Annotated in this window: 111 protein-coding genes and 2 tRNA genes (2 of these 113 only partly in view); 52 read left to right on the top strand and 61 right to left on the bottom strand. The window is 52.8% G+C overall.

From position 1 onward, the window contains the following. Both msrQ and msrP read right to left on the bottom strand, forming a co-directional pair. Positions 1 to 30, bottom strand: the 5' end (the start) of a protein-coding gene (gene msrQ, locus AB9F26_RS13740) for a protein-methionine-sulfoxide reductase heme-binding subunit MsrQ (RefSeq protein ID WP_369768282.1). 585 nt of this gene lie to the left of the window's left edge; the window shows 30 of its 615 coding nt (coding positions 1-30); it begins with the start codon at positions 28 to 30; its stop codon lies beyond the left edge, outside the window. A gap of 81 nt (positions 31 to 111) precedes the next feature. Then, positions 112 to 1035, bottom strand: coding sequence for a protein-methionine-sulfoxide reductase catalytic subunit MsrP (gene msrP / locus AB9F26_RS13735; protein ID WP_369768281.1), 924 nt, complete (start codon positions 1033 to 1035; stop codon positions 112 to 114). Between the two features lie 258 nt (positions 1036 to 1293). On the opposite strand from msrP, the gene AB9F26_RS13730 reads away from it, so the two are divergent. Continuing rightward, positions 1294 to 1869: a hypothetical protein gene (locus AB9F26_RS13730; protein ID WP_335584049.1), complete on the top strand. Its 576-nt coding sequence runs from the start codon at positions 1294 to 1296 to the stop codon at positions 1867 to 1869. A 6-nt stretch (positions 1870 to 1875) separates the two neighbouring features. Here AB9F26_RS13730 and AB9F26_RS13725 read toward each other — a convergent pair whose 3' ends face one another. Both AB9F26_RS13725 and clpB read right to left on the bottom strand, forming a co-directional pair. Next, positions 1876 to 3375, bottom strand: a complete 1500-nt coding sequence (locus AB9F26_RS13725) for an FMN-binding glutamate synthase family protein (RefSeq protein ID WP_369755438.1) — start codon at positions 3373 to 3375, stop codon at positions 1876 to 1878. Positions 3376 to 3525: 150 nt separating this feature from the next. Further along, positions 3526 to 6141, bottom strand: coding sequence for an ATP-dependent chaperone ClpB (gene clpB / locus AB9F26_RS13720; protein ID WP_369768280.1), 2616 nt, complete (start codon positions 6139 to 6141; stop codon positions 3526 to 3528). A gap of 192 nt (positions 6142 to 6333) precedes the next feature. Between clpB and pyrF the strand changes: the two genes are divergently transcribed. After that, on the top strand, positions 6334 to 7041 hold the full coding sequence (gene pyrF / locus AB9F26_RS13715) for an orotidine-5'-phosphate decarboxylase (RefSeq protein ID WP_335584047.1): 708 nt from the start codon (positions 6334 to 6336) through the stop codon (positions 7039 to 7041). Here the strand turns inward: pyrF and AB9F26_RS13710 are convergent. Further along, positions 7038 to 7307 (bottom strand): NfeD family protein, encoded by a 270-nt coding sequence (locus AB9F26_RS13710; protein WP_039001178.1) that lies wholly within the window; start codon positions 7305 to 7307, stop codon positions 7038 to 7040. The genes pyrF and AB9F26_RS13710 overlap by 4 nt on opposite strands. Beyond that, a complete protein-coding gene (locus tag AB9F26_RS13705; RefSeq protein WP_335584046.1) occupies positions 7307 to 8200 on the bottom strand; it encodes an SPFH domain-containing protein in 894 nt (297 codons plus the stop codon). The genes AB9F26_RS13710 and AB9F26_RS13705 overlap by 1 nt, the downstream gene beginning before the upstream one ends. Before the next feature lie 111 nt (positions 8201 to 8311). Between AB9F26_RS13705 and AB9F26_RS13700 the strand changes: the two genes are divergently transcribed. After that, complete coding sequence (locus tag AB9F26_RS13700) at positions 8312 to 9577, top strand: DNA polymerase IV (protein WP_369768279.1); 1266 nt, start codon at positions 8312 to 8314, stop codon at positions 9575 to 9577. On the opposite strand, the gene AB9F26_RS13695 is transcribed toward AB9F26_RS13700, so the two are convergent. After that, a complete protein-coding gene (locus AB9F26_RS13695; protein ID WP_369768278.1) occupies positions 9578 to 10438 on the bottom strand; it encodes an N-formylglutamate amidohydrolase in 861 nt (286 codons plus the stop codon). Between the two features lie 149 nt (positions 10439 to 10587). On the opposite strand from AB9F26_RS13695, the gene AB9F26_RS13690 reads away from it, so the two are divergent. From AB9F26_RS13690 to AB9F26_RS13680, 3 genes are all read left to right on the top strand, one after another. Further along, positions 10588 to 10662 (top strand) — tRNA-Val (locus AB9F26_RS13690). A gap of 94 nt (positions 10663 to 10756) precedes the next feature. After that, a complete protein-coding gene (gene ykgO / locus AB9F26_RS13685; RefSeq protein ID WP_008282420.1) occupies positions 10757 to 10882 on the top strand; it encodes a type B 50S ribosomal protein L36 in 126 nt (41 codons plus the stop codon). A 171-nt stretch (positions 10883 to 11053) separates the two neighbouring features. Further along, the gene (locus tag AB9F26_RS13680; RefSeq protein WP_335584043.1) at positions 11054 to 12115 is read left to right on the top strand and encodes a fatty acid desaturase; all 1062 of its coding nucleotides are present in this window, start codon (positions 11054 to 11056) and stop codon (positions 12113 to 12115) included. Positions 12116 to 12185: 70 nt separating this feature from the next. On the opposite strand, the gene AB9F26_RS13675 is transcribed toward AB9F26_RS13680, so the two are convergent. The 7 genes from AB9F26_RS13675 to AB9F26_RS13645 all read right to left on the bottom strand — a co-directional run bounded on the left by AB9F26_RS13675 (position 12186) and on the right by AB9F26_RS13645 (position 20633). After that, positions 12186 to 13403 carry a phenylacetate--CoA ligase family protein gene (locus tag AB9F26_RS13675; RefSeq protein WP_335584042.1) on the bottom strand — a complete coding sequence of 406 codons (1218 nt, stop codon included), beginning with the start codon at positions 13401 to 13403 and terminating at the stop codon, positions 12186 to 12188. Positions 13404 to 13417: 14 nt separating this feature from the next. Beyond that, positions 13418 to 14248, bottom strand: a complete 831-nt coding sequence (locus AB9F26_RS13670; RefSeq protein WP_039001189.1) for an ABC transporter ATP-binding protein — start codon at positions 14246 to 14248, stop codon at positions 13418 to 13420. A 73-nt stretch (positions 14249 to 14321) separates the two neighbouring features. Further along, positions 14322 to 15608 carry an ABC transporter substrate-binding protein gene (locus AB9F26_RS13665; protein WP_369768276.1) on the bottom strand — a complete coding sequence of 429 codons (1287 nt, stop codon included), beginning with the start codon at positions 15606 to 15608 and terminating at the stop codon, positions 14322 to 14324. Positions 15609 to 15685: 77 nt separating this feature from the next. Then, positions 15686 to 16762, bottom strand: coding sequence for a branched-chain amino acid ABC transporter permease (locus AB9F26_RS13660; RefSeq protein WP_335584040.1), 1077 nt, complete (start codon positions 16760 to 16762; stop codon positions 15686 to 15688). 45 nt (positions 16763 to 16807) lie between these two features. Beyond that, positions 16808 to 17794 (bottom strand): branched-chain amino acid ABC transporter permease, encoded by a 987-nt coding sequence (locus tag AB9F26_RS13655; RefSeq protein WP_335584039.1) that lies wholly within the window; start codon positions 17792 to 17794, stop codon positions 16808 to 16810. A 41-nt stretch (positions 17795 to 17835) separates the two neighbouring features. Next, complete coding sequence (locus AB9F26_RS13650) at positions 17836 to 18654, bottom strand: ABC transporter ATP-binding protein (RefSeq protein WP_369755301.1); 819 nt, start codon at positions 18652 to 18654, stop codon at positions 17836 to 17838. Then, complete coding sequence (locus AB9F26_RS13645; RefSeq protein WP_369768275.1) at positions 18651 to 20633, bottom strand: AMP-binding protein; 1983 nt, start codon at positions 20631 to 20633, stop codon at positions 18651 to 18653. The genes AB9F26_RS13650 and AB9F26_RS13645 overlap by 4 nt, the downstream gene beginning before the upstream one ends. Before the next feature lie 186 nt (positions 20634 to 20819). Here AB9F26_RS13645 and AB9F26_RS13640 point away from each other — a divergent pair, with 186 nt between their 5' ends. Continuing rightward, on the top strand, positions 20820 to 22742 hold the full coding sequence (locus AB9F26_RS13640; RefSeq protein WP_369768274.1) for a PAS-domain containing protein: 1923 nt from the start codon (positions 20820 to 20822) through the stop codon (positions 22740 to 22742). Further along, positions 22739 to 23440 carry a response regulator transcription factor gene (locus AB9F26_RS13635; protein ID WP_369768273.1) on the top strand — a complete coding sequence of 234 codons (702 nt, stop codon included), beginning with the start codon at positions 22739 to 22741 and terminating at the stop codon, positions 23438 to 23440. Before AB9F26_RS13640 ends, AB9F26_RS13635 begins: the two co-directional genes overlap by 4 nt. Here AB9F26_RS13635 and AB9F26_RS13630 read toward each other — a convergent pair. After that, the gene (locus AB9F26_RS13630) at positions 23437 to 24303 is read right to left on the bottom strand and encodes a LysR family transcriptional regulator (RefSeq protein WP_369768272.1); all 867 of its coding nucleotides are present in this window, start codon (positions 24301 to 24303) and stop codon (positions 23437 to 23439) included. The genes AB9F26_RS13635 and AB9F26_RS13630 overlap by 4 nt on opposite strands. 185 nt (positions 24304 to 24488) lie before the next feature. Then, the gene (gene fdhF, locus AB9F26_RS13625; protein ID WP_369768271.1) at positions 24489 to 27266 is read right to left on the bottom strand and encodes a formate dehydrogenase subunit alpha; all 2778 of its coding nucleotides are present in this window, start codon (positions 27264 to 27266) and stop codon (positions 24489 to 24491) included. 198 nt (positions 27267 to 27464) lie between these two features. On the opposite strand from fdhF, the gene AB9F26_RS13620 reads away from it, so the two are divergent. Both AB9F26_RS13620 and AB9F26_RS13615 read left to right on the top strand, forming a co-directional pair. Beyond that, a complete protein-coding gene (locus AB9F26_RS13620; protein ID WP_369757680.1) occupies positions 27465 to 28505 on the top strand; it encodes a saccharopine dehydrogenase in 1041 nt (346 codons plus the stop codon). Between the two features lie 11 nt (positions 28506 to 28516). After that, a complete protein-coding gene (locus tag AB9F26_RS13615; RefSeq protein ID WP_369755309.1) occupies positions 28517 to 29656 on the top strand; it encodes a saccharopine dehydrogenase family protein in 1140 nt (379 codons plus the stop codon). 18 nt (positions 29657 to 29674) lie between these two features. On the opposite strand, the gene AB9F26_RS13610 is transcribed toward AB9F26_RS13615, so the two are convergent. From AB9F26_RS13610 to AB9F26_RS13570, 9 genes are all read right to left on the bottom strand, one after another. Further along, positions 29675 to 30904, bottom strand: a complete 1230-nt coding sequence (locus AB9F26_RS13610) for a DNA recombination protein RmuC (RefSeq protein WP_335584034.1) — start codon at positions 30902 to 30904, stop codon at positions 29675 to 29677. After that, positions 30901 to 32784, bottom strand: coding sequence for a DNA mismatch repair endonuclease MutL (mutL, locus tag AB9F26_RS13605; RefSeq protein ID WP_369768270.1), 1884 nt, complete (start codon positions 32782 to 32784; stop codon positions 30901 to 30903). Before mutL ends, AB9F26_RS13610 begins: the two co-directional genes overlap by 4 nt. 56 nt (positions 32785 to 32840) lie before the next feature. Then, positions 32841 to 34154, bottom strand: a complete 1314-nt coding sequence (locus tag AB9F26_RS13600) for a M16 family metallopeptidase (protein WP_369768284.1) — start codon at positions 34152 to 34154, stop codon at positions 32841 to 32843. Further along, positions 34154 to 35494: a M16 family metallopeptidase gene (locus AB9F26_RS13595; RefSeq protein ID WP_369768269.1), complete on the bottom strand. Its 1341-nt coding sequence runs from the start codon at positions 35492 to 35494 to the stop codon at positions 34154 to 34156. The genes AB9F26_RS13600 and AB9F26_RS13595 overlap by 1 nt, the downstream gene beginning before the upstream one ends. A gap of 86 nt (positions 35495 to 35580) precedes the next feature. Beyond that, positions 35581 to 36102 carry a DUF3035 domain-containing protein gene (locus tag AB9F26_RS13590; protein ID WP_335584031.1) on the bottom strand — a complete coding sequence of 174 codons (522 nt, stop codon included), beginning with the start codon at positions 36100 to 36102 and terminating at the stop codon, positions 35581 to 35583. A gap of 50 nt (positions 36103 to 36152) precedes the next feature. Then, positions 36153 to 36620 (bottom strand): signal peptidase II, encoded by a 468-nt coding sequence (gene lspA / locus AB9F26_RS13585; protein ID WP_369755313.1) that lies wholly within the window; start codon positions 36618 to 36620, stop codon positions 36153 to 36155. 16 nt (positions 36621 to 36636) lie between these two features. Further along, on the bottom strand, positions 36637 to 38226 hold the full coding sequence (purH, locus tag AB9F26_RS13580; protein ID WP_369768268.1) for a bifunctional phosphoribosylaminoimidazolecarboxamide formyltransferase/IMP cyclohydrolase: 1590 nt from the start codon (positions 38224 to 38226) through the stop codon (positions 36637 to 36639). A 24-nt stretch (positions 38227 to 38250) separates the two neighbouring features. Continuing rightward, positions 38251 to 39996, bottom strand: a complete 1746-nt coding sequence (locus tag AB9F26_RS13575; RefSeq protein ID WP_335584028.1) for a heparinase II/III family protein — start codon at positions 39994 to 39996, stop codon at positions 38251 to 38253. Positions 39997 to 40077: 81 nt separating this feature from the next. Further along, on the bottom strand, positions 40078 to 41379 hold the full coding sequence (locus AB9F26_RS13570; RefSeq protein WP_369768267.1) for an RsmB/NOP family class I SAM-dependent RNA methyltransferase: 1302 nt from the start codon (positions 41377 to 41379) through the stop codon (positions 40078 to 40080). A gap of 47 nt (positions 41380 to 41426) precedes the next feature. Here AB9F26_RS13570 and AB9F26_RS13565 point away from each other — a divergent pair, with 47 nt between their 5' ends. Further along, positions 41427 to 41597, top strand: coding sequence for a DUF1674 domain-containing protein (locus AB9F26_RS13565; RefSeq protein WP_335584026.1), 171 nt, complete (start codon positions 41427 to 41429; stop codon positions 41595 to 41597). A 3-nt stretch (positions 41598 to 41600) separates the two neighbouring features. On the opposite strand, the gene dapB is transcribed toward AB9F26_RS13565, so the two are convergent. Beyond that, positions 41601 to 42410, bottom strand: a complete 810-nt coding sequence (gene dapB, locus AB9F26_RS13560; protein ID WP_369768266.1) for a 4-hydroxy-tetrahydrodipicolinate reductase — start codon at positions 42408 to 42410, stop codon at positions 41601 to 41603. Between the two features lie 100 nt (positions 42411 to 42510). On the opposite strand from dapB, the gene rbfA reads away from it, so the two are divergent. From rbfA to pnp, 8 genes are all read left to right on the top strand, one after another. Then, on the top strand, positions 42511 to 42933 hold the full coding sequence (gene rbfA / locus AB9F26_RS13555; protein ID WP_335584024.1) for a 30S ribosome-binding factor RbfA: 423 nt from the start codon (positions 42511 to 42513) through the stop codon (positions 42931 to 42933). Then, complete coding sequence (locus tag AB9F26_RS13550) at positions 42920 to 43651, top strand: phosphodiester glycosidase family protein (RefSeq protein WP_369768265.1); 732 nt, start codon at positions 42920 to 42922, stop codon at positions 43649 to 43651. The genes rbfA and AB9F26_RS13550 overlap by 14 nt, the downstream gene beginning before the upstream one ends. Before the next feature lie 72 nt (positions 43652 to 43723). Beyond that, positions 43724 to 44635, top strand: coding sequence for a tRNA pseudouridine(55) synthase TruB (truB, locus tag AB9F26_RS13545; RefSeq protein WP_335584022.1), 912 nt, complete (start codon positions 43724 to 43726; stop codon positions 44633 to 44635). After that, positions 44632 to 45144: a DUF1643 domain-containing protein gene (locus AB9F26_RS13540; protein ID WP_335584021.1), complete on the top strand. Its 513-nt coding sequence runs from the start codon at positions 44632 to 44634 to the stop codon at positions 45142 to 45144. The genes truB and AB9F26_RS13540 overlap by 4 nt, the downstream gene beginning before the upstream one ends. Positions 45145 to 45288: 144 nt before the next feature. Then, entirely contained in the window at positions 45289 to 46182 is an 894-nt protein-coding gene (locus AB9F26_RS13535) for a calcium-binding protein (RefSeq protein ID WP_369768264.1), read from the top strand. 188 nt (positions 46183 to 46370) lie between these two features. Then, on the top strand, positions 46371 to 46640 hold the full coding sequence (rpsO, locus tag AB9F26_RS13530; RefSeq protein ID WP_369768263.1) for a 30S ribosomal protein S15: 270 nt from the start codon (positions 46371 to 46373) through the stop codon (positions 46638 to 46640). Between the two features lie 237 nt (positions 46641 to 46877). Continuing rightward, positions 46878 to 47411, top strand: coding sequence for a dihydrofolate reductase family protein (locus tag AB9F26_RS13525; RefSeq protein ID WP_369768262.1), 534 nt, complete (start codon positions 46878 to 46880; stop codon positions 47409 to 47411). A gap of 277 nt (positions 47412 to 47688) precedes the next feature. Next, positions 47689 to 49821, top strand: a complete 2133-nt coding sequence (pnp, locus tag AB9F26_RS13520; protein WP_335584017.1) for a polyribonucleotide nucleotidyltransferase — start codon at positions 47689 to 47691, stop codon at positions 49819 to 49821. 73 nt (positions 49822 to 49894) lie between these two features. Here the strand turns inward: pnp and AB9F26_RS13515 are convergent, their stop codons facing one another. From AB9F26_RS13515 to AB9F26_RS13495, 5 genes are all read right to left on the bottom strand, one after another. Next, positions 49895 to 50548 (bottom strand): peroxiredoxin, encoded by a 654-nt coding sequence (locus tag AB9F26_RS13515; RefSeq protein WP_335584016.1) that lies wholly within the window; start codon positions 50546 to 50548, stop codon positions 49895 to 49897. Between the two features lie 80 nt (positions 50549 to 50628). Then, positions 50629 to 51276: an RluA family pseudouridine synthase gene (locus AB9F26_RS13510; RefSeq protein ID WP_335584015.1), complete on the bottom strand. Its 648-nt coding sequence runs from the start codon at positions 51274 to 51276 to the stop codon at positions 50629 to 50631. Between the two features lie 21 nt (positions 51277 to 51297). Further along, positions 51298 to 51678, bottom strand: a complete 381-nt coding sequence (locus AB9F26_RS13505; RefSeq protein WP_335584014.1) for a GFA family protein — start codon at positions 51676 to 51678, stop codon at positions 51298 to 51300. Positions 51679 to 51689: 11 nt separating this feature from the next. Continuing rightward, positions 51690 to 52145: a GAF domain-containing protein gene (locus AB9F26_RS13500; protein ID WP_335584013.1), complete on the bottom strand. Its 456-nt coding sequence runs from the start codon at positions 52143 to 52145 to the stop codon at positions 51690 to 51692. Beyond that, positions 52142 to 53320: an acetyl-CoA C-acyltransferase gene (locus AB9F26_RS13495; protein ID WP_369768261.1), complete on the bottom strand. Its 1179-nt coding sequence runs from the start codon at positions 53318 to 53320 to the stop codon at positions 52142 to 52144. The genes AB9F26_RS13500 and AB9F26_RS13495 overlap by 4 nt, the downstream gene beginning before the upstream one ends. Before the next feature lie 95 nt (positions 53321 to 53415). On the opposite strand from AB9F26_RS13495, the gene AB9F26_RS13490 reads away from it, so the two are divergent. From AB9F26_RS13490 to AB9F26_RS13480, 3 genes are all read left to right on the top strand, one after another. After that, positions 53416 to 53751: an STAS domain-containing protein gene (locus AB9F26_RS13490; RefSeq protein WP_335584011.1), complete on the top strand. Its 336-nt coding sequence runs from the start codon at positions 53416 to 53418 to the stop codon at positions 53749 to 53751. A 50-nt stretch (positions 53752 to 53801) separates the two neighbouring features. Then, on the top strand, positions 53802 to 54245 hold the full coding sequence (locus tag AB9F26_RS13485; RefSeq protein ID WP_369755326.1) for an ATP-binding protein: 444 nt from the start codon (positions 53802 to 53804) through the stop codon (positions 54243 to 54245). Positions 54246 to 54980: 735 nt separating this feature from the next. After that, positions 54981 to 55304: a hypothetical protein gene (locus tag AB9F26_RS13480; RefSeq protein ID WP_369768260.1), complete on the top strand. Its 324-nt coding sequence runs from the start codon at positions 54981 to 54983 to the stop codon at positions 55302 to 55304. A gap of 104 nt (positions 55305 to 55408) precedes the next feature. On the opposite strand, the gene AB9F26_RS13475 is transcribed toward AB9F26_RS13480, so the two are convergent. The 6 genes from AB9F26_RS13475 to AB9F26_RS13450 all read right to left on the bottom strand — a co-directional run bounded on the left by AB9F26_RS13475 (position 55409) and on the right by AB9F26_RS13450 (position 59357). Further along, complete coding sequence (locus AB9F26_RS13475; RefSeq protein WP_369768259.1) at positions 55409 to 55759, bottom strand: hypothetical protein; 351 nt, start codon at positions 55757 to 55759, stop codon at positions 55409 to 55411. A gap of 332 nt (positions 55760 to 56091) precedes the next feature. Beyond that, positions 56092 to 56709 carry a helix-turn-helix domain-containing protein gene (locus AB9F26_RS13470; RefSeq protein ID WP_369768258.1) on the bottom strand — a complete coding sequence of 206 codons (618 nt, stop codon included), beginning with the start codon at positions 56707 to 56709 and terminating at the stop codon, positions 56092 to 56094. Beyond that, positions 56706 to 57074 (bottom strand): hypothetical protein, encoded by a 369-nt coding sequence (locus AB9F26_RS13465; RefSeq protein WP_369768257.1) that lies wholly within the window; start codon positions 57072 to 57074, stop codon positions 56706 to 56708. The genes AB9F26_RS13470 and AB9F26_RS13465 overlap by 4 nt, the downstream gene beginning before the upstream one ends. Before the next feature lie 150 nt (positions 57075 to 57224). Beyond that, positions 57225 to 57464, bottom strand: a complete 240-nt coding sequence (locus AB9F26_RS13460; RefSeq protein ID WP_369768256.1) for a helix-turn-helix transcriptional regulator — start codon at positions 57462 to 57464, stop codon at positions 57225 to 57227. A 157-nt stretch (positions 57465 to 57621) separates the two neighbouring features. Then, on the bottom strand, positions 57622 to 58149 hold the full coding sequence (locus AB9F26_RS13455; RefSeq protein WP_369768255.1) for a hypothetical protein: 528 nt from the start codon (positions 58147 to 58149) through the stop codon (positions 57622 to 57624). Continuing rightward, positions 58146 to 59357 (bottom strand): tyrosine-type recombinase/integrase, encoded by a 1212-nt coding sequence (locus AB9F26_RS13450; RefSeq protein ID WP_369768254.1) that lies wholly within the window; start codon positions 59355 to 59357, stop codon positions 58146 to 58148. Before AB9F26_RS13450 ends, AB9F26_RS13455 begins: the two co-directional genes overlap by 4 nt. 318 nt (positions 59358 to 59675) lie before the next feature. Here AB9F26_RS13450 and AB9F26_RS13445 point away from each other — a divergent pair, with 318 nt between their 5' ends. Beyond that, positions 59676 to 61256 (top strand): gamma-glutamyltransferase family protein, encoded by a 1581-nt coding sequence (locus tag AB9F26_RS13445; RefSeq protein ID WP_369768253.1) that lies wholly within the window; start codon positions 59676 to 59678, stop codon positions 61254 to 61256. Between the two features lie 3 nt (positions 61257 to 61259). Here AB9F26_RS13445 and hspQ read toward each other — a convergent pair whose 3' ends face one another. Beyond that, positions 61260 to 61586: a heat shock protein HspQ gene (hspQ, locus tag AB9F26_RS13440; protein ID WP_039003375.1), complete on the bottom strand. Its 327-nt coding sequence runs from the start codon at positions 61584 to 61586 to the stop codon at positions 61260 to 61262. A gap of 83 nt (positions 61587 to 61669) precedes the next feature. Between hspQ and AB9F26_RS13435 the strand changes: the two genes are divergently transcribed. After that, a complete protein-coding gene (locus AB9F26_RS13435) occupies positions 61670 to 62551 on the top strand; it encodes an AEC family transporter (RefSeq protein ID WP_369768252.1) in 882 nt (293 codons plus the stop codon). Positions 62552 to 62619: 68 nt separating this feature from the next. Continuing rightward, positions 62620 to 63204, top strand: coding sequence for a lytic transglycosylase (locus AB9F26_RS13430; protein WP_039003373.1), 585 nt, complete (start codon positions 62620 to 62622; stop codon positions 63202 to 63204). Positions 63205 to 63214: 10 nt separating this feature from the next. Here AB9F26_RS13430 and AB9F26_RS13425 read toward each other — a convergent pair whose 3' ends face one another. The 4 genes from AB9F26_RS13425 to AB9F26_RS13410 form a co-directional block, all read right to left on the bottom strand. Beyond that, entirely contained in the window at positions 63215 to 63814 is a 600-nt protein-coding gene (locus AB9F26_RS13425; RefSeq protein WP_039003372.1) for an outer membrane lipoprotein carrier protein LolA, read from the bottom strand. Between the two features lie 71 nt (positions 63815 to 63885). Then, positions 63886 to 66846, bottom strand: coding sequence for a DNA translocase FtsK 4TM domain-containing protein (locus tag AB9F26_RS13420; RefSeq protein ID WP_369768251.1), 2961 nt, complete (start codon positions 66844 to 66846; stop codon positions 63886 to 63888). Between the two features lie 6 nt (positions 66847 to 66852). Continuing rightward, complete coding sequence (locus tag AB9F26_RS13415; protein ID WP_335584005.1) at positions 66853 to 68034, bottom strand: aminotransferase class I/II-fold pyridoxal phosphate-dependent enzyme; 1182 nt, start codon at positions 68032 to 68034, stop codon at positions 66853 to 66855. A 127-nt stretch (positions 68035 to 68161) separates the two neighbouring features. Then, a complete protein-coding gene (locus AB9F26_RS13410) occupies positions 68162 to 69490 on the bottom strand; it encodes an amidase (protein ID WP_369768250.1) in 1329 nt (442 codons plus the stop codon). Positions 69491 to 69580: 90 nt separating this feature from the next. On the opposite strand from AB9F26_RS13410, the gene AB9F26_RS13405 reads away from it, so the two are divergent. After that, positions 69581 to 70807, top strand: a complete 1227-nt coding sequence (locus AB9F26_RS13405) for a UbiH/UbiF/VisC/COQ6 family ubiquinone biosynthesis hydroxylase (RefSeq protein WP_369768249.1) — start codon at positions 69581 to 69583, stop codon at positions 70805 to 70807. On the opposite strand, the gene AB9F26_RS13400 is transcribed toward AB9F26_RS13405, so the two are convergent. The 4 genes from AB9F26_RS13400 to xth are packed head-to-tail and all read right to left on the bottom strand — an operon-like array spanning position 70804 to position 73409. Continuing rightward, positions 70804 to 70986, bottom strand: coding sequence for a Trm112 family protein (locus tag AB9F26_RS13400; protein ID WP_335584002.1), 183 nt, complete (start codon positions 70984 to 70986; stop codon positions 70804 to 70806). The two genes, AB9F26_RS13405 and AB9F26_RS13400, sit on opposite strands and share 4 nt — an antisense overlap. After that, positions 70983 to 71621, bottom strand: coding sequence for an LON peptidase substrate-binding domain-containing protein (locus AB9F26_RS13395; protein ID WP_335584001.1), 639 nt, complete (start codon positions 71619 to 71621; stop codon positions 70983 to 70985). Before AB9F26_RS13395 ends, AB9F26_RS13400 begins: the two co-directional genes overlap by 4 nt. Before the next feature lie 26 nt (positions 71622 to 71647). Beyond that, positions 71648 to 72571, bottom strand: a complete 924-nt coding sequence (gene trxA, locus AB9F26_RS13390; protein WP_335584000.1) for a thioredoxin — start codon at positions 72569 to 72571, stop codon at positions 71648 to 71650. Between the two features lie 49 nt (positions 72572 to 72620). After that, on the bottom strand, positions 72621 to 73409 hold the full coding sequence (xth, locus tag AB9F26_RS13385) for an exodeoxyribonuclease III (RefSeq protein WP_369768248.1): 789 nt from the start codon (positions 73407 to 73409) through the stop codon (positions 72621 to 72623). Between the two features lie 251 nt (positions 73410 to 73660). Here xth and AB9F26_RS13380 point away from each other — a divergent pair, with 251 nt between their 5' ends. Then, complete coding sequence (locus AB9F26_RS13380; protein ID WP_369768247.1) at positions 73661 to 74713, top strand: Hint domain-containing protein; 1053 nt, start codon at positions 73661 to 73663, stop codon at positions 74711 to 74713. A gap of 68 nt (positions 74714 to 74781) precedes the next feature. Here the strand turns inward: AB9F26_RS13380 and AB9F26_RS13375 are convergent, their stop codons facing one another. Continuing rightward, positions 74782 to 75468 carry a response regulator transcription factor gene (locus tag AB9F26_RS13375; RefSeq protein WP_039003364.1) on the bottom strand — a complete coding sequence of 229 codons (687 nt, stop codon included), beginning with the start codon at positions 75466 to 75468 and terminating at the stop codon, positions 74782 to 74784. Positions 75469 to 75630: 162 nt separating this feature from the next. On the opposite strand from AB9F26_RS13375, the gene ribA reads away from it, so the two are divergent. Together ribA and AB9F26_RS13365 are read left to right on the top strand one after the other, a co-directional pair. Further along, the gene (ribA, locus tag AB9F26_RS13370; protein ID WP_335583997.1) at positions 75631 to 76722 is read left to right on the top strand and encodes a GTP cyclohydrolase II; all 1092 of its coding nucleotides are present in this window, start codon (positions 75631 to 75633) and stop codon (positions 76720 to 76722) included. Positions 76723 to 76763: 41 nt separating this feature from the next. Further along, positions 76764 to 77225 carry a L,D-transpeptidase family protein gene (locus tag AB9F26_RS13365; protein ID WP_335584056.1) on the top strand — a complete coding sequence of 154 codons (462 nt, stop codon included), beginning with the start codon at positions 76764 to 76766 and terminating at the stop codon, positions 77223 to 77225. On the opposite strand, the gene AB9F26_RS13360 is transcribed toward AB9F26_RS13365, so the two are convergent. Continuing rightward, complete coding sequence (locus tag AB9F26_RS13360; protein ID WP_369768245.1) at positions 77222 to 77875, bottom strand: YggS family pyridoxal phosphate-dependent enzyme; 654 nt, start codon at positions 77873 to 77875, stop codon at positions 77222 to 77224. The two genes, AB9F26_RS13365 and AB9F26_RS13360, sit on opposite strands and share 4 nt — an antisense overlap. Positions 77876 to 77975: 100 nt before the next feature. Next, positions 77976 to 78974: a porin gene (locus AB9F26_RS13355; RefSeq protein WP_369768244.1), complete on the bottom strand. Its 999-nt coding sequence runs from the start codon at positions 78972 to 78974 to the stop codon at positions 77976 to 77978. Positions 78975 to 79268: 294 nt separating this feature from the next. Between AB9F26_RS13355 and AB9F26_RS13350 the strand changes: the two genes are divergently transcribed. From AB9F26_RS13350 to holA, 4 genes are all read left to right on the top strand, one after another. After that, positions 79269 to 79739 (top strand): DUF3576 domain-containing protein, encoded by a 471-nt coding sequence (locus AB9F26_RS13350; protein ID WP_369768243.1) that lies wholly within the window; start codon positions 79269 to 79271, stop codon positions 79737 to 79739. 97 nt (positions 79740 to 79836) lie between these two features. Then, on the top strand, positions 79837 to 82389 hold the full coding sequence (gene leuS / locus AB9F26_RS13345; RefSeq protein ID WP_369768242.1) for a leucine--tRNA ligase: 2553 nt from the start codon (positions 79837 to 79839) through the stop codon (positions 82387 to 82389). Beyond that, the gene (locus AB9F26_RS13340) at positions 82376 to 82867 is read left to right on the top strand and encodes a hypothetical protein (protein ID WP_335583992.1); all 492 of its coding nucleotides are present in this window, start codon (positions 82376 to 82378) and stop codon (positions 82865 to 82867) included. The genes leuS and AB9F26_RS13340 overlap by 14 nt, the downstream gene beginning before the upstream one ends. Continuing rightward, positions 82864 to 83889, top strand: coding sequence for a DNA polymerase III subunit delta (holA, locus tag AB9F26_RS13335; protein ID WP_369768241.1), 1026 nt, complete (start codon positions 82864 to 82866; stop codon positions 83887 to 83889). Before AB9F26_RS13340 ends, holA begins: the two co-directional genes overlap by 4 nt. Here holA and AB9F26_RS13330 read toward each other — a convergent pair. From AB9F26_RS13330 to AB9F26_RS13320, 3 genes are read right to left on the bottom strand one after another with little or no spacing between them, the layout of a single operon-like run. Next, positions 83882 to 85066, bottom strand: a complete 1185-nt coding sequence (locus AB9F26_RS13330; protein WP_335583990.1) for a TIGR03862 family flavoprotein — start codon at positions 85064 to 85066, stop codon at positions 83882 to 83884. The genes holA and AB9F26_RS13330 overlap by 8 nt on opposite strands. Then, on the bottom strand, positions 85063 to 85695 hold the full coding sequence (locus AB9F26_RS13325) for an enoyl-CoA hydratase/isomerase family protein (RefSeq protein WP_369768240.1): 633 nt from the start codon (positions 85693 to 85695) through the stop codon (positions 85063 to 85065). Before AB9F26_RS13325 ends, AB9F26_RS13330 begins: the two co-directional genes overlap by 4 nt. 4 nt (positions 85696 to 85699) lie before the next feature. Beyond that, positions 85700 to 86449 carry an SDR family oxidoreductase gene (locus AB9F26_RS13320; RefSeq protein WP_369768239.1) on the bottom strand — a complete coding sequence of 250 codons (750 nt, stop codon included), beginning with the start codon at positions 86447 to 86449 and terminating at the stop codon, positions 85700 to 85702. Positions 86450 to 86578: 129 nt separating this feature from the next. Between AB9F26_RS13320 and AB9F26_RS13315 the strand changes: the two genes are divergently transcribed. From AB9F26_RS13315 to lpxK, 6 genes are all read left to right on the top strand, one after another. Next, a complete protein-coding gene (locus AB9F26_RS13315; RefSeq protein WP_335583987.1) occupies positions 86579 to 88078 on the top strand; it encodes a DUF2125 domain-containing protein in 1500 nt (499 codons plus the stop codon). A 127-nt stretch (positions 88079 to 88205) separates the two neighbouring features. Next, positions 88206 to 89573 (top strand): TldD/PmbA family protein, encoded by a 1368-nt coding sequence (locus AB9F26_RS13310; protein WP_369768238.1) that lies wholly within the window; start codon positions 88206 to 88208, stop codon positions 89571 to 89573. Next, positions 89566 to 90339: a 3'(2'),5'-bisphosphate nucleotidase CysQ gene (locus AB9F26_RS13305; RefSeq protein WP_369768237.1), complete on the top strand. Its 774-nt coding sequence runs from the start codon at positions 89566 to 89568 to the stop codon at positions 90337 to 90339. Before AB9F26_RS13310 ends, AB9F26_RS13305 begins: the two co-directional genes overlap by 8 nt. Before the next feature lie 67 nt (positions 90340 to 90406). After that, on the top strand, positions 90407 to 90649 hold the full coding sequence (locus AB9F26_RS13300; RefSeq protein WP_039003351.1) for a DUF4170 domain-containing protein: 243 nt from the start codon (positions 90407 to 90409) through the stop codon (positions 90647 to 90649). 12 nt (positions 90650 to 90661) lie between these two features. Beyond that, positions 90662 to 91942, top strand: a complete 1281-nt coding sequence (locus AB9F26_RS13295) for a 3-deoxy-D-manno-octulosonic acid transferase (protein ID WP_369768236.1) — start codon at positions 90662 to 90664, stop codon at positions 91940 to 91942. Further along, complete coding sequence (gene lpxK, locus AB9F26_RS13290) at positions 91942 to 92934, top strand: tetraacyldisaccharide 4'-kinase (RefSeq protein ID WP_369768235.1); 993 nt, start codon at positions 91942 to 91944, stop codon at positions 92932 to 92934. Before AB9F26_RS13295 ends, lpxK begins: the two co-directional genes overlap by 1 nt. Here the strand turns inward: lpxK and AB9F26_RS13285 are convergent. From AB9F26_RS13285 to AB9F26_RS13275, 3 genes are read right to left on the bottom strand one after another with little or no spacing between them, the layout of a single operon-like run. Next, positions 92931 to 94052, bottom strand: coding sequence for a CaiB/BaiF CoA transferase family protein (locus AB9F26_RS13285; protein WP_369755348.1), 1122 nt, complete (start codon positions 94050 to 94052; stop codon positions 92931 to 92933). The genes lpxK and AB9F26_RS13285 overlap by 4 nt on opposite strands. Positions 94053 to 94055: 3 nt before the next feature. Further along, on the bottom strand, positions 94056 to 94673 hold the full coding sequence (locus AB9F26_RS13280) for a DsbA family protein (RefSeq protein ID WP_335583982.1): 618 nt from the start codon (positions 94671 to 94673) through the stop codon (positions 94056 to 94058). An 8-nt stretch (positions 94674 to 94681) separates the two neighbouring features. Next, on the bottom strand, positions 94682 to 95203 hold the full coding sequence (locus AB9F26_RS13275; RefSeq protein WP_369768234.1) for a DUF721 domain-containing protein: 522 nt from the start codon (positions 95201 to 95203) through the stop codon (positions 94682 to 94684). An 81-nt stretch (positions 95204 to 95284) separates the two neighbouring features. On the opposite strand from AB9F26_RS13275, the gene AB9F26_RS13270 reads away from it, so the two are divergent. Together AB9F26_RS13270 and AB9F26_RS13265 are read left to right on the top strand one after the other, a co-directional pair. Continuing rightward, a complete protein-coding gene (locus AB9F26_RS13270) occupies positions 95285 to 96349 on the top strand; it encodes an A/G-specific adenine glycosylase (protein WP_369755350.1) in 1065 nt (354 codons plus the stop codon). Between the two features lie 32 nt (positions 96350 to 96381). Beyond that, on the top strand, positions 96382 to 97515 hold the full coding sequence (locus AB9F26_RS13265) for an alkane 1-monooxygenase (RefSeq protein ID WP_369755351.1): 1134 nt from the start codon (positions 96382 to 96384) through the stop codon (positions 97513 to 97515). A gap of 106 nt (positions 97516 to 97621) precedes the next feature. Here AB9F26_RS13265 and AB9F26_RS13260 read toward each other — a convergent pair whose 3' ends face one another. The 3 genes from AB9F26_RS13260 to AB9F26_RS13250 form a co-directional block, all read right to left on the bottom strand. Beyond that, on the bottom strand, positions 97622 to 98737 hold the full coding sequence (locus tag AB9F26_RS13260) for a site-specific DNA-methyltransferase (protein ID WP_039003344.1): 1116 nt from the start codon (positions 98735 to 98737) through the stop codon (positions 97622 to 97624). A gap of 102 nt (positions 98738 to 98839) precedes the next feature. Further along, complete coding sequence (locus tag AB9F26_RS13255; RefSeq protein WP_335583978.1) at positions 98840 to 99475, bottom strand: ribonuclease HII; 636 nt, start codon at positions 99473 to 99475, stop codon at positions 98840 to 98842. Positions 99476 to 99548: 73 nt separating this feature from the next. Beyond that, positions 99549 to 100049 carry a hypothetical protein gene (locus AB9F26_RS13250; RefSeq protein WP_335583977.1) on the bottom strand — a complete coding sequence of 167 codons (501 nt, stop codon included), beginning with the start codon at positions 100047 to 100049 and terminating at the stop codon, positions 99549 to 99551. A 152-nt stretch (positions 100050 to 100201) separates the two neighbouring features. Between AB9F26_RS13250 and AB9F26_RS13245 the strand changes: the two genes are divergently transcribed. From AB9F26_RS13245 to AB9F26_RS13215, 7 genes are all read left to right on the top strand, one after another. Continuing rightward, entirely contained in the window at positions 100202 to 100480 is a 279-nt protein-coding gene (locus AB9F26_RS13245) for a hypothetical protein (RefSeq protein ID WP_369755440.1), read from the top strand. Continuing rightward, entirely contained in the window at positions 100458 to 101156 is a 699-nt protein-coding gene (locus tag AB9F26_RS13240; RefSeq protein WP_039003342.1) for a response regulator transcription factor, read from the top strand. Before AB9F26_RS13245 ends, AB9F26_RS13240 begins: the two co-directional genes overlap by 23 nt. 62 nt (positions 101157 to 101218) lie before the next feature. Then, positions 101219 to 102517, top strand: coding sequence for a mechanosensitive ion channel family protein (locus AB9F26_RS13235; protein WP_369768233.1), 1299 nt, complete (start codon positions 101219 to 101221; stop codon positions 102515 to 102517). Positions 102518 to 102541: 24 nt separating this feature from the next. Then, on the top strand, positions 102542 to 102988 hold the full coding sequence (locus tag AB9F26_RS13230) for a hypothetical protein (protein ID WP_335583973.1): 447 nt from the start codon (positions 102542 to 102544) through the stop codon (positions 102986 to 102988). A gap of 54 nt (positions 102989 to 103042) precedes the next feature. Then, a tRNA-Arg gene (locus AB9F26_RS13225) sits at positions 103043 to 103119 on the top strand. A gap of 1000 nt (positions 103120 to 104119) precedes the next feature. Continuing rightward, a complete protein-coding gene (locus AB9F26_RS13220; RefSeq protein WP_369768232.1) occupies positions 104120 to 104923 on the top strand; it encodes an alpha/beta fold hydrolase in 804 nt (267 codons plus the stop codon). Between the two features lie 173 nt (positions 104924 to 105096). Beyond that, the gene (locus AB9F26_RS13215; RefSeq protein WP_369768231.1) at positions 105097 to 106434 is read left to right on the top strand and encodes an APC family permease; all 1338 of its coding nucleotides are present in this window, start codon (positions 105097 to 105099) and stop codon (positions 106432 to 106434) included. Between the two features lie 15 nt (positions 106435 to 106449). Here the strand turns inward: AB9F26_RS13215 and AB9F26_RS13210 are convergent, their stop codons facing one another. Together AB9F26_RS13210 and AB9F26_RS13205 are read right to left on the bottom strand one after the other, a co-directional pair. After that, on the bottom strand, positions 106450 to 108609 hold the full coding sequence (locus AB9F26_RS13210; RefSeq protein WP_369768230.1) for a glycoside hydrolase family 99-like domain-containing protein: 2160 nt from the start codon (positions 108607 to 108609) through the stop codon (positions 106450 to 106452). Between the two features lie 110 nt (positions 108610 to 108719). Next, on the bottom strand, positions 108720 to 109514 hold the full coding sequence (locus AB9F26_RS13205) for an ABC transporter permease (RefSeq protein WP_335583969.1): 795 nt from the start codon (positions 109512 to 109514) through the stop codon (positions 108720 to 108722). A gap of 88 nt (positions 109515 to 109602) precedes the next feature. Between AB9F26_RS13205 and AB9F26_RS13200 the strand changes: the two genes are divergently transcribed. After that, positions 109603 to 110907 carry a hypothetical protein gene (locus tag AB9F26_RS13200; RefSeq protein WP_335583968.1) on the top strand — a complete coding sequence of 435 codons (1305 nt, stop codon included), beginning with the start codon at positions 109603 to 109605 and terminating at the stop codon, positions 110905 to 110907. A 4-nt stretch (positions 110908 to 110911) separates the two neighbouring features. Beyond that, positions 110912 to 111595: an ABC transporter ATP-binding protein gene (locus AB9F26_RS13195; protein ID WP_335583967.1), complete on the top strand. Its 684-nt coding sequence runs from the start codon at positions 110912 to 110914 to the stop codon at positions 111593 to 111595. A 21-nt stretch (positions 111596 to 111616) separates the two neighbouring features. Here the strand turns inward: AB9F26_RS13195 and AB9F26_RS13190 are convergent, their stop codons facing one another. Then, positions 111617 to 112783, bottom strand: a complete 1167-nt coding sequence (locus tag AB9F26_RS13190; RefSeq protein WP_335583966.1) for a nucleotide sugar dehydrogenase — start codon at positions 112781 to 112783, stop codon at positions 111617 to 111619. A gap of 267 nt (positions 112784 to 113050) precedes the next feature. Between AB9F26_RS13190 and AB9F26_RS13185 the strand changes: the two genes are divergently transcribed. Continuing rightward, positions 113051 to 113992, top strand: a complete 942-nt coding sequence (locus AB9F26_RS13185) for a bifunctional enoyl-CoA hydratase/phosphate acetyltransferase (RefSeq protein WP_369768229.1) — start codon at positions 113051 to 113053, stop codon at positions 113990 to 113992. Further along, positions 113989 to 114442, top strand: partial view of an acetate/propionate family kinase gene (locus AB9F26_RS13180; RefSeq protein WP_335583964.1) — the 5' portion only. Its footprint extends 704 nt past the window's final position; the window shows 454 of its 1158 coding nt (coding positions 1-454); the start codon lies at positions 113989 to 113991; its stop codon lies off the right edge, out of view. The genes AB9F26_RS13185 and AB9F26_RS13180 overlap by 4 nt, the downstream gene beginning before the upstream one ends.

The following is a 114442-nucleotide window of genomic DNA, read 5'->3' as shown; positions in this document are numbered from 1 at the left end:
TTGATTGATCGTTTGAATTGGGTCGAACATGCGCGCAGCGTCTCTCTGTATATAGGGAGTGGTTCGCATCGGCAATTTTGGGTGAACCCGCTTGCCGATGCTCAATTTAGCTTAGTAGTTTTTCTTGAGGTCCATACCCTTATACAGTTTGGCCACTTCTTCTTCATAACCATTGAACATGAGGGTCTCTTGGCGCTTGGCGATAAGGCCGCCAATCTTGCGTTCACTCGCTTGGCTCCAACGCGGGTGGTCCACAGTCGGATTCACATTCGAATAGAAACCATACTCGCGTGCGTTGATCATGTTCCAGCTTGTCTCGGGCTGTTTGTTGGTGGCTGTGATGCGCACAATCGATTTGATCGACTTGAAACCATATTTCCACGGCACAACCAAACGCAATGGCGCCCCGTTTTGCTTGGGCAGATCGTCGCCATAAAGGCCCGTCGCCAAAATCGTAAGCGGATTCATCGCCTCGTCCATGCGCAAACCTTCACGGTAAGGCCAAGGAATGGTCCGGCTTTGCTGGCCGATCATTTCGTCGGGGCGTTCAAGGGTTTCAAACGCAATATACTTTGCACCAGACTGAACTCCGACGCGCTGAAGGAGCGAGGACAACTCAAACCCGACCCACGGGATCACCATCGCCCAAGCCTCGACGCAACGGAAACGGTAAATCCGCTCCTCCATCGTCATACCCTTGGTCAAATCAGCGAGGTCATAGGTCCCGGGTTTGTCGACCATACCGTCGATTTTTACACTCCACGGGTCCACAGTTAGACGCCCCGCATATTTCGCAGGGTCCCCTTTACCGGTGCCGAACTCGTAGAAATTGTTGTAGTTAGAGATGTCCTTGAGGCTGTTTGGCTTCTCACTTGATGAGTACTCGCTCGCAACAGTGGCGATTTTCGCGCTCACCGGACTTGCCGCGATCAACCCTGCCGCGCCCATTCCTGCCATGACTTGGCGCCGATTAAGGAAATCTGCCCGCGGGGTCACGTCAGACCATTTGAGATTAGTTTTAAAACGTTGTGCCATTTGCACCTCCAGCAATTTCTCCTAAAGTTAATCGAAAAGGCCTCAACAAAAAGATAAATAGACAGAACTCACGAATTTGTTTGGTGGGCGTGAGAATAATCGGTGTTTTCGTCATTGCGTTGAAATAATCCCCCCACCTTCACGAGTTGTCTGCCTTGATTGCTACAATTTTATACGGATGTGGAAACCGCTTTAGGTGTTGATTAAGAGTTTCATGAGCAAATTACGGTTCTGAATCCCTATTTTAAGGAACACCGTATGAAACGTCTCTTCGTAACATCAGCCCTTGCTTTCAGTTTGCTCGCACACAGCGCACAGGCAATCGACACTGAAGCCAATATCTCAGGCGTCCTCGAAAACACACTTGCCGCATGGGTCGAAAACCCCACAGTGATCGACGCTCTGCGCGCGCAAAATGCGGCACACGCGACTCTCGTCGAAGCAGATATTATTAACCTAGACAATCTTTGGCGTGCCGAAGTCGGTGCAACTGAAACCCCGATCCAATCTGAAGTTATGGCGCGGGAAATCTCAAAATACCTGATTGAAAAACAGTTGTCGTCTAATGGGGTGGTATCCGAAGTTTTCGTGTTTGATATGGTTGGCCTGAACGTAGGTCAAAGCGGGCTCACGTCCGACTACTGGCAGGGCGATGAAGCGAAGTACCAAGAGACGTATGGCAAGGGCAGCGGCTCAATTCACACCAGTGAGGTTGAACTAGACGAAAGCACTGGAGCCTATCTGGTTCAGGTTTCTTCCGCTATTTCCGACCCTGCGACAGGTGAATTGCTTGGCGGCGTGACCTTTGGCATCAATATTGGCTTGCTAGAATAAAGCCATCTAAAGAGCGGAGCGTTCTGCTTCGCTCTTATTCGGGTGAATTTGGCTCATGCGCCGACTTGAGCCATCCGCCATCACCAAACGCACATGGCTACGTTGGATTTGTCGCGGTTCAAGAACACCAACGGAATGCGCGATGGTCTCAACCTCATGGATGATACCTTCGGCATAACGGGCCACCTTTTTGTATTTTTCTTCCGGCACCAAACCCTGCTGCAAATGCGGATCATGCGTTGTAATTCCCGTCGGGCAGGTATTTCTGTTGCATTTTAAGGCCTGAATGCAACCAAGGCTGAACATAAAGCCCCGCGCCGATGTGACAAAGTCCGCTCCTGCGGCCAGCGCCCATGCCACATCCCCAGGATTAACCAGTTTGGCGCTCGCAATGATGCGAATGCGTTCTTTCAACCCATAGGAATCGCGCAAAGCGGAAACCTTTGGCAGCGCTTCGCGAACGCTCATCCCGACCAGATCAATCAACGGCATAGGTGCTGCGCCGGACCCACCCTCCCCTCCATCAATAGTAATAAAGTCCGGTGCGCACTCAGGGCCTCGTTCGACAATCAGCTTAAACAACTCTTCAATTGCATCTGGGCTCCCAACGACCGTTTTGAATCCGACGGGTTTGCCCGAAACCTCTCGAATATGACCGATATAATCGAGCAATTCGCCCCAATTTGCGACCGCGGCATGTCGGTTCGGCGAAATACTGGCCTCCCCTTCGGGAATCCCACGAATACTCGCTATTTCCGCCGTCACTTTAGACGCGGGTAAAATACCACCTTTTCCCGGCTTTGCCCCCTGCGCCAATTTCAACTCAAACATCTTGATTTGAGGGTGCGAGGCAACTTCGCGTAGCTTTTCGTCACTCAGGCTTCCATCCTCGCTTCGCACGCCATAATGCGCAGTACCGATTTGGAAAACAATGTCACAGCCGCCCTCATAGTGATAGGGGGCCGCACCACCCTCCCCCGTATTCAACCAAATTCCAGCCTTGGCCGCACCACGACTGAGCGCGCGAACCGCTGGCTTAGACAAAGCGCCAAAACTCATCCCCGAGATATTGAAAATCGACGGAGCAATATAAGGAGTGCGTGCAAAGGGGCCAATTTCCATTGGTTCAGTTTTGGTGATTTGATCATCAAGCGGGGGAAACGCGGCATTGACAAAAATCGGTGTGCCCACAACCGACAAATTGCGCGTACTCCCGAAAGCGACCGTGTTGCTTGCGCCTTTGGCTGCGCGATCGATCCATTCTCGTTGCGCGCGATTAAATGGAAGCTCCTCGCGATCCATCGCGAAAAAATACTGTCTAAAAAATTCGCCTAGAGTTGTGAATAAATGCCGAAAGCGCCCGATGACCGGATAATTCCTGCGAACCGCGTCCTCTTTTTGCACCTTGTCGATCACAAACATGACCAGCGCCATAAGTACAAAAAAGCCAATGATGAAGACGAACAATAGTGCCAAAATTTCGAGCGCCTGTCCCGCCCACCCCATGAATCGCATCATTAAATCTCTCCAAATATATTTGGCGAATGATGCGGGGGGAAAAGTTCCGATACAAGTCAAATACTTCTGCACTCTTAATTTGACCGAAGAAAAACCCAGCCAATCTGGCTGGGTTTGACCTGGCGCTATTGTGTGCAGTTAATGGACAACCGCACTCTCTGGTGGCCGTTTTTCGGATGGAGACAGATGATCGCCCACAATCAAGCCATCACTGCCCGCCGAAACCTTGACGGTATCCCCATCCAGAACGTCGCCAGCCAAGATCATCTCAGCAAGCTCATCTTGCAAGGCACGTTGAAACACGCGCTTAAGAGGACGCGCCCCAAAGACCGGATCATACCCCTCATCCGCTAGCCACTTTTTCGCAGCCAGATCAAGTTCGAGCGTAATGGATCGTGTGGCCAGACGTTTGTTCAAAAGACCAAGCTGGATCTCCACAATTCCACTCATATCCTCGCGTGCAAGACGGTCAAATATGACGATATCATCCAATCGGTTGAGGAATTCAGGCCTAAAATGCGCCCGCACCGCATCCATCACATCCCGCTTGGCATCACTTGCGTCCGCACCATCTGGCAGTTGGCTCAACGCTTGCGCCCCAAGATTCGACGTCAAAATTATCAACGTCTGCTTGAAATCAACGCGACGCCCCTGACCATCCGTTAAAATCCCGTCATCCAGAACCTGTAACAAGACGTTGAAGACATCAGGGTGCGCTTTCTCGACCTCATCAAAAAGGATGACTTGATACGGTTTGCGCCGCACGGCCTCGGTTAAAACACCGCCTTCTTCATAGCCAACATAGCCCGGAGGTGCCCCGATCAAACGCGCAACCGAGTGTTTCTCCATGAATTCCGACATATCAACCCGCGTCATCGCGTTGTCGTCATCAAACAGGAATTCTGCCACCGCCTTCGTAAGTTCGGTTTTCCCCACACCAGTGGGCCCAAGGAATAGAAACGACCCAAGGGGACGGTTTTCGTCATTCAAACCTGCCCGTGCACGGCGCACAGAATTCGAAACCGCTTTTACGGCCTTGCGTTGTCCGATGACACGCCGCCCAAGGCCCTCTTCCATACGCAGCAGCTTGTCGCGCTCGCCTTCAAGCATTTTCGAGGTCGGAATACCTGTCCAACGCTCAACCACACTCGCGATTTGTTCTGGACGAACGGCTTCAGCCACCATCGACTCGCTCTCGCTCGCCTCAGCGAGTTCCAAGCGTTTTTCTAGGTCCGGAATCACGCCATAAGACAGCTCCCCCGCTTTGGCGAGATTGCCTTCACGTTTAGCAATTTCCAGTTCGGCGCGCGCGCGATCCAAATGCTCCTTAATATCCCGTGCATTTGCCAATTTGCTGCGCTCTGCTTGCCAGTTCGCCGTCATCTCGGAGGATTTTTCAAGCAAACCAGATAGCTCAACGAGCAATTTTTCCAGCCTATCCTGACTCGCTTGATCGTCTTCGGACCGTAAGGCCTCCACTTCAATCTGCTTTTGCAAAATGTCGCGATCAAGGGTGTCGAGTTCCTCAGGTTTACTGTCCACCTCCATGCGCAAACGGCTCGCGGCTTCGTCCATCAAATCGATAGCTTTGTCGGGCAAAAACCGATCCGTAATATAACGGTGACTCAAGGTGCTCGCCGCAACAAGCGCGCTGTCGGTAATACGAACGCCGTGATGAAGCTCATATTTTTCCTTGATCCCACGCAGGATCGAGATTGTATCCTCGACGGTAGGCTCTTCCACCAAAACGGGTTGAAAACGGCGCGCGAGGGCGGCGTCTTTTTCAACGTGTTTGCGGTATTCCGCCAAGGTTGTCGCGCCGATACAATGCAACTCTCCCCGTGCGAGAGCAGGTTTCAAAAGGTTGCTTGCGTCCATCGCACCGTCCGATTTACCGGCCCCAACAAGGGTGTGCATTTCGTCGATAAACAGGATTATTTCACCCGCTGCAGCCGTAACTTCGTTCAGGACCGCTTTAAGGCGCTCCTCAAATTCGCCACGATACTTCGCACCCGCAATCAGCGAGCCCATATCAAGTGACATGAGCTTTTTGTTGCGAAGACTTTCGGGCACGTCGCCACTTACAATCCGCAAGGCGAGTCCTTCGGCAATCGCCGTTTTCCCGACGCCTGGCTCCCCAATCAAAACGGGGTTGTTTTTTGTGCGACGACTCAAGACCTGCATTGTACGGCGGATTTCTTCGTCGCGCCCAATAATCGGATCAATTTTACCTTCCTTGGCAGACTGTGTCAGGTCGGTCGCGTATTTTTTGAGCGCCTCATAACTATCTTCGGCACTCGCACTATCTGCGGTGCGTCCCTTGCGAACATCATTGATCGCTTCGTTGAGTTTTTGCGCAGTCACGCCCCCAGCATCCAACGCCTCTTTGGCTTTGGATTTGGTGATCGCGAGGGCCGTCAAAATGCGCTCAACCGGAACAAAGCTGTCACCAGCCTGCTTGGCAAGTTTTTCCGCCTCGGCCAAAACTTTGGCAGTCTGCGGGTCAATATAGACTTGCGCGGCATCGCCCGTGACCTTGGAGAATTTTCCAAAAGCAACCTGAAGCGACTCGTCTACAAGTTTTAGGTCTCCGCCAGCGGCGGCAATCAAATTAGCTGCAAGACCCTGATCGTCATCCAACAGCGCCTTGAGCAAATGCTCCGGTGCAAGACGTTGATGATTTTCGCGTACTGCAATTGTTTGTGCCGCCTGAATAAATCCGCGCGACCGTTCTGTGAACTTTTCAATATTCATTTTAGTCTCCTGATTAGCACTCATATTCGAACCGCCCGCCATTGCAGCACAGTTCCCTATTCGCCTGGTCTTAAAATGGTACTCAGACGGACTCTAATCAAGGTCTAACGGTGGATTTTTCGCCTGCCCGCTTGATGGACCCGCACGGGCCGCGTAAGAGAGACCCAACCCTTTGCCAACCGGAGCATTCCCATGTCTGATGATCGCCTTATCGTTGCCCTCGATGTCCCTAACGTGGTGACGGGCCTTGAACTTTGCGCGAAACTCAACCCTACCGTGGACTTCTATAAAATCGGTCTTGGTATGCTGACGGGTGGCGGATTGGCCTTGGCGAATGAGCTAAAACAAGAGCATGGCAAACGCATTTTTCTCGACATGAAGTTCTTTGACATTGGCGCAACGGTCGAGGCGGCGGTACGCGGGATCGCCCAGTATGATTTCGATTTCCTAACGGTGCACGGCGACCCGCATGTTGTGCGGGCGGCGGGCGAAGGCAAGGCGGGAAGTGATCTGAAAATTCTCGCGGTAACGATCCTGACGTCTCTTGATCGCGCCGACCTTGATGCGGGCCTCATAAAAGCAGGCGCTATTCAAGATTTGGTGGTGGAACGGGCAGCAAAAGCGCTTGAAGCAGGCGCCGACGGCGTGATCGCAAGCCCCCAAGAGGCTGCCTTGATCCGAGCGTTGCCCCAAGCCAAAGGTCGCCTCATTGTCACTCCCGGCGTTCGGCCAGCGGGTGCGGATTTGGGTGATCAAAAGCGCGTCGCAACTCCGCGTGATGCCTTATCTGACGGGGCCGATTATATCGTTGTGGGTCGCCCGATTTGGCAAGCAAGCAACCCTGCGGCCGCTGCTCAGTCCATTCTTGCGTCCATCAAGGACGTGAAGCGCAATGCCTAGTCGTTGATGTCTTTGTCGAAGGTCTTGATCTGCCCCTTACGCACGCCAAGGTACCTGCGCAGCACAAACCACGCGAGGGCCGAGATAACCGCGAAAACGAGGAAAGTCGTGTAGACTCCGCCAAGCGGGATGCCGAGCAAAAACAACAGCCCGACCATAAAAGCCCCGACAGCAAACCCAAGGAAAATCGCCCCCGGCAGGATGACCTCAAGGATCGCGAGCGCGACCCCTGCTGCCATCCAAACCCACCAGTCGGTCCAGTTCATTACACTTTCCCTTTCAGCAAGTTAAACGCATTGCCAAAGGCTTCAATCGCGCTTGAGGGCAGGATAATCGTTTGCTGTCCATCCCCTTTGCCAATGATCGCGAGGGCCTCAACTTGCTTGAGGGCCACTTGGTATTGCGCGGACTCAATGCCGTGGGTCTTGATCGCCATCGCAACAACTTCCGTGGCATAGGCCTCGGCATCCGCCGAAATCCGGCGCGCTTTGGCTTGCTGCTCAGCGGAGTACAGCTCCGCATCGGCATTAAGTTCAACGGCGCGTTTAGTGCCCTCGGCTTCGGTGACTTGGGCGCGACGTGCACGCTCTGCATTCAGCTGTTGCAACATGGCTTGGCGGGTTTGCTCGTCCAAGTTCACGTCCAGAATTTCTGCCCGAGTTACCTGAATACCCCAATCATCCACCGCGTCTTCGACTTGGGTTTTGATTTGGGAAATCAATTGCTGACGATTGGATTGAACTTCGTCCAGTTCCATCGTCCCGATTCCCGACCGCACAATCCCAGCAACTGTTGTAGCAATCGCTGCATCCACATCGCGAATCCGGTAAACGGTTTTTTCGGGTTCAATGATGCGGTAGAAAACACTGGTCTCGACCTGCACCAAAACGTTGTCCGCCGTAATGGCATCTTGAGATGCGCTTGGAAGTTGGCGCTCAAGGATCGAAATCTTGTGGCGCACAGTATCCAGAAACGGAACGATAAAGTTGATTCCAGGCCCTAAAACGGCTTTCAAACGCCCGAGTCGCTCAACCACATATTTTTCCGACTGGGGAACAATCTTAATTCCTTTGAAAATCAGTATGATTACAAGGCCCGCAAGCAAAAGCACGACGATGTTACCGCTCAATAAATCGAGCACAATCTGTTCTATATTCATAATAAATTCCTTTTGTTGTACTCGTTATGGGCTGAACTGCTTACGGATCAAAGCGCAAAACACCAAAATGCGTCCATTGTGTAATTCTAGTCATGCGCTTATTTTAACCGCATGCCAGCCCTTTGTCGAAACTGTTTATCCTATTTTGAGACACCGATATCCCTTAGGTTGCGGTGTACGGAGTGTGGCAGCCCACGCGTTCTAGTCCATCCCGAGCTTTTCGACCTTTCGACCGCCCATATGGACTGTGACGCGTTTTATGCCAGTGTTGAGAAGCGCGACAATCCCGAACTGCGGGACAAACCGGTTATTATTGGCGGCGGGAAACGGGGCGTTGTCTCCACCGCTTGCTATATCGCGCGGCTCAAGGGTGTGCGGTCCGCGATGCCGATGTTTCAAGCCCTCAAACTTTGCCCCGAAGCCGAAGTCGTGAAGCCGCGCATGGACGCCTATGTTGAGGCTAGCCGTGCGATCCGCGCGATGATGGACGAGTTGACCCCGAAAATAGAACCGCTTTCGCTGGATGAAGCCTTCCTTGATCTCTCTGGCACGCAGCGGCTTCATGGCCGCCCCCCCGCCGTCATGCTCGCGCGTCTGGTAAAACGCATGGACGAGGAATTGGGGCTGTCGGGATCTATCGGCCTGTCTCACAACAAGTTTCTCGCCAAAGTGGCCAGTGATCTGGACAAACCGCGCGGATATTCCGTGATCGGCAAAGCCGAGACACCCGCGTTTTTGGCAGGGAAACCGATCCGCATGATTTGGGGCGTCGGCCCTGCATTTCAGATTTCGCTGGAAAAGGCGGGACTGCGCACATTTGATGATCTCTTGCGATGGGAGCGCGCGGATTTGACCGCCCGTTTCGGCAGCATGGGTGATCGCTTGTGGCATCTTGCCCGCGGCCAAGATTATCGCCGCATTACCGCCAATGCCTCGGTGAAATCCATTTCCAAAGAGACCACTTTTTTCGACGATATTTCCGACGTCGAACTACTGGACGGTCACATGTGGCGATTGGCCGAGCAAGTCAGCGACCGCGCCAAAGCTAAAAACATGGCGGGCAAGGTCGTGACCCTAAAGCTGAAACGCGCCGATTTTACCGCGCTGTCCCGCCGCGTATCCCTGCGCGATGCCACGCAAATGGCCGACAAAATTTATCGCACTGCCAGAGACTTGTTCGACGCTGTTCCCGATCACAAACCATACCGCCTCATTGGTGTAGGGATCAGTGATCTTATTCCAGAAGGTGGTGCCGATTTAACGGGTGACCTGCTTGATCCCGAAGCCATCAAACGCGGCCGCGCCGAGCGGGCCGCCGATGAAATCCGAGCACGTTTTGGCAAAGATGCGATCATGAAGGGGCGCTCTTTGCGCTGACTATTCCGCCGCCATGCGCGCTTCAACGCGCCCGATATCGGCAATTTGCCCCGTCACATCCTGCATCATCTTGCGAAACGCGTTAAAATTCCCATTCGGGCGGATCATTTGCTCGTTCATATAAAGGGAGCGGTCAATCTCGATTTGAACCGCGTGTTGGTTCGCACTGATGCGCCCATATTCTTTCGTAATATACGCGCCCGCAAACGGCATATTTCGCAGAACGCGCAGGCCTTGCGCCCGAAATATTTCTTCAATTTGACAAACTATCGCTTCGCTGGCCGAAGCCCCGAAGCGATCCCCAATCACAACATCGGGACGCTGCGCACCCGAACGCGCAATGGCATCCAACGCTTCATGCGGCATCGAATGGCAATCCACCAATACCGCCTGACCAAATTCCGACAGATTGCGCGCCATGATGCGATGCAATATGTCGTGATATGGGTGCCAATAATCGGCAATCCGCTTTAACGCCTCATCATGGGTAATCTTGCCGCGATAAATTGCGCGCCCGCCCGAAACGACGCGCGGGATGACGCCCAGCCCCGATGCCACGCGCGGATTAGTCGTGTTCTTTTTCAAGCCTTCGATCAGCGCCGGATCAAGTTCGTCAACATTTCGATTCAAATCAACGAACGCACGCGGAAATTTTGCCGCCAGAAACACGGCTCCATACTTCGGTGCTGTATCAAAAAGCATGTCCACGAACGCATCTTCCGAGGTTCGAATCGATTTTTCGTCGAGAATCGACTTTCTTTTGAACTTTCGATCATACTCGCGGCCACTATGTGGCACGGCAAAAACCACCGAAGTTTCCTTATTTTCAGGCATTTTAAGCGAAAAAGTGGTTTTGATCATTTAAGCCCCCCGTTACAATCACTATAGACCGAAATAATTCCGCACCAAAGGCCTTGAACACCGCCACGACTCCTTTTATAGACAGCGCCAGTTGACGCGGTTTTTCCGCGTCCTATTTGTTTAGGGCGCAAAAGGCACCGCTAAAATTTGGGCGCGTAGCTCAGTGGTAGAGCACTTCGTTGACATCGAAGGGGTCACTGGTTCGAACCCAGTCGTGCCCACCATTACTTCTGATTCGTCAGAGTGATGTACCAAATTTCCCCGCAAGGGGCCGATTGTAACCCGAGGCGCCACGCGCCGCGATAAAAGGAGAAGGCCATGAAAGTCCGGAATTCGCTCCGCTCGCTCAAGAACCGTCATCGCGATTGCCGCGTAGTACGTCGCAAGGGCCGCGTTTATGTGATCAACAAAACGCAACCCCGCTTTAAAGCGCGCCAGGGCTAACCCCCTCTATAAATTAGAAAAAAAGCCGCCTTTTTCGGGCGGCTTTTTTTTGGGCCGCGATTGTCGGCGTGAAATAGCCCTTTTGTTAAGAAAACAAATACAAATAGATGGCAATATATGCTTCACACCCTTACATTGCCCCCAACGAGCAAGTTATAAAAAGAGAGCAGCATGAACCAACTCGCTTCCCAGCCCGTCCCGCAGTCGGACGTGTCGGCTGAACCTAAAAAGGTTGATACAGCCCGCGATTGGCTTCGCGTTCTCGCAAAATACCGCGAGCCTATTCTTTGGCGCAGCCTATTTGAGCTTGCGGTAACATTGGTACCCTTCTTTGCCCTTTGGGCATTGGCTTGGTTGGCTTTGTCCGTCAGCCCATGGCTGGCTGCCGCAATTGCGCTCGTAAATGGCTTGTTCCTTGTGCGCCTGTTTGCAATTCAACATGATTGCGGCCACGCCGCGTTCTTCGCCAACAGAGAAGTTTCCGATTGGGTTGGACGTGCGCTCGGCGTTTTGACTTTGACACCTTATGACGTCTGGAAGCGCACGCACGCTATTCACCACTCCGCCTCGGGAAACCTAGACCAACGCGGCATGGGCGACGTCATGACGCTGACTGTTGAAGAATATAAGGCACGCTCGGCATGGGGAAAATTCGCCTATCGCCTCTACCGCAGCCCGTTGGTTCTGTTTGTCATCGGTCCTGCGTATGTTTTCTACCTTCAATATCGCTTGCCCATCGGATTCATGAAATCCCGCAAATATTGGACAAGCGCGATGGGAACCAACGTCGCAATCGCATTGATCCTTGGCGTTATTGTCTATTTTGGCGGTTGGGCTCCAATCCTAATGATCTTTTTGCCAACAACTTTGCTTGCCGCGATGGGGGGCGTTTGGCTCTTTTACGTCCAGCATCAGTTTGAAGACACGCATTGGGATGTGGCCGAAGATTGGGAAATGCACGACGCCGCGCTGCACGGCAGTTCCCACTATGAATTGGGGGCGGTCCTTCAATGGCTGACCGCAAATATCGGCTTGCATCATGTGCACCACCTCTATTCTCGCATTCCCTTCTATCGCCTGACGGAAGTTATGCGTGACCATCCCGACCTCAGCGTCAACCAGCGCCTCACGATTCTAGAAAGTATCGCGTGCGTGAAACTCCGCCTTTGGGATGAGAAAGAGCGCAAACTTATGAGCTACAAGCAAGTCCGCGTACTCTACGGAAACTCTTAGGATCTGCTAAATTGTCGACAAAAAAGGGGGCCCGCAAGTCGCAGGGCCCCCTTTTTTTGTCTCTGAGAAATCAGTCGTAGCTACGCTGATCGTCAATCACTTTTCCGTCGTTAGGTAAGCTTCCAACGGGAACTATTTCAATGTTCCCGCGCAGTTTGAGCGTTTCAAAAACGCTGGCAGCAAGCACAGCGGCATCGCCAAAAGTTGCCTCGACTTTTACAGTGAGAATATCCTGCTCGTCTTTGCGCGTGGCAATCACGCGGGCTTTCTGAACTTCCGGATGCTTAGCCACGAAGTCCGCGACTTGCTCAGGTCGGACAAACATACCCTTGATCTTGGTCGTTTGGTCCGCACGCCCCATCCAGCCCTTAATCCGCATATTCGTTCGGCCACATGGGCTTTCGCCCAACAAAACCGCGCTCAAATCGCCTGTGGCGAATCTGATCAACGGGTAATCGGGATTGAGTGTCGTCACCAAAACCTCGCCAACCTCCCCCGCCGCAACGGGTATTCCCGTCCCCGGGATGACAATTTCAACGATCACGCCTTCGTCGACAATCATCCCATCCATCGCCTCGCTTTCATAGGCGATATTTCCGAGGTCCGCCGTTGCATAGCATTGCAAACACGTGATCCCACGGTCCGCATATTCGTGTCGAAGGCTCGGGAAAAGGGCTCCGCCACCGACGACAGCACGCTTAATTTTTAACGCTAGACCCTCCGTCTCAGCGCGGTCCAAGATCACTTTGAGGTAATCCGGCGTCCCGGCATAAGCGGTGACGCCGATATCATGCGCTGCCCTCACCTGAAGTTCCGTCTGACCAATTCCGGCGGGCAACACCGTAGCACCAACGGCGCGCGCACCGCTCTCAAAAATCATCCCAGCAGGTGTCAAATGATAGCTAAAGCAGTTCTGGATGATGTCTCCACGCCCCACTCCAGCGGCATGCAAAAAGCGCCCCATACGCCACCAATCACCACCAAGACGGCCCGGCTCATAGATCGGCCCTGGGCTCTGGAAAATATGCTCGAAGTCTGAGGCTCCCACTGTGGTAAATCCCCCGAAAGGCGCGCTCTTGGATTGCCCAGAAACCAGTTCGGACTTGCGCGTCACAGGAAGGTTTGCCAAGTCGGCAACCGATGCAATACTAGACACATCAATGCCCGCCAACAATGCCGCAATCGCAGGTGCCTTTTGGGCTGAAGCAAGTTGAGCTGGCAAAGCCCGTGCGATCCCCGCCGCACGTTGATCTGCACTGCGCGCCTCTAGTTCGTCGTAATATCGCATCCGGTCGCCCCGCATTAACTCAACCACCGCTTGCGCCGGCGATAACTCCGCACGTCACGGAAGGATTTGCGCCCGTCATCGGACATCCCCAGATAAAATTCCTTCACGTCCGGATTTTCCCGCAACTCGGAAGCAGGGCCATCCATAACAACGCGACCGCTTTCAAGGATGTATCCGTAATGCGCAAAACGCAGCGCCACATTGGTGTTTTGCTCCGCCAGAAGAAAACTCACGCCTTCGTTCTCGTTGACCGATTTCACGATCCCAAAAATCTGTTCCACGAGCTGTGGGGCGAGGCCCATTGACGGCTCGTCCAACAAAATGGTCTCGGGACGGCTCATGAGGGCGCGGCCAATGGCGCACATTTGCTGCTCGCCGCCAGAGGCATATCCAGCCTGGCTTTTGCGTCGCTCTTTGAGCCGCGGGAAATAATTGTAGACCATCTCGAGATCGGCGGCGACGGCGGCTTTGCCATCGCGGCGCGTATAGGCGCCCGTCATCAGGTTTTCTTCGATCGTCAAATGCTCAAAACAATGCCGGCCTTCCATGACTTGAATCACGCCCTTTTTCACCAAATCCGACGGCGTAAGGTCTTGAACCCTCTCGCCACGATAATGGATAGACCCCTTTGTAACCTCGCCACGTTCGCTGTGCAGCAGGTTGGAGATGGCCTTCAAGGTTGTGGTTTTTCCAGCTCCATTCCCACCCAATAGGGCGGTAATTCCCCCTTTGGGAACAGTCAGGCTCACCCCTTTGAGAACGAGGATAACGTGATTATAAATCACCTCAATGTTGTTCACCTCCAAAAGAGGTTCGGCTTGGGGTGTAGGAGTGGCGTCCAGCATTGTATTCACCATTTTCTCAATTAAATAAGTACCCTTTGGCCACAAAACACGCCGTGGCCAAAGGAATTTGTGTTTAGTTACAACGCTCTTCGATGTTGTTTTCCGCCGCATAGGCCATCGAATCTTCAAGGACCAGTGCGTCGATGATTTGGCCATCAGAAGGTGCAAACTCACTAATGAGCGACCAAGTTTTTGTCGACGCATCCCACTGTTGGATCGCGCCAAGACCTGGGCCGCCATGGTTTTCACAGGTGACAGCAAACGATGGACCGAAATTCGGCATCCCGAGTTCGGCCATACGCGCTTCGGTGATCTCAAGAGATTCCATGCCCTTAAGCATATCCGCCGCATTGATGTCGGCTTTGCCCGCTATCTTCTGTGCGTTCAAAGCCGCTTCTGCCGCGAGCATCGCCGCATAGAAACCACGGTTGTAGACCGCCGTGCCGATTTGATCGCCGTTACCAGCCGCTTTGCCGGTATCCACAACGTATTTCTGAACGTCATCGAAAACTGGGAAATCGTTGCCAACATTGTGGAAGGTCACCGCTTTATAGCCATTCGCCCCATCGCCAGCCGGTAGCACATCATGCTCGCCACCAGACCACCAAACGCCAACGAAGTTCTCCATTGGGAAGCGAATATTTGCCGCTTCTTGGATCGCAACTTGGTTCATAACGCCCCAACCCCACATCAAAACATAGTCGGGTTTTTCGCGCCGGATTTGCAGCCATTGCGATTTTTGCTCCTGACCAGGGTGGTCAACGGCCAAAAGGGTCAGCTCAAATCCGTACTTCTTGGCAAGTTCTTCAAGGGTGCGGATCGGCTCTTTGCCGTAGGCAGAGTTGTGGTAAACAAGCGCAACTTTTTTGCCCTCGAGGCTACCATCGTTCATGTCGAGCAAGTGGTTTACCGCGATCGAAGCGCCATCCCAATAATTTGCGGGATAGTTGAAGACGTTACTGAAAATCTTGCCGTTTTTAGCTGAGGTCCGGCCATAGCCCATTGTGTGAAGCGCGATTCCATCGGCGGTCACTTTGGGGATCAACTGATAGGTGATGCCTGTGGACAAGGGTTGATAGATCAACGCGCCCTCGCCCTTGGTGCTCTCGTAGCATTCAACGCCTTTTTCGGTGTTATAGCCAGTTTCGCATTCGACCACGTTCGCTTTCACGCCGCCGATACCGCCATCGCGCTCGTTAAGCAACGTGAAGTAGTCGGCATAACCATCCGCAAAAGGAATACCACCAGCGGCATAGGGGCCGGTGCGGTAAGAGAGCGATGGGAACATAAGGTCCGCCATCGCGGGGACAGCAGCAGACAATGCAGCGGCTGTTACCATAGTAGCAAGTTTCATTTTCATCGTTTTAAGTCCTCCCTAGGGTACAATGTTCGAGTTGTGCCGAGGGTTTTCCCCTCGATCTATTTGCGCCGCCCCATTTAATGCGGGAAGGGCCACAATCTTAGTTTTTCTTTTGTCACGCGCCAAAGTTGCGCGAGGCCATGTGGTTCAGCGATGAGAAACACGATGATCAGTGCCCCTACAATCACCAGTTCAAAATGCGCCGCAATATCGGTGGGCCAGCCCAAGCCGCCCACGAGTACATTTTTCAAAAGCACCGGCATCAAAACCATAAAGGCCGCACCCGCAAAGCTTCCAAAAACACTCCCCAAACCGCCGATAATAATCATGAACAACACAAGGAAACTCTTGTTAATACCGAAGACTTCACCAACCTCAACCGACCCCAGATAGACCGAGAAAAAGAGCGCGCCTGAAATCCCTACAAAGAATGAGCTAACAGCAAAGGCCGTCAATTTGGCCTTGAGGGGGTTCACCCCGATGATTTCCGCAGCGATATCCATGTCGCGCGTCGCCATCCATGTGCGCCCGATTGTTCCGCGTGTGAGGTTGCGGGCAAGCCACGCGCACCCCGTCACGAAGATCAAACAGACAAGGTATTTCGCCCAGGCGTCCGTATTTGCACCCGTCACTTCGATGCCGAAAACAGTTCTTTCGGGCGCGGAAATCTGGCCCGAAGCCGAATAGTTGTAGAACCATGGAACTTTGTTAAACAGCCACACGAGGAAGAATTGCGCCGCGAGCGTGGCAACAGCAAGGTAGAACCCTTTGATGCGTAGGCTCGGCAGGCCAAATAAAACACCAACCAACGCCGTGATTATACCCGAGATAACAACGTGAACGAGGATTGAAACATCGGGAAAGGACGTCATCAGTTTGTAACAAGAATATGCCCCAACGGCCATAAAACCGCCCGTTCCCAAGCTCACTTGACCGGCGTATCCGACAAGAATATTCAGTCCAATCGCGGCGATTGCATAGATCAGGAACGGAACAAAAACGGCGCTGGCCCAGTAATCATTGATGAAAAATGGGATAACCAAGAACGCCACAAACATAATGACGTAGTAGCCGATGCGATCAAATTTGATCGGAAAGGTCTGGTTGTCTTCACTGTAAGTGGTCTTAAAATCACCGGCTTCACGATAGAGCATCAGACCCCTCCCCGTTTTTCAAGATGGTAAAATCCAAGGTCATATTTACACCCTCTCGATGATTTTTTCGCCGAACAGCCCCTGTGGGCGGAACACGAGGAACACCAGCGCAAGCGCATAGGCAAACCAGTTTTCGGTGGCGCCACCGACCATCGGACCGATGGAAAACTCAAACAGTTTTTCGCCCACGCCGATAATTAGGCCCCCCACAATCGCGCCGGGTATGGATGTAAATCCGCCGAGCATTAAGACGGGCAAGGCTTTGAGAGCGATCAACGAAAGCGAGAATTGCACGCCTGATTTTGCGCCCCACATCATTCCCGCGACAAGCGCGACAAACCCAGCGATCGACCAAACGAGGATCCAGATAAAGCGCAGCGATATGCCTACCGACAAAGCGGCCTGATGATCGTCGGCAACTGCGCGCAAGGCGCGACCCTGTTTCGAATATTGCGAGAAAAGCGTAAGTCCAGCCACCAAGAGCGCAGCAATACCCGTCGCAACAATGTCCAAACGGTCGATGAAGAAGCCATAGCCAAACCAGTTGTAGGTCACCTCTTCGACGGTTTCGGAAATGCCCTGTGGAAGGCCGACGTTTAACGCCTTGATTTCGGAGCCCCACATCAGGTCGCCCATGCCTTCCATGAAGTAGGCGAGGCCAATCGTTGCCATAAACAGGATGATATCGGGTTGGTTGACCAGATGCCGCAGCACGAACCGCTCCACAAGAATTGCCAGCCCGACCATCACAACACCGGTTAGAATGATCGCGAGAACGGCTGGTACATGCCACCCAAATTCATGGATATCGGTTCCAAAAACCGCGTTGATGAGATGCGAGAACGGAACTTGACCGTCCATAATTCCCACAAGGGTCAGCGCGGCAAAAAGTGCCATGACACCCTGAGCATAGTTAAAGACGCCAGACGCCTTAAAAATAAGCACAAAGCCCAGCGCAACAAGGGCATAAAGCACCCCAGCCATCAGCCCGTTCACCATGACCTCAGCGGCCCAAAGGAATTGTTCAGGCATTGGCGTTCTCCACGAAATGTATTGTCGAAACGGCGGATGATTTAATCATGGGAGACTCCCAAATAGGCGTCGATCACTTCTTGATTGTTGCGCACTTCTTCGGGTGTCCCGTCGCCAATTTTCTTGCCGTAGTCCATCACAACAACGCGATCAGAAAGGTCCATCACCACGCCCATATCGTGCTCAATAAGGGCAATTGTTGTGCCAAATTCATCGTTCACATCGAGGATAAAGCGGCTCATGTCCTCTTTCTCCTCAACGTTCATGCCCGCCATCGGTTCATCAAGCAGCAAAAGTTTCGGCTCGGCGGCCAGCGCACGTGCCAACTCAACCCGTTTCTTAAGACCATACGGCAGACGCCCGACGGGGGTTTTGCGAATGCTTTGGATTTCGAGGAAATCGATAATTTCTTCGACTTTTTCGCGGTTGGCAACTTCTTCGGCCTGCGCCTTGCCCCACCAAATCGCCTGACTGAAAAGACTCGATTTCATATGGGTCAATCGGCCTGTCATGACGTTGTCCAAAACACTCATGCCCTCGAACAAGGCGATGTTTTGAAATGTGCGCGCGATCCCTTGCTGGGCAACTTTATACGGGCGCATTTGAGGACGTTTTTTGCCGTGAAACAGCACGTCACCTTCTTGGGGATTATAGAACCCAGAGATCACGTTAAGCATGCTCGACTTGCCCGCCCCATTTGGGCCAATGATCGCGCGGATTTCGCCTTCGCGAATGTCAAAACTGATGTCTTTGATCGCAACAACGCCGCCGAATTTCAGGGTGATGTTTTTCATTTCCATCATGACGCCGCCGATTTGACGGCCATCTGCGGTTACATATCCGATATCATTCGTGGTCATTCTGCGGCCACCTTTGCGTCTAGTGGCTGCACGGCCACATCTAATAGCGAGAGTGTTGCGCTTATTTCGCCTTTGCGACCGTCTTCGTAGGTCACTTCTGTGCGGGTGAAAATTTCATCCGAACCATCGTAAAGCGCATCAATGAGGTCAACGAACTTCTCTTCGATAACCCGACGACGCACTTTGCGCGTCCGTGTCATCTCGCCATCATCCGCGTCGAGCTCTTTGTGCAAAACGAGGAATCTGTGGACTTGGCATCCCGCAAGCATTTCATCTTGGGCGATGCTTTTGTTCGCTTCGGCAATGTGATCGCGGATGGTTTCCAAGACTTGGGGATGCCCCGCAAGTTCTTGATAGGAAGCATAGGCGATGTTGTTGCGCTCAGCCCAATTTCCCACCGCCGTTAGGTCGATGTTGATAAAGGCCGTACACATGTCCCGCCCTGCGCCAAAGACCACGGCTTCGAGGATATTGGGATAGAACTTCAGTTTATTCTCAACAAACTTCGGTGCGAACATCGCCCCTGTCGCCATTTTTCCCACGTCTTTTGCACGGTCGATAATACGCAAATGACCGGATTTTTTCTCGATGAAGCCCGCGTCGCCTGTGGCAACCCAGCCCTCAGCGTCTTTGGTTTCCGCCGTGCTTTCGGGGTTTTTAAGATACTCAACAAAAACACCTGGCGAGCGATAGAAAACCTCGCCCGTATCGGCAATACGGATTTCCACACCGGGGCTTGGGACGCCCACGGTATCGTTGCGCACTTCGCCATCGGGTTGCTGCGTTATGAACACGCTGGCCTCGGTCTGACCGTAAAGTTGTTTGAGGTTGATGCCGAGGGAGCGATAAAATTCAAAAATTTCCGGCCCAATCGCTTCGCCCGCCGTATAACCCACGCGAACGCGGCTAAAGCCAAGTGTGTTTTTCAACGGCCCATAAATCAGAACCTCGCCCAATTTGTATTTCAGGCGGTCAATACTGCTAACCTCTTTTCCGTCCAAAATCGCGGGGCCAACACGTTTCGCCAACCCCATACATTTGTGGAAAAGCCACTGTTTAAATTTCCCAGCATCCTCCATGCGGATCATGACGCTGGTTAATTGCGTTTCAAAAACCCGCGGCGGCGCGAAATAATACGTCGGACCAATCTCGCGAAGGTCCGTCATCATTGTGTCGGGGCTTTCTGGGCAATTTACACAGAAACCCGTCCAAAACGCCTGACCGATCGAGAAGATGAAATCCCCAACCCATGCCATTGGCAAATATGCGAGCACTTCATCGTCAACGTTCAAATTGTCAAACTGGGACGAGGCCTTGGAGGTTTCGATGATATTACGGTTTGATAGAACAACCCCCTTGGGCTTGCCTGTCGTTCCGGACGTATAGAGCATAACGCATATGCTGTCGTAATTAAGCAATGCAGTACGCTTGGCCAGTTCAGGTGCCAATTCGTCACGTGCAGCAAGTCCTTGCGACATCACGTGCGAAAATTCATGCAATTTCGAGTGGTCGTATTTCCGCATCCCACGTGGATCGAGATAAATCATGTGCTCAAATTGCTTCAGACCCTCTTGAACCTGAATAACTTTATCGACCTGCTCTTGGTCGCCTGCGATCACGAACCGCGCACCACAATGCCCCAAAACATAGGCCATTTCTTCGGCATTTGCGTCATTATAAAGGGGAACGGGGATCGCACCGGTCGCTTGAATCGCAACCATCGACCAATACAGGCTCGGGCGATTGCGACCGATAATCGCCACAAAATCGCCCGTGTTTACACCAATATTAATAAGCCCTAGCGCCAATGCCTCAACATCTGCTGCGACGTCCGCCCATGTTTGGGTTTGCCAAATGCCATACTCTTTCTCGCGAAAGGCGGGGCTTTTTGGAAATACCTTTAGGTTCCGCGCCAAAAGCGCAGGTATGGATTGCAAGTTCTCAGCTGCCTCTGGCAACGCTGAATTCGTTTGGGCCAATGCGTATTCCTCCCTACCGTCAGCTCCCCCCGACGGTCACAGTCGCTTTTGCGATTCTCTCTCGCTCTAGCGTGGCCCTTTTTATCTAGCGGTCAAATTGTTCCTGACTATTTCCGAACTATTTCGAATTGTAACAACGCAACGTTGGGGCTTCTCCAGAGGGAAATCCCCTGATAGCGATAGGGTATGATACAATCAAAAGCCTCCATCGCGCGCTATACCCAAGCAGGTTTGAACCTTATTCAACAGGCACTTTCGATTTATGATGCCGATTTGAAACTGGTCGTCTGTAACGCACGGTTTCAGGAAATGTTTAGCCTTCCCGAATGGCTCGTGACCCCCGGAGCTACATTTATCGACACCATTCGATATCTCACCGAGCGCTTGGAATACGGCGAAGTCGATGACGTTGAGAGCTTTGTGCAAGAACGCGTAGACGTGGCGCTCGCCTTTGAGCCCCATTACATCGAACGGGTTCGGTCCAACGGTCAAGTTGTCTCCATCGAGGGGGCGCCCCTGCCGCAGGGGGGCTGGGTCACGGTCTATACCGACATCACGCCGATCAAACGCCAAGAGGCCCTTTTGCGGGCGCGCTCGGAAACCCTATCGGACCAAGTTTTGAGCCACTCCGAGCAACTCGGAACAACCAACCGCGAATTGGCAGCGACGATCGGTGCGCTTGAGCAAGCAAAACGCGAACTCACCGAAATTGAGGCCCGAACGCGCCTCACGACCGAGATGATGCCAGCGCATATTGCGCATTTGGATCCGGACGGGCTGTACACCTATTCTAATCGGCGCCTGTCGTCGGTGATGCCGGGGCGTCCAAACAATATCCTCGGGTTGCATATGCGCGTGGCCCTCGGCGAGGCCGCCTATGCGAAAACGGGGCCGTATTTAGAGCGCGCGCTTGCAGGCGAAGCCTCTGTGTTTGAATTCACTGATGAAGTCTCTACCCGCCGCATTAGGGTCGCATTTACGCCGGACATACGGGAAAATGAGATCACGGGCGTGTACATTCTCTCGATGGATATCACGCAAGAAACCCAAGCCCGCGCAGCACTTTCTCAAACCCATAAGAAGGAACTCGCCGCTCAAATGACGTCTGGTTTGGCACATGATTTCGCCAACTTACTGACGATTATTTTGGGTATGCAGGCCCAATTGGCCCGCATGGGTTTACCCGACGACGCCAAAGAGCTGATTACCGCCACTCAAGGAGCAGCCCGACGTGGCGGTGTTTTGCTTGATAACATCGGTAAAATGTCAGGACCGCGCCCAATGCACCCTGCCCCCTGCGATGTTCCCAATCTCTTGCGCGAGATCGTAGTCTTGGCGACTCCGAGCCTTGGTCAAGACGTGCACCTAACCACGTCCCATGTGGGCCTGTTAGAGCCTCTTATGTTGGACGCAGGCTCCCTTCAGGACTCACTGCTCAATTTGGTGCTCAACGCTCGCGATGCAATCGGGGCCAACTCAGGACGCATTGAATTAACCGCGCGAGCCGAACAGGATACGTGGCTCGAGATTCAAGTCGCGGATTCGGGGAGTGGATTTTCAAAAGAGGCTCTAATCAACGGTCTAAGTCCCTTTTTCACCACTAAAGGCGGCGAAGGATCGGGGCTAGGCCTCTCTATGGTTTATGATCTCACCAAGCTAGCAGGTGGGCAAGTGGCCCTGGAAAACACCGATGGAGGCGCGCGCGTCACCATTAAACTCCCGCTCAGGGCCGCACCAAAAACCGTCAGTGCAACCATGGTTCTTCTGGTCGAAGACTCGCCCGAAATTCGCCTCTCTGTACGCGATATGTTGATTTCGGAAGGCCACGTTGTTATCGAAGCCGAAACGGTGCAGGAAGCGTTACAACTCGCTCAACTGTCTGGCGTCGGGATGGTAATTTCCGATATTTCTCTCCGCGGCGAGGGGACGGGCCTCGAACTAATGGATAAATTGGGCGCGTTGGGTCTAACCGTTCCAAGGTATCTCATGACCTCACGCCCCCCAAACGATCCGCTACACAACATTGCGATTACACGCTATCCTGTCCTTCAGAAGCCTTTCGATAGAAAGCAATTAACGGCTTTCCTTGCCGCAAAGGACCCCAAATGACCAAGCCTCTCGTGACAATTCTCGACGACGAGCCAGAAATCCGCCGCATGCTCGCCGACGCCCTCCAAGAGGCTGGATACCGCACAGCGAGTTTCGCTAGAGCAACAGAATTTGAAGCCTCTCTAAAAACCTCGTCGCCCGACGTATGCCTCGTTGATTTGGGACTTCCCGACAAGGACGGCCTTGCGTTGGTGCACCGTCTTGCTCTGGAAAGTGGTGCGTCAATCATCATTATTTCTGGTCGTGCGCAGGTTCAGGATCGCATCACGGGTCTCGAACTTGGCGCGGATGATTACATCATCAAACCCTTTGATCCTTCCGAGGTGGTCGCCCGTGTGCGTGCCCGTATGCGAAGCACAAAACCCGTCGGACGTGTTTCCGAGACGGCACATTTCTCGGGGTGGATAGCGCAATTTGACAGTTACGTTTTGCGCGATAAAGACGGTGTAGAAACGCCGTTTTCACATGCAGAAGGCGAAGTCCTGCGCATGTTTCTTAACAGCCCCAAACGCCTTATCTCCCGCGCACAGATGCAGGAAAACCTTGGCGGCGCAGCAGGCGAAAGCTTTGATCGCGCGATGGATGTCCGCATCTCGCGGCTACGCACGAAGTTGCGCGAAGACCCCAAAAACCCTCAGCTTATCAAAACGATTTATGGTGCCGGATACATTTTCCTTGGCGACGTCACTTGGGACTAACTCGCGACCTCAAATAAGGCTCTATTCTTGCGAAAAAACGCAACCAGAAGCTCTTTAAAAGCCACTACTTTTGCGTTGGCCCACAAATCTTTATGCGCCACGACCCAGATGTCGAGGAAGGGTTGCGGTGGAAGATATGGCACCAGAATGAGGTTTTGCTCGCGCCCCAAAAAGAGAGGCAACCGCGCGACACCCAAGCCCGCTTTCGTCGCCTCCAGCAGGGCAGCCATATCGTCAAAAACGAGCCTAATGCGGCCATTTGGATACGAATCTAAGGGTGAGGCCATAGCATGGGAGAAGGCGAGCCAATTAACCCGTTTTGCTGGATCCGCCTCAATCCGTTCATACACTTCACGCGTACAGAAAGATGCCGTCTTCTGCCCCGTCAATCGCCGCCCCATCAGGGTATCACCGGGGGAATCGCTTATCCTAATTGCAAGGTCCGCCTCGCGACGATTGAGGTTCAACACCTCATTGCTTGCGCGAATGGAAAGGTTCACATTTGGGTGCAGATTTAGGAACTGATCCAAGACCGTCGCGAGGTGACGACCGAATAGAAGTTGTGGTGCCGTAACTTTGAGACTTCCCGACAGTTGCGCCTCTCGTCCCGCGACCTTGAGACGAAATTCCGTTTCGGAGGTTTCCATCCGTTCGGCAAATTCTGCTGCTTCCCGCCCCGCATCGGTTGGAACATACCCTTGCGGGAGTCGATCAAAAAGTCGCGTGCCATATTGCTCTTCAGCATGGGCAATTCGTCTCGATACCGTCGTATAATTCACACCCAACGCCTGTGCTGCGGAGGACAAAGATCCGTGGCGCACCATAAATAAAATAGTGCGCAGATCATCCCAGTCGTTTCTCATTCTGGTTCCTCATTGGGCACTTTTTTGCGCGCGATTACTGCAAGCGCGCTGGCCTCACTCAAAATAGGATTTTACACCCCAGTTGAAATGTACATAGGTACCAATTCCAAATTTCCAAGACGTCTTTTGTCCCCCAAGCCAAATGACATGCGATTAATGCCTAGCGAAACGAAATTGAGCCGCTTTTAGAGCGCCTCCGACATCACGACTTTTTCCGCTCGCACCGCAGAAAACTTGAATTCCGGAATTTTTCCGTAAGGATCGATCGCTGAATTTGTCAGGATATTTGCGGCGGCCTCAACGAATGCAAACGGCAAAAATACCATATCCTCGGCAACCGCACGATCCGCCCGCGCCATCAGTGCAACGGTTCCACGACGGGTGGTCAATCGAATGAAATCACCCGCAGTAATACCCAACGCGCGCAGTGTTTTGGGGTGCAGGGAACAGTTCGCCTCTGGCTCCACCGCATCCAAAACTTTGCTTCGGCGGGTCATTGATCCAGTATGCCAATGCTCCAACTGTCGACCCGTTATCAAAATCATCGGATACTCAGCATCTGGTGCTTCGTCAGGGGCAATCACATCCGCAGGCGTAAATTTGGCGCGATTATTGTCGCGCGGGAAACCATCGCCAAACACAATGGCCTGACCGGGATCTTCAGGTGAAAGGCTTGGGTAAGTTACTGCATTTTGCGTCTCTAACCTTGCCCAAGTGATGTTTGAAAGGCTCTTCATATTGAGGGCCATTTCCGCGAAAACTTGGCTCGGATGCGTGTAGGTCCAATTCAGTCCCAAGCGTTTTGCCAGTTCAACTTCGATCCACCAATCTTCGCGCGCATCGCCAGGAGGGGCAACGGCGGGACGCCCCATTTGCACCTGTCGATTGGTGTTGGTCACGGTTCCGGTTTTTTCGGCAAAGGCGCTCGCGGGAAGAATGACATCCGCGTAATTGGCCGTTTCGGTGACGAAAATATCCTGAACGACCAAATGCTCAAGTTTCGCCAGCGCGTCTCTGGCGTGAGTCACATCTGGATCGGACATCGCGGGGTTCTCACCCAGAATATACATTCCTCGTGTGTTTCCCGCGTGGATATCATTGATAATTTCGGTCACGGTCAGGCCCTTTTCAGCGCTAAAATCGCCACTCTGCCAAACCGAGGTAAAAGCGGAGCGAACCCCGTCATCCGTCACACTTTGATAGTCGGGCAGGAACATTGGTACTAGCCCAGCATCCGAAGCGCCTTGCACGTTATTTTGGCCGCGTAAGGGATGCAGCCCCGCGCCAGATTTACCGACATTTCCTGTCATAAGCGCCAGCGAAATCAAGCAGCGCGAGTTGTCCGTGCCGTGAATATGCTGGCTAACCCCCATCCCCCAGAAGATCATACCCGCTTTCCCCGCGGCGAATGTGCGTGCCACGTCGCGAAGAGTTTGGGCATCTATCCCACAGATGTCGGCCATTTTCTCTGGAGAGAAGTCGGCAAGATGCGCCTTTTCCGCCTCCCAATTCTCGGTCATACTGCTGATATAGGCGGCGTCGTAAAGTCCTTCCTCAACGATCACATGCATAATCGCGTTGAGTAGGGAAACATCCGCACCGGGACGGAACTGCAGCATATGGGTAGCAAAACGGCTTAGGGATTGGCCGCGCGGGTCCATAACAATCAGTTTGCCACCGCGCTTGGTGAACTGCTTGAAATAGGTCGCCGCAACGGGATGGTTTTCGGCGGGATTGCAGCCAATCACAATCGCCACATCGGCATTTTCGATTTCGTTAAAGGTGGCCGTGACCGCGCCAGAACCGACATTTTCGATGAGAGCCGCCACCGAGGATGCGTGGCAAAGACGGGTGCAGTGATCGACGTTATTATGGCCAAATCCTTGGCGGATCATTTTTTGGAACAAGTAGGCTTCTTCGTTGGTACATTTCGCGCTGCCAAATCCGGCGACCGACGCACCGCCATGGGTATCGCGCAGATGCGCCAACCCGTTTGCCGCCACGTCCAATGCTTCGTTCCATGTTGCTTCGCGAAAATGCGTGAGGGGATTGGCAGGGTCGACGTTGAGGCCCTTTTCTGGGGCGTCATCGCGACGGATCAGTGGCTTTGTGACGCGGTGCGCATGATGGATATAGTCAAAACCAAACCGCCCTTTCACACAAAGCCGCCCCTCATTTGCTGGCCCGTCCAGCCCTTCGACAAATTTCACGCGCCCATCTTTGACCTTCAGTGAAATCTGACAGCCCACGCCGCAAAAGGGACAGACGCTGGCAACTTCACTGTCGTAATCCTCGGAATCACCTGTCTGTGCGCCATCCAAAACCGCCGCAGGCATAAGCGCCCCAGTTGGGCAAGCTTGCACACATTCACCGCAGGCCACACAGGTGCTATCGCCCATGGGGTCGGCCAAATCAAACGTCGGATAGGCGTCGTGACCGCGCCCTGACATGCCGATCACATCATTAACCTGAACATCACGACAGGCGCGCACGCACAGGCCGCATTGGATGCAGGCATCAAGGTTCACGCTCATCGCGACATGGGAATTGTCTAGCAGCGGAACGCGAATCTTATCCAATTTTGGAAAACGGCTTTCGGACACACCTTGCAACGCAGCTTGTTTCCAAAACTCGGAAGATTTGTCGTGGGCAACCTCCTGTTTAGGTTGGTCAGCGACCAGAAGCTCAATCACCATCTTTCGGGCGCTTTGGGCCCTAATAGACTCTGATTTTACATCCATACCTTCGGTCGGGCGTCGCACACAGCTTGCCGCCAAAACACGTTCGCCCGCGATTTCAACCATACAGGCCCGACAGTTTCCGTCGGGATCATAGCCTTTGGCGGGCTTGTGACACAAATGCGGAATGTCCACGCCTTCACGCTTTGCGACGGTCCAAATGCTTTCGCCTTCGTGTGCAACAACGTTGCGCCCATCGAGTGTAAAACTAACTGAATCCGACATGCCATTCTCCCTATTACGGCCAGCTTACTCCTAAACCCATGCCCCCTGCCCACACTTTCTGCGACACATCCCCGCCTTTTTCCGCCATTTCGTAGCCGATATGCGCCTCCGCGTACCCAACACGAAACTTTCACCCAATCACTACGATTGCCCATTGCACATTCTTGTCCTACTCCTGTGTCAAACAGGGAGGTGACGATGACACATTTATGGGTGCGCGCAGAGCAGCGCGAGAATGAGGATCGTGTTGGCTTGACGCCAGAAGGTGCGGCCGAACTTAAGAAAGCTGGCCTGCGTGTGACGGTGGAGAAAAGCTCCGTACGTGCTATTCCGCTTCAAGGTTACATTGATGCCGGATGCGAAATTGCCCCCGAGAATAGCTGGCCGACAGCGCCGTCCGATGCCATCATTTTCGGCCTCAAAGAGCTTCCTGATGACGGTACCCCCCTATCCCATAAACACATTATGTTCGGTCATGCCTACAAAGGCCAACCCTCTGGCCGTATCCTACTGGACCGCTTTATCGCCGGTGGCGGAACGCTCTATGATCTTGAATACCTCGTGGACATGGACGGACGTCGTGTTGCGGCCTTTGGTTATTGGGCGGGGTTCGCGGGCGCAGCTGTTAGTCTCAAATGCTGGACAGCCCAACAGCGCGGAGAGGCCTGCGCTGCGGTACACTCTTATGCCGGAAAAGACGCACTTTTGGCTGAGTTAGGCTCTGAACTGCGCGGATTCACACCACCTGTTGCCCTCGTGATTGGCGCTCTTGGGCGGGTTGGAACGGGGGCTGCGGACCTGTGCGAAGCGCTCGGAGTTTACGTCACAAAATGGGATATGGCCGAAACCGCGTCGGGTGGACCTTTCCCAGAAGTGCTTGACCATGAAATCTTCCTGAACTGCATCCTCGCACGCCCCGGCACATCTGTCTTCGTACCGGAAAGCGCCAAAACCGCGCCCCGCAAACTCTCGGTTATCGGCGATATAGCTTGTGATCCTGACAGCGACTTTTCACCAATCAAAGTCTATGATCGGACAACCACCTGGGAAGAACCGGCTCTGCGAGTCGCGACCAACCCTGTGCTCGATGTAACCGCGATCGACAACCTACCCTCAATGCTGCCCGTCGAAAGTTCGATGGACTATGCGTCTCAATTGCTGCCTTCCCTCTTGACCCTAACTGACCTGTCGACTGGTGTTTGGGCACGGGCGGAAACCACTTTCAACACACATAAATAGGAGACGCCAGTATGACAATTCATTGGTGTGGAACTGGCCTTTCGTCCGTCCCCGGACTTCGTCGCATACTTGAAGCAGGCCATGACGTGACCGTTTGGAACCGCACATTTGAGGAGGCCGACCAAGCTGTCGGCGACTTGACCCAAAACATCAAGATTTTCGCTTTTGACGCGCTCCAAGCGGACCTCAAAGCGGGAGACATCGCCGTTTCCATGCTGCCAACCGACTTTCATTTACCCGTCGCAAAAATTTGCCTCGCAGAGAACGCGCATTTCGTTTGCTCCTCCTATATCTCGCCCGAAATGGCGGCACTGGACACCGAAGCGCGCGCGAAGGGCCTGTGTTTAGTCAGTGAAGTTGGCCTCGACCCGGGGATAGACCATTTAATGGCCCACCACCTTGTGGCCGACTATCGCGCATCGGATGCCTATGACGTGAACAACGTTATTTCATTCAAAAGCTTTTGTGGTGGTGTTCCTAAAATCTCAAATGCGTTTCGGTACAAATTTAGCTGGTCGCCAATTGGCGTGCTCAAGGCCCTTATCGCGCCAAGTCGCTCCATCCGCAATTTCACACCTCTCAATATGACCCACTCATGGGATGCCATTCGAAACTATGTGGCCCCGCTTCCCACACCTGAGACCTTTGAAGTTTACCCAAACCGCGACTCGCTGCCCTTCATGGAAGAGTACCATTTTGACGAACATTGGAAGGTCAAGGAATTCGAACGTGGCACACTTCGCCTCAATGGTTGGGCAGATGCTTGGGCCGACGTTTTCAACGAGATTGGCTCCGTGAGTGGGCCAGAAGGCGACGCACGCCTGCAGGAGATGTCAGATCAGATGTGGCGCGATCACGCCTATGAGAAGGACGAACCTGATCGCACAGTTATGTGCGTCGATTTCGAAGCGGAGCGCGACGGTATCCCCGTTTATCACAAAACATATGTGCTGGATGCGTGGGGCGATGCGCGCGGTTCTGCGATGTCGCGCCTTGTGTCCGTCACCATGACGCTGGCGATCGAATCCATTCTCAATCGCGAACTTCCTGTTGGTGTTTCCGCCGCGCCGAAGGATCTGAAATTGGTTGAGAACTGGATGACAGCAATTGAGCCACAAGCGCAATTCCTCGCGCTCAAATCCGCGCTATAACAAGATTTTCCTCGCTGATCACTCAGCAATCAGCGGGGCAACCACCTCTGGATCGGGTGCAATTTCCTCGAAATCGAAATTGTCCAAACGCTGAGCGCGACGCCCCGCTTTGTCCGCCGAGACCTTGATTTCAGAGATGTCTTTTGCGGCCTGTCCAAAATGGCGATCAAGACTCTCAACCCGCGTTCCCAAACGATCAACGTCTCCATGCAAAAGCGCCAGTTCCTTGCGGATTGCCCCTGCTTGTTCCCGCATTCTGGCGTCCTTTAGGACAGCGCGCATGGTGTGAAGCGTCGCCATACAAGTCGTCGGAGATACGATCCAAACCCGCGCCGCAAACCCTTCACGCACGATTTCAGGGAAGTTGGCGTGGAGTTCTGCATATACGGATTCAGACGGTAGGAACATAAGCGCCCCCTCCGCGGTTTCGCCTTCAACGATGTATTTCTCGCTAATCGCCTTAATATGAGCGCGAACGGAAGTGCGCATCGCCCGTGCCGCAATTTCGCGCTCAGGTTTTGTTTCCGCATTGCGCAAGCCTTCGTAGGCCTCAAGCGGGAATTTGCTATCGACAACAATCGGACCGGGAGGGTTGGGAAGGTGGATCAGACAATCTGCACGTTTGCCGTTCGATAGGGTCGCTTGGAAGGTATAGGCATCCGAAGGCAAGGCCTTGGTCACGATATCATTGAGCTGAATTTCGCCAAACGCGCCGCGCGTCTGCTTATTAGACAAGATATCTTGTAGCCCCAAAACGTCGCCCGACAATTTTTCAATATTGGCCTGCGCTTTGTCGATTGTCGCCAACCGCTCCTGCAATTCCGTCAGGGATTTCGTGGTCCGAACCGAACTACCATGAACGGAAGCGTTAAGTTTTTCCTGCATTTCAGCCATCGTATGTGCCGCTCTCACAGAGCTATCATGCAAGCGTTCCTGCATGTTCTGTTGCACCGCTGCCAAACGCATTTCCATCGTTTGTAGAATTTGATTGTGCGACGACGCCTGTGTTTCGGCACTGGATTGCAACCCACCCGCAAGCCGTTCCTGCCCGTTCCCTAAGTTTTCGACGGCATAGGAAAGTTGCCCCAATTGACTCATCATAGGGCCCGTGAGTTTAGCCGCTTGCCCACTCGCACGGACCATTTTTCCGAGCATCACAAGCACAAGCACGACAATACATATCCCCACGAACGACGCGATTACGCGCGGGTCTGAATAGGCATAGTCAATATCGTTGATGGTAATCATGTGCGTCCGAACAGTCGCTCAATGTCCGACAGCTTAAGTTCGACATATGTTGGGCGACCATGATTGCATTGGCCAGAATGTGGCGTGGCTTCCATTTCGCGCAACAACGCGTTCATTTCATCAGCTTGCATGCGGCGCCCCGAGCGAATGGACCCGTGGCACGCCACCCGTGACAGGATCGCCTCAATTCGCGCCTGAACAGAATGGCTGTCCCCCAAATCGGAAAGCTCGTCCAGAATATCAAGAATCATCCCGCGCGCGTTCACTGTCCCCAAAATCGCAGGGGTTTCCCGCACCGCAATTGCGCCCGCACCGAAGGGTTCGATCACCAACCCAAACGTTTTAAGTTCTTCAGAAACTGAGAGGATTTCTTCTGCGTCCCCTTGGGAAAGTTCGATAATATCGGGGATTAAAAGGGCCTGTGTCGCGACACCATTCTGCGCCATTTGCTTTTTCAGCTTCTCGTAAACCAATCGCTCATGCGCGGCATGTTGATCAACAATAACCATACCATCTTGGGTTTGCGCCACGATATAATTTTCATGCACTTGTGCCCGCGCGGCTCCCAAAGGAAGCGCGCTACGGCTGGCAACCTCATGCGCGTCCTCAATAAGCGGCTCTACTCGGGCTGAAGGAGCCGAAAACCCGCCCTCTGCGAAACCAAAATTGCTGGAGGGAGGCGGTGCGCTATACGCCCCGTAAGATGCGCCGGGGGCGGAACGGTCCATCTGGTAAATCCGTGGCGCTCCGGCGCTTGGTTCAGACGTTTCAGTGCGAAACGCTCCGAGTGTCGCATTCGCAACGGTGGTACTCGCGCGATGCCCCGCTTGCGCCAATGCATGACGGAGGGCCGAAACGATCAACCCACGCGCCACACCGGGTTCACGGAATCGGACCTCGGATTTTGCGGGGTGAACATTCACATCAACCCGTGTTGGCTCGACCTCTAGAAACAGAACTGCCGCAGGGTGACGGTCGCGCGAAAGGAAATCGAAATACGCGCCCCGCAACGCCCCAACGAGCATTTTATCCCGAACGGGGCGACCATTCACAAACAGGAATTGCGCAACGGACGACCCGCGCGAGTAGGTCGGAAGGGCCGCATAACCCGTCAGGGAAATACCTTCGCGTTCGGCATCAATCAGCAGCGCATTCTCTGCAAACTCTGCACCCAGAATTTTACGCAAACGCGCATGGAGCGCATCAAAAAGGTCACCGTTTTCTGGATCCGCGCGAAAGGTAACCCGCTCGGCCCCCCCTCCCGATGCATCCCGCAAGATAAACCCGACGTGTGGTTCCGCCATCGCCAAACGCTTGACGACATCCGTAATCGCCCCCGCTTCTGCGCGGTCCGTCCGCATAAATTTCAGCCGCGCAGGGGTGGCATAAAATAAATCGCGCAATTCAACGACCGTTCCGGACGTAAGGGCTGCGGGTTTTACGGCCGATTGAACACCTCCTGCGGTCGAAATCGTCGCGGCCTCTTCACCTTTTGGGCGGCTCGTAATTTTCAAGCGCCCAACGGCACCGAGGGAAGGCAGCGCCTCTCCGCGAAAACCGAATGTATGAATGTTGAGAAGGTCACTCCCGTCGATTTTACTCGTGGCGTGACGCGCCATCGCAAGGGGCAAATCTTGTGCTGGAATCCCACATCCGTCGTCCACCACGCGGATAAAGGTCTTGCCGCCATCAGCATAGGTGATCTCAATTCGGGTGGCCCCCGCGTCGATTGAATTCTCAACTAGCTCTTTGACCGCAGATGCTGGCCGCTCCACCACTTCACCCGCCGCAATCCGATTGATTGCGGAGTCGTCGAGTTGACGGATTACAGGCATCGTGGCGGTACTATTTGGGCTCATATTGGGGTTTCCATCAGGCATACCACTAGGATTAGCATGCCTAAGGCCGATTCGACTATGCAGAAATCAAGGGTTGGTTACTGACCAAGACCCACGCCTACAGGCTCCCCGACAACCACGAAATGCAAATCGTCTGGGCGCAGAATCCGCTTAGCGACACGCTTGATATCCTCCATCGTCACGGCATTTACCTTGTCGTTCCGCGTCGCGATGTAATCAATTGGCAAGTCTTCGGCCTGCATTCCAACCATGATTTCCGCGATGGTTCCGTTGCCATCAAAGCGCAGTGGATAAGCCCCTGTGAGGAAGGTTTTTGCGTCTTCCAGCTGTTGCTCCGTCACGCCATTCTCAGCCATATCCGCCCAGACATCGCGAATAACGGCAATCGCTTCGCCGATCCGTTCATTGGCAGACGCCACTTGCCCCATGATGAGCGCACCTTGATCACGCGGCGCCAAAAACGACGATACGCCATAGGTTAATCCGCGCTTTTCACGGACCTCATCCATCAAAGTTGAACCCAATCCACTGCCACCCAACACTTGGTTCAGCACATAGGCTGGAAAGAAGTCTGGGTCATCGCGGGCGATCCCTTCGTGGGCAAAAAGCGCCACGGATTGCGGGGTATCAAAGGGTACGACGGTCTCGCCACCTTTGGGCAAGCCATAAACTGCTTGCTCAGGAAGATCAGGGCCAACTTCGGGCAAACTGCCAAGGAGTGTATCTATAACTTCGCCAAGTTTTTCAGGTGAAATATCTCCCACGGCACCGACATAGATACGGTCCAAAGTGAGGGTGTTCGCCTTGGCTTGAATCAGGTCGTCGCGAGTTATTCCCGCAACCGTTTCGAGCGTTCCAACGCGCGGCGTCGCATAGGGATGATCGCCCCACGCCATGCTGTTGAGGGTATTGGAAGCAATATCGTTCGGGCTTTTCTCGTTACTTCGAATAATGGATTCGACTTGGCCACGCACACGTTCAATGGCGTCCGGATTAAAGTCCGGCTCTAACAAGCTCGTGCGCAACAACTCAATCGCTTCGTCTTGATTTTCCGTTAGAAACCGCGTGGAAACGACGAGGGTATCGTCAAAAACCGTATATCCAAACGAAGCGGAAAGTTCTTCTCGGGCGGTCGCAAACTCTTGGGCGTTCAAACCCGCAGCGCCTTCTTCAAGGAGGCCCGTCATAAGGTTGATCGCACCGCGTTTTCCGGGTTCATCAAGCCTTGCACCCCCTTTGAACCAAATCTCAATCGCGGTGAACGGGATTGAATGTTCCTCGACCAACCACGCGGTAATTCCCTTAGGCGAAACCACTTCTTGGATGGCCACTTCGGCGCGCAAAGGGGTTGCCAAAGTCAAAGCCACAAGAGCCGTTTTGAAAGCACGCATCATTGGCTTGCCTCCCCTTCATTTGTTAGAAAACCAGTCACCGCATTGCTTCTATCGAACACTTTTTCTGCGGCCTCAAGAATGTCCTGTTCCGTGATGGACTGGAGGACATCCGGCCACGCTTGCACGTCTTCAACGGTGAGGCCCGTTGTCAAAGCTTCGCCATAACGGCGGGCCACGCTGGCGACATCGTCTTCGCCATAAATAAGGCCCGCGCGGAGTTGCAATTTGATCCGTTCAAGCTGCTCAGGATCGACACCTTCGCTGATAAACTCGGCCACAGCGGTATCAAGTAAATCTTCTGCTTCGTCCAAAGAGACGCCCGGAACTGGGACCATCACCAAACCGAATGTCGTTTCATCAAGAGACATCCCTTCATAGAACGCTGAGACATAGATCGCGTTTTTCGTATCGAATTGCAGTTTTTTCCCAAGCACCGACGTCGCGCCCGTTCCACCGAGAATTTCCGATAGCATAACAAGCGCAGCGGCGTTTTTTTGGGCTCCCGCATTGCGTTCAGGAGCCAAATAGGTACGCATAACATAGGGCTGTGCGACGCGCGGATCGGAATACGTTAAGCGACGTTCGCTGCGTTGGGGGGGCTCGATTGGACGCACCCGTTCGGGCAAATCAACCGTAGGCTCTAGGACACCATAGTATTCTTGGGCGAGCGCGTGAACATTCTCTGGATCAACATCGCCAGCAACAATCAGGATCGCGTTATTGGGGGCATAATACCGACGATAAAACGCGAGCGAATCCTCAAGCGTGAGCGATTCCATTTCATGCTTCCAGCCGATCACAGGAATCCCATAGGGGTGATTCATGTATTGCGCCGCGCCGCGTTCCTCTGAAAACAGGGACCCCGGATCATTTTCGGTACGTTGGTTGCGCTCTTCAAGGATCACGTCGCGCTCGGGCAACACATCGTCGTTGGAAAGCTGAAGGTTGCGCATACGATCCGCCTCCATCCGCATCACCAATTCAAGGCGGTCCGCCGCTATACGTTGGTAATACCCCGTGTAATCCCAACTTGTGAACGCATTATCGGTGCCGCCATGGGCGCTGACCGTTTTGGAAAACTCTCCAGGTGCCAGAGTCTCGGTTCCTTGAAACAACAGATGCTCCAAGAAATGCGCGATTCCCGATTTTCCGGCGGGCTCATCAGCAGCCCCTGCCTTGTACCAGACCATTTGCACCACGACGGGTGCGCGGTGGTCCTCAAGCACAAGAACTTCCATGCCGTTATCGAGCGTATATGTTGTGAGTTGTTCTGCCGTTGAAACTGTTGGGATGGAAAGAAGGACGAGGCCAGCTAGCGCACTAAAAACGCGAGTCATAAAGTTTCTCCGTTGGGGTCCCTAAATAGGGTAATCACTCTTTGCAAACCATCAAGCCTCCATACGAAGACGTGAGAAGTCGTCATCTATTCAATGTTTGGGTTGGGAGGAGCCGCCGGCGTCTTGCGCCCTGCGGCCCGCCATCTTTCAAGCTCTTGGTACTGATCCAATGACATTGTGTTATAGGCTTTGAAATAGACGTTTATGTTGAACAAGCGCTCCAAAAGGCGCCCGTCGTTTGCTTTCCGCCAGCTCAAATCTTCTTTGGCAAGCGTTTGGCGAATATTTGCTTCAACGCCATATCGAAGCGCGTAGTTCATTAAGGCCGCTGATCCCGCCGAGCCACCGTTTGGCTTCCCGCCCAAGGCGACAATTGCATCACTTGATGGCGTCAAGTCAGTAATGTTGCTCCCCCCGGGTGTCGGAACGGGAAGATCCCTATAGTTTGGAGGGGTTTGAAGCGGTTTCGTCGGGAGAACAGAAAACTCGTCCGGTCCATCATTCGAGGCCGCAAGGTTAAGCAATTTCGGATTATCACTGCTGCCACAACTCGCGACACCAAGCAGGGCAATAAGACTTGCCAAAGCTATACCAGCCCGCGTGAACATGCTCTTCTCCTTAAATCTGTGGCTATCTTTAGCGCAAAGGAATCCCCGCGTCACCCGCCCTTTTTCCCGCCCGTAAAAAGGATAAGCCCAATAGCGCCAGCAAAGATTGCAATATCTGCTACGTTAAAGGAATAGGGATTTTCAAACCCACAGCAACTCATATTCAAGAAATCCGCCACCGCGCCATATAAAACGCGGTCAATCACGTTGCCCAAAGCCCCGCCAATCAACAAACCAGCCGACGCCATACCAATGCGATTTGGCCGTTCGCGCCAGACCCAAACGAAAACCCAAGCGGAAATTCCCAGCGCCAAAGCGATCAAGATATACTTCGCAATATGTCCGCCACCGCCTAGGCCGAAATTCACCCCGTCGTTCCACGCCATACGAAAATTAACGAAGGGTGGGAGAACATCGATTTCATGAACTGATTTGAGGTCCAACCCCTGCACAACGCCCCATTTACTCACTTGATCCAGAAGGAGAGTGAAAAAGGTAAATAGAAAAAGAATGCGCATGGATTGGACCCTCATTTTAGTGGCGGAAGTGGCGCATGCCGGTGAAGACCATCGCCAGACCCGCTTCGTCGGCGGCAGCAATCACTTCATCGTCGCGCATCGACCCGCCAGGTTGAATAACAGCAGTTGCTCCGGCGGCGGCCGCGGTCAAAAGCCCGTCCGAGAAGGGGAAAAACGCATCCGATGCGACAACCGACCCAATGGTGAGGGGTTGAGCAAGGCCCAGCGCTTCAGCCATATCTTCGGCTTTGCGGGCCGCAATACGGCAGCTATCTACGCGACTCATTTGGCCTGCGCCCACACCGACGGTTGCGCCATCTTTGCAATAAACGATGGCGTTTGATTTCACGTGTTTCGCCACTTTCCATGCAAAGAGCAGGTCCGCCATTTCAGCGTCTGTTGGTGCGCGTTTTGTTACGACTTTAAGGTCGGCGAAGTCCACAAACCCAACGTCTTTGTCCTGAACCAACATGCCTCCCGCAACAGGGCGATACGTCAGGCCGCCAACGCGCACGTCAGGCAAGCCGCCCGTTGTAAGCAAACGCAAGTTTTTCTTAGCGGCAAAAATTGCTTTCGCTTCGTCGTCGGCCTCAGGCGCAATCACAACCTCGGTGAAGATTTTGGCGATTTCCGTGGCCGTTGCGCCGTCAAGCGGCTGGTTCAGCGCGATAATACCGCCAAAGGCCGAGGTGCTGTCGCAAGCAAGGGCCGCTTTATACGCTTCAACCAAACTCGTCCCACGGGCAACACCACAAGGGTTAGCGTGTTTGATGATAGCCACTGCGGGGCCTTGCGCAGGGTCAAATTCTGCAACCAGTTCAAAAGCCGCATCCGTGTCATTGATATTATTATAGGAAAGTTCTTTGCCCTGATGTTGGGTCGCGGTGGCAACGCCTGCGCGCTCAACACCATTGGTGTAAAATGCGGCATGTTGGTGCGGGTTTTCGCCATAGCGCAACCCCTGTGCCAATGTGCCAGCGAAGGCCCGACGACGCGGTGTTTTTTCGCCAATCGCTGCGGCCATCCAAGTCGACACTGCAGCATCGTAGGCCCCCGTGCGCGCATAGGCCGTTTGAGCACAGGCTTTACGGAACGCATCACTTGTCGCTCCGTCGTTGGCATCCATATCGGCAATCAACGCATCGTAATCTTGAACGTCCACAATCGTCGTAACAAACCCGTGGTTTTTCGCCGCGGCGCGGATCATAGCAGGGCCACCGATATCAATATTCTCGATACATGTGTCGTAGTCCGCACCCTTGGCAACAGTTTCTTCAAACGGATAGAGGTTCACAACCAAAAGATCGATTGGTCCGATACCGTGCTCTTCCATTGCAGCAATGTGGTCCGGATTGTCGCGCAGGGCCAAAAGACCACCGTGTACGCGTGGGTGCAGGGTTTTAACCCGACCATCCATCATCTCAGGAAATTCAGTAATTTCGGCAACGTCCTTGACGGTCAGTCCCACAGTGCGCAACGCAGCGGCGGACCCGCCCGTCGACAAAAGTTCGACCCCGCGTTCGGCCAACGCACGGCCCAAATCAACAAGGCCAGTTTTATCGGAAACAGAAAGAAGCGCGCGGCGCACGGGTGTTTGATCGGTCATGTTTTGCATCCCCAGAGTGGCAAATTACAGCTTGAGTATCTCATCCGTAGCAAGGTCACGCAGACTATTTGGCGTGTCCTGTGCCTTGGCGAGATACCATGTGACACGCGTCGCATAGTCCATTGCGCGCCCAGATAGAACGATTTGTTTTGCCGCACGCGGTTTTAATCGCGTTTTTTCGAGGTAAACGCTTGGTTCGAGCGATAATTGGGCAGAACTGTTGTGTCGAAACACCCAAATCTCGCCACTCTTGAGCGCAAGCGACACCGCTGTTCCGCCCATATCAAGCGCGGCCTCGACGTCTGGGTGTAAATGGAACCGACAGGAAAACCGTATCCCCTGCAATTTCACCTCATCCATTTTTGCATCAAACAAGCGTTTATTGACATGCGATTCAGCCAGCAGGGAATCTTGCCCCGCGAGGCCGCGACCGTCGAACCCAAGGTCCAAACGGCGCTGATGCAGAATACCATGCGTGGCCAAATATCCATCATGGCTCGCGCCAAGCTTCATGCCCGATTGCCCCGTAGATTGCTGGCATTTCACGTCCTTTGGCCCATCCACTAAGCTCTGTTGATTACGCCCTGCGACCAGCGTTTGTTTGCCAAGGCGCGCCGAGGAAAACCCGTCCAAACTCAAGGTTGAGTGCGAAGGCGTGGCCCGCCCAGCGCGCCGCCAACTTTCGCCAAAACTGACTCCGCTACCGCAATTCACAATCAACGGACGTCGTCCGGAGGTGAGTTCAAACGCAAGCGTTGAGGCATGCCCATCCGAAGACGCCTTGCTCATCGGCGGCTCACTTGTATCGACAATCACACTGGTGCGGCCCGCGTGTAATCGCGCGAATCCCATCGACAGAGTTGTGAGGGATTTCGCTCGGACTCCAGATGCCGCGAGCGCATTGTCTAGCCGCCCTTCAAGACCGCGACCGCCGCCGTGAAACCGTGCCAAACCTCCATCCGAGTGCCGCAATGCCCGTAGGGTTGGGGCAATACGCTCGATGGCTTTCAGGTGCTCGCGCGCCGCCATTCGCCCTGCATCCGAAAGCGCCGATGCCGCCCAAGTCAGAAGCGTAAACACCTCTAGAAGTTCTTCGGGATTGCGGGTTGGGATACCGCCTTGCAAATCGATTTGATCCACGCATTCCTTGGCCAAGGCATCCATCGCTGGCTTCACGTGCCGTTCCATTCCCGTCAGGGCCAAACCCGCATAAATCAAACCTGTAAGAGCCTCAAACCGTGGCAACCCGGCCTCTGCGGCTTGCCAGCGACGTGAGAGAAAGGCTGTTTGCTGCGCGAGGGCACTGAAATACGCTTCGGATGCGGCACTATTTTGCCCATTTAGATAAAACAGCGCGTGATTGATCCAACGAATAACCCGACGACCCGTCATATCGGGCGTCCATCCCGAGCCTTTGCCGCGACCGTATCGATTTATCCAATCGGTGGTCCATTCTTGTGCCCTTTTACGCGCCTCAAGATCGCCAACCGCCGCGAGATCATCAAGCCACGTAAAGCCGTGCAAGTCTTGCTCAAAGCTTTTATCCGGCATGGGCAAATCCCAAATCTGCGTTTTCGGCGCTTCAACAAGGAAACCCGCGAAAAGGAAATTGCCGGCAATAAGCTGACGTCCCCGCGCAAAAGAGCCGATCGTCCGAGGCTCAGGTTGCGACACAAAGCCTGTCGCCGGTCGTGACAACACACTTACGCGCGCCTGAATCCGGTTCGCGATGCGCGTTCTCCGCGCCGAAATCCCTTCGGTGTTTGCCACCCTGCCTGCCTCGCCTGTAATGACGTTTCTATTATTGTTGTCACAGCATACGGCGTGCGGGCTTTGGTGTCACCGATGATTTTAGGAAGATTTACCGTTCAGGCGCAGAACCGCGATATAGAAGCCATCCATACCCCCACGATCGGCCCAGAAATCGGGGCGAATCCTAAGGCCACCTTCTTTGGAAATCCATTCGGGATCAACGCCTTGCACTTCGAGCGCTGCACGATCAATCGACAAATTTGGATGCCGCTTTAAAGCGTCTTCAATTTGAATTTCACCCTCATCAAGCAGGATACTACAGGTACAATAAATCAACCGGCCATCTGGCTTAAGCAGACTCAGCGCGTGATCGATCATATTCTCTTGAAGCTTAAAGAGTTCGGGGAATTCACCGCCGTCTTTTGCGTAGGGAAGATCGGGGTGACGACGAATGGTGCCCGTCGCCGTACAGGGCGCATCCAAAAGGATCGCGTCATACAGCTCAGACTTGAATTCCAGCGCATCCGCAACGACAATCTCGGCGTTCAATCCAGTACGGGTCAGGTTTTCAGATACACGCGCCATCCGTACTTCGGAAATATCCAACGCCGTCACTACAGCTCCAGCCGCCGCGAGTTGCATCGTCTTCCCACCGGGGGCCGCACAGAGATCCAGCACGCGTTCGCCAGCTTTGGGAGCAAGAATGGCCACGGGCAAAGCCGCCGACGCATCCTGAACCCACCAACCACCTTCGGTAAAACCAGCAAGTGAGGTCACCTGGCCAGCGTCAGTAATGCGCAAGCTACCAGTCTCTAACATGGTGCCTTCGGGCAAAATTGCGCCTTCCTTGAAGGACAAATCAAGCGGCGCGCCCTTGGAATGCGCAAGCTCCATCGCCTCAACGGTGGCCTTGCCGTAGTCCCCAATCAAGGGTTTACGAAGCCATTTAGGCAAACGCGGGACGGGAAGTTTTTCCCATTCTGACACCGGCATTTCACCCAAGCGCCGCACAATCGCGTTAACCATGCCAGCGCCATGCGTTGTTTCGCGTTCTTCACGCGCAATCGTCACCAAGGCGTTCCCGACCCCGTGGGCGGGCGCTCCCTCGACAAAAATCTCTACCACAGCGAGGCGCAGAATGTTGTGCACTTCTGAAGCTGGACGGCTGCGCAGGAATGGCCCCAAAAGGCGATCTGCGCGATCCATGAACCGCAACGTATTGGTCGCAAGGCGCTGGGCACGCGCTCGATCGGCGGGTTCAAGCTTGGCCAAGGGACCCTTCGGCCCCATCAACTCAGACATGAGTCGGTGCTCCACCGTAACGGCGTTTAAAAGTTGAACGGCGGCGCGACGGGCAGGTAGGCCCTGCAGGGAAGCGGAATTGGGGGTTTGCTGTGACATGCGGGCTGAGTTATATCATGCCCAAGCCCAAAACAAGGACTACTGACATGAGTGAGCAAGCTGATCTGCCCGAAGCCGCAAAACGGGCCTTAGTTGAGGCCGAAGAGCGCCGCAAAAAGCAGAAACTCGACCTCGCCAAGGAGTTGGGTGGCCGCGAAGGCCCCGAACCTGTGCGATTCGGGGATTGGGAACGCAATGGGATTGCAGTCGACTTCTAGAACCTAGAGGCCAAGCACATCCATCATATCATACGCGCCGGGTTTCTGTTTGGCCGCCCAAAGTGCCGCTGTGATCGCGCCACGACTAAAGACTTTGCGATCCGTTGCGATATGGCGCAACACAACGCGCTCGCCGGGGGCTGCGAACATAACGTCATGTTCGCCAACAATGTCGCCACCGCGCACAACTGCAAAACCAATATCGCCTCGCTTGCGGGCACCAGTAATGCCGTCGCGACCCCGATCAGACACATCCGCGAGGGTCACGCCACGCCCTTCGGCGGCCGCTTCGCCCAGCATTAGAGCCGTTCCGGATGGGGCATCGACTTTGTGATGATGATGCGCCTCAACAACCTCAATATCAAAATCTTCGCCCAGCGCCGCCGCGACTTTCTTAGTCAGTTGCACTAAAAGATTGACCCCAAGACTCATGTTCCCCGCGCGTACAATCGCCGTGCGTTCGGCCAATGCATTGAGGTCCGCAATATCCCGATCCGACAGACCCGTTGTACCAATAACATGAGCGGTGCCACTGTCCGCCGCAGCCTTAGCAAAGCCAAGCGTTGCCAAAGGTGCGGTGAAATCAATCACAACGTCGGCGGCGGCAATAACTTGCGCGGCATCTTCCGACACAAGTAGACCAAGCGCCTTTCCGCCCATCGCGGTGCCAACATCCTGCCCGACCCAATCATGGCCCGAGCGTTCAATAACACCCGAAAGTTCGGCGGAATCAGTCTCTAATACGGACTTAATCAACATCTGCCCCATGCGCCCAGAGGCACCCGTGATGGCGATTTTCGTTTTCTGGCTCATGATGCACCCTCATTATCTGATCTTTCCCCCGTTTAACGCCATGCGCCGTCCAAAGCAAAGCCCTGTTGCCCTTGGGGTCAATCATGCTTAAGTGCTCTCCATGGCAAAGAACCAAAATCGCGCCGGTCGGGCCCCCTCACAACGTCAGCTCCGCGTAGGCGAGCTGATCCGTCGTACCCTTTCTGAAGTCTTGATGCGTGGTGATATCCACGATCCAGACCTCAATCGCATGTCCATTACCGTGAGCGAGGTTCGCGTCACGCCTGATTTGCGTCTCGCAACGGCCTATGTGCTTCCCCTTGGTGGGCAAGGCCAAGAAGAGGCGCTGTCCTCCCTCCGTCAAAACCGCCACGAATTGCGGATGGTTGTGACCAAAAAGATGGCCCTCAAACACTCGCCCGAAATTCGCTATGAAATCGACACCACGTTTGATCGGATGGACGAAACACGTCGCCTTCTGAATCAAGACAACGTGCAGCGCGATCTGGCCGTTCCCGATGATGCAGGCGATGAAGACGCTTAGAGCAGCCATAATCCTATGGCTCGCTGGCCTTGTCACACCGGCATTTGCCGCCTGTGAGAAAACGAGCTTTGAAGACATCGAGTATACGGCGTGTGAAGTCGCTCTCGGGCAGGACCTGCGGTTATTCCTCAAAGATGACCAAGGCGATATTCTTGGAACGTTCGGTGCCGCCAACGGCCAGCTACCTGAGGGAAAAAAGCTCGCCTTCGCGATGAATGCGGGCATGTTTCATCAAGATCGCAATCCCGTTGGGCTTTATATTGAAAACGAGCAACAATTCACATCGCTTGAACATGGTGGCGGATACGGCAATTTTGGCCTCTCCCCTAACGGCGTGTTTTGCATCAGTGAGTCCGAGCTGCAAGTTTACACGAGCGACGCATATGAGGCCAAGCAACCTTCCTGCCAATTTGCGACCCAATCGGGGCCGATGCTGGTTATCGACAATGAATTGCATCCGCGCCTAATCCCTAACGGTTCTTCCAAACATTACCGCAACGGTGTCGGCACCAGTGCGGACGGGAAGCGCGCCGTGTTCGTGATTTCGGATCAGCGCGTCAATTTCCACGATTTCGCCCGCTTTTTCCGCGACGATCTCGGATTGCCAAACGCATTGTTTTTCGACGGGAAAATCTCGCGCCTCTATAGTCCCGCCAATTCCCGCAACGATTTAGGGTTCCCGATGGGGCCAATGGTCGGGCTGGTCGTTGACCGTTAACCCAATCACACATTGACGCTGCCTCCAGACAACGGTAGGTCGCGCGACTTGAAACAAAGATAGGACAGTCTCATGGGGCGCAAGCGCAAGGGTCGTGATATTTCGGGTTGGGTTGTTGTGGATAAACCCGCAGGCATTAGTTCGAGTGCCGTCGTGAACAAATTGCGCTGGGCGATGGATGCCCAAAAGGCAGGCCACGCAGGGACGCTTGATCCCGAAGCTACCGGCGTTTTGGCGATCGCGCTCGGCGAAGCCACCAAGACCGTCCCCTACATTACGGATGCCCTCAAGGCCTATGCTTTTACTGTTCGGTTGGGACAAGCCACCAACACCGATGACGCCGAAGGCGAGATCATCAAAGAAAGCGATATCCGGCCCGATGACGCCGCAATCAAAGAGGCGCTGTTGCCCTTTGTTGGCGAAACCATGCAGGTTCCACCAAAGTTTTCCGCTGTGAAAATTGACGGCGAGCGGGCCTATAAATTGGCGCGTGATGATGCGGAATTCGAGATCGCAGCGCGTCCCTTGTGGGTAGAGGAACTTGTTCTCGTTGACCGCCCCGATGCCGACCATGTGACGCTTGAAATGACCTGTGGCAAAGGCGGATACGTCCGCGCCATTGCACGGGATTTGGGCGAGGCCCTCGGATGCTATGGCCACGTCCGCGACCTGCGCCGCATCTGGTCGGGTCCGTTTGATGCAGAGGATGGCATTTCCGTCGCCACAATCGATGAATTGGCTAAATCCGGCAAGTTAGACACTTATATCCTGCCGTTAGAGACGGGTTTGACCGATCTGCCAGAAGTGAAATGCACCCCGGAAGGGGCGGCGCGTTTGCGCAATGGTAATCCCGGAATGGTTCTGGCTGCGACCGTGGAATATGGCGACGAATGCTGGGCGTCTTTTGAGGGCAAAGCGGTTGCCGTTGGGCGCTACAAAGCGGGCGAACTACACCCAAGTCGCGTCTTTAACCTGCCGCAATGACACTCACACGGATACATCAAAAAGGCGATGCGTCGTCCGTGGCTGTGTATTCCGATTGCGAGGCCTATCGCTATTCCCTAACGCGCGTGTGGGACGAGGCCGCCGCGCGTGTTTTCTTTATCATGCTCAATCCTTCGACCGCCACTGAAGTGCAAAACGATCCAACGGTTGAACGCTGCGAACGGCGCGCACGGGCGCTGGGGTATGGCGGGTTTCGCGTGGCCAACATTTTTGCGTGGCGCGATACGGATCCGCGCAAAATGCGGGCGGCAACCGATCCTGTTGGCCCCGAGAACGACCGCACAATTCTTGACGGATGCGCGTGGGCAGACACGATTGTCTGTGCGTGGGGCACCCACGGTGCTCACTTAAATCGTGGGCCAGTCGTTGCGGAGATGCTCAAGAATCACACGCTTTTCCATCTTGGCTTGTCCAAGGCTGGACACCCAAAACACCCTCTCTATATAGCTTACACGGTGCAACCAACCCTCTGGGAATTGCAGGCGTAATCCGTATAAGAAGCATTTAGAGTGTATAAACCCGCTAGTGGTTGCGATTTCCTCAAAGCCGCTTAACACAAATTTAGCATCCCGTGGGATAACCTCTGTTTGGGGTTTTTGGTTCAATTTGGACCGGTGTTTGAGGGTTGTATTATGTTTGGTCTTATCGGCCTATTTGGCGCGCTGTTCATGGGATTCATGGCAGAGGGGATAATGTCGAGTGATATCGACGTTACCGACGATGACGAATCGGACGAAGACGACTCGCTACCTGTGACACTTTCCGGCGATACTAGTGACAACCTTCTTGACGGTGGATCCGGAGGCGATCTCCTGAATGGCGGTGAGGGCGACGACGAAATTCATGGAAACGATGGCGACGACGGACTTTATGGCGCTGACGGGGATGACCTAATTTATGGCGGAATCGGCCATGATGTTGTTCATGGTGAAGGTGGCGACGATGTACTCTATGGCGGCACCGGAAGCGACGAACTTTTCGGATATGGCGACAACGACATTATTTCTGGCGGTGCAGGCGATGACACGCTTATCGGCGGCGAAGGCGACGATAGCCTAAATGGCGGCGACGGTACCGACTCACTTGAGGGCGGATTTGGGAATGATTACGTGTTTGGCGGGCTTGGGCAAGACGCACTCATGGGCAACGATGGCGACGACCATATTGTTGGCGTTGTGATGGGCGAGGAAACCGGTGAGGACACCGATGAACGCGATTTCCTAAATGGGGGTGAAGGCGACGATCTTTTGGTCTTGGGCAACAGTGACTATGGTACGGGAGGCGCAGGCGAAGATACCTTTGCCCTTGGAGAATGGTTTGCTGAAGGCTCCGCAGCAACAATCACAGATTTCAACTCGGAAGAAGACACACTTGTTGTCCACTATTCTGAGGAAGACGAAATTCCAGAGGTGAGCGTCGAAACCGAAGATGGAAACAGCATGGTCCTATTGAACGGGGTTGTCATCGCGACATTGCTTGGAAATACCTCCTTTGATGTTTCACAAATTAGCATGATCGGCACTTAACTTCCTGTCACCAAGCGCCCCTACCCAAGGCACCCAAAACGTTTTTCCTTTCTTTCGTTCAAGAATCCTCCTATACGCGCCAAATCTCGTTGCCGAATCCTTTTGGGCTATGCAACGGATATACTCCACGGGCTTTGCTGGACGACATCCCGGCTTGTGCCATTCACCCTTTAATCAAGGAGACCCCGATGTCGATTACTGCAGAAGACAAAGCACGCGTCATGAAAGAATTCGCAACCAAAGAAGGCGACACTGGTTCGCCCGAAGTACAGGTTGCTATCCTTTCCTCGCGCATCGCGACTCTCACAGAGCACTTTAAAACCCACAAGAAAGACAACCACGGTCGTCGTGGACTTTTGAAAATGGTTGCTTTGCGTCGCAAACTTTTGGACTATCTTCGTGGCAAATCCGAAGAGCGTTACCAAGACTTGATCAAACGCCTCGGCCTACGTCGCTAATAGCGTACTAAACCGAATTCAAAGAACGCCCGCGCATTGTGTCGCGGGCGTTTTTCGTTTTGGAGGGTTGATTCCTTGGCGCCCCAATCGGAAATTCTCACGCATAGATAGGGAATTTCGCCGCGCATCCTTCCAATGACCGCTCTGTGGACTTTTCCGCCGTTGGACTACTACGCACTTTGCGCTCGTCAGAAGTTGCGATAGCGTTACTCCGACACCCACTCAGGAGAATTGAAGATGACAACAGGTCATATGTTTATGGCGATGAGTCTCGATGGATTTGTGGCGCGAGAAAACTTTGGTCTTGATTGGTTGATGAAGCAGAAAACCGATGGTGAAGAACATGGCAATGCTGAGTTCATGGAATCAGTCGATGGGTTGGTGATGGGGAGTAGTTCCTTTCGGACCATGCAGTCCTTTGGTGTTTGGCCCTACGAAAAGCCAGTTGTCGTGCTGAGCAAGACAATGAAACCAGACGATATTCCCGAAGAACTTCGTAAAACAGTTACCGTCAGTGCGCTTGCCCCTCGCCAACTTATGGCATCCCTATCAGAACAAGGCTGGAAGCGTGCCTATATCGACGGAGGAAAAATCATCCAAAGTTTCATGCGAGAGGGATTGATTGCCGACATGACCGTGACGATTGTTCCTATCCTAATTGGAGAGGGCAAACGGATGTTTGGAGCATTGGATGCCGATATTGACCTCCGACTTTTACAGTCAAAATCATTTCCATCTGGGTTGATAACGTCAAGATACGAGGTACTTTAGGACTTTAGCAGACCGTTTTCTTCATAACAAAAGTCTTCACGATTGGCCAAAATCCGCCGCCTTCCCACCTCACGGCTTGGTTCTGTCCTCTCAGTTGTCTCAAAAACAGAATTCCTGTTCCCAAACGCCCTATTTTCCTGTATGCGCCGTGCATCTGAGACGTGGCTCCCTGACTCCGGCGCCGTGAAAGAAATGATAAGGGAGTCGGCGGCAATGCGGCCGCCATTGAAACGGGAGACTGGGAACGCCCAGCATGCTCCCTATTAGGAAACGATGAATGTTTACTGAAACTAAGAAATCCATGGAGTGGGGCGATGAAACGCTCACACTCGAAACGGGTAAAGTTGCCCGCCAAGCCGACGGTTCGGTTATCGCTACTTTGGGCGAGACCTCGGTTATGGCCAACGTTACTTTTGCTAAAACGCAAAAGCCGGGTCAAGACTTCTTCCCTTTGACTGTTCACTACGGTGAAAAATACTATGCCGCTGGTAAAGTTCCAGGTGGCTTTTTCAAACGCGAAGCGCGTCCTACGGAAAAAGAGACACTAACAAGCCGTCTTATTGACCGTCCGATCCGCCCATTGTTCGTTCCGGGCTTCAAAAACGAAGTTCTGTTGATCTGTACAGTTCTGTCGCACGACCTTGTTAACGACCCTGATGTTGTTGCAATGATCGCGGCCTCCGCTGCTTTGACAATCTCTGGCGCTCCTTTCATGGGCCCGATTGCCGCTGCACGCGTTGGCTTTGTGGATGGCGAATACACGCTGAACCCATCCTGTGACGACATGCACCAGCTTCGCAACAACCCCGAGCAGCGCCTCGACCTTGTTGTAGCCGGTACAAAAGACGCCGTGATGATGGTTGAATCCGAAGCTTATGAGCTTTCAGAAGCTGAAATGCTCGGCGCGGTTAAATTCGCCCACGACGCTTTCCAACCTGTGATCGACTTGATCATTGAATTGGCCGAAGACTGTGCGAAACCACCGTTCGACTTCCAAGCACCAGATTACTCCGATCTGTTCAATGCTGCGATGGCGGCTGGCGAAACGCAAATGCGTGCTGCTTATGCAATCACTGACAAGCAAGAGCGTACAACCGCGGTTGCTGCTGCACGTGATACGATCAAAGCTGCCCTCACTGAGGAACAACTTGCAGACGAGAACCTTGGTTCCGCTCTCAAGAAAGTTGAAAGCAAGATCCTTCGTGGTGACGTTGTTAAAACGGGCCGTCGTATTGATGGTCGCGACACAACAACTGTGCGTCCAATCGTTTCCGAAACTGGCTTCCTTCCACGCACACACGGCTCCGCGCTGTTTACACGTGGCGAAACTCAGGGCCTCGTTGTAACGACATTGGGCACCGGCGACGACGAGCAAATGATCGACGCGCTGACTGGCACATACCGTTCCAACTTTATCCTGCACTACAACTTCCCACCCTACTCCGTAGGCGAAGTTGGTCGCTTTGGCTTCACTGGCCGTCGCGAAATTGGTCACGGTAAGTTGGCTTGGCGTGCGCTTCAGGCGGTTCTTCCGGCTCCAACTGATTTCCCATACACCCTGCGCGTTGTATCCGAAATCACTGAGTCCAACGGGTCCTCTTCGATGGCTTCCGTTTGTGGCGGTTCCTTGTCGATGATGGACGCTGGCGTTCCGTTGAAAGCAGCGGTTGCTGGTGTTGCAATGGGTCTTATCCTTGAAGACGATGGCTCCTACGCGATCCTCACCGACATCCTCGGCGACGAAGATCACCTTGGCGACATGGACTTCAAAGTTGCCGGTACTGAAGCTGGGATTACCTCCCTGCAGATGGACATCAAAATCGCAGGCATCACGCCAGAGATCATGGAAAAAGCCTTGGCTCAAGCCAAAGACGGCCGTATCCATATCCTTGGTGAAATGGCGAAAGCTTTGACAGAAGCCAGCGAATTCTCGGCCCACGCTCCACGCATCGAGACCATGCAGGTTCCAACAGACAAAATCCGCGAAGTGATCGGTTCTGGTGGTAAAGTGATCCGTGAAATCGTTGAAATGTCCGGTGCAAAAGTCGACATCAACGACGATGGCATTATCAAGATCGCATCCGCAAACGCAGAAGCCATCAAAAAAGCCTACGACATGATCTACTCAATCGTTGCAGAGCCTGAAACTGGCGCTGTTTATAACGGTAAAGTTGTGAAAATCGTCGACTTTGGCGCATTCGTGAACTTCTTCGGAAAACGCGATGGTCTGGTGCACGTTTCTCAAATCGAGAACCGTCGTTTGAACCACCCATCTGACGTTCTCAAAGAAGGCCAAGACGTAAAAGTTAAGCTTTTGGGCTTTGACGAACGCGGCAAAGTTCGCCTGTCGATGAAAGTTGTCGATCAGGAAACTGGCGCAGAAATCGTAGAAGAAAAAAGCGAAGGTTAAGCTTCTCTCTTCCGCAAAATAGAAAAGGCCCCAGATTACTCTGGGGCCTTTTTTGTTTCTAAATAGCGCGTTCTTATTTTGGAAGTTGCGCGGTACGAAGATACGGGAAGTGTGTTGTGAATTCGCCGAATTTAGCTTTGGCATCCGCGTCACTTACGCTCGTGGGAATGACAACATCGCCGCCCGGCGTCCAGTTTGCTGGAAGCGCCACGCCGTGGCCCGCCGCCGTTTGCAACGCATCAAGTGCGCGCAAAACTTCCGCAAAGTTGCGGCCAACGTTCATTGGGTAAGTCATGGACAACAGAAGCTTCTTGTCGGGAGAAATGATGAAAACCGAGCGCACTGTTTGGCTATCCGCAGGGGTGCGGCCATCGGGTAAATAAGCTTCGGCGGGCAACATGTCGAAAGCTTTGGAAACGGCCAAACCTTCGTCAGCAATAATTGGAAATCCTGCTGGTACGCCAGCGTATTTGGAAATGTCGTTCTTCCACTTCTTGTGGTCTTCGACACCATCCACGGAAACACCAATCACCTTGGTATTGCGCGCGGCCCATTCGTCGGCCAATTGCGCAACTGCGCCGAATTCGGTCGTGCAAACGGGGGTGAAATCTTTTGGGTGGCTAAACAAGATAGCGTAAGAATCGCCAATCCAATCGTGGAATGAAATCTCGCCGTCGCTGGTTTGAGCCGTAAAATCTGGAACAATATCGTTAATGCGAAGTGCCATGTGGGTCTCCTGTTAAATGGTTGTTAGTTTATATATAAGGGCGCAAACCCAAGAGTTCTATGGGGGCGCCCAGTCGTTTTTCAAAAGGGACAAACAGCCCGAAATCGTTGGCCTTGTCCTCCTTCGGGGTGGCGCAATCGCAACTCCTCTGCGTGCAACATCATGCGGGGCGCATCGCGGGCTTCCCCTGTTGCATAAAACGGATCACCCAAAATTGGATGGCCGATTTCCAACATATGCACCCGCAATTGGTGGCTGCGGCCCGTTTTCGGAAACAAGCGAACTCGCGTTGCGTTTTCTTCGTATTTCACGACTTTCCAGTCCGTGATGGCCTGCTTGCCCGTTTCATAATTCACGTGCTGAAGGGGACGGTTTGGCCAATCCACAATCAGCGGTAAATCCACGGTTCCGGTTTTTTCCTTCATAAGCCCAAAGACGCGGGCCACGTAGGTTTTCTTGGTTTGCCGCTTTTCGAACTGCAGGCCGATATGGCGTTGCGCGTGACGCGTCAGAGCGAAAACCATCACACCCGATGTATCGCGATCTAAGCGGTGGATCAAAAGGGCATCCGCAAAGGCCGCCTGTACCCGCGCAATAAGACAGTCGGCGAGATGCTCGCCCTTGCCCGGAACAGAGAGCAAGCCTGCGGGTTTGTTTACCACAATCAGGTGGTGGTCAAGATGAAGGACATCTAGCGGATCTTGGGGCGGGTTATATGCATCACTCATGAGGGGGTGATAGCGGGAAATCTAGTACTTGGCCAGTTGTTCAGGACCTTCTTCGATTTCGTAATAGTCGCCCTTGTCCTCGGTAAAAATATGGGTTTTGATTTTGAAGTCGGTAGGAGCTTCTAATGCGCCCGCGCCAATGGAAATTTTATCTTCCCCCTCCATTTTCCAAAACAAGGAACTACCGCATTTATTGCAAAAACCGCGTTGCGCATAATCAGAGGATCGATACCAAGCAAGGCTTGAGTCGGAAAGAAGTTTGAGCTTGTTGGATGGTACCGCCGTGGCCGCCCAGTAATGCCCGGACGTTTTGCGGCATTGGCTACAATGACACGCGATTGGATCGCGCATTTCGCCCTCGAGTTCAAACGAAACACCGCCGCATAAACAACTTCCCCGCATTGAAACTCTCCTCAAATATCCCTGAAAACATCTGCCAAAATCGCTGCAATAGATACTGAATCCGCCTGTGAAAATGCATCGCGCAAATTACTATCGATATCGAAAACACCTATCAGTCGACCGCCCTTGCCAAATACAGGAAGTACCAATTCAGACTGGGTGCTGCTGGCGCAGGCGATATGCCCTTCAAACGCATTCACATCCGGCACAAGTTGCGTTTCGGCCGTACGGGCCGCAGCACCGCAAACGCCACGCGAAAACGGGATTTGCAGGCACCCGTGCCCCCCTTGGTACGGCCCAATCTTGAGTAAATCATTGCCCACATTTCGGTAAAATCCCGTCCAATCGAAACGCGTATCCGCATGGTGAAACTCACAGGCAACCGTCGCCATTAGCGCGACTTCGTCCTCTTCGCCCTCGGTTAAGCTGGCGATGGATTTCGCTAAGGTTGCATAATCCGCCGTCATGGTCGCTCAATTGCGATGGCTGTGCCCTCGCCACCCCCGATGCAAATCGCAGCAACACCCCGCTTGAGGCCGCGCGCCTCCAAAGCATTGAGCAAGGTCACGATGATCCGCGCACCAGAGGAGCCAATCGGATGGCCCAGCGCACAGGCACCGCCGTTCACATTGAGTTTGTCGTGCGGGATTCCCATTTCGGTCATGAAGGCCATCGGGACAACGGCAAAAGCTTCGTTCACCTCCCAAAGGTCCACATCGTTAACGCTCCACCCCAAGCGGGCCAGAAGTTTTTGCGCAGCGGGAACGGGCGCGGTGGTAAACCATCCAGGGGCTTGGGCGTGGCTCGCATGCCCCATAATCCGCGCGCGCACGGGTAAGTTTTTTGCAGCAGCTGTTTCGGAGTTCGTCAGGACCAGCGCTGCTGCACCATCGGAAATCGAGGAGGCATTCGCCGCAGTCACGGTTCCATCTTTTCGAAACGCAGGGCGCAGGGTTGGAATTTTTTCTGGACGTGCTTTTGCGGGTTGCTCGTCTTTTGATACGATTGTCTCGCCTTGGCGCGTTTGCACGGTAACCGGTGCAATTTCATTGGTAAAACCGCCGTTTTCCTGCGCTGCAACGGCACGAGACAAGGACGTTAACGCAAAATCGTCTTGGGCTTCGCGGGTAAACTGATATTTCTCTGCGCAATCCTCGGCAAATGTCCCCATCAAACGACCCTTATCATAGGCATCTTCAAGCCCATCCAGGAACATAGAATCCATAACTTGACCATGACCAATACGGGCACCACTGCGCATTTTAGGCAGCAGATAGGGCGCGAGAGACATGCTCTCCATGCCACCGGCAATCACGACATCACTTTGGCCCAGTGCTATTTGGTCGAAGCCAACCATAGTGGTTTTCATACCCGATCCGCACATTTTGTTGAGCGTCGTCGCGGGGACGGCCTCGCCCAAACCTGCGGCGAAACCGGCTTGGCGTGCGGGTGCTTGGCCCTGTCCCGCGCCCAAAACGCATCCCATAAGAAGCTCGTCCACATCATTTGGCGTGAGCGTCGACCCAATTAGAGCGGCCGCAATCGCGGCTCCTCCTAACTCGGATGCGGGAACTTCCGCAAAACCCCCCTGCAAACCGGCCATGGGCGTGCGGGCAGCCCCGACAATTACAACTTCTTTCATGGGAATTTCCCTTTTTTGGCATTCGCTGGATTATGCATACCGAATGGTAACGATTGGCGCCTAGTCTAATCGCAACCAACACATGGAGCAAGATTTTGGAAATTTCATCCAGAGTAGTAGACGACGCCCTCATCGCCACCGTCGATGCACAACGAATCGACTCGGCGGTCGCCGTTCAATTCAAAGATAAAATGCGGGAAGTTACGGAAAACGGTTTTAAACGAGTCATTCTTGACCTGTCGAATGTGAATTTCCTCGACAGTAGTGGTCTCGGTGCAGTTGTTGCCGCCATGAAGCAACTTGGGAGCGAACGCATCCTTGAAATTGCCGGCCTAACCGGAGCTGTTGAAAAAGTGTTTAAACTTACGCGAATGGACACAGTGTTTATCATCCACCCAAATGCTGAGGCTGCAACTTCGCGCGCCTCCTAAGTTATAAATGTCCATTGAGTGAGCTCCTCTTTATGCCAGAAGACTTGGGTATGCAGCACATTAGTATTACCCTTCCGGGAAATGCATTGGCAGTCAGATCAGCGCTCGAAAATATACTCGAGCAGCTAATGGCTTTTGGGTTTTCGGGCGAGAATTGTAGTGTAACCGAATTGGTTTTGGCTGAGGTCATGAACAATATTGTTGAACATGCCTATGCAAATGGAGATCCTGGACCAATCCTCATTTCTATTTCTGCGAAAGGTTTACACCTGTCGATAGAAATCATCGATCACGGCGATCCTATGCCACACTATTCCCTCCCGCAAGCGACTCAGACGAATTTGGATTGTGCGCTTGATGATCTTCCTGAGGGAGGATGGGGTTGGCTCATCATCCATGAGATCGCCGAGAACCTTGTGTACAATAGAATTGGCGCAAGCAATCATTTGAGTTTTCAGCTTTCTAGCAATAGAGCGTTCAATGCGCCCAAATAAGCGTATCCAATTTACCGAGTGTGCCAAATGCCGCGAAATTGCCCTATTCGCACCTTAACGTCGCCTGAAATGACCAGCATATTGAACTTGTAGCTGCATAAAGCTTCCCTCGACGCTGTGATTTACAGCCCCCACCCAGTACCATGGCGTCGAGGACTACTTTTTAATAAAATCAGATACTTAAGCCCAACAGTTGGAAGCTGTTTTGGGTGCATTTTGCGTTCTGGGGCGCGCTGGGGGCGCGTTGTGCATGCGCTTTGCTGAGAAAAACCAATCGTCTGATTCTCAAAATTCTCCCGAAAAGTGGCTTTTTCATCCTTAAGGCGAAGCCAAGCCCAACCCTGAAAACGTAACGACTGGCTTTTTCAACTTTAGGCGTGCGCAGTAAGATTCCTGGCAACAGCCTCCAAAGTGTCAACAAGGCGCGCAATCTCAATCAACGCCTGATCGTTTGGCATCCCAGAAAAGCGGTTTTCCACCTGAGAACATAAAACCTCAATACCAACGGCCCCGACAATTGGGGCAAGGCGCTGTAAAGCTTTCCTTCTGGCCGAACCACCCGCTGTTGATAACAGTTGACTTGCTGTGTGTGGGTAACGCCAGATGTGTGCTTAACCTTCTTGGTTGTTTGGCGTGGTGGTTGCAGGCTTGGTGCAAATAGGTGGCAGAAGTTGCCTTGAGTAGTTTAGTTGGTACTAACACTCTGAGAGTCAGACGAAAATCGGAGAACAACCCGTGAAAAAACAAATTGTGCTGCCTTTCCTGTTGTTCACTCAGTTGGCGTCATGTGGACCGCAGCCAGTTTCGACCTTCAAAGCCCCAGAAGCAGAAGGCCAATCACCGCAGTGCCAAAAATTAATTGCCGAATATTTTGCTGGTGGCGAGATTAAGACAGATGAGATGATAGCAATCTGCCGCTCAACGGCCCCATCTAAGGATGCCGCAGAAAAAGTCTGCTCACTGACCCGATCACTTTTTTATGGGGGTGCTAGTTACCTCACTCGTTATCAGGTGGTTCAAGCCTGTAGCCACGGCTGGGAAGCCGATAAAAATTGGTGAATTTTAAATAAATACGTTGTTTGAAGAAGATCTCAGATTGGAGAGATTGTCGTAAAGGAGTTAGTTGGTTAGTTAGCTGTGGGCCTTAAATCGACAATCGGAGATCAACCAGTGAAGAACCAACTTGTGTCGCTACCCTTGGGACTTAACCCGACACAGGCGCGCCCCTCAATTACTTCTCGCAAGGCTGCAAGTCTCTGCAACAGCCCAGCGCTGAGGTCCTTCTGAGTGGCTTGACTCGCTATGTGAGGCCCAGCTTGTTCCACACCGATTGCGCCAAGTTTCAAAGCGGCCCTGTGAACCATGCTTGAATCGGAACCAGCAAGGCTGCAAGTTTCGCGCATGTCGCGCCCCTGCCCTGCAATCCAGCGCTGGGCAGTCGCATCACCCTTGAGCGCGTCTTTCACTGCAAGCGCGACAACAGCAATCCAAAGCTCTGCTTCTGGCGATACCATGGCCCCAACACTAGCAACCCTTGTTCCACTTCGATTGATGCTCCTCTTGGGTCCACCAGTCAAGTTTGTGCCTTTTGGATGTTTTCTGTCACACATAGTTTTCTTGCCTTTCTTCACTCTCAGCAATTGCGTTTCAGTTGCTTCACTTCGCTTCGCTTGTTGCCTTGTCCTGAGCTTTGGTTTTCCTACTTAGTATTTCATGGGGTTCATGGGGATTGTCAGAAGCTCCTTCCTCATGTCGCGCAACAGTTTCCTCATGTCGCGCAACAGTTTCCTCATGTCAGTTTTCACAAATCACCCCCGCAACGTGCATCTGGCGCACTATGTCGACTTCACAAATCGTCACCACTTAAGGAACCTCCTTCCTCATGTGGGTCGAGCGATGTGCCTGAGAGCTCCCCCTCTGCCCTCATCAATTCCAACATCTTTTTGGTACTGAGCCGGTATCGGTTTGTGCGCCCTCTGTTGAGTCCTTCGGCCCCATCTGTTGTGACTGTGAGCAACCCCATGCCTTCGAGTTTTGAAACGGCGCTAGAACAGGTTCTTGACGTGACACCCAGATTGTCCGCGATTGTGTCCATGCTCGGCCAAGCCTCTTGATTGTTGTCCGCGTATATCGCCAAGACCAAAAGAACCCCACCAGACGTACCAAGAGCCTTGTGCTTCCTTTGCCGCGACAGCGCGCCCCACCACCCAAGAAACTCTTGTGTTAAACGCAGCGTATTGAATTTGTCAGAACCCGCAATCTTCTGAGCGCTTGCCTTGTGGCGTTTGGCGTCGAGCTGAGACACAACATGCTTCTCAACATCGCGCTGAGACTTGCTTTGGGCCACTGTGCAGCGCGCTCTTGCATTGCCGCGCGCCTCAAGCTCTGCGTTCTCCTTGCTGTCCTGTGCAAGCTTGGAGTTCAACGTTGAGGCCCTGACGGGCTCAAAGCCTGGTCTGTTCATGCGTCACCTTCGCCGGACAAATCTTCAACCCAATCAATCTGTCTTGGGTCAATGTCCGGCTCAAGGTGAACTTTGACGTGGCAACCCTTGCACAGCCACTCAACATCAAGCCACTGTTCGCGCAAGTAACTCCAGTGATGCCCCTCAGGAACGCAGAACTTGCCGCAATGCGCGCAGCATTTAGGGCGCACCAAATCTCCAAAAGCCACGGCTTTGTTAACCGCATTGCGCGCGTCTTGCTTCCCAGCCTTCACAGAGTCTTTCATGGATTTCGCTTGGTGCTCGCACCTTTTACGCAAACGCCGCTCCTCAACGGGTTCCCTTGGCTCAAGCCCCTCGAAAAGTTCTGGTTGTCCTTCGCTCATGGCAAATTGCTTCACGCGCCGCGAAGCGCTAAGCTTTGCGGGAAACGCCCTTTTTGATGGATTGTGTGTTTTCTGGCGGCGCGCTGGCTACCTTGTCCGGTTCCACGCGCTGCCTCTCTCAGACAACAGCGCGCAGATCACAAAACTACGTTAAGCGGCGCTTACCGCATCACGCTGAGCCTTCAAGCCTTCGATGTGCTGGACCAATTCACTCAGGACCCAGCGCCGCGCGCCAGTGTCTTGAACTGGAAGCGGAAAGCGACCGCGATTAATGTCCCTGTAGATTGAGGAGATTGGCTTGCTTGTCATGTCGCTGGCTTCATGAATTGTTAAAAGCCGCTCAGGGTAGGACGCCAGAGGGGTTGCGGTGTTTTTGTCTTTGTCGCTCATTTGTTGCACCTTTTCAGTTGGATGCCCTGAGGTTTCCTGAAACTCCAAACCCACGCAACAAGAAGAAATGCAATGCTGGCAGGCTTTGCAGAAATATTTACTTCGGGGCCGCAAAGCCTGCCAGCATTGCAGAAATTCAACACGCTTCAATTTAAATTCAACCTAAGTGATCTGGGTAATCCTTCTTTCTGAAGCCTTCTTTTTTGCGAAGAGTCTCTTCCTTTGGGACGCGCGGACTCTTGATTCCCTCAGCCCAAACCGCCAAACCACTCAAAACATGTCCAAGCATTTTTGAGTAGTTCTTGCCTTCCGATATACAAATATCGCGCAAGCGCTCAGCCTCAGTTCGCCACTCAGCGCTCCGCTTGGCGTTTGCAACTGTGCCAGCGTTTAGCCCTTTCTGGGCGCGCAAATACTTATCACGAAGCACCTCTCGCTCCTCATTGTTCTTTTGGCCAAGCGCGTTGAATTTATTAAAATTCTCATGTGTTCGGTCAGTCATCACAACGTACTGGTCCAGCATTTGTAGAAGTTCGGTTCGCAAGTCGTGGGCTCGGCAAAGCTCAGCAACTTGACCTTCGATCACGAGCTCAAGGAAATTGTTGGCGATTTTCTCCTTTGTTAACTCTGCCTCAAGCTCAGCTACGCGCGCCTCCAAGCGCTTGTTCTCCTCCTCCAAGCTCATGTTGCAAGCCTCACAACTTTACCCGCCTCAGCATCACCAGACGCGCGCAGCACAATGCTTTCCCAACGGTCCAGCGCTTGAGCACGCGGGGCCAACAGCTCCGATCTTTGGTACACGCGCGCAATCGCTGAAACCTGAGAACCACCCGCAACGTGGTTCAGGACCCGATCAACAATTCCCTCTGAAATGCCGCTTTCAGCGCAATGCGAAGCAAAGGCCGTTCTGAAGTCGTGAAACGTCCAATCCGCAACGCCTGACAAACTGTCCAAGGTTGCTTTGTATCGGTGAAAGGTTTTGATTTCGTTCCCTGCACCGTGACTGAAAACAACACCTTTGCGGCGCGCAGCACCTTGAGGCTCAGCGTCTTTCACATCTGCAAGCACTTCCAAGACAGACGCGCTCAAGTGGACAATGTGAGGCTTGGCGTTTTTGGTTCTGGTGCTTGGAATTTCCCAGCGATTGCCCTCAATCTCCTCCCAGCGCATCCCTGCAACATCGCCGCGCCGCTGCCCCGTAAGCATCAAAACACGCACAAAACCGCCAACCATGGGGCCAAGCGCTTCCGTCGCGTGCCAGATTGCCCCAATCTCCTCAAAGCTCAATATTCGGTCCCGTGGCTTTTCCTTGGTAGGCTTCTCAAGCGCGGCGCCAACGTGCGCCTCAAGGTAGCCCCTCCGAAAAGCCCAGCCCGTGAAATGCTTAAGCTCTGACACCAGCCGATTAGCCGCGATTGGCGCGTCCCTTGCTACTACGTCAACCATGCGCTGAAGGTCGGATTGCTTCAAATCTGACACGGGGCGTTTCAAGTGTGCTTTTAAGGCGCGCTTAAACATTCGCATGCGCCTTTCCTGATACTTTGAGCCTGAAAGGTGCAGATCGTTGTAAAGGTCCAGCGTATCGGCGACGGTCAAGCCGATTGCTTGGGTGCTGGCTTCGCGCCTGTCTTTCACTGGGTCTTTGCCTGCGACCACTTCGGAGCGCATCTTTTCGCAAGCAATGCGCGCCGCTGAAAGCGTAACCTCCGGGTAAAGGCCAAGCTGAAAGCGCCTATCGCGGCCATGCACCTTCAGACGCACCGACCAGCTCATTTCGCCCTTTGCCGTGTGCCTGAAGCTCAACCCGCGCGACTTGGTGTCAGTCAGTTCGACTCGGCCCTTTTGAGGCTTTGCGAGCTTGCGCAGTCCAATTGCGGTCAATTCTGTTTTCATGTGTCCGGTTCCAATTGTAAAAGCTGGGGCGCTTTTTGACGTTTCTGGGGCGCGCTGGGGGCGCTTTTTGTTCGCTTCTTGATGGGAAGCACTGAGAATACTGTAGACATTCTGAGGCGCGCAGTCCAGTTAAAAGCCTTTGTTTACTGGACGTTATGAGGCCTCCTGAGAGGCCCTGACAATTGGTGGAAAAAGTACGGGCGGGGATTTACAGCCCCCACCCAGTACCGCAGCGTCGAGGCACTACTTCCCCCCATTTCGAACTTGGAATACCGCCAGAGCCGCTCTAGTCTCCGTTTCTAACGTGAGGAGACCAGCATGCGTGATTTTCAACTACCCGGACGTTCCCCAGTTTTTGCCGAAAACGGTATGTGTGCCACTTCGCACCCTTTAGCGGCGAAAATCGCTTGCCAAATTTTGGAAGCTGGTGGAAATGCGGTTGATGCTGCGATCGCGGGCGCTGTTGTCCTTGGCGTTTGCGAACCCCAAATGACAGGAATAGGCGGCGACTGTTTCGTTCTAGTTAAACCCGCAGACGGCAACGATATCATTGCCCTAAATGGCTCGGGCCGCGCGCCAGCCGGATTATCCGCAGAAATATTGCGCGCAGAGGGGCACAAGACAATGCCCGTCGGGGGCGTCGCGTCTATCACAATTCCGGGTGCGATCGACGCCTTTTGTCGGCTTTCAAAAGATTATGGAAAAATGGGATTAGCGGGTTCATTGGCCCCCGCGATTCACTATGCAACGGCGGGTATTCCGGTTGCACCACGCACCCAAATGGACTGGAAGATCGCTGAGGACTCCCTGCAGGGTGTTGCCCGCGACTACTACCTAATCGACGGGAAAACCCCTGAAGTTGGGCAAGTTTTCCGAGCGCCACAACAAGCAGAAGTTCTGCGTAGAATCGCCTTGGACGGACGAGATGCGTTTTATACCGGAGAAGTAGCCCAAGACATGGTCGACTCCCTACAAGCGCTTGGCGGAACCCACACTCTCGACGATTTTGAAACAGAATCCAGCGCGTACACGACCCCGCTTTCGGGAACCTATAAACATCTCGAATTGTTCGAGCATCCACCCAATGGCCAAGGCGCAACCGCCATTCTAATGAACAATATCCTCAGTCATTTCGATATCGCTTCTATGGATCCATTCGGTAGCCAGCGCGCGCATGTTGAGGCCGAAGCCGCCAAACTTGCTTATGACGCACGTAACCGGTTCCTTTCTGATGCGGATTATGCGGGCCGGTTGGACCATATGTTAGCCGCAAAGACAGCAGAACAACTCGCCGCTTTGATTGACCCTAAGCGCGCGATGGCCGCGGCCGCTCCACTTTCAGAATCCGTTCATAAGGACACCATTTACATTACGGTCGTCGATCGCAATCGCATGGCAGTTTCTTTGATCTATTCTATCTTTCACAGCTTTGGGTCGGGCCTTGCGTCGGATAAATTCGGCATCCTCTTTCAAAACCGTGGCGCGGGTTTCATGCTGAACAAAGGCCACCCAAATGAGGCCGCAGGCGGCAAGCGCCCCATGCACACGATCATTCCGGGTATGCTCAAACAGAACGGCAAAGTTATCATGCCGTTCGGGGTTATGGGCGGCGCGTATCAACCCAATGGACACGCGCGATTCGTCTCGAACACAGCGGACTTTGGCATGCACCCACAGGCAGCAATAGATGCGCCGCGCAGTTTTAGCGACGCTGGGGTTATGAACATCGAGCGCGGCTATTCTGCGAAAGTTCAGCAGGAACTCGAAGCATTGGGGCACACTTTATCCACCCCGGATACTGCAATCGGCGGTGCCCAAGCGATTCTCATTGATTGGGAGCGAGGCGTCCTTCAGGGCGCATCCGATCCCCGTAAAGATGGCTGTGCTTTGGGGTATTAGGGGTTAATTGAGCTGAAACTGAAGCGGATAGCTTCCGTCTTCAAAATCACCGAACATGTCACTCAAATCAGGGTGGCTTATCGGAATCCCCGTATAATCCGCAATGAGGTTCTGCTCGGAAACATAGGCGACGTAGTAGCTCTTATCGTTTTCGGCCAGCAGATGGTAAAATGGCTGATCTTTGTTGGGGCGACTCTCGGCAGGGATCGCCTCATACCACTCATCGGTATTTGCAAACATAGCGTCGACATCGAAAACCACACCGCGAAACGGATGTTTGCGATGGCGAACAACTTGGCCAAGATAATATTTTGCACGTGTCTTCAGCATAGCTTAATAGCTCCCCATAAGGTTACTAAACAATGGAGACGGGGATTGTCCATGATAGAGACGCAAAATGCTGGAAACAGACTGTGGACGTAGTTTTAACAGTCCTCGAAATTGTCGCTCCTGTCTTCATTTTAGCAAGCATCGGATACGTCTGGGTGCGGCTCGGATTTGAGTACCGCGTACAGTTTGTAACCGGCATGGCCATGACGATATCGATCCCCGCATTGATCTTCGTCGCTTTGATGCAAACCAAGATTGACCCGTCGGCGCTGTCGCTATTGCTCGTCGCATCGATCGTTACCTATGCCGTTTTGACGCTGGTCTTTTATCTCGTTGTGCGCGCGTTGAAATTGGACGTCCGCAGCTTCCTCCCCTCCCTCATTTTCGGCAATACAGGTAACGTTGGCCTCCCCCTTGCCTTCTTTGCGTTTGGCGAAGAAGGTTTCGCCTATGCCATTGTAGTCTTTGCAGTAATGGCGATCTGGAGTTTCACTTTTGGGGTCTGGATTGTCTCTGGTGGGGGCAATTTGAGCAAAGTCCTTCAGGAGCCGATGGTCGGCGCCACACTACTTGGTGCGATCTTCATGTGGCAAGGCTGGGAAACCCCGAAATTTTTGACGAACGCGCTTGAGCTTGTGGGGCAAATGGCCATTCCGATGATGCTCATAACGCTTGGTGTCGCAGTCGCGCGATTAAAGCCGGGGCGGTTGGGGCAGGCGTTTTGGCTTTCCCTCCTTAAGGCTGCGATTTGTATCGGTGTGGCTGCGGGAATCGGTGTTTGGCTGGACCTCCCACATGTGGCACTGGCGGTTTTGATCCTGCAAGTCGGGACACCCGTTGCTGTCACCTCCTACATGCTAGCCGAGAAATATGGGGCTGATTCCAATGCCGTTGCTGGCCTTGTTGTGGTTTCAACCCTCATTTCTGTCGCCGTGATTCCCCTCGCGCTTGGATTCCTGATCTAAAATCAACTGATTGTTATTTCCAAATGGGTGAATTTACGTTATCCTGTTTGAAAAAAAGCGAGGGGCATATGAGCAGACTTCTTCGCGCAACAGTATTGATGATTCTGGTCGCCGCATGCGGTGGGGGTGATAATTCCGCCCCACGCAATTTAAACGACGCCTGTTCAATCCTCAATCAGCGCGGTAAATATTACAAGGCCATGAAAAAAACCCAGCGGCGCTGGGATATTCCAATAAACGTGCAAATGGCGACTCTTTACCAAGAGAGCAAATTCATCGGCAATGCGCGCACGCCACATCAGTATGCACTGGGCATCATACCTATGGGCCGTCAAAGTTCTGCCTATGGCTATAGTCAGGCGCTGGATGCGACTTGGGATGAGTATCGCGCGTCTACTGGACGTCGCAGCGCTAAGCGCGACGATTTTTCTGACGCTGTCGATTTCATGGGTTGGTACATGGACGAAAGTGCACGCAAGCTCGGGATTTCCAAAGCAGATGCGCGCAACCAGTATCTTGCCTACCATGAAGGCAGAGCCGGCTATGCGCGCGGATCGCATAATTCCAAAGCATGGCTCATTAGAGTTTCACAAAGCGTCGACGACCGTTCGAGGCTTTACGAAGCTCAACTTAGGCAGTGCGGCAAGATTTAGGCCGCACAGACTATCGCTCTCTCGAGGCGAGCGTAATATTAAAGAGGCTGGCGGGTAAACTCACGCCAGTCTTGAAATCGCCAAAAATAACGCGCGTGCCCGCATTCCCCGCCGCGTCGTTAATTATCCATTCGATAAGGCGCGTCGGATTCGCTTCAAAGATGAGATCAATACTTCCGTATTCGGGGTTTTTCGGATCTTGGGCGCGCACAACGGTATCTGTGCCGCGTGTGCCATGCCCAACCACCATTCTCGCTCCGCCAAGGTTCACATTTTTCGCAAGAATAATGCTTAATGGCGTACGGTTGAGCGGATACTGCTCAGGTCCCGTGTTGGATTTTTGGTCAAAGATGGCCACTTGGCTCCCACCAGCAATCACCAGCGTGTCATCGGGCTTATCATACTCAAACCGCGCCCTGCCCGGCCTTTGCATAAACATATTGCCCGATGATTTTGAACCATCGGCATTCACTTGGCTAAAGCGACTCTGAGCAGTAGAGAAGCTATTGAAATAGTTAGAAATCTCCTTGAGGGAGATTTTCTCGGCAGCCGCAGGCAAAGCCATGCTGACAGCCAAAACGGGTACTAAAAGGAAGCGTAAATGTTTCATGTATTTATACTTAACTGCTTTCGGTCAGATTACTACCCAGCCGAAATCACAAAGCGTTTATCTGCCGTTATCTATTGTTCGGGCACCAAAATTTCGCGTTTCCCGACGTGGTTGGCTGCGGAAATTAAGTTCTCGTCTTCCATTTGCTCAACAAGACGCGCGGCCTTGTTATAGCCGATGGCCAGCTTGCGTTGGATATAAGAGGTCGAACATTTCCGATCTTTCAACACAATCGCAACCGCTTGGTCATAGAGCGCGTTTTCACCTGTGGTGTTCCCACCAAGGCCAAGCACGAGGTCGATTTCACTCTCCGCACCCTCTGCAGGCCCATCAACAATACCAGACATATATTCGGGCGTGCCATAGGCCTTGAGGTGGTTAACAACTTCCTCGACTTCTTCATCGCTACAGAACGGGCCGTGAATACGGTTAATTTTACCGCCGCCAGCCATATAAAGCATGTCACCCATACCCAAAAGTTGCTCGGCGCCCATTTCGCCAAGAATCGTACGACTGTCGATCTTGCTGGTCACTTGGAACGAAATACGGGTCGGGAAGTTGGCCTTGATCGTCCCTGTGATAACGTCAACAGACGGACGCTGCGTGGCCATAATCAGGTGAATACCTGAGGCACGCGCCATTTGAGCAAGCCGCTGGATACAGGCTTCGATTTCTTTGCCCGCGACCATCATAAGGTCTGCCATCTCGTCAACAACAACAACGATATAGGGCATTTTTTCTGGCGCAAATTCTTCGGTTTCAAAAGTTGGATCGCCAGTTTCATCGTCAAAGCCCGTTTGCACGGTTCGACTAAACATCTTGTCCTTCGCAAGCGCATCACTGACGCGCCCGTTATACCCGTCAATGTTCCGGACGCCCATTTTGGACATCTTGCGATAGCGTTCTTCCATTTCGCCAACGACCCATTTCAGGGCCACAACGGCCTTTTTAGGGTCTGTTACGACGGGGCTAAGCAAGTGGGGGATGCCATCATAAACACTCAACTCGAGCATCTTAGGGTCGATCATAATCAGGCGGCACTCTTCGGGCGTCAGCTTATACAGCAGTGACAAAATCATCGTGTTGATTGCCACGGATTTACCTGCGCCGGTCGTCCCCGCAATCAAAAGGTGGGGCATTTTGGCGAGGTTGGCTACGATCGGTTCCCCGCCAATATCCTTACCCAAAGCAAGCGGCAATTTCATGCTGGAATCGCCGAAATCCCGCGCCGCAAGAATTTCGCGCAGCACAACCATTTCACGGTTTACGTTGGGCAACTCGATCCCAATAACCGAGCGACCAGGTACGGTGGAAACACGCGCGGAAAGCGCCGACATTGAGCGCGCAATATCATCCGCAAGGCCGATAACACGGCTGGCTTTCAAACCGGGCGCAGGCTCAAGTTCATACATTGTGACAACTGGGCCGGGACGAACGGCGACGATTTCGCCTTTCACGCCATAATCGTCCAATACATTTTCAAGCATCCGCGCGTTTTCTTCGAGCGCTTCATCCGACAAAATGTGGCGCTGAACCGAACCTGGGCTGGCCAACAGCGAGAGGGGCGGTAACTCAAACTCGGTCGCAGATTCCTCAAATTGCAATGCAGGCTGCGCTTCGGCTTGCGCCTGACGGGAAGGAAGGATCGGTTTGCGTGCGCCGTGTTGAACCATAGGTTTTGTGATCGGCGCAGAAGGAAGTTGGGGTGCGGCCACTCTGGCAACAGGTGGCGGCGTCGGGGCGATATCAGGCGTAATCTGCGGTTCTACCTCCTGCGGATACTCATAGGTATCAGTCTCTAACACGGCCTCTTCGGTTTCGTATTCTGCAAAATTTTCGACCGCGGTAGGAGAGTTCAAAACCAAGGGGGCCGGTTTTTGGGATCGTAGCATTTTGGGCTCTGCCCGAACACTGGCACGCGGCGCATGACGCACACGAGACTTGATGATCTCAGAAATTCGCGCTTTGATTCGAGCCTCGTCGTCCATATCGCCCGACGCCTCAACCTTGGCAGCGGGCATGTCTTGAACAGGCGCAGGGCTACGTTTTTTCAGCAAAGGTACGCGCGCAAACAAACCCGGTTTAGGAGCAGGTGCCGCATGTGTCGGCGCAACCATAGGGGCGGGAGCGGCCAAGACCTGTGCGGGTTCTTGGATGTCACGTGCAGGGGCGGCACGCGATTTAGGTGCCGAAAGAACAGGTTCCGCACGCACAACCTGCGCCGGCCGATGAGCTTGTTGAGGGCGAGCAACCACGGGCTGTACGTGAAGATCACCGTCTAGATGCTCTTCGAAAACCGCGTCTTCCTCCGCAATGCGAGCCGCCATTTCACGGCGCTCGTTCCGGCTCTCTTGAACACGTTTCGCGGCCAGAACAGCTTCATTCGCACCACGCCCCATGAGGGTCATTAGGCGCGCGTACCCCATGATCAAACCCACGAGGAGGAACCGGCCGATAACGCGCAACTCAGGTTTAGTGAAGCCCAACACAAAGACAGCAGCCCCCAACATTGCCACACCAGAAACCAGCGAAAACAGTTTGAAACCGACCGTCGTTGTAACGCCAACTGCGTTGAGCAATCCTCCGGACACCATTTCACCGAACATACCGCCCAACCCAAAGCTGTGATCCCAGCTTACGGATGGCGCGTAAGTTTCGGCATGAACCGAAAAAATCGCAATCCAAATCGGTAGGAAAATCAACCGTGAGATAGCGCGCTCTTCGCCTTGATGCGCCGCAAATCGCACGCCCCAAACAAGCATCGCAATGGGAACACCCCAACTCGCGACGCCTGCGATAATGAAAAGTGGCGACGCGATCGCCGCACCAAAGCCACCCAACCAGTTTTGGATCGGGGCGCTTGTGGCGGAAAACCAACTTGGGTCCGTGGGTGAGTAAGACGCAAGTATCAACGTCGTCAAAAGGCCTGCAACGACCATTGCGACACCAATGAGTTCTTTGCCGCGTCTTTCGATGGCGGCCGTTACATTGGAGTCCAACAATGGGTCTCGTTGCCGTGTTTGATACGCCATACTCTACTATCCTTCGCTATAGATACAGTTTCGGATCTTCTTCAGACCCGCCCGCACCTCTTCTTTTGGGGCCACGAGGGCGACACGAATGTAGCCCTGACCCGGATTATGTCCGTTAACGTCGCGACTAAGATAAGCACCGGGAAGAACCCGTACACCCGTTTCGCGCCAAAGCTTTAACGCTGCAGCCTCGCCATCCTCAACCGGAAGCCAAAGGAAAAAACCGGCTTCGGGAGATTCGTAATTTTCGATGCCGTCGAATATTTCATCTGCAATATCGAATTTTTCCGCATAGAGCTTTCGGTTCGCAACTACATGTGCCTCATCATCCCAGACTTTTGCGGCCGCCATTTGAAGTGGCAGAGGCAAAGGGGCGCCAGAATAGGCCCGAAGTAAGCTCAAACGCGCCATCGTCTCTGGGCCACCCGCAATAAATCCAGACCGCAAACCAGGCAGGTTTGATCGCTTCGATAAGGAGTGAAAAATCACGACGCGTTCGGGATCAGCACCCATTTCTGCAGCAACTTGAAGTACACCAACCGGTGCATCAACCCGATATATTTCGGAGTAACACTCATCCGCTAGAATTTGAAAATCATACTTCTCGGCAAGGGTAATCAGTTCTTTCCAATAGGCGCGACTTGCGACTGCACCCTGTGGATTAGACGGCGAACAGATATACGCGAGGGCCGTACGACGAAGAGTTTTAGGCTCTAATCCAGCGTAATTCGGCATATATCCCGTCTCACGCTCGGCAGAAACATAAATGGATTCCGCGTTCACTGAAATCGCGCCAATCCCGTAAACTTGATAAAACGGGTTGGGAATGAGCACGACCGGAATGCCGTTTTTATTTTCAGGACAAAGCGCCATCGCCGCGTTGTAAAGCCCTTCCCGTGAGCCATTCACAGTCATAACCTGAGAACTGGGCAAGGCAACATTATATCGCCGCTCAATCCATCCAGCGATCGAGGCCAAGAGTTCTGGCGCTCCATCATTTGGAGGATATCGGTTAAAACCCGCAGCATTTTCAGCGATTACGTCGGTGACAAAGGGTGGGAACGGATGTGTCGGCTCGCCGATGGTCATAGCAAATGGCTCGCCGCCGGGTGCGTGCGAGTCCAATAGCGTTCTTAAACGCGGAAATGCGTATTCTGGCAGATTCGAAAACCGCTCTGGAAAAACCATATATGCCTCAATGTCGGGATCATAAGCGCCCCGTATGTTTCGAGACTACCTGTGCAAAGGGATTTGGTCCAGAAAAACGCCGTTGTTATCCGCAGCTTGGCCATATGCATGTGGCATTTAGGTCAGCCTATTGAGCAAGTGCAATTTCCGCAGCACGCCCAATTCTAAGCAACGCCTCTTCGCCCATGGGCTTTCCCATCAACATAAATCCAGCCGACGCCACACTTGTGGGCAACGTTAGAGCCGATAGTCCAAGCAAATTCCCAATTCTGGTATTTCGCAATGCCAGTAAATTCCGTGAAGAATAGTATGAATGGTCCGAGAGAAGACGTTTTTGGTTTGGCGGAAGGATCGGAGCCGTGGGTAGGACAATCGCGTCATACCCCGCCATTTCCAAATTCCACTTTGCGCGAATTTCATCAATCTTGCGCCAACCTGCAACAAAGTCGGATGCGAGAAAAGTTGCTCCGCTTCGGAAACGCTCTAGAATTTCAGGAAACATTTTCTCGGGGTTGGCTTCGATAACGTCCTTCCATGTCCCATACGCCTCGCTAGAAAACAGTATAGGGGAGAGCGCCATCGCCTCATGCAATTCGGGAAAAATGACATCCTCAACCTGTGCGCCATTCGAATTTAGGCGAGTTAGAGCCTGATTAAAACCAAGAGCCGGCTTATCTTCCACGTCCGCTTGCGCAATGGTTTGCAGCACACCTAGACGAACATTTCCAAGCCCCACGCCCCCAAGGTCAACAGGTTTTCGCCCCTCAATGAGCGCCAAAGCCTGCGCCGCATCCTCAACCGACCGACACAGTGGTCCCACGGTATCAAACCGCTCACAAAGAGGCACGACGCCTTTACAAGAGATCCGCCCAGATGTGGTTTTAAGGCCGACCAGATCGTTCCAAGCGGCCGGAATCCGTACTGACCCTCCCGTATCAGAACCAAGCGCAATAGGGGCAAGCCCATAAGCCACCGATGTCGCAGCCCCCGACGAACTTCCACCGGGGACAGCCTCCGCATCATTCACACAGGGAGGGGTTTCCTTCACTGGGTTTAGCCCAAGTCCCGAGAACGCCAGCTCGGACATATGCGTTTTTCCAAGGCAAACAGATCCGCCAAACGTTGCGGCCTTCAGGACTTCGGCATCGCTTTCAGGCACACGGCCAGCGAGTAAATCGCTTCCCGCTTCGGTCGCCACCCCTGCACTGTCAAAAAGATCTTTCCAACTGACGGGTACACCGTCCAACAGACCCAAACGCGCCCCAATTCGTGCCCTTTTTGCCGATTCCGCAGCTTCGGCCAACGCGCGTTCGCGTGTTACCTGTGTATAGATCTTGGCGCTTAGAGGGTGCGTATTAATGGCATCAAGATAGCATTGCGTGAGTTCAACGGGATGAACATCACCGCTCCCAATCGCTCGCCCCAAATCCGAGGCCGTCGCTTTTAGCCAATCCATTTTTCCACCCCTAATACCATATTTGCAATTTGCGACTCTAGCGACGACCGACCACATGGACAATCCCGCTAAAAGCGCCAATATACCTGTATGAAATTTGATTCCGATATCCTGATTGTAGGCGGCGGGCTTAACGGCGCGTCAATGGCTTTGGCCCTCGCTCAAGGTGGGATGAGTGTCATCCTCGTAGACGCCCTCCCAACCCAAGTTCGAAAAGCGAATGATTTTGACGGGCGCGGGTATGCGTTGGCGTTGTCCTCACAAAAACTAATGAGCGCTTTGGGCGTTTGGTCGGGGATCGCGCATCATTCCCAACCAATCTTGGATGTAAAAGTCACCGATGGGCGCGCGGGCGAAGGTCCTTCTCCATTTGTGCTGCACTTTGATCATCGTGAACTCGAAGAAGGCCCCATGGGGTATATGATTGAGGATCGCTTCTTAAGGTTCGCACTTTTGGATGCGCTGGAAAAAGAACCCAGAATAGAGACTATTTCGGGTGAAACCGTTGTTTCCCAAGAACAGACGGCAACCGGTGCCACTGTGACATTAGCCTCAGGAAAAACTCTTGCTGCCCGCCTCCTCATTGGTTCGGATGGCAAAAAAAGCCAGACCGCAGAGCGAGCAGGAATTACCAGAGACAACAAAGATTACGGCCAGACCGCCTTGGTTGCCGCCGTTGCGCATGACCTGCCACACGAGGGCTGTGCACATCAGTTTTTCATGCCGTCGGGGCCGCTGGCGATTTTACCCCTTCCGGGAAATGTTTCGTCCATTGTCTGGAGCGAAACGCACGAGAATGCCGATAGGATCAAGGCGCTCTCGGACGCCGATTTTCTGGAAGAGTTGCGCCCAAGGTTTGGGAGTTTTCTGGGAGATATTTCGTTGGCAGGTGGAAGGTTTTCCTATCCCCTTACCCTTTCGGTCACCCCAAAAATGGTTGCCCAACGTTTGGCCCTCATTGGAGACGCGGCACATGCGGTGCATCCAATCGCGGGCCAGGGTCTCAACCTTGGCTTGAGAGATGTCGGCGCATTAGCGCAAGTAATTATAGAAGCCAAACGTCGCGGAGAAGACTTCGGTGCCTCTGATGTTTTGGCGCGGTATCAACAATGGCGACGCTTTGATACGGCAGCCCTTGCGGGTGCGACAGACGGATTCAACGCTTTATTTTCAAACGATAATTCTGCGCTTCGGGCCGTAAGGGATTTGGGACTAGGTTTGGTCAATGCCATTCCGGGTGCGCGGCGACGCTTAATGCGCGAAGCTGCGGGCCTAACGGGAGACGTTCCCAAACTGCTGCAAGGACGCCCGATTTAATCGAGTTCGCGCGCCTCATCAATTAACATTACAGGAATGCCATTGCGGATCGGAAAGGCCAGATTGGCCGGTTTTGAGATGAGCTCCGCATTTTTGGCGTCGTAGTCGAGCCGCGCTTGCGTCAGAGGGCACACCAAGCTTTCGAGCATTTTCGGGTCAAAAAATCCTTCATTTGTCATTGTATTTGTTCCTTCTGTGACCCTGCATGAATGGCCATTTCCATCAAAGCCTGAAGCGTTTCTCGACGTGCTTTCAAATCCACAGCTTCCAATAGTGCTTGCTTCTCTTCTGGCTCAAATGGACAGAGCATCGACAGGGAATTGATCAACAATTCGTCCTCGGCTCCTGACAAATTTTCCCAATCGGTTTCCAATTCTTGCATATGAAAATACTTTTGAAGCAACGGAATAAAATCATCCCGCGGAAACTCTGGATCATGCTCTGGTCCAGCCACATCTCGTTCGAAACCCGTCCAGCTTGGCGTCGTGACTAAGTAGGGTTTAAAACTCTCGCGAACGTCCAAAGGTCGGTACCGTGACACACCCGAAAGTGTAATCATGTACCGCCCATCGGCAGTTTCTGAAAAACCGACGATCCGACCGGCACAGCCAACATTCTGATACGTCGTTTCGCCTTTACCTTTCTCGGTCTGGATGAGGCCGATCATACGGTCATCCGTCTTTAGGCAATCATCAACCATCGCCAAAAAACGCGGCTCAAAGACTTGCAGAGGCAGCCTCCCGCGCGGAAGGAGCAGCGCCCCATCAATTGGAAAGAGCGGTAAGGTCTCTGGAAAATTGACGGGCAATTTCATTGTTTTGAACTCGCTCCGGTTTTCGATTACACAAAAATCATTGAGGACAGTTTGCGCCGCCCATTCAGAGCGATCGGATCTTTCATGTCCAAGGCATCAAAAATGGTAAACATTTGAGATTTGGCAGCGCCGTCGTTCCAGTCTCTATCCCGCCTGAATAGCTCCAAAAGAGCTTCCACAGCCCCTTCGGTATCACCTGCAGCAAGTAGCGCAGTGGACAGATCGAAACGGGCTTGATGATCGTCTGGATTGGCCTCCACAGCAGCAGAAAGCTCAGTTTCCGGACCTGCGTTTGCGGCTTGCTTCGCTAAATCTACTTTCGCCCGTACCGCTTCAATAGCTTTACTCTCGGATATTTCCGCCGGAATACCGTTTAGCACAGCCTCGGCCTCTTCTACTTCGCCAAGCGCCAAATGGCACTTAATAATACCCGCAAAGGATGGCACATTCATGGGATCCTCTTCGGTGATCGCTACGAATGTTTGCAGGGCATCGTCAAATTCGCCAGCTTCAAACATTGCCTCGGCAGCCTCGACCGCATCTGCGAGTCCACCATCGGGCGCACCAGGCCCCATTGCAGCGATACGCTCAACAAACTGGTCAATCTCACTAGGGGGGAGTGCCCCCTGAAATCCGTCCACTGGCTGTCCTTGCCAGAAAGCATAAACTGTAGGGATGGATTTAATCTGTAATTGAGCGGAAATTCCGGGGTTTTGGTCAACGTCGACCTTTACCATTTTGACGGCGCCCTCAGCTTTGGTCACCGCAGCTTCGAGTGCTGGCCCAAGTGTTTTGCACGGGCCGCACCACGGCGCCCAGAAATCAACTATGATCGGAACCTCTTTGCTGGCTTCGATCACATCTTCCAAGAAGTTGGCCTCAGAAGACTCCTTGATTAGGGTCTCATCCGTAGGTTCGGCGGGCGCATCTGTTTTTCCAAATTCAAGCATCGATCACAATCCAATTAACGTCATTTCTATCTATATGGGGGTTGCGACCCTAAAGGTCAAAGGTTGCAAAGACTGGCGCGTGGTCGCTCGGCTTCTCCCACCCGCGCGCGTCGCGTGCAATTCGACTGCTGTGACCCGCGCTTTTAATATCGCCCGTCGCCCAAATGTGATCCAAACGCCGCCCTTTGTCTGCCTCCGACCAGTCTTTGGCCCGATAGCTCCACCAGCTATAGACCTTACCCTCTGGAATATCGGCCCGCGTCACATCATGCCAATCGCCAGATTCACGGGCCTCTTCGAATTTTTCAACTTCGATCGGCGTATGGCTCACCACTTTCAGAAGTTTTTTGTGATCCCAAACATCGTCTTCCCGTGGGGCAATATTCAAATCTCCGACCAAAATGGACTTTTTCGGCATATTGGCGCGGAAATCATCCCGCATATCAGCGAGGTAATCGAGCTTTTGACCGAATTTCTCATTCACCAAACGATCGGCCACGTCGCCGCCCGCTGGCACATAGTGGTTATGAATCGTTACGCCATTTTCGAGTTTCGCCGCCACATGTCGTGCGTGCCCAAGATTGGCGAAATCGTGCATCCCGACCAACTCAAGCGGAAGGCGCGAAAGGATCGCGACCCCATTATACCCCTTTTGGCCGTTTGCCACCATATGCGTATAACCAAGCGCGTGAAAAGCCTCGGTCGGAATTTTATCCACAGGGCTTTTACATTCCTGCAAGCACAAAATGTCCGGCGCCTGTTCCTCAAGTAATTTCAGTACGATAGGTTCACGAAGGCGCACAGAATTGATATTCCAGGTGCAGAGAGTAAAAGACATGTAGCGCTCCAAAATTTTCGTTTCCCAAGAATAGGGCGGAGCTGACGGAATAACCACCCAAAAGGATTTCTCGAAGCCGTAACCGCCGGATTTCGAGTTTACTCCTGCAAGTTCTATGCAATTACCTTGCCTTTTGTTTCCGAATATTAACCAAAATAACGGCTAATGCCCCTTTGTTGCCTCAAAGGCCTCCAATTTTCACCTTGAATCCTTGCTAGAAATGCACGTGATCAGGACGAATGGGAAAAAACATGCCAATACTCTATACGTTAGCAGACGATCAAATTTCGGTATCCGGAGGCGAATCCCTTTCCGGCATTAGCCAAGGTGACGGGACCCACTTGATTGGGGAAACGATCACCTTGAATTCCAAATTTTGGGAAACCATAGACATCACCGATGGAAACGGGTCATTCGACGATAACGATGAAGGCCAGTCGCTGAGCGAGGATATAACTTACGCCGGTACGGACTATAACGCGGGCGCGATTATTGAGGCTGAATTCCAGTTCCAGGTCCAAGATCCCGATGGAAACAATTACACCATAATTGCGATGAACATTCGGGAACCTGGTGATACTAATACTTACGGAACGATCGAAGGTTTGGCTTTTATCGGTCCGGTTGGTGGGTTTCCACCTGTTGGGGTTCCTCTTACGGTTATTTCTGCATCTGAGGGGCCAACGCCAGGTGTTACAAACTACGAAGACTACGCGTCCCCCGCCTGTTTCACACCCAAAACTTTAATCGAAACCGCCAGCGGTCCCCGCGCGATTGAGACGCTTTCACCTGGTGACTTGGTGGAGACATTGGAACACGGGCTAAAGCCCCTGCGCTGGAAGGGCGAAGTCAAGTTTTCGCGTGATGAGTTAGCATTATACCCTGTGTTTGAGCCTGTTTTGATTCAAAAAGGGGCTCTTGGGAATGGCGTACCAAAGCGTGATCTTCTCGTCTCGCCACAGCATCGTGTATTGATTTCCGATTGGCGTGCCGAACTGTTTTATGGCGAGGACGAAGTCTTGGTTGCAGCCAAGCATTTGGTGAACGGTACGACGATTTCTCGGCACCTCCCAACCGACGGCGTTACTTATATTCACCTACTATTTGACCATCACGAAGTTATCTTCTCCGAAGGTTTACCTTCAGAAAGCTTTCTGCCTGGCGCGGAAGTATGTGAAGGAATGGCCGCCGAAGTTCAGAATGAACTCTATGCGTTGTTTCCAGAACTTGAGGAGGATTGGAGCGCATTCAGTGCCGCCAAACCGAGCCTAAAAGCCTATCAAGCCGCACCGTTATTTGCATAAAAAAACCCGGGCACAAGGCCCGGGCAAGTCAACAGGGAGGTGCGACTTAACCCAGTCGCCGGGAACTTTTAGGAGGCGAGGCGATACCCGCCGCTTTCGGTAACAAGAAGACGCGCATTGCTTGGATCAAGCTCAATTTTCTGCCGCAGACGATAGATATGTGTCTCTAACGTGTGGGTTGTGACCCCTGCGTTATAGCCCCAAACCTCATGCAACAAAACATCCCGCGCTACGACACTGCCCGTGGCGCGGTACAAAAACTTAAGGATGTTTGTTTCCTTTTCGGTCAGGCGCACCTTCTTTTCGTCCTCGGTAATCAACATTTTGACCGCGGGCTTGAATGTATATGGACCCAGTTGAAAAACCGCATCTTCGCTCTGTTCGTGCTGGCGTAATTGCGCCCGAATACGGGCCAAAAGGACGGGAAACTTGAACGGCTTGGTGACGTAATCATTTGCACCTGCGTCGAGTCCAAGGATCGTATCCGCGTCGCTATCATGCCCGGTAAGCATCACAATCGGGCATTTAATCCCTTGCTTGCGCATCAAGCGACACAGTTCACGGCCATCGGTATCAGGTAGGCCGACGTCCAATATCACCAACTCATAAATGGCTTCTTTGGCTTTCACCATCGCCGTAGCACCCGAATCTGCCTCGAAAACATCAAAGTCTTCGGTCATAACCAATTGCTCTGAAAGAGCTTCACGTAGGTCGTCATCATCGTCGACCAGTAGTATTTTCTTGAGCGCTACCATGGGGAAACCTCCGTTGCTTGTGATAAGAGTTGTTCCTCTGAGAGGCGCAAAACAAGAGGCTGGCAGGAATAATCACGGTGACGTGTGGAAAACCAGCCTTATGTTTCAATTCCCACCCAGAATGGTTACATATCAGATGAATGTTGTAACAGAGTTTTGCGAATGCCCCTGACCCCAACCCTCTCCGAGCGGCTTGCCCGTGCCCGTGCAGACCTTCGAATGGGCGCACCAATCGTCCTATCCAAAGCCGGCGAGTCGGCACTTGTCATTGCGTCAGAAACATTGACCCCTGCCCGCCTTTCGGACCTTCGCGAATTGAGCGTGCCTCTTCTTTTGGCCATAACAACCCGCAGAGCCGAGACACTCAAGGCGCGCGCTTATGACTCGCAAGTTGCACGAATAGTCGTTCCGAGCGATGCCGACACAAAATGGATATATGCGGTTGCCGATCCAGAAAACGACCTGAGAGCGCCGATGAAAGGGCCCCTCAAAACCCTTCGCGAGGGCGGAAGTTGCATTGCAAAATCCGCAATCGGGTTGGCCAAGGCCGCGCGATTACTGCCGTCCGCCGTTCTATTGCCAATTGAAAACGGCCTCGCGTTCGCCCACGAAAACGATTTAACCCATGTGCCCCTTGAGGACGCTGAAGCGGAAATTGATGCAATGTCGCCTCTTACTTTGGTAGCTTCGGCACGCGTCCCCCTAGAGGTTTCCGAAGCGGGGCGCCTGCATGTTTTCCGCCCACTTGATGGCGGTGAAGAGCATTATGCAGTGGAAATTGGTCGCCCAGATCGTGGGAAACCCGTGCTCTCTCGCCTGCATTCTGCGTGTTTTACGGGTGACCTTATCGGCAGTTTAAAATGCGACTGTGGTCCGCAGCTGCGCGCAGCTCTTGCAGCGATGGGCGAGAATGGGGCGGGTGTTTTGCTCTATCTCAATCAGGAAGGGCGCGGGATTGGTCTTGCCAATAAAATGCGCGCCTATTCCCTTCAAGATCAGGGGTTTGACACTGTTCAGGCCAATCATCGCCTTGGATTTGAGGATGATGAGCGCGACTTTCGCATTGGTGCGGAAATCCTAAAACGCATGGGGTTTCAAAGCGTTAACCTCCTCACGAACAACCCTGCTAAAGTTGAAATGATGCAGGCGAACGGCATTCAAGTTGTCGAACGCGTGCCGCTGAAGGTTGGCGAAAACGCACATAATCACGCCTATCTTGCGACGAAAGCCGCAAAATCCGGGCATCTGCTGTGAAGCCATCCGACCTTGTCGTAACCCGTTGGGGGGCGCGGTTTATGGGGCGGCGTATTCCCTGCTCCATCGGGAAAGGCGGTTTTGTCGCCAATAAACGTGAGGGGGATGGCGGGACGCCGAGACAGGAAATGCGTCTAGTTGGAGGAGGATTCCGACAGTCGCGGCTTCGACGGCCACACGTTCCATTTCCAATGGATGCGATCGGCCCAGCCGATATATGGTCGGACGACTCGCGTGATCCAGAATATAATAGCCGAAAAACTCAACGGTTTTATAAATTTAGCCACGAGACGTTGTTCCGCGCCGACCCCCTATATGATGTGGTTTTATACACGGATTACAATTACCCACAGGCTACCCCCGGATTGGGGTCGGCAATTTTTGTGCACCAATGGCGGAAACCGCGGCACCCGACCGAAGGGTGCATCGCTTTTTCACGGCAGAATTTGCAATGGATATTGGCGCGATGGGCGCCCAATAGCAGAATTGTAGTAAAGGCCTAGTTGTAGCTGCGCGCGCCGAAAATTGCAGAACCAACTCTGACGTAGGTTGCGCCTGCTTTTATGGCAACTTCGAAATCGCCACTCATCCCCATCGAAAGCTCAGATAGATGATTTCGCGCCGCTATTTCCGCTAGTAGGGCGAAGTGTACGCTTGGATCTTCGTCAACAGGGGGGATGCACATGAGGCCAACGACCGGCAAACCATGCCCTACGCACATTTCGATAAAACCGTCCGCCTCGTCGGCAGAGACACCCGCTTTTTGCTCTTCCGCACCTGTATTAACTTGGACAAACAATTTCGGGCAGCTACCAACCTCTTTGGTTAATCGCGCTAGCGTGGTGGCCAGTTTTGGGCGATCTAGGGTGTGGATAGCATCAAAAAGCTCCATCGCTTGACGGGCTTTGTTTGTTTGGAGAGGGCCGAGAAGATGCAATTCCACAGGACCGTATTCCGCGCGTAGGTCAGGCCATTTTCCGGCGGCCTCTTGCACTTTGTTTTCGCCAAAAATCCTGTGCCCCTGATCTAGAACTGCGCGCACGCGCTCAAGTGGTTGCACCTTGGAAACCGCAATAAGCTTGGTGGATCCAGTAGGACGTCCAGCACTAGATTCTGCGGACTGAATTTTGGAAAGAGTGTTTTTCAGAGACATAATATGGCCTTTTGAGTTCACCCCAATGAGCCACAGTCTGGACAAAAAGAAAAGAGCGGACCGAAGCCCGCTCTTTCCAATTCACAATAATCCGGATGGATTAGAAGTTGAATTTGATACCAAGGTCACCAACTGTGTATTTGTCACCGTCGTTGAGTGGGCTCACGCTAGCGATACCGCCGGCAAGTGTAGCACCGCCACCGAGGTCGTATGCAGCACCAAGGCCGTAGGACTCAGAGGTAGTATCGAAGTCCTGAAGGTCTTTCTTAGTGTAGAAAGCAGTTACAGTCGTCGCACCAGAAGTCCAGTCACCGGAAACAGCGTACTGTTGAACGTCGCCGAAGCCAGCCCATTCGCCTTGAAGGTAAACACCTTTAACGCCCCATGTACCGTTAGTCCATTGAGCACCAAGAACCCAATCGCTCGCGTCGCCTGTACCAGCAACGTCGTTCGTAGCTTCATAACCACCAGCGATTGTAAGGCCATTGTCGTTAGACCATTTAGCACCAACCGAGTAGGACTGACCTACTTCACCAACAGCTGGAAGAAGCTGACCTGGAACGGAAACAGTACCGATTTGGGTACCGATTTGGCCGATACCAACGTAGAATACTGTGGAACCAGCTGCGTACTCATAAAGAGCCGAAGGAGTTGGGTACAGTGTATCTTGGTTGCCGTCTCCATCCAAATCAGTACCGGAGTTGAGGTACGTGATTTCGTTAAGGTCGCTCAAGCCTGTGTAACCGATACCGGAAACTTGACCAACAGCAGCTTTAGCAGCGCCGTCAACGTCGCCCATGGAGAGCTTACCGAAAGAACCGGAGATGAATACGGAACCAGCGCGACCAGCAGCACCGCCACCAGAGTTGTCAGCGCGGACGAAACCACCGAAAGACAGACCGTTGTCAGTTTCGCCGGATGCGGAGAAACCGATACGAATACGGCTGCTCATTTTGATGTTGGAATCGCCAGGAAGACCAGCATTATCACGGTCGTCATATACCAAACCCATGCGGCCGTCACCGGATACGGAGATGTCAGCGGCTGCGACGCCAGCGGTTGCAACGAGTGCAGTCGTAGCAATAAGAAGATTTTTCATTTCGTTTTTCCCTTGTAAGAGATTAAAGAGTGCACCTCAATTCAGGGAAATCCGAACTGAGTATGCTGTTCAATCGCCTTTCGGCTCCGGTTTTGCAAGTTCCCGATGCATCGCATAAACAAACCCTTTAAGGCTGATGCAGGTTTGCCACAGTCAATTTTCAGCTTCTTTGGGGACTCCAAACAGGGCGAACGATATTGTTCTCTTTATAGTATGGCTTAAAAAACTGAAAAACCTTGCTCCGCCTTTGGTGGTTGGTTACTAAATCCCCTGAAGCAATAAGGGGAAGCCAAAATGGTAGCGAGCAAATTTTTCAAATGGTTTTCATCGATTCTTTTGGTCGTGGGCATTTCCGCATGCGATTCTAAGCCAATCCCTGAGCGATCCCCTTTCCAAGAGAGTTATGAAGACACGCCACCCAGCACTGTTTGGGATATTTTTGCCAACAACACGGATCCAAACACCCAAATTGAGGTGAATAAATATCTTTGGAATGCGGCGCTTGAGATTCTCGACTTCTTGCCCGTTCAGGATGTCGATCCCTTTTCAGGCATTTTCATCACGGGATACGGCACACCTCCGGGTGGCAGCCAATCCTATCGCGCTGCCGTTTATATCCAAGACCCTGCTTTGGATGCGCGTTCTCTTAATGTCGCCCTTCAATCGAGCGGAGGTCGCGCAGTTTCTGCCGAAACCCAGCGTGCGATCGAAGACGCTATTCTTACGCGGGCGCGCCAACTTCGGTTGCGCGACAGCAATCTCTAATCTTGGAAGGCGCTTGCCGACCTAACCCGTCATTCGCATACGTCGAGCCCTGCAACCCACAGAAGAGCTCGGCGTTTTGCACGTAAAGGACTCATTCATGTCACGCTATATCGCCTCCGAAATCGAACCCAAATGGCAAAACGCTTGGGACGAGGCCGAAATATTCCTCGCCAAACGCGACCCTGCGAAGGAAAAATACTACGTCCTCGAGATGTTCCCCTACCCGTCTGGGCGTATTCATATGGGTCACGTGCGGAATTATACGATGGGCGACGTGGTTGCGCGGTATAAAGCGTCGTGTGGTTTCTCGGTCTTGCACCCAATGGGCTGGGACGCCTTCGGAATGCCCGCCGAAAACGCTGCTATGGCGATTGGTGGCCATCCAGCCGATTGGACCTATCAAAACATCGCCGACATGCGGGCCCAAATGAAGCCCTTGGGCCTTTCGATTGACTGGACCCGCGAATTTGCCACCTGTGATCCGGAATATTACGGCCAGCAGCAAAGCATGTTCATCGATTTCATGGGCAAGGGCCTTGTGTATCGTAAGGAAGCGGTTGTGAACTGGGATCCAGTAGACATGACAGTTCTGGCGAATGAGCAAGTGATTGATGGTAAGGGCTGGCGTTCCGATGCGCCCGTCGAGCGTAAATCACTAACACAGTGGTTCTTCAAGATTTCCGATCACGCCGACGAACTTCTGACTGCGTTGGATGATTTGGACAATTGGCCCGAGAAGGTCCGCACCATGCAGGCCAACTGGATCGGCAAATCGCGCGGCCTTGAGTTCGCCTTTGATTTGACCACCCCTCAAGGCGACATCAAAGACATTCCCGTTTACACAACCCGCCCCGATACATTGATGGGCGCGAGTTTCGTTGGCATTTCCGCCGATCACCCGCTGGCCCAAGCGCTCGAAGGCGACAACCCTTCGTTGGCCGCCTTTACCGCAGAATGCCGCAGCCTTGGCACGTCAGAGGCCGACATGGAAAAGGCCGAGAAGCGTGGCTTTGATACTGGCCTAAAAGTGCGCCACCCGCTCAACCCTGATTGGGAATTGCCGGTTTGGGTCGCAAATTTCATTCTAATGGACTACGGCACTGGTGCGGTCTTCGGTTGCCCAGCGCACGATCAACGCGATCTCGATTTCTCGCGCAAGTATGACTTAGCCGTCACCAACACCTTCTTTGCACTGGATGATGAGGCACCCGTTGGCAACACAGCCCTCACCCCGCTCAAATCCGAAAAAGTGCGCTGGGTCGACCACTTCGCAGGCCTCACCGAGGCCACAGGCGAAGAGGCCGTGGCTAAAACCATCGAATTCATGGAAGCGAAATCCCTCGGCAAAGGCGTCACCAAATTCCGCCTGCGCGATTGGGGCCTAAGCCGTCAACGCTATTGGGGATGCCCGATTCCGGTTGTGCATTGCCAAGCCTGCGGTGTCGTCCCTGAGAAAAAGGAAAACCTGCCGATTGAATTGCCCAAGGATGTCAGCTTTGACCTCCCCGGCAATCCGCTCGACCGTCACCCGACATGGCGCAACTGTTCCTGCCCGAAATGTGGCGCGGATGCCCTGCGCGAAACCGATACAATGGATACGTTTGTCGATAGCTCTTGGTATTACGCGCGTTTCACTTCGCCCAATTCTCCAACACCGACGAATGCCGAAGACGCAGCCTATTGGATGAACGTCGATCAATACATCGGTGGGATCGAGCACGCGATTCTTCACCTTCTCTATGCGCGCTTCTTTGCACGCGCGATGCAAATCTGTGGTCACTTACCCGAAAGCGCGATTGAACCCTTCAACGCGCTCTTTACGCAAGGGATGGTAACGCACGAAATCTACCAAACTCTCGATGGGAATGGGCGCAAAGTCTATCACCTGCCCGAAGATGTGACCGACGGAAAATTGGCCGATGGCACCGAAGTCGAGATTATCCCCTCGGCGAAAATGTCGAAATCCAAAAAGAACGTGGTTGATCCAGACGACATTATCACAAGCTTTGGCGCCGATACCGCCCGCTGGTTCGTCATGTCCGACAGCCCGCCCGAGCGCGATGTCGAGTGGACCGCCGCTGGCGCTGAGGCTGCCTCAAAACACCTCGGTCGCGTTTGGCGACTGGCGGATGAAAACCGACAGAGCGCCGAGGAGGCGGCTGCCGACGGCAGCTCCGACGAGGCGCTCCTGCGAGCCACCCATAAAGCAATTGAGGCGATCACCGCCGGAATCGATGGATTCGCCTTCAACACGTCCGTCGCCCAGCTCTATGGTTTCACCAATACGGTTGCGAAATCCAAAGCATCTACTGCTGCGCGCCGCGAAGCCCTCAAGATCATGGCTCAACTGATGTCCCCCATGACGCCCCACTTGGCCGAGGATATGTGGCAAATGCTCGGTGGCGAAGGCCTCGTTGCCCAAGCGCCATGGCCCAAAGCCGATCCCGCGCTTTTGGTCGACGATGTGGTGACGCTTCCGATCCAAGTTAATGGCAAACGCCGCTCCGAAATCACGGTACCTGCGGACATGCCCAAAGAAGAGGTTGAAAAACTGGCTTTGGCGGATGAAGCTGTGATCAGAATTCTTGAGGGGAAAGCCCCTAAAAAGGTCATCGTTGTACCAGGTCGGATTGTGAATGTTGTCGCTTAATCGCCGTTTCTTTTTTCTTTCCGCCACAGCCCTCGCATCGGGCTGTGGTTTTGAGCCGGTGTACGGCCCTACCGGCAGTGCCCAAGGTCTACGGGGATCTGTTCTCGTTGACGCGCCGATTGACAAAAACAGCTTTGACCTCACCAAACACCTCGAAGACCGCCTTGGTAGGGCAACCGATCCGCGCTTTGGCCTCTCATATCTGATTGAAACCAGCATCGACCCGCTTGGCATCACGCCGAACCAAGAAACCACGCGCTATAACGTGCTCGGTGAAGTTGCCTTCGCCCTACGCGACCTCAATACCCAGAATGTTCTCACCGAAGGCGTCGCCAAGAATTTCACAAGTTTCGGCGCCACATCCAACCCTGTCAGCACGCGTACCGCGAGTGAGGCGGCTTTTGAACGTCTCATGATCGTCCTTGGGGATGATATAACCGAGCATCTTATCCTCAATTCAGGGAGCTTCCTCCCGTGAAGCTTTCGCCGCGCGACGCAACCGGATATTTCACCAAGCCCGACCCGAAACGAACGGGCCTGTTGATTTACGGAGCGGACGCGATGCGTGTGGCCCTAAAACGCCAAGAAGTTATCTTGGCCCTGATTGGCCCCACTGGCGACGACGAAATGCGCCTCTTTCGGATTCCGGCTTCTGACATGCGCAAAGACCCCGCCATGCTTCTCGATGCCGTAAAATCCCAAAGCTTTTTCCCGGGTGCACGCGTGGCCTTTGTTGAGGGTTGCACTGATGCCCTTGTCAAACCCGTCGCCGCCGCCCTAGCGGAATGGCAACCCGGAGATGCGCAGGTCATCGTAACGGCCGGACAGCTCAAGGCCACATCCGCCCTGCGCAAGCTGTTCGAAGGGCACGGCAATGCCTATGCGGCAGGTATCTATCATGATCCTCCAAGCCGTGCGGAGATCGAAGCCGACTTGGCAAAAGTGGGTCTAACGCGGGTAAGTCCGGACGCAATGGAAGCCCTCACGGCGCTTTCCAAGGAAATCGGACCGGGAGATTTCCGTCAAACGATGGAGAAACTCGCTCTCTATATGCTGAGCAGTTCCGAGTCTGCGACTCCGCTAGATGTTGCCGCCTGTGCCCCCTCATCCACGGAGGCTGCACTCGACGATATTTTAAATATTGTCGCGGAAGGTCGCAGTGCGGAAATTGGGCCAATCATGCAAAAACTCGAAGCCCAAGGCGTTCAACCCGTTGGATTGTGCATTGGCGCGACACGACATTTCAGAACACTTCACGCAGCTAGCGCCGATCCGGGTGGACCGGCAGCAGGCATCGGCCGCCTGCGTCCCCCCGTTTTTGGGGCGCGTCGCGACCGTATGCTGCGCCAAGCCCAAAAATGGGGCACCCGTCGTTTGGAAGCCGCGCTCTCTATGCTCCTGGATACCGACCTTCAGCTACGCTCCACAAGTCGCGCGCCAACTATGGCGCTGGTGGAGCGCACTTTGGTGCGCCTCTCCATGCTTGGCGGCCTTAAGTAGCCGAATTAGAGCCGCTTTCGGCCCAACGAACCGCAGCTTCCGCCGCCAGTTTTCCAGTCGCTAAAGATGCTGTAATCAGATACCCACCCGTGGGCGCTTCCCAATCCAGCATTTCACCCGCACAAAATACACCTGGGCGGTTTTTAAGCATGAGATCCTCTGTCATCCCATCAAATTTCACGCCACCTGCCGTTGAAATAGCTTCGTCCAGCGGCCGAGGTCCTTTCAGCGGCACGGGAAGCGCCTTAAGCACTGAAATGAATGCATTGCCCGTTGGCAACGGGCGCGCAAACTCCTGTAGCAAAGCCATCTTCACAGGCGTTAAGCCTAAAACTTTGCGATAAAAGTTGGCCATACTCGTTTTGCCCTGAGGCCTTGCCAAGCGCTTGCGGATTTGATCGCCTGTAAGGTCGGGCAAAAGATCAAGCGTCAGGGTCTCTCCGTCGCGAAGCGCGGTAGACACGGTATAAATGCCGCCCCCTTCGAGTCCCGTGCGGGACACAACAATTTCCCCGCGATGGGTTTTGCCCGCAACAATCAATCCAACGGGCTTAACAGGGCTTCCGAAGTGGCGCTCCATATGCGACGACCAATCCACAACAAACCCCATGTTCGCAGGCTTGAATGGCGCAAGCGGCGTATCTATCCATTCGGACCACGCCCCATCAGAGCCTAATCTTGCCCAACTCGCGCCACCACAGGCCAAAATCGTTACATCCGCCTCAACCTCTTTGGCGCCTGCGCTTGTTTCAAACTGAAACGACGGACCCGCGCAACCAACCCATTTCCAGCCCAGTTCCAAAGTAACGCCCTTGCCCCCCATCCGTGCCAGCCACGTTCTAAGAAGTGGAGAAGCTTTCATCGATCTTGGGAATACACGGCCCGTTGAGCCAGTGAAAACAACCTGATTTAACCCCTGCGCCCACGCCATTGCTTCGCGGGGACCAAACGCGGTCATGGCAGATTTCAACGCTTCAGGCATGTCGCCAAAAGTCGCCAAAAACTGTTCATCCGTCTCGTTCTTGGTGATATTCAGACCAGACTTTCCCGCCATAAGAAGCTTGCGCGCGGGGCTTTTCTTGGTTTCTGCAACGGTGACAGAAAACCCCGAATCCGCCAATATTTCGGCCGCCATAAGCCCTGCTGGGCCTGCGCCGATAACCAATGCCGTTTTCATCTCGAAGATTCCTTTTCGCCGTTCGGGCAAGTTGATTTGATTGCAAAGGCAATCTCTGGCTTGGCAGATATCACGTCCGCGCAAAGGGATTCAACCGTCGTAAATAAATGCTCCCGAGAAACGACTTGGTCCACGAGGCCGTACGAAAAGGCCTGCTCGCTCGTCAGTTTTTGTCCGCATAGAAAAACAAGCTTCGTGCGTGACGGACCAATAAGGGCGGCCATGCGTTTGGGATCGGAGGGCTGTGGAAGGAAACCGTGCTTCATGACGGGATAAAAAAACCGCGCCTCCGGCACTGAAATCCGAATGTCACAGGCCAGCGCCATGCCAAAGGCGCCCCCCGCAATCGTCCCGTTTAGGGCGCATATCGTAAGGCCTCGCAAAGCGGTAATTTCTCCAGAAAGCTGCTCCCAAAGTAGGCTTTCAGCCAGACCTGCGCGGGCTTCGTCCAAATCGGCACCGGCGCTAAAAACAACTCCTGTCCCCGTAAAGACAACGGCTTTCGCATCCCGCGCTTGACGGACAATGCCGATCAAATTTTCCAGCATCTCGCGCGTTAGCGAGTTGGCTTTTTGCGGCCGATTGAGGGTTACCGTCCAAACGCCCTCTAGCTGGGAGACATCAATCATTGCGCTATTCCAGACCGAGAGTGGCGCGAAGTCCCGCCTCTCTAAGGGAAAGTTCCTGCCCCAAATGTGGGTCTGATGCGGGGGAACACATCCAAACGAGCGCCTTGGCAGGCCATTCGGCAGGGACGTGATCCGAGACGTTTAACTTACTGACCGGATTAATGCCGCTGGCTTTAATTTTGACCTGCATATCTGTCGCGACCGTTCCGGGGGAAAGGCCCATGACCCGCAAACCCGTTTCGTGGCCTTCCAAATGGGTTGCGCGCGTCAACATGAAGGTCGCCGCTTTGCCCGTGCAATAGGCGCTCCACCCTTCCATCGGACCATGCGCCGCACCCGACCCCACGTTCAAAATCGTACCCGCTTTGGCGGCAAGCATGTGCGGCATCACTGCACGGATACAATGATAGGCCCCTTTGACATTTATATCGATTGAGCGCGCCCATTCCTCTGGATTAGACTCGAAAAGGGAGCCAATAGGGTCGACGACTCCTGCGTTGTTGATCAAAATATCCACGGCCCCGAACCTCGCCTGAGCGGACACAATCGCCGCGGAAACTTCTGAAAACTGGCTCACGTCGCATTGGATCGCTAAGGCTTTCCCGCCAATCTCTTGTGCGATTTCGGCGATCGCATTCCCGCTTCTGGCAAGGAGCACAACATTTGCACCCGCCTGAGCAAACGCCCGCGCCGCCGCCGCGCCTATCCCGCGACTTGCCCCCGTAATTACAACTGTCTTTCCAGCAACACTCATGTTCTCTCCTCGCAAATTTTCTACAACTTAAACCAATGCAATTTTCAAAGAAAGGCCCAGTGCCGCTTGCGAATTTAGGCGCTTCAGTACAATGTATTCCCAAGCAATTTTTGAATCGAAGGAATCACAATGACATATTTGAAAATAATTAGCGTTGCGACGGCGACATCGGCCCTGTTGAGCAGTGCTGTGTTTGCAGATGTGACCTCTGAGCAAGTTTGGAACGACCTCAAAACCACCTACGAAAATCTCGGCTATTCAATGGACGTCGGCAGCGAGAGCCAAGACGGCGAAACATTGAACATTGCGGACATTGTCTTGACCGTACCCGTCGAAGATGACGAGTCTGTTGTTGTGACTGGCCTGTCGTTCGGATTTGAGCAACTCTCCGACGGCACTGTTTCCATCCACATTCCTGACGAGCTTCCGATTATGGCGGAAGTTGATGACGTGGTCGTCACGCTTATTTTGACATCCCAAGACATGAGCATCATCGCAAGTGGCGACGACACAACAACCAATTATGATTTCTCGGCTACAACCTATGCCCTTGCCCTCAAGGACATCAAGCAAGGTGATGTTGCGTTTTCCCCAAAAGCGCTGGTGACCTTCAGCGAATTGGCAGGTTCCTATGCCTTCACAAAGGGCTCCCTCTTCAAAATGGTTGGCACATTTGATGTTGCCGAAACGGACATTGAGGTTGATATCAAAGATCCCGAAGGTGGCGCGCAGATGGTTACTGCGATGGTCAATCTGAAAGGCTTTACGGAAGCGTTTGATTACGCGATTCCAGAAGAAATCAACTACGAAGACCTTGCAGCCGCATTTGCCGCTGGCTTCGGCGGGAACATTTCGTTTGGTCACAGTGGTGCAACGTTCGATATTGTTGTTACGGACGAGAGCGAAGGCTTTGACCTAAAGGGATCAACTGCAGAAGGATCCGCGAAATACGCCCTTTCCCAAGGAGGCCTTGGCGTAGAAACGAGTTCCAAAGGTACTCAGGTAACTATCGTTCCAGCTCAAATGCCCCTTCCGATTTCCTTTAGTGTTGAAGAAACCAATAATGTATTCACTATGCCTGTTTCTAAGTCGGATACACCCGATGATGTGGGTCTAACTATGAAGCTTATTGGGTTATCCGTTGATGAAGCACTTTGGAGTATGATCGATCCCGCAGGCACATTACCGCACGATCCGGCAACGTTGATTGTTGATCTCTCTGGCAAACTTAATCTTGATTTCGACCTGTTTAATTTTGAAGAAGCCGAAGAGATGTCAGGCGATGAGTTCCCGGGTGAATTGCACAGCTTCAACATTGATGCGCTCCAACTAACCTTGGCGGGTGCCGAGTTTACCGGCGATGGTGCCTTTACCTTCAATAACGACGACCTCGAAACATTTGACGGCCTTCCTGCACCAACGGGTGCGCTTAATTTGAAACTTGTGGGCGGCAATGCCCTCCTCGACAAATTGGTCGCGATGGGCCTCATTCCTGAAGAGCAAGCCATGGGCGCGCGGATGATGACGGGTCTTTTTGCCAACGCAGGCGAAGGCGAGGACGAGCTTGTTTCCAAGATCGAAGTCAATGCCGACGGATCGATCTTGGCCAACGGTCAACGCATCAAATAGGCGTTTCTAGATCGAGACATTCAAAGGCCGCTAGGGAAACTTGGCGGCCTTTTTCGTGGCCCACCCTTGCACCTGAGCGCACACAGGGCTACCTCATTGCGCATAGATCCACAAAAGCGAGCCCCAAATGAGCAAATCAACAGCTTCCACCACCGATGATCTTGCCAAATTCACCGACGCCTTGCTCAAAGCCGCCAAAATCGCGGGCGCGGATGGTGCGGATGCAATTGCAGTTGAGGGGTCTTCCGCCACAATCGACGTTCTTAAAGGGAAGCTTGAACATGCCGAGCGTTCCGAAGGCGTAGATATCGGTTTGCGTGTACTAATCGGCCAGCGACAAGCTTGCGTATCGGCCAGCGATACCCGCGATTATACGATTACCCAAATGGCCGAGCGCGCCGTCGCAATGGCCAAAGAAGCCCCCGAGGACGCCCATATCGGCCTCGCCTCACAGGATCAATTGGCAACGGATTGGAATGTCGACGCGCTCGATATGAACGATCCCGCCGCGCCACCCAGCCCCGAGGAACTCCAAGAGTTAGCGCAACGTGCAGAGGCCGCCGCACAAAACGTCGAAGGCGTCAGCCAAGTTCAAGCGACATCGGCTGGCTATGGAAATCGCCGTGTTCACCTCGCCACAAGCAATGGTTTTTCGGGCGGCTATGCGCGCAGCGGTTACTCAGTTTCCACAGTCGCAATTACCGGCTCTGGGGCCGACATGGAACGAGACTATTACGGCGATAGTCGCACCTATTTCTCCGATCTCTATAGCCCCGAACACATCGGAAAAATCGCAGGACAACGCGCCGTAGAACGCATCGGCGCGCGCCAACCAAAAACTGGATTCTTCCCTGTATTATTCGACGAGCGTGTGTCTGCCACCCTCATTGGACATCTTTTGGGTGCGATCAACGGGAGTGCCATCGTCCGCGGTGGAAGCTTTTTGCGCGACAGCTTGGGCGAACAGGTTTTGCCAAAAGGTATCTCCCTCATTGAGGATCCACACCGCGCTCGCACGTCAGGAAGTCGGCCCTTTGATGGCGAGGGGCTGCTCACACAACGCCGCGCAATCGTTGAGGACGGCATATTGACGGGCTGGACGCTCGACCTTGCAAACGCACGCGCGTTGGGCATGGAAAGCACCGCAAACGCATCACGCGGAACCTCTTCACCGCCTTCACCAAGTTCTGGAAATGTGTCCCTAACGCAAGGGAATATGACCCGAGATGAGTTGCTAGCCGAAATGGGCACAGGGCTCCTTGTCACCTCTATGATCGGCAGTTCGATCAACGCTAACACAGGGGATTATTCCCGTGGCGCGTCTGGGTTCTGGGTTGAAAACGGCGAACTTCAATGCGCCGTGAATGAATGTACCATTGCGGGAAACCTCAAGGATATGCTGCGCACGTTCACGCCCGCAAACGATGCGCGCACGCATTTATCGCGCGTTGTTCCGTCGTTGTTGCTCGACGGGATGACCCTAGCTGGTGGCTGATATTGATCTCCTGATCGACGCCGCATACGCGAGCGGAGAGATTGCAAAAAAATACTGGAAGAAAACACCCGATGTTTGGGAAAAATCCGGCGGTGCGGGCCCCGTAACCGAAGCTGATTTGGCCATCGACAGAATGCTCAAGTCAGAATTGACGCATGCGCGACCCGATTATGGCTGGCTCTCTGAGGAGACTGAAGACACTTCGGATCGCCTAAATCGCGAGCACGTTTTCATCATTGATCCGATAGATGGCACACGCGCCTTTATCGAAGGCTCTCCTACATTTTCCCACTCCCTTGCCATTGCTAAAAACGGAATCATAACGGCCGCCGCTGTTTATTTACCTGCCCTAGACCGGCTCTATTGCGCCACAGAACATGGATATGCGACCCTAAACGGCGACAAAATTGATGCGAGCACACGTACCAGCATTGATGGCGCAACAACGCTCGCAGCCAAAACAAATTTTTCGGCCTACCTTTGGCAGGGCCCCGTTCCACAGTTCGACCATCATTTTCGGAGTTCCCTCGCCTATCGGCTTTGTTTAATCGCGAACGGGCGTTTTGATATCATGCTCACTTTGCGCGATACTTGGGAGTGGGATGTCGCCGCTGGCAGCTTGATTGCCGAACGCGCTGGTGCATGTGTTACCGACCAAATTGGCCAACGCGCTCTCTTTAACAATCCGCGCCCGATGCTGCATGGAATGGTTGCAGCCCCACCAGAAATTCACGCGGGCATAATTTCGCGACTTGCACCGCGCTAAGTCCCTTTCCCCCTGAACCGATCTCCCTTAGACTGTTTCCAATTCCCAAAACCACGATGAGGATCACATGACACAACGCCTACACTTAGTATTCGGGGGCGAATTGGTCGACCCGACCAAAAACGTTTTCAAAGATGTGAATGACATTAAAATCGTGGGCATGTTCCCCGACTACGCGAGCGCCTATGATGCGTGGAAATCCGAAGCCCAGCGCACAGTCGACAACGCCCATATGCGTTTCTTTATCGCGCATATTCATCGTCTTCGCGATGAGGAAATAGCGGCTTCCTCGACCGAAGAGCTGGGTTAAAGTCGACCCGAAATGTCGTTTTCGCTCTCTCTTTTTCTGAAGGCCCAAACGCGGCGTACTGCAGAAGTGCAGATCGCGCTCGAGAGCGAAAACTCACCCGGTGCCGCCGAAGAAATGGGAATTGCCAGCGTCGAAAGGCCGCGAGGGGTTCTCGTTTGGCTCCACGCTCCCGACGTCACGAAGGCGCATGCTCTTACAAAACTCATTCGACAATTGAGCGAGGACTGGCCCTCGGTGCATTTCCTTGTGACCACCCCGCGCAATGACAGAATTCCTTTTACGACCGACGCTCTTCCTCGTCACTGCTTTCATCAGTTTTCGCCCGCAGAAGTCCCTATTTTCGTCGAGAATTTCCTAAAACACTGGAGGCCAGATTTAGCTGTTTTTGCCGGAATTGATACCGGTCCAATCACCGTTCTTTGCACCTCCAATAGCCGAATTCCTTTGTTTCTCATCGATGCAAAACTCGACGCACGTAGCTTTTCTGGTGTGCGCGACCGGTTCTCGGGCCAAAGGTCGGTCATGCGGGAGGTGTTGCGGCGTTTCAATTACATTGACACAGTGGATGCCTCCTCTGCAAAAGCGCTTTCCGCTTTGGGAATTGAGGGGAGCCGGATCACAATTTCTGGCCCTATAGAGGAAGTGAGCACGACACTGCCCTGCAATGAAGAGGATCGCATTCACCTCGCGAAAACCCTCGTTGGCAGGCCAGTTTGGTTTGCGAGCAATATTCCCAAAGTGGAAGAGAGCATCGTTTTGAATGCGCATATGACAGCGAGCCGAACGGCACATCGCTTGTTGCTCATATTGTCGCCCGATTCGAGCCAACGGGGGTCTGACCTTGCAGATGAGTTTGCTCAGAAGGGACTTCGGGTGAAACTGCGTTCGCTTGGCGAGATTCCAGATGACGAAACCCAAATCTACATTGCTGACACAGATGGCGAACGTGGGCTTTGGTATCGTCTTGCAACTGTGAGTTTCCTCGGATGCAGCCTTGCTGCAGGACACGCGATTCAGTCACCGTTTGAGGCCGCTGGCCTTGGCTCTGCTATCTTGCATGGACCGAACCTAGGGACGCATCGCAAAGTATATGAGGCTTTGAATTCGGAGGGGGGAGCGCGACAGGTCGGCACCACAACCGAACTGACCAATGGACTTCTTTCGCTCCTTGCGCCGGACCAATCCGCGGCGATGGCGCATTCTGCATGGGATTTGACGACCAAAGGGGCGCGCGCCACGGATTTGGCCGTTGCTCGTATTGAAACGATGCTCGAAGATATCGGAGCTTTTTGATGAAACAACCGCTGTTTTGGTACCGCCCATTTGAGAATTCGTGGCGCGACAAATTGCTCGCGCCTCTGGGAAAACTCTATGCATCGGGCACGGCGCGTCGCCTCTCAAAAACTACTGGCTACCGCCCAAAGATGCCTGTGATCTGTGTGGGCAACATCAATATCGGTGGCACGGGAAAAACCCCGACCGCTATTGCTCTGATCCAACTCCTTCAAGGCATGGGCCGAAAACCCGCGCTCTTGTCACGCGGATATGGTGGCAAGCTTGAAGGGCCGGTACGCATTGACCCGAACGGACACTTCTCTAGCGAGGTGGGCGACGAACCAATGTTGCTCGCGGCCTTCGCGCCTTGCATTGTTGCTAAAGACCGCGCCGCTGGCGCGCGTTTCGCCGAAACCCTTGATATCGATGTTCTTATTTTGGACGATGGCTTCCAGAATCCCTCCGTTGCAAAGGATCTTTCGATTGTCGTTGTGGACGCTGCATTAGGGTTCGGCAATGGTCGTGTCATACCGGCCGGCCCACTGCGCGAACCTCTTCATGTGGGTCTAATACGGGCCGATATGGTGATATCTGTTGGAAATTCCGCCGCCCAAGAGCAATTCACTAAAGCATGGGGGCACGCAGTTGGAGTGCCACGTCTTGAAGGAGAGTTGACTGTTTTGCAAATGGGGATGGATTTTTCCGGCCTTCGGTGCTTGGCCTTCGCCGGAATTGGTCACCCCGAGAAGTTTTTTGAAACACTCAAGTCCCAAGAGGTTGAACTGATAAAGACCGTCGCCCTCGCCGATCATCAGCGCCTCAGTGAAGCGCTAATGCGTCGTCTTGAGTTCGATGCAGCAACACTAGGGGCGCAATTAATCACAACGGAGAAAGACGCCGTTCGTTTACCCAGCGCCTTTCGACAAAAGGTTCTGACCTTGCCTGTTCGTTTGGAAATTAAGGACGCGACCGCTTTGGTCGAAGCCCTGAAATCCGCAGGAATAGACTAGGGTATCTTGGTGGTTCCTAGTTTGGGCGAAGCTTGATCAAGCGCCAATTGGCTTTTCGAAAACGTAATTGGTGTTCGTACCCCAGAGACGCCCTCAGGCGAAATTTTAAGACCGCGATGCTTAACCTGTGGATCGTTGAAAACGTCCTCAATCGTATTGATCGGCCCCGCCGGCACACCGAAATTTTCGCACGCGGCAAGAAGTTCGGCCTTTGTCATTTTGAGTGTGTGAACTTCGAGTAACGCGCCAAGCGCCTCTCGATTTGTCACACGCGCGCTGTTCGTGGCGTATTGCGGGTCAGAGGCAAGGGTTTGAACAGAAAGCAATTCGCAGAATTTGACAAACTGACTATCGTTTCCGACGGCGACGATTATGTGACCGTCCGAGCACCCAAACGTTTGATAGGGAACAAGATTTGGGTGCGCGTTGCCAAGCCGCTTCGGCGAGATACCCGTCGCGAAATAGTTCATTGACTGGTTGGCTAGGATTGCGGTGCCAACATCCAAAAGCGCCATATCGACCTGTTGCCCTAACCCCGTTTTCTCCCGCTCATGGATCGCCGCAAGGATGGCCGTACTGGCGTAAACCCCTGTAAAAACGTCAATAATCGCCACGCCTGTTTTCTGAGGGTGGTGCTCAGGGTCACCTGTGACCGACATAAGGCCCGACATGCCTTGGATGATATAGTCATAGCCCGCGCGTCCAGAATAGGGGCCCGTTTGACCGAAACCCGTGATCGAACAATACACCAGACGTGGATTGATTTCGGCAAGACTGGCGTAGTCCAACCCGTATTTCTTGAGCCCGCCAACCTTGAAGTTCTCAATCACAATATCCGCGCTTCGGACCAAATCACGTACCTGTGCCTGACCTTCGGCTGTTCGGAAATCAATACAAATTGAGGATTTCCCACGGTTCGTCGCATGGAAATACGCCGCCGAGGTTTCGCCATTGTGTTCGATATAGGGTGGGCCCCAACGGCGTGTATCATCGCCCTCAGGACTTTCGACTTTAATGACTTCTGCGCCCAAATCCGCCAATATCTGGCCACACCAAGGGCCCGCCAAAATGCGGGCCAATTCAATGACTTTTAGGCCAGTTAATGGCGGCTGGGACATATTTTAAAGCAACCCGTCGAGGTGGTCTGCAAACTCTTGATAGGTTGCGTTTTCAAACTTCTTCCCGTTGATCATAAAGGAAGGCGTTCCCGTGATCTCATCGCGAGTCGCGTTTTCCTGGAACCAAGCAACAAGGGCCTCTGCTTGCTCGCCATCTGCCAGGCAGGCGTCGAGTGCATCCTTGTCTAAGCCATCAACCAGTCCGATTTTGCGCAAGTTTTCCGCAATTTCGGTTGGCTCGCCGGTCGCCCAAGTTTTCTGATTGTTATAGAGCGTTTCGGTAATAGCAAAGAACCGTTCTTCGCCGCCACAACGTGCAACCATGGACGCCCAAAGACCGTACCGATCAAAATAAACTTCCCGATAGACAAAGCGAACTTTGCCTGTATCGATATAGTTTTCTTTGATTTTCTGGAACGTGCTTGTGTGGAAATTCGCGCAATGCGGGCATGTGTAGGAGGCGTACTCAATAATTTCGATGGGCGCCTCGGGTGATCCCAAGACCATTTCTGTGATGCCCGTCATTGGGGCGGTTTCTGCATCCTGTGCAAAGGCAAAGGAGCCTCCCATCGCGGGAATGATCGAAAGGGCGAGTGCGGAAGTAAATTCGCGACGGTTCATTTGGTCACCTATTTTTGTTTTCTGGAAAGGACGTTCGCGCCCAGAGCTTCAAGAGCGGCTCGCAGGTCGGCGTTTTGGACTGGCGCTGCAAATGATTTTGCAATGGCAGCTTTTTGTGGATCGGGAGTGGGTGTTGTTTTGGGGGCATGGGCAAAATCGATCTTCCCTTCGGAAAATCCACTCCGCGCAGTTTGGGTAATCCGAATCGCCGAAATCGCCGCGTGGCCGTAAACTTGGTTTACGCGGGTTCGGATTTGCTCCTTTTGCATCTCCAACATCGGTGCTTGCGCGCCAGTCGTCAGCAGCGTCAAAGTCGCGCCAAAACTACCCCGACCATATTTTACATCCACAGGACGGGCGATCTTGGCTGTCTCTTCACCCACGATTTCGGCCCAATGCGTCAACATCCGCGTCACAGCAAAGCCACGCGTCTCCGCCGATTTGCGGATTTGCCCCTGAAGCAAACTCGAAGTGCGCTGAAAGCCCTTCATGTTGCGGCCAGGTTTTTGATAGCGCGTTTGCGGCTTCATCTGTTCATCCCTGTGTTGCCTGCTATTCTATGCGCCATGGCGACGTGCGCCAGTGAAATAGCGATAACGATTGGATAAACAATGCGTGACCTGCCGAAATCCGCCGATCTTTTGGCATGGTACGACCTGAATGCACGCGAAATGCCATGGCGTGTGGCGCCAGCGGCGTCGATTGCGGGAATACGGGCGGACCCCTATCGCATTTGGCTTTCGGAAGTGATGTTGCAACAGACCACAGTGGCCGCAGTTCAGGCCTATTTCATAAAATTCACAACGCTTTGGCCAACTGTGCGCGATTTGGCAGCAGCAGAAGACGCCGATGTGATGGCCGCATGGGCGGGCCTTGGATATTACGCAAGGGCCCGAAATTTGCTAAAATGTTCGCGCAGTGTTGTCGCGGATTATAACGGTATTTTTCCATCCACCCGCGCCGAACTTGAGAGTCTTCCGGGAATTGGACCGTATACCTCTGCGGCGATTGCATCGATTGCCTTTGATCGTGCCGAAGTTGTTGTTGACGGAAATGTTGAGCGGGTTATGGCGCGTATCTTTGCCCATGACGTCCCACTTCCCGAGGCCAAACCCGCCTTAAGGGACTTCGCAACAAAACTAACGCCCCAGAAACGCGCGGGGGATTACGCACAGGCGGTTATGGATTTGGGCGCGACCCTTTGTTCTCCTCGCAATCCAACCTGCGCGCCTTGCCCATGGACAGAAAAATGCCGTGCCCAAAAATTAGGAATCGCCGCCGAACTGCCCAAGAAAACGCCGAAAAAACCCAAGCCGACTCGGTTCGGCACCGTCTATTTGGCCCAGCGCGAAGATGGCGCGTGGCTTTTGGAACAGCGCCCCGATAAAGGATTGTTAGGGGGTATGCTTGGCTGGCCGGGAAATGAATGGAGCGAAAACCCAGAGAATGTCGATCCGCCAATTTCAACTTTTTGGACCCCCCTGAATGGCGAAGTAGGTCATACTTTTACCCATTTCCACCTTAAATTGGCAGTACAGGTCGCGCAGGTTCCCCTCGAAGCCGCCCCACTACGTGGCGTTTTTGTTGACGCCTCCACCTTTAGCGCCAATGATTTACCCACTGTCATGCGCAAGGCATTTGACCTTGCACAAGGCCTGCGCGACAAAACCGCATAACATCTAGAACTTTTTAGTTCACGGAGCTCAACATGATCCCTGCCGAAACTGTCTCAAAATTTCAATCTGCGCTACCGTTTTGGCTCTCGCTAGGGATGGTTCCCTTGGCCATTTTGGGGGCTGTGTTTGGCGGATTTTGGGTTATTTTACTGCCGCTTTATGGCTGGCTCCTGTTTGGAGTTCTGGACGCAATTTTTGGGCGGACCACGGAAAACGCAAATCCATTGACGCCTGATAGTGACCTGTTCTGGTATCGCCTCATCACGTTGATCTGGCTACCGATTCAATTTTGTGTAGTGTTTGGCCTCATATATTATGTACCTCGCGCCGATCATTTGGGGACTCTTGAAACGCTCGTGCTCTTCTTTGGTGTTGGTGTGGTTTCGGGTACAATCGGGATCAATTATTCGCACGAACTCATGCACCAAAAAAGCCGGCTAGAACGTTGGTCGGCCGATATTCTTCTCGCGATGGTTCTGTATAGTCATTTCCGCTCCGAACACCTTTTGGTGCACCACATTTATGTTGGCACCCCGCGCGACCCTGTTACTGCGCGATACAATGAGGGATTTCACCAATATTATCCGCGCGTTCTACGACAATGTTTGCCGTCCGCATGGAGGGCCGAAAAGGCGATGTTGGCGCGGCGCGACCTGTCCGTCATGCATCTCCGCAACCCGTTTTGGCGCTATGCTGCACTTCAGGTTTTCTTTCTGGTGCTGGCGTTTTCGTTAAGTGGTTTTGTTGGGCTGGGGCTGTTTCTCATGCAAGCAGGCGTCGCGATTTGGCAATTGGAACTGGCCAATTATATCGAGCATTACGGCCTGACACGCGCCCATATTGGCGGTGGGAAGTACGAGCATGTGAGGCCGCACCACAGTTGGAATGCGTCCCACAAGGCCAGTAATTGGCTCTTAATTAACCTTCAACGGCACAGTGACCACCACTATAAACCATCCCGCCGTTTCCCTCTGCTCCAGAATTACAGCCAGAAGGATGCGCCGCAACTTCCCTACGGGTATCCGGTTATGACGGCCGTTGCGATGATCCCGCCGCTTTGGCGTCGTAAGATGAATCCGCACGTTCGCGCGTGGCGCAATCATTACTATCCGGGCATCGAAGATTGGTCGGCCTATAAGGATGGCACAAATCCGATGCCACGGTAAAAAACACGAAAAAAACCCTGTCGCATGGGCCAGAGGCTTGCACGACAGGGCAAGGTTGCGCTGTGGAGCAAGTCCACAGACACAGGCGGTAATTAGTATATCTAGTTTAGTTGGGGCGTTCGGTCATTTCCGCGCGAATTTGCTGACGCAACAAGTCAATCGGGACCTGTTTGCCGTCGCGCTTAAAGCACCAATATGTCCAACCATTACAGCTAGGAGCGCCTTCCAATGCGGCCCCAACCTGATGAATTGAGCCTTTAACATCGACGCCAACCAATGTGCCGTCTGCACGGACCTTGACCTTGTGGCGCTTGTTCATCGAATAGAGTTCTTCGCCTGGCTGAAGCATGCCGCGCTCGACCAATTGGCCAAAAGGAACACGTGGTTCGGCGCGTTTTGATGTCGAAACTTGCAAGCTCTCGTTGTCGAACTTTCGGATATTCTTGAGACGCTTCTCGGCAACCTTGCGATAGTCGGCTTCGCGCTCGATTCCGATGTAATCACGGCCAAGTTTCTTGGCTACAGCGCCAGTCGTCCCTGTTCCAAAGAACGGGTCCAAGACAACGTCGCCAGGGTTTGTTGTGGACACCAAAATGCGGTGCAACAAGCTTTCGGGCTTTTGCGTTGGATGCGCTTTGGTACCTTCGTCATTTTTCAAACGCTCATGGCCATTACAGATAGGCAAAACCCAATCGGACCGCATTTGAATACCTTCATTGAGCGACTTGAGCGCCTCGTAATTAAAGGTATATTTGCTGGACTCCTCTTTGGACGCCCAGATCATTGTCTCATGTGCATTGGTCAGACGTTTGCCGCGAAAATTCGGCATGGGGTTGGATTTGCGCCAAACAACGTCGTTCAAAATCCAATAGCCAGCGTCCTGCATGGCAGCGCCAACGCGGAAAATATTGTGGTAGCTGCCGATAACCCAGATCGCGCCATTTGGCTTGAGGATACGTCGAGCAGCTGCGAGCCATGCCTTAGTGAAACGGTCATAGGTTTCAAATGAGGAGAATTTATCCCAATCATCATCTACAGCGTCGACTTTTGAGTTGTCGGGGCGGTGAAGATCGCCTTTCAGCTGAAGATTATAAGGGGGATCTGCGAAAATAAGATCGACAGAGTTTTCAGGAAGACTGTTCATCACATCGATGCAATCGCCGTCAAGTATCTGGTTAAGAGGCAGCTCGAAAGCCTCTTTTGCTTTAGTATTGTTTTTCATTACTGCCTCATATGTTGCGCATTTTGCGCTTACTTATTGAGACCAAGAATGAGTCATAATGGATTCGTCGTCAATTTCTTTTTTGAATCAATCACTTAACTTTTAGTCTTGATACAAGATATTGTGTACTGGTTTGAAGGAACGTCTATGGTGTGGGGTAACCCCAAGTTTTAGAAGCGCAGACATGTGGCTTTTTGATCCATATCCCGCGTTTGTCTCCCAGCCATAACCCGGATGCTGTTGCGCTAAATCCACCATGAGGCGATCGCGGCATATTTTTGCGACAATTGAGGCCGCCGAAATCGATACTGATTTGCTATCACCTTTGATAATTGCCTCCGAACTCAAGGTAAGGTCGCGGGGAATCATATTGCCGTCGATCAGAACGTGATCGGGAACAACATTGAGGCCCGCAATCGCACGCACCATAGCGAGGTGACTCGCACGCAGAATATTGATCTCGTCGATTTCCTCCACCGAGGCATGCGCAATCGACACTTGCGCCTTTGCGAAGATCACTGCTTCCAGTGCTTCGCGTCTCTTGGCTGTCAGGAGCTTACTGTCATTCAAGCCTTCTGGGATGTCATTTGGATCAAGAATGACCGCCGCCGCCGTTACGGGCCCCGCGAGTGGTCCGCGCCCCACTTCATCAACCCCTGCGATGAACTTGGCGCCGCGCTTCAACGCAGCCATTTCATAGGAAAAGTCGGGGACGGGTTTGAGAGGTTTGCTGTTCATACCCTTGGATTGCCCATTCTTGGGCGACGGGCAAGCAAAAAGGGCGGGGAATTTTCCCCGCCCGTTTAACACCTTAGTATTCGCGGCGCTGAGTATAGTATCCGTTATGCTGTAAACAGTTGGGGCTATAGACCTTAACGTGCTTATCGTGGCCCTTGCCTTTTCCCTTACCATGCCCCTTGCCCTTCCACTTACCTTTACCATTATTCTTAAGCTTAATTTCACATTGCTTAGGAAGATTCTGTGCGTGTCTAAAGTGCTTGTTCAGGCAGTCTTCAACATAGTAGGATCTATTGCCATCCGTTGTCCGGAAGGACCTATAACAATTCTGCGGCAACCGTTTATTGTTATCCGTCCAACGCCGGTTTGGTTTGTAGATTTGTTCTGGAATTGGCTTCACCGGAGCGGCAACTGGTTTGTTGTCACGCTCACGCTCGGCGACCACGCCAATGATACCCATCACAGCAATGGCCGCGAGGAACTTTTTCAAATCCTCATTCGCTTGAGCCGGAGCCGAGAACGACGGAACAGCCAAAACAGCGACCAAGAGAAGCGTTCGAAGATTGCGGATCATTTCAAAATTCCTTTATTTAGGTGCAATACGGAAATTGCGATGAAATAATTTTGCGCAATTGGGTGAAGTCTCTCAATATCACCTGATTGTTAGGGGATAACCGAACCTGTGATATTGAATAACACGCACAATTGGCGCATGGTTTTGAAATGATGAAACACATAATCTTCGCGATTGCGCTTCTTGGTGCCGCACCCGCCTCTGCCGCTTGTTATGCGGACTATAAAGCCAAGCAAGATAACCCTTTGCGACTCCATTACGGGGTTGTGAAATTAACGGATGATACCTGCGAAAAATCGGCCGCGGGGTCGGTAATTGCAAAACGGATCGGCAAAGACGGCTGGACACTTCTCACGGTCATCAGTGTTTTTGACGATGCCGCCTTGAACGGTAAGAAAGCGAGCGCGGGTGCCTACTTCCTTCGCTACTAAAGCCTCTCATTCTGGCAACCGTGTCATTCTGATTGGAACAATCGTTGTCGTCGTACTCCTCGCAGGTGCGGCGGCACTTTTGTTGTCGAACCTCCCCGATGCCAATGCGTTCAACGCGCGTGTTGAAAGTATCTTTATTGCCAACAATGATCTTACGTCCGGGGCGGAAATTAAGCTTCTAGAAATCCTTGCCCAATCGGGAACAGCCTTTTCGGATACGCTGAATTCCTATCGTGTCACGATCCTCATCTTACTGGTTTTTGCTTCAATTATGATGGTCGTTTCGCTCGTTTTCTTGCTGACGATCCTATTTTTGAATCGCCGCATGGGCGAGGTTGAGCGCTCGGGAATTCAAGTAAATTCCCTCCTGATTAGCCGAGAGGAAAACACGGTTTACCTCAACAATATGGAATTTGTCCTTACCCCCGCCGCAATCGAAACCCTCTCGGTTTTGGCTGAAGCGAGGATGGACGATGATGTCATGACAGGGGCCCAAATCGAAGCCGTTATTTCGGGGCGCAACGAGGTCGATTGCGACGAGGCCGCGGGCGCAACACGAATAAAACGGCTGCGCGATTCGCTGGGCAACCAAATGGTCAGCAATTTATTGGTTAAGAACGTTGCTCGACGGGGTTATTTGCTCTCGATTGAAAAAGACGTCATTCAAATGCTATAACCCCCGAAACTCGGTTATTTTCTCCTTCTATACCCGTTCAAATTTTGTGACAGGAATTTTCTATGTCGACCCTATCCAGACGGCTTTTGATTTGTCTCACGGCCGTTTTCCTTTCGTTGGCTACGACAATTTCGGCCCAAGAAACTACCGAAACTGTTTCGATCAGCACAGAGCTCCAAAGCGCGGAAACGGATCAACAGGTTCTCTCCATTCTGATGGTGCCTTTAACATCTGAGGAATTGGCCGAAGTCGCGAACGCGTGGCAGGGCATCGTCCATGCGCAAATGGACGAAATTGCCAACATTAATCTGAAGGTTTTGACTGCCAGCGCCACGGAAATCGACGCCCTTCGTACGCAATTGTCCACCATGACGACCGAGCAATTTGCACTTCAGCGGAAATACCAAAGTGTTCTCAAAGCTTGGGGCCGAAAAGGGGGGGCCGCTGAAGACTTGGAGAGCCATGAGAATTATTTAATTGGCCTTAAAGAGAGCAGCCTCCAAACTACTGATTCCATTACCCTATTGCGCACTGCTGGAAACTGGATGATCGCGCGCGACGGCGGGCTTGGAATTCTCATCAAAATCGGTACGCTTATTGTTGCCGTTTGGGTGCTGGCCTTTGTTGCGAAATTCATTCGCCGCGTGACACAGCGCGGGCTCGAGAAAATCCCGCATCTTTCGAACCTCCTAAAAGCCTTCATTCTTACTGTTGTTTACTGGCTAGCTTTTGCCATTGGCATCATGGTTGTTCTTGCGGCTTTTGGCGTCAATGTTGGGCCACTGTTCGCCCTCCTTGGTGGTCTATCCTTTATTCTCGCTTTTGCCCTTCAAGACACGCTCGGAAATCTAGCGAGTGGCTTGATGATTATGATCCTCAAGCCTTTCGACACGGACGACTATATTCATACCGCTGGCACCTCTGGAATTGTGGTTGAAATGTCGATAATTTCCACAAAAATCCGCACCTTTGACAACCAAATCATCGTCATTCCGAACTCCAAAATCTGGGGCGATGTTATTACCAACGTCAATGCCTCCGATACGCGACGCGTTGATATGGTGTTTGGAATTGCCTACTCCGACAGTGCCGACCATGCGATCGGGATTCTCAAAAAATTGCTTGAGGACAATAAATTGGTGCTCAAAGATCCGGCCGCAGATGTGTTCGTTGGCGAATTGGCCGACAGTTCGGTAAATATTTTCTGCCGCTCATGGGTCAAAACCGAAGATTATTGGACCGTCTATTGGGATATGCTTGCCCGCGCCAAGACCACATTTGAGGCCGAGGGTATTTCCATTCCGTTCCCTCAACGCGACATCCATGTTCACCAGATTACTGCCGATGCCAGCGACAAATAGAAATTATATTTTTGGGATTTTGAAATGATCAAAGTTGTTTTAGGCGCGGTTCTCGGGGCCGCAATTGTAGTTGCCGGATATTTTCTGTTGAACAAACCAGAACCAACATCAGAGCAACGTTTAAAAAGTGCGCTTGAGGATGCTGGCGATGCAGCAAAAGATGTAGTCGGAGACGTTGGAACCTCTATCGCAAAAGGCGCGTCCGACAAGGCTGAAGGCATGGCGCGCTATGTCGAACAACTCTCGGACGACGCCAAAGTTAAGCTTGAAATTGAACTCGCTAAATGGAGGGAGTCTGGAATTATTTCGGACGACAGTTTCGATTTTGAAAAAGCCGTCGCAGACCTCAAAAACAGTGATCTCTCAACTGCCACACAAGCTCAAATAAACGACATCCTCAAAACCCTACAAGACGCCCCAGAGTCTTTTGACGCACAACTCAACGAGCTTAGAAAGCAACTTGAAAAATAGTCGTAAAATCGCCTGTTAATTGGCGTGACCGATCTATACAAATTCAAAACAAGTGGCCTCGTGGCTCAATTGGATAGAGCAGCCCCCTCCTAAGGGGCAGGTTGGTGGTTCGAACCCACCCGGGGTCACCAACAAAATCAAGCCAAGACAATCGCTTGAAATCCCATCAACGCGCAGAGAAACATCATAATGTGTTTCGAAAATTTGCACTTTTTCTGTTCATTAGCTGAAAATGAAAACGCCGCGTCTTTTTATAAAGACAGCGGCGTTTGGTCTTCTGAGGCGTACGAAAACTCTCTAGAGGAATGTATCCCAATTTGAGGTATCTCTGCAACATCAATCGGTACACAAGACGAACACAAACGCAGTGCCTGAATGATCGTATTTAGTCGGTCTTTTGGAACTGAATGCACCTTACGGCGATCAGCTTCATGAACACGTCGGCTACCCGACCGGTCGTTTTGTCCCTTACCGCTCGTACAAAATTCTTGTGTTCAGTTGGATTAAGGCGCGCAGCACTGCACTTTAGCAATGCTGGCAAACGTCTACCAGCTTGGATGGGGCATTTCATGCATCCCTATACCCCCCACTGTCTGGTTCCTGAAATTGTCATACCATCCTTCCCCTAGTTGTTGGGAGAACGCGTACGCGGATTAGGCGGCGGTGTTCACCGCGAATTCCTTGGTGAAGTTTATAACTCACAAAGCCGTCGATTTGGGTTCGTGGAAACAGAATTGACACCTTGATGGATCGCCTCTGCCTCACGGGCAACGCTTACCAGCGACCTCGCCCGTGGCAAACAAATCACGGAATTTGGCATTCTGGGACAAAGCATGACTCGCTTTGTAGCGCGGCAGGACAAAAACGGTCCCGCCGGACAATGGACCGAAGATTTGGTAACACAGGTACTCTACAGGGACGGTGCTAGAGGGCGTGGGATGTGCCGATCGATTTTAGCCGCATCGAACGTCCACAGTATCCCCGCTTTTAGGGCGATGCTTCCGCAAAGGTGATTCATTCCTGAAAAAACGATATAGTGTGGTTATTCTTCCTCGCAGGCCTAGCGACAAATCAATGGCCTCTGACACGGTCCAATGTGCTACAAAGCGTCATTCCTATGGAGGGAGAAAAATGCCTCACGTTGATCTAAATGGTGCCCATATTCATTTCACCGACACCGGCGGGACTGGCGGCGTAATCGTGTTTTCCCACGGCCTCCTATTTAATGGCGCCATGTTTGAGGAACAAATTGCCCATTTCCAGAAACCATATCGCTGTATTACTTTCGATCACCGCGGTCAGGGGCAGAGTGGTGTGACCAAAGGCGGATACGATATTGACACACTCACAGAAGATGCTGCTGCCCTCATTGAGCATCTTGGGGTCGCGCCTTGTCACTTTGTCGGTTTGAGTATGGGTGGATTTGTTGGCATGCGATTGGCCGCAAAACATCCGGAATTGTTGAAAACGCTCACCCTGCTCGATACCTCCGCGGACCCTGAACCGATCGAGAACGGACCGAAATACCGTATGCTCAATTTTGTTGCCCGCTGGATCGGTTTGTGGGCCGTAACGGGGCGCGTTTTGCCGATCATGTTCGGGCAGACATTCCTGAACGACGCGGCTCGGGTGAAGGAAAAGAAACGGTGGGCGGATGCGATTGCAGGCAATCACCGCATCGGTATATCGCGGGCGGTGTCAGGTGTGATTGAGCGCGATGGCTGTGCAGAACTTCTGAACAATGTTAAATTGCCCGTCGGGATCGGGGTTGGAGAGGAGGATGTAGCCACTGACCTTGAAAAATCTGAACGCCTTCATGCGGCGATTAAGGGGTCGGAACTATTCGTCCTAAAGGGCGCAGGCCATTCTTCTTCAATCGAGACACCAAAATTGGTCAACGACCTCATTGAGCGGACAATAGGCCGTGTGACATAGGGGGGGTCTTTCGGGAGAACTTCCCTTTGTTGCGCCCCTATTGAAACACTGCCGCATTTCTTAATACTTGTGCACGGAAGCGACCTCTCCAATCAAGTGTTTCAGACTTGCTACCTATTTGAATACATTGCAGGATCAAGTTGAGCCCGCATGATTAATGGACACATCACCCAATGCCTAAGACCCCTTTTGAGACAGTAAATCCGGACTCTAAAAAACTTGGAACACTGTCGACCTTGTCGATTGGCCTCGGCGGAATGGTCGGCGGCGGAATCTTTGCTGTAACGGGGTTGACGATTGAGTTGACCAAACAGGCCGCACCACTTGCCTTTGTCATTGCTGGGATTGTGGCCTTGCTGACCAGCTATTCCTATCTGAAATTGACGCTGGCCTATCCGGGCGAGGGCGGCACTGTTGATTTCCTCTGTCGCGGTTTTGGTACGGGTTTATTCACAGGGGCCGCCAATATCCTCCTCCTGCTGAGCTACGTGGTTTTGCTGGCGATTTACGCCTATGCCTTCGGAAGTTATGGCGCGGATCTTTTTCCTCATGAGTCGCAAAATTTCCTGATACATTTATTAACCAGCGGCGTCATAATCGGCCTTGTCGGCTTGAACGTTCTGGCAGCTAAACTCGTCATCAAATCCGAAAACGTGTTCAATATCATCAAAATGGTCCTGTTGGTCGGTTTCATCATTGCGGGTTTCCTCACACCGATGGACTGGACACGATTGGACCCCGTCGGCGCCGTGACGCCCGTCGCTCTCATTGCAGGCAGTATGCTGATTTTTCTGAATTTTGAGGGGTTTGAGCTGATCGCCAATGCTTCCAAAGATGTGGCCGACCCGCGCCGCTCCTTACCGATTGCCTACATTGGCGGAGTGCTCATTGTCATTGCCCTCTATGTCCTGATTGTGAGCGTTGTTTTGGGACATATGAGCCTTGAGCAGGTCGGCGCCAATAGGGACACGGCTCTTTCCGCTGCGGGCCGAGGGGTTCTGGGCAAGACCGGATATATTGCTATCGTCGTGGCCGCCTTAATGGCCACAAGCTCGGCGATCAATGCAACGTTTTTTAGTACAGGTCGCTTAGCCTATGTCATTGCCAAAACGGGGCAGTTGCCTAAGGAAATCGAACGAACAATCAGAAACGAACATTCCGAGGGGGCCATCATTTGCGCGGCTCTGGCACTAATCGTTGCCAATTTCATTCCCCTGCAAGCCATTGCAACAGCGGGCAGCGCCGGTTTTTTGCTCCTGTTTTTCTTCGTGAATGTCGCGAGTGTCCGTTTGGCCAAAGAAACGGGTGCTCGGGCGTGGATATCTGGCCTTGCGGCCTTCACCACTGCGGGAGCCTTGGGTGCGCTATGCTGGAAAGTCGCTGAAAACCCAGCAACACGTAGCCACCTCGTAATTGTAGGCGCGATGATCGTGGCCTCTGTGCTAATCGAGTTTCTTTATCGCTCAGCGACCGGTCGCAAAATCTCCCTCAGACGCCATAAAGCAATCTGATATGGGCAGGTGTTTTTAGCCGAGGCTACGCGGTTTGATATTGCGTTTCGCCGTTTCCAAATATGCAGATCCATAATGCTTACTAGGCTCTAATATGGCGTTTTCGGCCCATTCGTTCCATGCGTTGATAAACAACTCGTTCCGATAGGACCCTTCAAGGCGATGGGCGCGTATCGACTTCAACCAACGATCAAATGATTGCGGGTTGGCCCCATATGCCATATGCGCGGCAGCCCCACGACGTGCGGTATTATCCCAGCTTGGCATAACCCCGGCAATTGTATTGGCAGGGAGGCCACGCACGTAGGATTTCTTCGCGCTGTTTTCAATCACACCGTCATAGCTATAGATAAGGCCTGAAAAAGAGCCTGAATATTCGGAATCAAGACTATCAATTTCGATCAAATCTTTTTCAACGACCATTCCGTGCGGCGGCATTTCAATCCAGAAATCAAAAACGTCTTCGGCGACAGATTGATCGCCCGAAATATGGAACCGTACCGCGCCCAACTCCACTTCACCAATTCCAGAATCGCGCCAAGCTTGCCGCATTAGAGCCACATTTTGAACGGGGTTCGGCATGTCTTCGGGGCGATAAATCACGAATCTTGGGTCGCGACCATTTGGCCGTTGATAGCGAGCGTCCCGCATATATGGGAGGCTGTCCTCGACCAAGCGCTCTTCAAAACCTTCACCATAGGATTGATCCAGAAGGATTTCGCCCGAGAGGCCATCCCAATTGCGCCGCCAGCTTTCGTTGGCCCAACAAAGATAGAATGGGAAGTCAATTTCTGGGGCGTTAAGGAGGTTATTCATCGGCGTTTCTAAGATACGCGTCCGATCAAACCAGTAGTGATAGACACAAAACGCGTCGATTCCGGCATCCTTGGCCAACTCGGCCTGCTGCCCCATGACCGACGGCAATCGCAAATCATAGAACCCTAAATCGGCGGGTAAAACGGGTTGTTGGTGGGTTTTGTACTGGGGTTTCGCAGCGACGGTCGACGTCCATTCGGTAAACCCTTTGCCCCACCATTTGTCATTCATTTCAGTTGGATGGAACTGCGGCAGATAAAAACAGGAGGTAAATTCAGGCAATGGCAATGGGTCAGCAACAGGTCTCGACATGATTTCGGAGGTTTGACGCGTGGTCTGCCCCCCATTTGTAGCCAAGAACCCGACACCGCGTTCAAACGCATGGGCGAGTGTTCCGTCGACCTGGCCCAACTCATATTCGAAATCGTCCTCTGTCAGACGGATCCCCTTTATCATAGACAAGATTTCGGGCTTCAACCAATAAATGGACCCCGCTGGGAATGAAATCCCCTTCTCTGTGATAGGAACTTCGACCCGCGCCAACATCGCTTTTGTCCGCTCGAAATTAGACCCCCACCAGCGCGTTTCGGTAAAATGTTGACCGTCTGCAACAAGGAACCCTGCGGTCTCATCTGCCAAGAATGCATCAGTGATAAGGGACGTATTTTGCCCATCTAGAAGACCCGAAATCAAGTGATCTCGCCATTTTTCGCCATCGGTTCGATGCGGGGATTTCTTGGTATGAAACTTACAAATCGCGGAATAACCGTCCAGAACACTCGAATTCGCGAGATAGACAAAAGGGAAGATATCGCGACCGTGGTTATGCAACTCAAAACAACGCGCAGACGGGAAAGTCGCGCGAATATCGGCGAACATTTCATCCGTTTCACTCGGATCAAAGGTCGCTGTCACAAACAGGTCAAATTCGATATCTAGATCCAACAGACGCGCCTTAAAGTCTGACCACAAGTCATGATAAAACACGTGGATGACGACGGCAAACTTGGCCTTTTGGCCCTCGATCAAGGGTCTGACAACTGCAGTTTTCTTCCCATCTCGCGAGGACGCACCCGGGCGCACAGCAGTCGCACGTCCTTCGTTTTTGCCGCGCTCCAGATAATGCCGCAGGGCCTGTCTATGTTCAGGGCCAATATCTTTATTCAAACGCATGTAATCTCTGGGAGCGAAATCTGGGTTGGGACGCAACCCCAAACTCTCGCCATAAAGCACATAATGCCGTTCAGGGAACCGATGGTAAAAACGATTGATATTACTGTTTGTACGCAAATAGAACCCGCGGTCAAACTCTGGACTGCGCTTCAAAATATTCACGTATTTAACCGCTGACGGCGTCATGAAAGCGACTTTAAAAGAGGCCTTAAACCTCCGCTTTAGTGTCTCAATAGTGTGAAAATCCAAAAGGCCCGTCCCGAAAATTTGCGATGGTGAAAAATTCAGATTTTTCATCAGTCATTGAGAATAGTGCGGTTGTAACGGTTGAGCAAGAGAAGCCCAATGCCAAAAGCCGCGAATGACCCCAAATAGACGTAAAGAGGCTCGATATAACTGCCCTGATAATTCGTGTAAAAGCCGCGCCGCATTTCTCCGACTACATGAACAAGGGGGTTAAATACCAAAAACTCATTAAACGGACGAGGAATTGAGTCAAAAAGAAACAATACCCCGGAAATAATGAGAAGGGGCTTGTTTACAATGGCCCAAGCTTGCCCCCAGATTGGAAACATCGACATAAGAAAACAGTTTAATGTTCCAACCCCAAGCCCCAAGGCTGCCGCCATGCACATCGCGTTGATTATATGAAAGGGATCGAGAATTGGTCGCATATCGCCAAACCAAATGATGCCCCATATCACGAGGGCAAATACCATTATATGAGTCAAACTCGTGAGCAAGAAACGTGCGAGTATGGCATCAAAATAGGTAACCGCCGGATAACTCAAAAGGGATTTAGAAAACTGAATCGAGGCCGCAACCTTTGATGAGAGGCCGAGATAGAAAACAAAAGGCAAAAAACCGGACGCATAGAAAAGGGGGAAGCTCGTCCCGAGGGGGGGAGCGCGAAATGCCGCGGAGAAGACGATCGACAACAGGGCAATGCCCGCGACGGGTTCAAGGATCGCCCAAGCATATCCCCCTGGCGATCGGCCATAGCTGGTCGCCATTTCTCGAAGCAACAATGCGCCAACCGTACGGGCCGTCTTGTGCCTTCTCGCATGCAGGCCTTTCGCGAAGAATGCCACCGATCCACCCTTTTTTGTTCTATGGTTTCCCTTTTAATAGATATGAAGGAAGTGTTATCAATAGGCAAATGATCAGATGGGGAATCCAGTGTCGACACAGAAGGTAAATCCGGGATCCGGTCCCGTTGCTCAGCCGGCGGCCCCCAAGAATGCAAACCCGAATCAAGGGACGAGCCCCATTCGCCCTACGACTCCAGCACAACCCAAGGCAAATCCTGCCGCTCCCAAACCAGCGGCGGCAACACCAAAGCCAACCGTGGTTACCATTGCACCGCCAGCAAACAGAGCCAAACTAGAGCGGCGGCATGGGCTTATCGCTGTCCTTTTCGCCCTTATTGTTGTTGTGCCAGTGGGCCTCTGGGCTGCTTACCTTTATCAACGTGCAGAAGATCAGTTCGTATCAACCGTTGGGTTTTCGGTTCGAACAGAAGAAGCGCAATCGCCACTGGATATATTGGGTGGCTTGGGTAGTCTCTCCGGATCGGGCTCCCGCGACGCGGATATTCTCTATGAATTCATCCAGAGCCAAATCATGGTCCAAACCATTGACGCACAACTCGACCTACGAAAGCTATTCTCTATTCCCGAAACCGATCCGATTTTCTCGTTTGATCCGGAAGGTTCAATAGAAGATCTGGTGAAGTATTGGCAACGCATGATCCGCGTAAACTACGATACCGGCACACAACTTATTGAACTCCAAGTTCGGGCCTTTACTCCGCAAGACGCCCAAAATATCGCACGGGCGATTTTTGAGGAAAACTCGCGAATGATTAACGCGCTTAGCGCGATTGCCAGAGAAGACACAACGCGTTACGCCCGCGAAGAGCTGGACAAATCCATCGCGCGCCTGAAAATCGCGCGGGAGAAAATGACCCAATTTAGGCTGCAAAATCAAATCGCCGATCCGGAAACGGAAATCGTGGTGCAAACTGGCTTGATGAATGCCCTTCAACAAAGGCTTTCGGACGCGCTTATCGAACTTGATTTGCTCAGTGACATTGCGTCGAAAACCGACCCTAGGATCACCCTCGCTCAGCGAAAAATCGATGTTATTCATGCGCGGATCAATGATGAGCGGCGGAAGTTTGGGTCCAATCCAACCGGCCAAGGTGGCGAAGATTTTTCCACAATGATCGGCGAATTTGAAAGCCTGATTGTTGATCGTGAGTTTGCCGAGAAATCCTATCTAGCCGCCTTGCAGGCCTATGATTTTGCTTTGGCCGAGGCCAGCCGTCAGAGCCGGTATTTGGCTGCCTATGTGAAACCAACCTTGGCAGAAACAGCCCTTCATCCAAAGCGCGAGCTACTGTTAGGTCTAGCAGCCCTGTTTTTATTCATGATCTGGGCAATTCTAACGCTGGTCCTATATTCCATCCGAGATCGCCGGTAATTCTATGATTCAGCTTTCGAATCTCAGCAAGACTTTCTTTCTTAATGGAAAGTCTAAAGTTGTTGCGCAAAACATTAACGCGGTCTTCCCGTCTGGTGTTTCGATTGGGCTTTTGGGGCGAAATGGAGCAGGCAAATCCACGTTGCTGCAAATGATTTCTGGCACGCAACGGCCAACCTCGGGTTCGATAAGTTCAACGGGGTCAATTTCCTATCCGGTTGGTTTTGCAGGAAGTTTTCATCCGGAACTCACAGGGTCTCAAAATGCACGGTTCGTTGCCCGTATTTACGGCGTGGATACGGAAAAATTGACCGAATTTGTTAAGGATTTCGCCGAATTGGGCGTGCATTTCGACCTACCGTTTCGAACCTATTCCTCGGGAATGCGGTCGCGTTTAGCATTTGGCGTGTCGATGGGAATCAAATTCGATACCTACCTCGTGGATGAGGTCACATCTGTTGGCGACGCGGCGTTTCAAACAAAAAGTTCCGCGCTTTTTCAGGAACGCATGAAGACAAGCGGCGCAATTGTTGTGTCTCACTCCCTGCCGATGATAAGGAAATTGTGTTCGGCTGGTGCGGTCCTAGAGAAAGGCCGCCTTTTTTACTACGACGGTATTGAAGATGCGATAAAGCATTATAACCACGTGATTCAGGGCCGAACCCCGCCTTGGATTGTCGAATACTAGCCGTATTCCACAGAATTGATCCTAATCAGAGCCAAAAAGATCACGCGTAAACACTTTGTCAGCGACGCTAAGAAGCTCGCTGGATGTTCGATTTGCCACGATCACATCGGAACATCTTTTGAATTCCTCAAAGTCCGAGAAAACCTTGGAATGGAAAAATTCATTTTCATGCAAAGCGGGTTCATAGACAATTACGTCGATACCCTTGGCCTTAATCCGCTTCATGATCCCTTGAATCGAACTTTGGCGAAAATTGTCTGAGCCTGTTTTCATAACAAGGCGATATATACCGACAACTTTAGGGCCACGTGCGATGATTTGATCGGCGACAAAATCTTTGCGGGTGCGGTTCGCATCCACAATGGCACGGATCAAGTTTTGTGGAACTTCCGAATAGTTTGCCAACAATTGCTTGCTGTCTTTGGGTAGGCAATACCCGCCATATCCAAACGACGGGTTGTTGTAATGGCTTCCAATGCGTGGATCCAAGCCAACACCGTCAATGATCTGACGTGCATCCATTCCCGAAGCCAAGGCGTAACTGTCCAATTCGTTAAAATAGGCAACGCGCATCGCCAAGAACGTATTAGCAAAAAGTTTGATCGCTTCTGCTTCGGATGCGCCAGTAAAAAGGGTCTCGATGTCCTCTTTTATAGCGCCTTCCTTCAGCAGATCAGCGAATATCTTCGCCCGCTCGCTCTTTTCACCGACAACAATTCGGCTAGGATATAGGTTATCATAAAGTGCACTCCCTTCCCGTAGGAATTCAGGGCTAAAAACTACTTGATTAGTCTCTAACTCGGCTGAAATTCTCTTTGTAAAACCCACGGGTATCGTTGATTTTACAACAATGGTTGCCGTGGTGTTCACGGAAATGACTTCCTTGATAACCGCCTCAACTGTGGATGTATCAAAGAAATTTGTCGAGGGATCGTAATTGGTTGGCGTCGCAACAATGACATAGTCGGCATCACTATAGGCGCGATTCCGATCGTCTGTTGCCAACAGTGAAAGTTGCTTATTGGTCAAAAATTCCTGAAGTTCCGCGTCTTCAACTGGGCTCCGGCGCGCGTTCACCGCCTCCACGCGTGAAATGTCTAAATCCACAGCGATCACGTCGTTATTTTGTGCCAATAAGACCGCATTTGACAAGCCCACATACCCAATCCCAGCTACACAAATCTTCACGTCAATTCCTAACTTTAAAACTCATATTTTTGTACGCTTGGTCTATCAGAGGTTCAGAAAAGACACACACTGAATTCAACCCTTGCAAGAACACGGTTCGATTCTGTTGCTCAACTGGACAATTTCTTGCCTTGCGATCTAAGCTACCGGCTATACTGTTCCCAAATATTGTGTGGGTGGGATTTGGTTTTCGTGACAAGAAACGCACGAAAACCCGGCGTAAGACACGTATTGTTACGCTCAAACATGGGCAATTGAGGGCTAAGTATGAACATTCAGGAATTCCCCTTACAGCGGGCTGGTGCCGATCTTGACCATTTGCTGGAAAAAGCAAAATCCTTTGATCCCGTTGTGACCGCCGTGATCCATCCTTGTGATGCGCTGTCCTTAGCTGGAGCCCTTAAAGCGTGGGATCTTAAGCTCATTGTGCCCATTCTAGTTGGCCCAGAGAAACGAATTCGGAGCGTGGCCGATCAAGAAGGTCTTTCGTTGGACGGGGTTAGAATCGTTGACTCCGAGCATAGTCACGATTCGGCCGAGCGGGCGGTTCGCCTTGTCCGCGAGGCGAATGCTCAGGCCTTGATGAAGGGTGCGCTACACACTGACGAAATAATGGCCTCAGTATTGGACAAAACGGAGGGTTTGCGAACAGAGCGCCGTATGACCCATGTGTTCTTTATGGACGTGCCAGCCTATCCAAAGCCGCTCCTTATCACCGACGCTGCAATCAATATCGCACCCGACTTATTGACCAAGGCCGACATTGTTCAGAATGCGATAGACCTTGGGATTGCGCTTGGAATATCGGTACCAAAAGTTGCCATTTTGTCAGCCGTCGAAACGGTTAATCCGCGTATACCCTCAACAATTGAAGCTGCAGCGCTTTGTAAAATGGCGGAGCGTGGCCAGATAATAGGTGGCATCGTCGATGGCCCTCTGGCATTTGACAACGCTATTTCACCCCAAGCGGCCAAGGCGAAAGGGATCATTTCCGATGTCGCCGGCCACGCGGATATTCTTGTCGCCCCAGACCTAGAATCCGGAAATATGATCGCCAAGCAGCTCACATATCTTGCGGGTGCGGAATCAGCAGGACTGGTTTTGGGCGCACGCGTCCCCATAATTTTAACCAGCCGCGCTGACGGAATCCGCAGCCGTATCGCCTCCTCGGCGCTCGCGTCCCTTTATAGAGCTTCTCAGTTCAAATGAAGGCGGTTCTTGCGCTCAATGCTGGATCATCCACATTGAAGTTCAGTCTCTATCGCGCCTTAAAAGAGCCGAAACTCATTTTGTCCGGCATGGTCGACAATATAGCAGGTGCCGCTGAACTTATCCTCAATCGAGGTGGCAAGAAGACCAATACTCCCGTCCAAGCGGCGACACCACAAAGTGCCTTGGACGCAGTTCTGTCGGGACTATCCAGCGATTTCGCGAAACTGGATATTGTCGCTGTCGGCCATCGGATCGTACATGGTGGTACCCGATTTGGTGCTCCCGAAATCCTCACACTCGAAACAATGGAAGCACTGGGCGACCTGACTCCCCTTGCGCCACTCCACCAACCATTCAATCTCGCGGGTGTACGAGTCGCGCAAATCGCCTTTCCGTCTGCGATTCAAATCGGTTGCTTTGACACCGCCTTTCACCGCGAGCACCCGT

Origin of the sequence: Falsihalocynthiibacter sp. BN13B15, assembly GCF_041205415.1 — a bacterium.
Classification (GTDB): domain Bacteria; phylum Pseudomonadota; class Alphaproteobacteria; order Rhodobacterales; family Rhodobacteraceae; genus Falsihalocynthiibacter; species Falsihalocynthiibacter arcticus.
Note: the sequence above shows the minus strand (reverse complement) of the source record. Positions and strands in the feature narration are given on the sequence as shown.

Coding starts and splice junctions, on each gene's coding strand:
- AB9F26_RS13460 (WP_369768256.1), bottom strand. CDS start 57,464: ATGAGCGACAAAGACAAAAACACCGCAACCCCTCTGGCGTCCTACCCT.
- AB9F26_RS13635 (WP_369768273.1), top strand. CDS start 22,739: ATGACCAAGCCTCTCGTGACAATTCTCGACGACGAGCCAGAAATCCGC.
- AB9F26_RS13235 (WP_369768233.1), top strand. CDS start 101,219: ATGTCGACCCTATCCAGACGGCTTTTGATTTGTCTCACGGCCGTTTTC.
- dapB (WP_369768266.1), bottom strand. CDS start 42,410: ATGAGCCAGAAAACGAAAATCGCCATCACGGGTGCCTCTGGGCGCATG.
- ribA (WP_335583997.1), top strand. CDS start 75,631: ATGCCCCTGACCCCAACCCTCTCCGAGCGGCTTGCCCGTGCCCGTGCA.
- AB9F26_RS13730 (WP_335584049.1), top strand. CDS start 1,294: ATGAAACGTCTCTTCGTAACATCAGCCCTTGCTTTCAGTTTGCTCGCA.
- AB9F26_RS13210 (WP_369768230.1), bottom strand. CDS start 108,609: ATGACGCCGTCAGCGGTTAAATACGTGAATATTTTGAAGCGCAGTCCA.
- AB9F26_RS13315 (WP_335583987.1), top strand. CDS start 86,579: ATGACATATTTGAAAATAATTAGCGTTGCGACGGCGACATCGGCCCTG.
- AB9F26_RS13220 (WP_369768232.1), top strand. CDS start 104,120: ATGCCTCACGTTGATCTAAATGGTGCCCATATTCATTTCACCGACACC.
- ykgO (WP_008282420.1), top strand. CDS start 10,757: ATGAAAGTCCGGAATTCGCTCCGCTCGCTCAAGAACCGTCATCGCGAT.
- AB9F26_RS13680 (WP_335584043.1), top strand. CDS start 11,054: ATGAACCAACTCGCTTCCCAGCCCGTCCCGCAGTCGGACGTGTCGGCT.
- AB9F26_RS13405 (WP_369768249.1), top strand. CDS start 69,581: ATGAAATTTGATTCCGATATCCTGATTGTAGGCGGCGGGCTTAACGGC.
- AB9F26_RS13710 (WP_039001178.1), bottom strand. CDS start 7,307: ATGAACTGGACCGACTGGTGGGTTTGGATGGCAGCAGGGGTCGCGCTC.
- AB9F26_RS13700 (WP_369768279.1), top strand. CDS start 8,312: ATGCCAGCCCTTTGTCGAAACTGTTTATCCTATTTTGAGACACCGATA.
- AB9F26_RS13355 (WP_369768244.1), bottom strand. CDS start 78,974: ATGAAAAATCTTCTTATTGCTACGACTGCACTCGTTGCAACCGCTGGC.
- AB9F26_RS13660 (WP_335584040.1), bottom strand. CDS start 16,762: ATGCTCTATCGTGAAGCCGGTGATTTTAAGACCACTTACAGTGAAGAC.
- AB9F26_RS13310 (WP_369768238.1), top strand. CDS start 88,206: ATGAGCAAATCAACAGCTTCCACCACCGATGATCTTGCCAAATTCACC.
- AB9F26_RS13400 (WP_335584002.1), bottom strand. CDS start 70,986: ATGACAAATGAAGGATTTTTTGACCCGAAAATGCTCGAAAGCTTGGTG.
- AB9F26_RS13535 (WP_369768264.1), top strand. CDS start 45,289: ATGTTTGGTCTTATCGGCCTATTTGGCGCGCTGTTCATGGGATTCATG.
- lpxK (WP_369768235.1), top strand. CDS start 91,942: ATGAAACAACCGCTGTTTTGGTACCGCCCATTTGAGAATTCGTGGCGC.
- AB9F26_RS13260 (WP_039003344.1), bottom strand. CDS start 98,737: ATGAAAAACAATACTAAAGCAAAAGAGGCTTTCGAGCTGCCTCTTAAC.
- AB9F26_RS13650 (WP_369755301.1), bottom strand. CDS start 18,654: ATGACCACGAATGATATCGGATATGTAACCGCAGATGGCCGTCAAATC.
- AB9F26_RS13665 (WP_369768276.1), bottom strand. CDS start 15,608: ATGAAAATGAAACTTGCTACTATGGTAACAGCCGCTGCATTGTCTGCT.
- mutL (WP_369768270.1), bottom strand. CDS start 32,784: ATGCCTGATGGAAACCCCAATATGAGCCCAAATAGTACCGCCACGATG.
- AB9F26_RS13295 (WP_369768236.1), top strand. CDS start 90,662: ATGTCGTTTTCGCTCTCTCTTTTTCTGAAGGCCCAAACGCGGCGTACT.
- rbfA (WP_335584024.1), top strand. CDS start 42,511: ATGGCAAAGAACCAAAATCGCGCCGGTCGGGCCCCCTCACAACGTCAG.
- AB9F26_RS13505 (WP_335584014.1), bottom strand. CDS start 51,678: ATGCGGGGAAGTTGTTTATGCGGCGGTGTTTCGTTTGAACTCGAGGGC.
- AB9F26_RS13510 (WP_335584015.1), bottom strand. CDS start 51,276: ATGAGTGATGCATATAACCCGCCCCAAGATCCGCTAGATGTCCTTCAT.
- xth (WP_369768248.1), bottom strand. CDS start 73,409: ATGTCTTTTACTCTCTGCACCTGGAATATCAATTCTGTGCGCCTTCGT.
- pnp (WP_335584017.1), top strand. CDS start 47,689: ATGTTTACTGAAACTAAGAAATCCATGGAGTGGGGCGATGAAACGCTC.
- AB9F26_RS13270 (WP_369755350.1), top strand. CDS start 95,285: ATGCGTGACCTGCCGAAATCCGCCGATCTTTTGGCATGGTACGACCTG.
- AB9F26_RS13300 (WP_039003351.1), top strand. CDS start 90,407: ATGACACAACGCCTACACTTAGTATTCGGGGGCGAATTGGTCGACCCG.
- AB9F26_RS13675 (WP_335584042.1), bottom strand. CDS start 13,403: ATGCGATATTACGACGAACTAGAGGCGCGCAGTGCAGATCAACGTGCG.
- AB9F26_RS13610 (WP_335584034.1), bottom strand. CDS start 30,904: ATGATTACCATCAACGATATTGACTATGCCTATTCAGACCCGCGCGTA.
- AB9F26_RS13340 (WP_335583992.1), top strand. CDS start 82,376: ATGTTGTCGCTTAATCGCCGTTTCTTTTTTCTTTCCGCCACAGCCCTC.
- AB9F26_RS13615 (WP_369755309.1), top strand. CDS start 28,517: ATGACAATTCATTGGTGTGGAACTGGCCTTTCGTCCGTCCCCGGACTT.
- AB9F26_RS13425 (WP_039003372.1), bottom strand. CDS start 63,814: ATGAAACATTTACGCTTCCTTTTAGTACCCGTTTTGGCTGTCAGCATG.
- AB9F26_RS13485 (WP_369755326.1), top strand. CDS start 53,802: ATGCAGCACATTAGTATTACCCTTCCGGGAAATGCATTGGCAGTCAGA.
- AB9F26_RS13705 (WP_335584046.1), bottom strand. CDS start 8,200: ATGAATATAGAACAGATTGTGCTCGATTTATTGAGCGGTAACATCGTC.
- fdhF (WP_369768271.1), bottom strand. CDS start 27,266: ATGTCGGATTCAGTTAGTTTTACACTCGATGGGCGCAACGTTGTTGCA.
- AB9F26_RS13695 (WP_369768278.1), bottom strand. CDS start 10,438: ATGATCAAAACCACTTTTTCGCTTAAAATGCCTGAAAATAAGGAAACT.
- AB9F26_RS13475 (WP_369768259.1), bottom strand. CDS start 55,759: ATGGTATCGCCAGAAGCAGAGCTTTGGATTGCTGTTGTCGCGCTTGCA.
- AB9F26_RS13280 (WP_335583982.1), bottom strand. CDS start 94,673: ATGAACCGTCGCGAATTTACTTCCGCACTCGCCCTTTCGATCATTCCC.
- AB9F26_RS13725 (WP_369755438.1), bottom strand. CDS start 3,375: ATGGGGTGGGCGGGACAGGCGCTCGAAATTTTGGCACTATTGTTCGTC.
- AB9F26_RS13380 (WP_369768247.1), top strand. CDS start 73,661: ATGCCAATACTCTATACGTTAGCAGACGATCAAATTTCGGTATCCGGA.
- leuS (WP_369768242.1), top strand. CDS start 79,837: ATGTCACGCTATATCGCCTCCGAAATCGAACCCAAATGGCAAAACGCT.
- clpB (WP_369768280.1), bottom strand. CDS start 6,141: ATGAATATTGAAAAGTTCACAGAACGGTCGCGCGGATTTATTCAGGCG.
- AB9F26_RS13450 (WP_369768254.1), bottom strand. CDS start 59,357: ATGAAAACAGAATTGACCGCAATTGGACTGCGCAAGCTCGCAAAGCCT.
- AB9F26_RS13230 (WP_335583973.1), top strand. CDS start 102,542: ATGATCAAAGTTGTTTTAGGCGCGGTTCTCGGGGCCGCAATTGTAGTT.
- AB9F26_RS13395 (WP_335584001.1), bottom strand. CDS start 71,621: ATGAAATTGCCCGTCAATTTTCCAGAGACCTTACCGCTCTTTCCAATT.
- hspQ (WP_039003375.1), bottom strand. CDS start 61,586: ATGCTGAAGACACGTGCAAAATATTATCTTGGCCAAGTTGTTCGCCAT.
- AB9F26_RS13600 (WP_369768284.1), bottom strand. CDS start 34,154: ATGCGTGCTTTCAAAACGGCTCTTGTGGCTTTGACTTTGGCAACCCCT.
- msrP (WP_369768281.1), bottom strand. CDS start 1,035: ATGGCACAACGTTTTAAAACTAATCTCAAATGGTCTGACGTGACCCCG.
- AB9F26_RS13185 (WP_369768229.1), top strand. CDS start 113,051: ATGAACATTCAGGAATTCCCCTTACAGCGGGCTGGTGCCGATCTTGAC.
- AB9F26_RS13445 (WP_369768253.1), top strand. CDS start 59,676: ATGCGTGATTTTCAACTACCCGGACGTTCCCCAGTTTTTGCCGAAAAC.
- AB9F26_RS13570 (WP_369768267.1), bottom strand. CDS start 41,379: ATGTCACAGCAAACCCCCAATTCCGCTTCCCTGCAGGGCCTACCTGCC.
- AB9F26_RS13595 (WP_369768269.1), bottom strand. CDS start 35,494: ATGACTCGCGTTTTTAGTGCGCTAGCTGGCCTCGTCCTTCTTTCCATC.
- AB9F26_RS13330 (WP_335583990.1), bottom strand. CDS start 85,066: ATGAAAACGGCATTGGTTATCGGCGCAGGCCCAGCAGGGCTTATGGCG.
- AB9F26_RS13465 (WP_369768257.1), bottom strand. CDS start 57,074: ATGAGCGAAGGACAACCAGAACTTTTCGAGGGGCTTGAGCCAAGGGAA.
- AB9F26_RS13630 (WP_369768272.1), bottom strand. CDS start 24,303: ATGAGAAACGACTGGGATGATCTGCGCACTATTTTATTTATGGTGCGC.
- pyrF (WP_335584047.1), top strand. CDS start 6,334: ATGTCTGATGATCGCCTTATCGTTGCCCTCGATGTCCCTAACGTGGTG.
- AB9F26_RS13550 (WP_369768265.1), top strand. CDS start 42,920: ATGAAGACGCTTAGAGCAGCCATAATCCTATGGCTCGCTGGCCTTGTC.
- AB9F26_RS13515 (WP_335584016.1), bottom strand. CDS start 50,548: ATGGCACTTCGCATTAACGATATTGTTCCAGATTTTACGGCTCAAACC.
- AB9F26_RS13375 (WP_039003364.1), bottom strand. CDS start 75,468: ATGGTAGCGCTCAAGAAAATACTACTGGTCGACGATGATGACGACCTA.
- AB9F26_RS13525 (WP_369768262.1), top strand. CDS start 46,878: ATGACAACAGGTCATATGTTTATGGCGATGAGTCTCGATGGATTTGTG.
- AB9F26_RS13495 (WP_369768261.1), bottom strand. CDS start 53,320: ATGAAAGAAGTTGTAATTGTCGGGGCTGCCCGCACGCCCATGGCCGGT.
- AB9F26_RS13255 (WP_335583978.1), bottom strand. CDS start 99,475: ATGAACAGCAAACCTCTCAAACCCGTCCCCGACTTTTCCTATGAAATG.
- AB9F26_RS13245 (WP_369755440.1), top strand. CDS start 100,202: ATGAAACACATAATCTTCGCGATTGCGCTTCTTGGTGCCGCACCCGCC.
- AB9F26_RS13420 (WP_369768251.1), bottom strand. CDS start 66,846: ATGGCGTATCAAACACGGCAACGAGACCCATTGTTGGACTCCAATGTA.
- trxA (WP_335584000.1), bottom strand. CDS start 72,571: ATGCTTGAATTTGGAAAAACAGATGCGCCCGCCGAACCTACGGATGAG.
- AB9F26_RS13365 (WP_335584056.1), top strand. CDS start 76,764: ATGGGGCGGCGTATTCCCTGCTCCATCGGGAAAGGCGGTTTTGTCGCC.
- AB9F26_RS13670 (WP_039001189.1), bottom strand. CDS start 14,248: ATGCTGGACGCCACTCCTACACCCCAAGCCGAACCTCTTTTGGAGGTG.
- AB9F26_RS13500 (WP_335584013.1), bottom strand. CDS start 52,145: ATGACGGCGGATTATGCAACCTTAGCGAAATCCATCGCCAGCTTAACC.
- AB9F26_RS13620 (WP_369757680.1), top strand. CDS start 27,465: ATGACACATTTATGGGTGCGCGCAGAGCAGCGCGAGAATGAGGATCGT.
- AB9F26_RS13265 (WP_369755351.1), top strand. CDS start 96,382: ATGATCCCTGCCGAAACTGTCTCAAAATTTCAATCTGCGCTACCGTTT.
- AB9F26_RS13195 (WP_335583967.1), top strand. CDS start 110,912: ATGATTCAGCTTTCGAATCTCAGCAAGACTTTCTTTCTTAATGGAAAG.
- AB9F26_RS13415 (WP_335584005.1), bottom strand. CDS start 68,034: ATGGTTTTTCCAGAGCGGTTTTCGAATCTGCCAGAATACGCATTTCCG.
- AB9F26_RS13410 (WP_369768250.1), bottom strand. CDS start 69,490: ATGGATTGGCTAAAAGCGACGGCCTCGGATTTGGGGCGAGCGATTGGG.
- lspA (WP_369755313.1), bottom strand. CDS start 36,620: ATGCGCATTCTTTTTCTATTTACCTTTTTCACTCTCCTTCTGGATCAA.
- AB9F26_RS13470 (WP_369768258.1), bottom strand. CDS start 56,709: ATGAACAGACCAGGCTTTGAGCCCGTCAGGGCCTCAACGTTGAACTCC.
- AB9F26_RS13320 (WP_369768239.1), bottom strand. CDS start 86,449: ATGAGTGTTGCTGGAAAGACAGTTGTAATTACGGGGGCAAGTCGCGGG.
- AB9F26_RS13360 (WP_369768245.1), bottom strand. CDS start 77,875: ATGTCTCTGAAAAACACTCTTTCCAAAATTCAGTCCGCAGAATCTAGT.
- AB9F26_RS13640 (WP_369768274.1), top strand. CDS start 20,820: ATGATACAATCAAAAGCCTCCATCGCGCGCTATACCCAAGCAGGTTTG.
- purH (WP_369768268.1), bottom strand. CDS start 38,226: ATGACCGATCAAACACCCGTGCGCCGCGCGCTTCTTTCTGTTTCCGAT.
- rpsO (WP_369768263.1), top strand. CDS start 46,371: ATGTCGATTACTGCAGAAGACAAAGCACGCGTCATGAAAGAATTCGCA.
- truB (WP_335584022.1), top strand. CDS start 43,724: ATGGGGCGCAAGCGCAAGGGTCGTGATATTTCGGGTTGGGTTGTTGTG.
- AB9F26_RS13285 (WP_369755348.1), bottom strand. CDS start 94,052: ATGTCCCAGCCGCCATTAACTGGCCTAAAAGTCATTGAATTGGCCCGC.
- AB9F26_RS13325 (WP_369768240.1), bottom strand. CDS start 85,695: ATGATTGATGTCTCCCAGCTAGAGGGCGTTTGGACGGTAACCCTCAAT.
- AB9F26_RS13565 (WP_335584026.1), top strand. CDS start 41,427: ATGAGTGAGCAAGCTGATCTGCCCGAAGCCGCAAAACGGGCCTTAGTT.
- AB9F26_RS13250 (WP_335583977.1), bottom strand. CDS start 100,049: ATGATCCGCAATCTTCGAACGCTTCTCTTGGTCGCTGTTTTGGCTGTT.
- AB9F26_RS13455 (WP_369768255.1), bottom strand. CDS start 58,149: ATGAGCTTGGAGGAGGAGAACAAGCGCTTGGAGGCGCGCGTAGCTGAG.
- AB9F26_RS13590 (WP_335584031.1), bottom strand. CDS start 36,102: ATGTTCACGCGGGCTGGTATAGCTTTGGCAAGTCTTATTGCCCTGCTT.
- AB9F26_RS13655 (WP_335584039.1), bottom strand. CDS start 17,794: ATGCCTGAACAATTCCTTTGGGCCGCTGAGGTCATGGTGAACGGGCTG.
- AB9F26_RS13350 (WP_369768243.1), top strand. CDS start 79,269: ATGGTAGCGAGCAAATTTTTCAAATGGTTTTCATCGATTCTTTTGGTC.
- AB9F26_RS13540 (WP_335584021.1), top strand. CDS start 44,632: ATGACACTCACACGGATACATCAAAAAGGCGATGCGTCGTCCGTGGCT.
- AB9F26_RS13430 (WP_039003373.1), top strand. CDS start 62,620: ATGAGCAGACTTCTTCGCGCAACAGTATTGATGATTCTGGTCGCCGCA.
- AB9F26_RS13215 (WP_369768231.1), top strand. CDS start 105,097: ATGCCTAAGACCCCTTTTGAGACAGTAAATCCGGACTCTAAAAAACTT.
- AB9F26_RS13275 (WP_369768234.1), bottom strand. CDS start 95,203: ATGAAGCCGCAAACGCGCTATCAAAAACCTGGCCGCAACATGAAGGGC.